85 protein-coding genes and 1 pseudogene (1 of these 86 only partly in view) are annotated in these 99,286 nt (G+C 63.2%); 44 read left to right on the forward strand and 42 right to left on the reverse strand.

The annotated features are described in order from the left end of the window. From IB277_RS33795 to IB277_RS33810, 4 genes are all read left to right on the forward strand, one after another. A protein-coding gene (locus tag IB277_RS33795) for a helix-turn-helix transcriptional regulator (RefSeq protein ID WP_060586208.1) crosses the window boundary here: on the forward strand, positions 1 to 769 show its 3' portion. It extends 8 nt beyond the left edge of the window; only the last 769 of its 777 coding nucleotides appear in the window; its start codon lies off the left edge, out of view; its stop codon occupies positions 767 to 769. A gap of 126 nt (positions 770 to 895) precedes the next feature. Beyond that, on the forward strand, positions 896 to 1,291 hold the full coding sequence (locus tag IB277_RS33800; protein ID WP_060601431.1) for a VOC family protein: 396 nt from the start codon (positions 896 to 898) through the stop codon (positions 1,289 to 1,291). Positions 1,292 to 1,346: 55 nt separating this feature from the next. Next, entirely contained in the window at positions 1,347 to 1,751 is a 405-nt protein-coding gene (locus IB277_RS39035) for a VOC family protein (RefSeq protein WP_034799545.1), read from the forward strand. Further along, positions 1,751 to 2,104 carry a DUF1801 domain-containing protein gene (locus tag IB277_RS33810; RefSeq protein WP_200949900.1) on the forward strand — a complete coding sequence of 118 codons (354 nt, stop codon included), beginning with the start codon at positions 1,751 to 1,753 and terminating at the stop codon, positions 2,102 to 2,104. The genes IB277_RS39035 and IB277_RS33810 overlap by 1 nt, the downstream gene beginning before the upstream one ends. Before the next feature lie 35 nt (positions 2,105 to 2,139). Here the strand turns inward: IB277_RS33810 and IB277_RS33815 are convergent, their stop codons facing one another. Together IB277_RS33815 and IB277_RS33820 are read right to left on the reverse strand one after the other, a co-directional pair. After that, positions 2,140 to 3,615, reverse strand: a complete 1,476-nt coding sequence (locus IB277_RS33815; protein ID WP_060586211.1) for a M81 family metallopeptidase — start codon at positions 3,613 to 3,615, stop codon at positions 2,140 to 2,142. A gap of 122 nt (positions 3,616 to 3,737) precedes the next feature. Then, a complete protein-coding gene (locus tag IB277_RS33820) occupies positions 3,738 to 4,235 on the reverse strand; it encodes a hypothetical protein (protein WP_192372790.1) in 498 nt (165 codons plus the stop codon). A gap of 114 nt (positions 4,236 to 4,349) precedes the next feature. On the opposite strand from IB277_RS33820, the gene IB277_RS33825 reads away from it, so the two are divergent. The 6 genes from IB277_RS33825 to IB277_RS33850 all read left to right on the forward strand — a co-directional run bounded on the left by IB277_RS33825 (position 4,350) and on the right by IB277_RS33850 (position 11,273). Then, the gene (locus IB277_RS33825) at positions 4,350 to 4,739 is read left to right on the forward strand and encodes a RidA family protein (RefSeq protein ID WP_034799761.1); all 390 of its coding nucleotides are present in this window, start codon (positions 4,350 to 4,352) and stop codon (positions 4,737 to 4,739) included. Between the two features lie 72 nt (positions 4,740 to 4,811). After that, complete coding sequence (locus tag IB277_RS33830) at positions 4,812 to 5,675, forward strand: MurR/RpiR family transcriptional regulator (protein WP_034799558.1); 864 nt, start codon at positions 4,812 to 4,814, stop codon at positions 5,673 to 5,675. A gap of 21 nt (positions 5,676 to 5,696) precedes the next feature. Continuing rightward, positions 5,697 to 6,473, forward strand: a complete 777-nt coding sequence (locus IB277_RS33835) for an SDR family oxidoreductase (protein WP_034799561.1) — start codon at positions 5,697 to 5,699, stop codon at positions 6,471 to 6,473. Between the two features lie 24 nt (positions 6,474 to 6,497). Continuing rightward, positions 6,498 to 8,417, forward strand: a complete 1,920-nt coding sequence (locus IB277_RS33840; protein WP_034799563.1) for a beta-N-acetylhexosaminidase — start codon at positions 6,498 to 6,500, stop codon at positions 8,415 to 8,417. 11 nt (positions 8,418 to 8,428) lie between these two features. Next, positions 8,429 to 9,871 (forward strand): M81 family metallopeptidase, encoded by a 1,443-nt coding sequence (locus IB277_RS33845; protein WP_034799565.1) that lies wholly within the window; start codon positions 8,429 to 8,431, stop codon positions 9,869 to 9,871. A 181-nt stretch (positions 9,872 to 10,052) separates the two neighbouring features. Beyond that, positions 10,053 to 11,273, forward strand: coding sequence for an MFS transporter (locus IB277_RS33850; protein WP_060530310.1), 1,221 nt, complete (start codon positions 10,053 to 10,055; stop codon positions 11,271 to 11,273). Position 11,274: 1 nt separating this feature from the next. On the opposite strand, the gene IB277_RS33855 is transcribed toward IB277_RS33850, so the two are convergent. The 15 genes from IB277_RS33855 to IB277_RS33925 all read right to left on the reverse strand — a co-directional run bounded on the left by IB277_RS33855 (position 11,275) and on the right by IB277_RS33925 (position 28,003). After that, a complete protein-coding gene (locus IB277_RS33855; RefSeq protein WP_034799569.1) occupies positions 11,275 to 11,913 on the reverse strand; it encodes a hypothetical protein in 639 nt (212 codons plus the stop codon). Positions 11,914 to 12,181: 268 nt separating this feature from the next. After that, complete coding sequence (hutU, locus tag IB277_RS33860; protein WP_192372818.1) at positions 12,182 to 13,855, reverse strand: urocanate hydratase; 1,674 nt, start codon at positions 13,853 to 13,855, stop codon at positions 12,182 to 12,184. Between the two features lie 2 nt (positions 13,856 to 13,857). Further along, a complete protein-coding gene (gene hutG / locus IB277_RS33865; protein WP_134886960.1) occupies positions 13,858 to 14,676 on the reverse strand; it encodes an N-formylglutamate deformylase in 819 nt (272 codons plus the stop codon). A gap of 1 nt (position 14,677) precedes the next feature. After that, a complete protein-coding gene (gene hutH, locus IB277_RS33870) occupies positions 14,678 to 16,213 on the reverse strand; it encodes a histidine ammonia-lyase (protein WP_034799573.1) in 1,536 nt (511 codons plus the stop codon). Continuing rightward, positions 16,210 to 17,454, reverse strand: coding sequence for an imidazolonepropionase (hutI, locus tag IB277_RS33875; RefSeq protein WP_034799575.1), 1,245 nt, complete (start codon positions 17,452 to 17,454; stop codon positions 16,210 to 16,212). The genes hutH and hutI overlap by 4 nt, the downstream gene beginning before the upstream one ends. 300 nt (positions 17,455 to 17,754) lie before the next feature. Continuing rightward, a complete protein-coding gene (gene phnN, locus IB277_RS33880) occupies positions 17,755 to 18,339 on the reverse strand; it encodes a phosphonate metabolism protein/1,5-bisphosphokinase (PRPP-forming) PhnN (protein WP_034799577.1) in 585 nt (194 codons plus the stop codon). Next, the gene (locus IB277_RS33885; RefSeq protein WP_034799579.1) at positions 18,336 to 19,475 is read right to left on the reverse strand and encodes an alpha-D-ribose 1-methylphosphonate 5-triphosphate diphosphatase; all 1,140 of its coding nucleotides are present in this window, start codon (positions 19,473 to 19,475) and stop codon (positions 18,336 to 18,338) included. The genes phnN and IB277_RS33885 overlap by 4 nt, the downstream gene beginning before the upstream one ends. A gap of 1 nt (position 19,476) precedes the next feature. Then, positions 19,477 to 20,184, reverse strand: coding sequence for a DUF1045 domain-containing protein (locus IB277_RS33890; protein WP_034799581.1), 708 nt, complete (start codon positions 20,182 to 20,184; stop codon positions 19,477 to 19,479). A 128-nt stretch (positions 20,185 to 20,312) separates the two neighbouring features. Continuing rightward, positions 20,313 to 21,830, reverse strand: coding sequence for a phosphonate ABC transporter, permease protein PhnE (gene phnE / locus IB277_RS33895; protein WP_060518221.1), 1,518 nt, complete (start codon positions 21,828 to 21,830; stop codon positions 20,313 to 20,315). Positions 21,831 to 21,839: 9 nt separating this feature from the next. Further along, entirely contained in the window at positions 21,840 to 22,802 is a 963-nt protein-coding gene (phnE, locus tag IB277_RS33900) for a phosphonate ABC transporter, permease protein PhnE (protein WP_060518329.1), read from the reverse strand. A gap of 169 nt (positions 22,803 to 22,971) precedes the next feature. Next, positions 22,972 to 23,877: a phosphonate ABC transporter substrate-binding protein gene (gene phnD / locus IB277_RS33905; RefSeq protein ID WP_034799586.1), complete on the reverse strand. Its 906-nt coding sequence runs from the start codon at positions 23,875 to 23,877 to the stop codon at positions 22,972 to 22,974. A gap of 84 nt (positions 23,878 to 23,961) precedes the next feature. Further along, positions 23,962 to 24,804 carry a phosphonate ABC transporter ATP-binding protein gene (phnC, locus tag IB277_RS33910; protein WP_034799588.1) on the reverse strand — a complete coding sequence of 281 codons (843 nt, stop codon included), beginning with the start codon at positions 24,802 to 24,804 and terminating at the stop codon, positions 23,962 to 23,964. Positions 24,805 to 25,051: 247 nt separating this feature from the next. Beyond that, a complete protein-coding gene (locus IB277_RS33915; protein WP_060601428.1) occupies positions 25,052 to 25,435 on the reverse strand; it encodes a YciI family protein in 384 nt (127 codons plus the stop codon). Between the two features lie 393 nt (positions 25,436 to 25,828). Further along, a complete protein-coding gene (locus tag IB277_RS33920; protein ID WP_060601424.1) occupies positions 25,829 to 26,956 on the reverse strand; it encodes an FAD-binding oxidoreductase in 1,128 nt (375 codons plus the stop codon). Between the two features lie 78 nt (positions 26,957 to 27,034). Next, positions 27,035 to 28,003, reverse strand: coding sequence for a LysR family transcriptional regulator (locus IB277_RS33925; protein WP_060601421.1), 969 nt, complete (start codon positions 28,001 to 28,003; stop codon positions 27,035 to 27,037). A 235-nt stretch (positions 28,004 to 28,238) separates the two neighbouring features. On the opposite strand from IB277_RS33925, the gene IB277_RS33930 reads away from it, so the two are divergent. Both IB277_RS33930 and IB277_RS33935 read left to right on the forward strand, forming a co-directional pair. Further along, the gene (locus tag IB277_RS33930; RefSeq protein WP_034799596.1) at positions 28,239 to 29,426 is read left to right on the forward strand and encodes an acyl-CoA dehydrogenase; all 1,188 of its coding nucleotides are present in this window, start codon (positions 28,239 to 28,241) and stop codon (positions 29,424 to 29,426) included. An 11-nt stretch (positions 29,427 to 29,437) separates the two neighbouring features. Further along, positions 29,438 to 30,622 carry a CaiB/BaiF CoA-transferase family protein gene (locus tag IB277_RS33935; RefSeq protein ID WP_192372792.1) on the forward strand — a complete coding sequence of 395 codons (1,185 nt, stop codon included), beginning with the start codon at positions 29,438 to 29,440 and terminating at the stop codon, positions 30,620 to 30,622. Between the two features lie 92 nt (positions 30,623 to 30,714). Here IB277_RS33935 and htpG read toward each other — a convergent pair whose 3' ends face one another. Then, the gene (gene htpG, locus IB277_RS33940) at positions 30,715 to 32,604 is read right to left on the reverse strand and encodes a molecular chaperone HtpG (protein WP_060518207.1); all 1,890 of its coding nucleotides are present in this window, start codon (positions 32,602 to 32,604) and stop codon (positions 30,715 to 30,717) included. 358 nt (positions 32,605 to 32,962) lie between these two features. On the opposite strand from htpG, the gene IB277_RS33945 reads away from it, so the two are divergent. Genes IB277_RS33945 through fabI form a run of 4 tightly spaced genes read left to right on the forward strand, consistent with a single transcriptional unit; the run spans position 32,963 to position 38,141 of the window. Continuing rightward, positions 32,963 to 35,179: a DUF3141 domain-containing protein gene (locus IB277_RS33945; RefSeq protein WP_060518205.1), complete on the forward strand. Its 2,217-nt coding sequence runs from the start codon at positions 32,963 to 32,965 to the stop codon at positions 35,177 to 35,179. Between the two features lie 15 nt (positions 35,180 to 35,194). Further along, positions 35,195 to 36,151: a phosphate acetyltransferase gene (locus tag IB277_RS33950; RefSeq protein ID WP_060601417.1), complete on the forward strand. Its 957-nt coding sequence runs from the start codon at positions 35,195 to 35,197 to the stop codon at positions 36,149 to 36,151. A 2-nt stretch (positions 36,152 to 36,153) separates the two neighbouring features. Continuing rightward, the gene (locus tag IB277_RS33955) at positions 36,154 to 37,338 is read left to right on the forward strand and encodes an acetate/propionate family kinase (protein WP_192372794.1); all 1,185 of its coding nucleotides are present in this window, start codon (positions 36,154 to 36,156) and stop codon (positions 37,336 to 37,338) included. Positions 37,339 to 37,355: 17 nt separating this feature from the next. Further along, on the forward strand, positions 37,356 to 38,141 hold the full coding sequence (gene fabI, locus IB277_RS33960) for an enoyl-ACP reductase FabI (RefSeq protein WP_034799607.1): 786 nt from the start codon (positions 37,356 to 37,358) through the stop codon (positions 38,139 to 38,141). Positions 38,142 to 38,161: 20 nt separating this feature from the next. Here fabI and IB277_RS33965 read toward each other — a convergent pair whose 3' ends face one another. Together IB277_RS33965 and IB277_RS33970 are read right to left on the reverse strand one after the other, a co-directional pair. After that, a complete protein-coding gene (locus tag IB277_RS33965) occupies positions 38,162 to 39,637 on the reverse strand; it encodes an NAD-dependent succinate-semialdehyde dehydrogenase (protein ID WP_060601412.1) in 1,476 nt (491 codons plus the stop codon). 257 nt (positions 39,638 to 39,894) lie between these two features. After that, positions 39,895 to 41,163: a 4-aminobutyrate--2-oxoglutarate transaminase gene (locus tag IB277_RS33970; protein WP_112974754.1), complete on the reverse strand. Its 1,269-nt coding sequence runs from the start codon at positions 41,161 to 41,163 to the stop codon at positions 39,895 to 39,897. Positions 41,164 to 41,388: 225 nt separating this feature from the next. On the opposite strand from IB277_RS33970, the gene IB277_RS33975 reads away from it, so the two are divergent. Continuing rightward, positions 41,389 to 42,201, forward strand: a complete 813-nt coding sequence (locus IB277_RS33975) for a MerR family transcriptional regulator (RefSeq protein WP_060601409.1) — start codon at positions 41,389 to 41,391, stop codon at positions 42,199 to 42,201. 143 nt (positions 42,202 to 42,344) lie between these two features. Here the strand turns inward: IB277_RS33975 and fba are convergent, their stop codons facing one another. Continuing rightward, positions 42,345 to 43,388, reverse strand: a complete 1,044-nt coding sequence (gene fba, locus IB277_RS33980) for a class II fructose-bisphosphate aldolase (protein WP_034799614.1) — start codon at positions 43,386 to 43,388, stop codon at positions 42,345 to 42,347. Positions 43,389 to 44,148: 760 nt separating this feature from the next. Here fba and IB277_RS33985 point away from each other — a divergent pair. From IB277_RS33985 to IB277_RS34000, 4 genes are read left to right on the forward strand one after another with little or no spacing between them, the layout of a single operon-like run. Further along, the gene (locus IB277_RS33985) at positions 44,149 to 45,747 is read left to right on the forward strand and encodes a peptide ABC transporter substrate-binding protein (protein WP_034799615.1); all 1,599 of its coding nucleotides are present in this window, start codon (positions 44,149 to 44,151) and stop codon (positions 45,745 to 45,747) included. A gap of 54 nt (positions 45,748 to 45,801) precedes the next feature. Next, positions 45,802 to 46,725: an oligopeptide ABC transporter permease OppB gene (gene oppB, locus IB277_RS33990; protein WP_034799616.1), complete on the forward strand. Its 924-nt coding sequence runs from the start codon at positions 45,802 to 45,804 to the stop codon at positions 46,723 to 46,725. Then, positions 46,718 to 47,848, forward strand: a complete 1,131-nt coding sequence (locus IB277_RS33995) for an ABC transporter permease (protein WP_034799617.1) — start codon at positions 46,718 to 46,720, stop codon at positions 47,846 to 47,848. Before oppB ends, IB277_RS33995 begins: the two co-directional genes overlap by 8 nt. A gap of 1 nt (position 47,849) precedes the next feature. Continuing rightward, positions 47,850 to 49,451 (forward strand): ABC transporter ATP-binding protein, encoded by a 1,602-nt coding sequence (locus tag IB277_RS34000; RefSeq protein ID WP_060530325.1) that lies wholly within the window; start codon positions 47,850 to 47,852, stop codon positions 49,449 to 49,451. Between the two features lie 75 nt (positions 49,452 to 49,526). Here the strand turns inward: IB277_RS34000 and IB277_RS34005 are convergent, their stop codons facing one another. Both IB277_RS34005 and IB277_RS34010 read right to left on the reverse strand, forming a co-directional pair. After that, positions 49,527 to 50,888 carry a sigma-54 dependent transcriptional regulator gene (locus IB277_RS34005; protein ID WP_060586231.1) on the reverse strand — a complete coding sequence of 454 codons (1,362 nt, stop codon included), beginning with the start codon at positions 50,886 to 50,888 and terminating at the stop codon, positions 49,527 to 49,529. After that, positions 50,885 to 52,711 (reverse strand): sensor histidine kinase, encoded by a 1,827-nt coding sequence (locus IB277_RS34010; RefSeq protein WP_060601401.1) that lies wholly within the window; start codon positions 52,709 to 52,711, stop codon positions 50,885 to 50,887. The genes IB277_RS34005 and IB277_RS34010 overlap by 4 nt, the downstream gene beginning before the upstream one ends. 233 nt (positions 52,712 to 52,944) lie before the next feature. On the opposite strand from IB277_RS34010, the gene IB277_RS34015 reads away from it, so the two are divergent. Together IB277_RS34015 and IB277_RS34020 are read left to right on the forward strand one after the other, a co-directional pair. Next, positions 52,945 to 53,874, forward strand: coding sequence for a VOC family protein (locus IB277_RS34015; protein ID WP_034799621.1), 930 nt, complete (start codon positions 52,945 to 52,947; stop codon positions 53,872 to 53,874). 155 nt (positions 53,875 to 54,029) lie between these two features. Beyond that, positions 54,030 to 54,632, forward strand: a complete 603-nt coding sequence (locus tag IB277_RS34020) for an alpha/beta hydrolase (RefSeq protein WP_192372796.1) — start codon at positions 54,030 to 54,032, stop codon at positions 54,630 to 54,632. On the opposite strand, the gene IB277_RS34025 is transcribed toward IB277_RS34020, so the two are convergent. The 8 genes from IB277_RS34025 to IB277_RS34060 all read right to left on the reverse strand — a co-directional run bounded on the left by IB277_RS34025 (position 54,633) and on the right by IB277_RS34060 (position 63,870). After that, positions 54,633 to 55,745, reverse strand: coding sequence for an ABC transporter permease (locus tag IB277_RS34025; protein WP_192372798.1), 1,113 nt, complete (start codon positions 55,743 to 55,745; stop codon positions 54,633 to 54,635). It lies immediately after the preceding gene. A 1-nt stretch (position 55,746) separates the two neighbouring features. After that, positions 55,747 to 56,895 (reverse strand): ABC transporter permease, encoded by a 1,149-nt coding sequence (locus IB277_RS34030; protein WP_034799624.1) that lies wholly within the window; start codon positions 56,893 to 56,895, stop codon positions 55,747 to 55,749. Then, entirely contained in the window at positions 56,892 to 58,622 is a 1,731-nt protein-coding gene (locus IB277_RS34035; RefSeq protein WP_192372800.1) for an ATP-binding cassette domain-containing protein, read from the reverse strand. Before IB277_RS34035 ends, IB277_RS34030 begins: the two co-directional genes overlap by 4 nt. Then, complete coding sequence (gene hlyD, locus IB277_RS34040) at positions 58,619 to 59,626, reverse strand: secretion protein HlyD (protein ID WP_192372802.1); 1,008 nt, start codon at positions 59,624 to 59,626, stop codon at positions 58,619 to 58,621. The genes IB277_RS34035 and hlyD overlap by 4 nt, the downstream gene beginning before the upstream one ends. After that, positions 59,623 to 60,324 carry a CerR family C-terminal domain-containing protein gene (locus IB277_RS34045; RefSeq protein WP_192372804.1) on the reverse strand — a complete coding sequence of 234 codons (702 nt, stop codon included), beginning with the start codon at positions 60,322 to 60,324 and terminating at the stop codon, positions 59,623 to 59,625. Before IB277_RS34045 ends, hlyD begins: the two co-directional genes overlap by 4 nt. A 180-nt stretch (positions 60,325 to 60,504) precedes the next feature. After that, positions 60,505 to 61,671 (reverse strand): HPP family protein, encoded by a 1,167-nt coding sequence (locus IB277_RS34050; protein ID WP_192372806.1) that lies wholly within the window; start codon positions 61,669 to 61,671, stop codon positions 60,505 to 60,507. Between the two features lie 169 nt (positions 61,672 to 61,840). Continuing rightward, positions 61,841 to 63,199, reverse strand: coding sequence for a HAMP domain-containing sensor histidine kinase (locus IB277_RS34055; protein ID WP_112772166.1), 1,359 nt, complete (start codon positions 63,197 to 63,199; stop codon positions 61,841 to 61,843). Continuing rightward, positions 63,196 to 63,870 carry a response regulator transcription factor gene (locus IB277_RS34060; RefSeq protein ID WP_112772167.1) on the reverse strand — a complete coding sequence of 225 codons (675 nt, stop codon included), beginning with the start codon at positions 63,868 to 63,870 and terminating at the stop codon, positions 63,196 to 63,198. The genes IB277_RS34055 and IB277_RS34060 overlap by 4 nt, the downstream gene beginning before the upstream one ends. A gap of 270 nt (positions 63,871 to 64,140) precedes the next feature. Between IB277_RS34060 and IB277_RS34065 the strand changes: the two are divergent. The 4 genes and pseudogenes from IB277_RS34065 to IB277_RS34080 all read left to right on the forward strand — a co-directional run. Further along, positions 64,141 to 65,819, forward strand: a pseudogene (locus tag IB277_RS34065) (phosphoethanolamine transferase); the annotation flags it as partial. A 176-nt stretch (positions 65,820 to 65,995) separates the two neighbouring features. Beyond that, the gene (locus tag IB277_RS34070) at positions 65,996 to 66,367 is read left to right on the forward strand and encodes a hypothetical protein (RefSeq protein ID WP_192372808.1); all 372 of its coding nucleotides are present in this window, start codon (positions 65,996 to 65,998) and stop codon (positions 66,365 to 66,367) included. A 214-nt stretch (positions 66,368 to 66,581) separates the two neighbouring features. Further along, positions 66,582 to 67,253: a metallophosphoesterase family protein gene (locus IB277_RS34075; protein ID WP_034799633.1), complete on the forward strand. Its 672-nt coding sequence runs from the start codon at positions 66,582 to 66,584 to the stop codon at positions 67,251 to 67,253. Between the two features lie 113 nt (positions 67,254 to 67,366). Beyond that, positions 67,367 to 68,041 carry an HAD family hydrolase gene (locus IB277_RS34080; protein WP_083523538.1) on the forward strand — a complete coding sequence of 225 codons (675 nt, stop codon included), beginning with the start codon at positions 67,367 to 67,369 and terminating at the stop codon, positions 68,039 to 68,041. Positions 68,042 to 68,100: 59 nt separating this feature from the next. On the opposite strand, the gene IB277_RS34085 is transcribed toward IB277_RS34080, so the two are convergent. After that, the gene (locus tag IB277_RS34085) at positions 68,101 to 69,690 is read right to left on the reverse strand and encodes an ABC transporter substrate-binding protein (protein WP_060518168.1); all 1,590 of its coding nucleotides are present in this window, start codon (positions 69,688 to 69,690) and stop codon (positions 68,101 to 68,103) included. Between the two features lie 154 nt (positions 69,691 to 69,844). After that, positions 69,845 to 70,531 (reverse strand): GntR family transcriptional regulator, encoded by a 687-nt coding sequence (locus IB277_RS34090; RefSeq protein ID WP_034799636.1) that lies wholly within the window; start codon positions 70,529 to 70,531, stop codon positions 69,845 to 69,847. A gap of 239 nt (positions 70,532 to 70,770) precedes the next feature. Between IB277_RS34090 and IB277_RS34095 the strand changes: the two genes are divergently transcribed. The 4 genes from IB277_RS34095 (at position 70,771) to IB277_RS34110 (ending at position 75,664) form a co-directional block, all read left to right on the forward strand. After that, positions 70,771 to 71,802, forward strand: coding sequence for an amino acid ABC transporter substrate-binding protein (locus IB277_RS34095; protein ID WP_051659497.1), 1,032 nt, complete (start codon positions 70,771 to 70,773; stop codon positions 71,800 to 71,802). Between the two features lie 171 nt (positions 71,803 to 71,973). Next, positions 71,974 to 73,122, forward strand: coding sequence for an amino acid ABC transporter permease (locus tag IB277_RS34100; RefSeq protein ID WP_051659498.1), 1,149 nt, complete (start codon positions 71,974 to 71,976; stop codon positions 73,120 to 73,122). A 3-nt stretch (positions 73,123 to 73,125) separates the two neighbouring features. Beyond that, entirely contained in the window at positions 73,126 to 74,232 is a 1,107-nt protein-coding gene (locus tag IB277_RS34105; protein ID WP_034799638.1) for an amino acid ABC transporter permease, read from the forward strand. After that, complete coding sequence (locus tag IB277_RS34110) at positions 74,225 to 75,664, forward strand: amidohydrolase family protein (protein ID WP_034799639.1); 1,440 nt, start codon at positions 74,225 to 74,227, stop codon at positions 75,662 to 75,664. Before IB277_RS34105 ends, IB277_RS34110 begins: the two co-directional genes overlap by 8 nt. A gap of 16 nt (positions 75,665 to 75,680) precedes the next feature. Here the strand turns inward: IB277_RS34110 and IB277_RS34115 are convergent, their stop codons facing one another. Both IB277_RS34115 and IB277_RS34120 read right to left on the reverse strand, forming a co-directional pair. Beyond that, complete coding sequence (locus IB277_RS34115; RefSeq protein WP_192372810.1) at positions 75,681 to 76,268, reverse strand: YqaA family protein; 588 nt, start codon at positions 76,266 to 76,268, stop codon at positions 75,681 to 75,683. Positions 76,269 to 76,397: 129 nt separating this feature from the next. Further along, positions 76,398 to 77,303, reverse strand: coding sequence for an AraC family transcriptional regulator (locus IB277_RS34120; protein ID WP_192372812.1), 906 nt, complete (start codon positions 77,301 to 77,303; stop codon positions 76,398 to 76,400). Positions 77,304 to 77,400: 97 nt separating this feature from the next. On the opposite strand from IB277_RS34120, the gene IB277_RS34125 reads away from it, so the two are divergent. Further along, complete coding sequence (locus IB277_RS34125; protein WP_034799642.1) at positions 77,401 to 78,144, forward strand: SDR family oxidoreductase; 744 nt, start codon at positions 77,401 to 77,403, stop codon at positions 78,142 to 78,144. Between the two features lie 25 nt (positions 78,145 to 78,169). Here the strand turns inward: IB277_RS34125 and IB277_RS34130 are convergent, their stop codons facing one another. The 3 genes from IB277_RS34130 to IB277_RS34140 all read right to left on the reverse strand — a co-directional run bounded on the left by IB277_RS34130 (position 78,170) and on the right by IB277_RS34140 (position 82,198). After that, positions 78,170 to 78,979 carry a phosphate/phosphite/phosphonate ABC transporter substrate-binding protein gene (locus IB277_RS34130; protein WP_192372820.1) on the reverse strand — a complete coding sequence of 270 codons (810 nt, stop codon included), beginning with the start codon at positions 78,977 to 78,979 and terminating at the stop codon, positions 78,170 to 78,172. Between the two features lie 127 nt (positions 78,980 to 79,106). After that, a complete protein-coding gene (locus tag IB277_RS34135) occupies positions 79,107 to 81,386 on the reverse strand; it encodes a methyl-accepting chemotaxis protein (protein ID WP_089043793.1) in 2,280 nt (759 codons plus the stop codon). Between the two features lie 164 nt (positions 81,387 to 81,550). Then, positions 81,551 to 82,198 carry a TetR/AcrR family transcriptional regulator gene (locus tag IB277_RS34140; protein ID WP_112974761.1) on the reverse strand — a complete coding sequence of 216 codons (648 nt, stop codon included), beginning with the start codon at positions 82,196 to 82,198 and terminating at the stop codon, positions 81,551 to 81,553. A gap of 133 nt (positions 82,199 to 82,331) precedes the next feature. Between IB277_RS34140 and ligD the strand changes: the two genes are divergently transcribed. The 6 genes from ligD to IB277_RS34170 all read left to right on the forward strand — a co-directional run bounded on the left by ligD (position 82,332) and on the right by IB277_RS34170 (position 88,596). Next, positions 82,332 to 84,803, forward strand: coding sequence for a DNA ligase D (ligD, locus tag IB277_RS34145; RefSeq protein ID WP_112974762.1), 2,472 nt, complete (start codon positions 82,332 to 82,334; stop codon positions 84,801 to 84,803). Between the two features lie 26 nt (positions 84,804 to 84,829). Next, a complete protein-coding gene (locus IB277_RS34150; RefSeq protein WP_034799645.1) occupies positions 84,830 to 85,714 on the forward strand; it encodes a Ku protein in 885 nt (294 codons plus the stop codon). Beyond that, positions 85,714 to 86,796, forward strand: a complete 1,083-nt coding sequence (locus tag IB277_RS34155; RefSeq protein ID WP_034799646.1) for a tetratricopeptide repeat protein — start codon at positions 85,714 to 85,716, stop codon at positions 86,794 to 86,796. Before IB277_RS34150 ends, IB277_RS34155 begins: the two co-directional genes overlap by 1 nt. A gap of 1 nt (position 86,797) precedes the next feature. After that, positions 86,798 to 87,439: an alpha/beta family hydrolase gene (locus tag IB277_RS34160; RefSeq protein WP_192372814.1), complete on the forward strand. Its 642-nt coding sequence runs from the start codon at positions 86,798 to 86,800 to the stop codon at positions 87,437 to 87,439. Positions 87,440 to 87,452: 13 nt separating this feature from the next. Further along, complete coding sequence (xth, locus tag IB277_RS34165) at positions 87,453 to 88,226, forward strand: exodeoxyribonuclease III (protein ID WP_034799648.1); 774 nt, start codon at positions 87,453 to 87,455, stop codon at positions 88,224 to 88,226. Positions 88,227 to 88,389: 163 nt separating this feature from the next. Further along, positions 88,390 to 88,596 carry a molybdopterin-binding protein gene (locus tag IB277_RS34170; RefSeq protein ID WP_034799649.1) on the forward strand — a complete coding sequence of 69 codons (207 nt, stop codon included), beginning with the start codon at positions 88,390 to 88,392 and terminating at the stop codon, positions 88,594 to 88,596. Positions 88,597 to 88,654: 58 nt separating this feature from the next. Here IB277_RS34170 and tsaA read toward each other — a convergent pair whose 3' ends face one another. From tsaA to IB277_RS34190, 4 genes are read right to left on the reverse strand one after another with little or no spacing between them, the layout of a single operon-like run. After that, positions 88,655 to 89,176 carry a tRNA (N6-threonylcarbamoyladenosine(37)-N6)-methyltransferase TrmO gene (gene tsaA, locus IB277_RS34175; protein WP_192372816.1) on the reverse strand — a complete coding sequence of 174 codons (522 nt, stop codon included), beginning with the start codon at positions 89,174 to 89,176 and terminating at the stop codon, positions 88,655 to 88,657. Next, positions 89,151 to 89,975, reverse strand: coding sequence for an ABC transporter ATP-binding protein (locus IB277_RS34180; RefSeq protein ID WP_051659500.1), 825 nt, complete (start codon positions 89,973 to 89,975; stop codon positions 89,151 to 89,153). The genes tsaA and IB277_RS34180 overlap by 26 nt, the downstream gene beginning before the upstream one ends. After that, a complete protein-coding gene (locus IB277_RS34185; RefSeq protein WP_034799652.1) occupies positions 89,972 to 90,979 on the reverse strand; it encodes an iron ABC transporter permease in 1,008 nt (335 codons plus the stop codon). The genes IB277_RS34180 and IB277_RS34185 overlap by 4 nt, the downstream gene beginning before the upstream one ends. 23 nt (positions 90,980 to 91,002) lie before the next feature. Beyond that, the gene (locus tag IB277_RS34190) at positions 91,003 to 92,040 is read right to left on the reverse strand and encodes an iron ABC transporter substrate-binding protein (protein ID WP_034799653.1); all 1,038 of its coding nucleotides are present in this window, start codon (positions 92,038 to 92,040) and stop codon (positions 91,003 to 91,005) included. Between the two features lie 226 nt (positions 92,041 to 92,266). On the opposite strand from IB277_RS34190, the gene IB277_RS34195 reads away from it, so the two are divergent. From IB277_RS34195 to IB277_RS34220, 6 genes are all read left to right on the forward strand, one after another. Then, on the forward strand, positions 92,267 to 94,036 hold the full coding sequence (locus IB277_RS34195; RefSeq protein WP_034799654.1) for a cytochrome c biogenesis protein DipZ: 1,770 nt from the start codon (positions 92,267 to 92,269) through the stop codon (positions 94,034 to 94,036). A gap of 9 nt (positions 94,037 to 94,045) precedes the next feature. After that, positions 94,046 to 94,786: a peptide-methionine (S)-S-oxide reductase MsrA gene (gene msrA / locus IB277_RS34200; RefSeq protein ID WP_060586269.1), complete on the forward strand. Its 741-nt coding sequence runs from the start codon at positions 94,046 to 94,048 to the stop codon at positions 94,784 to 94,786. 182 nt (positions 94,787 to 94,968) lie between these two features. Further along, positions 94,969 to 95,163: a hypothetical protein gene (locus IB277_RS34205; RefSeq protein WP_034799659.1), complete on the forward strand. Its 195-nt coding sequence runs from the start codon at positions 94,969 to 94,971 to the stop codon at positions 95,161 to 95,163. A 63-nt stretch (positions 95,164 to 95,226) separates the two neighbouring features. Further along, positions 95,227 to 96,552, forward strand: a complete 1,326-nt coding sequence (locus tag IB277_RS34210) for an acetamidase/formamidase family protein (RefSeq protein ID WP_089043799.1) — start codon at positions 95,227 to 95,229, stop codon at positions 96,550 to 96,552. A gap of 344 nt (positions 96,553 to 96,896) precedes the next feature. Then, a complete protein-coding gene (locus IB277_RS34215; RefSeq protein ID WP_060601325.1) occupies positions 96,897 to 97,694 on the forward strand; it encodes an SDR family oxidoreductase in 798 nt (265 codons plus the stop codon). Positions 97,695 to 97,776: 82 nt separating this feature from the next. Next, entirely contained in the window at positions 97,777 to 99,120 is a 1,344-nt protein-coding gene (locus IB277_RS34220) for an epoxide hydrolase family protein (RefSeq protein WP_034799663.1), read from the forward strand. Positions 99,121 to 99,286 lie beyond the last annotated feature (166 nt).

Here is a 99,286-nt window from a genome sequence, read left to right on the forward strand (position 1 = left end):
TGGCCGTTATACGGAACTTCCCCATCTGGCCGACGCCAATGCCGGGATCGAAGCCGTCTGGGCGTCTGTCAGTCGCAACGAGGGCAGCTACCGGGTCCTGCCGGATGGGCGATGCGACATCATCCTCCGATTTACGCTGAACGCCCTGCCACTCTGCGAGCTGACGCCGATCGTGACCGGTCCAACCACGGGCTATTACGATGTTCCGCTGGAACCCGGCGCCGCCTTCGTCGGCGTGCGCCTGCGGCCTGGCCATTTCCAGAGAATTCTGGGCCTGGAGCCGATCCGGTTGCACGGTGACGCCCTGATCGGCGCAGCGGCTCTGGGTCAATGGCCCGACATGGCCGCCCTTTGCGTGCCGGCATCGGACCAGCAGGAGCTTGCCGGCCGCCTGGTGCGGTTTGTCCGCAAGCGTGATGCCGAGAGCGACTTTGAGGTGGCGCCGCTCGGCCGCAACATCATAAGCGCGCTGCACGCCTCCGGCGGGCGGCTGCGCATCGCCGAGCTTGCCGCGATGCACGGTGTCTCCGAGCGCACCGCCAGGCGCATTCTCCTTCGCGCAACTGGGCTCACGCCGAAGGCGTTTGCCGCCATCATCCAGTTTCATCGTGCATTGCGGCTGTTGCGGGATCACTATCTCAGTCCTGCGGATGCCGCGTTCGAAGCCGGTTTCGCCGACCAATCCCACATGACCCGCGTCTTCCGGCGCCTGGGCGGGTTCTCGCCGGCGCGCTTGCCCGAAGTCACACTGGTGACGATCTCGGACTGATGTCCGAATTGTTCAAGATCAGAGCCTGGCAATGAATGATGATCGCCCGCAACCCTTCGCGCTGCTTCGGGTAGCGCGCTTAGCGCGTTGCCGACTTCGGCGGCGAGTAACCCTTGGAGACGAACCATGGCCGTCCGTTTCGGATACACAATCCTCTATGTTCCCGATGTGCCGGCAACGGTCTCGTTTTATGAGGCTGCCTTTGGTCTGAAGCGCAGGTTCGTACACGAAAGCAGCCTCTATGCGGAGATGGAGACGGGTGTGACGGCTCTGGCCTTTGCCAGCGAAACCATGGCGGAGCTGAATGGTCTTGCTGTTCGCGCGAACCGCAGGAGCGATCTTGCCGCCGCGTTCGAAATCGCGCTGGTCTGCTCTGCACCGCACGAGGCCTATGAAAAGGCTGTTTCGGCCGGAGCATCGCCGGTGAAGCCGCCGGAAGAAAAGCCGTGGGGGCAAGTGGTCGGCTATGTTCGCGATCTCAACGGCTGCCTTGTCGAACTCTGTTCCGCCACGCCCGCCTAGCCGCCCGGCCCGACCACGCAACCCACGAACGCCATGACTCAGGAGGAGCCCACCTGTGCGCCCGACCACTGCCTCGCCCTGCATCACGACCACCCAGATTGCCGCGTCGCGAGACTTCTATCAGACATATTTCGCCGCACGGCTGACGTTTGACTGCAGCTGGTACATCAGCCTGGAACTCGGCCAAGGCCTGTCCCTCCAGTTCATGGAACCGCAACAGGGGCAGCCTGTGTGCAACACCGAAGGCCTCACCTACAATTTCTGCGTCGCAGACGTCGACGGCGAGTATAACCGGATCAGGGCAGCAGGCCTTGCCCCGGCGTTGCCGATCGAGGATCACCCATGGGGAGATCGTGGCTTCGCCGTAAAGGATCCGAACGGTGTCCTGCTCTATATCTACTCAAATCGCGAACCCGCGCCGGAGTTCAAGCCGTTTGTCATCGCTTCGGGTGCGGCATGATGGATGACCGGATCCAGACCCTTCTGCGGGAGATCGAGCTTCATCGCGGCGATCAGTTCGTGATCGTCACCCGACTACGGGAAATCGCGCTTGCCTCGGGCCCTGCAGTCACCGAAGAGGTAAAGTATGGCGGCATCCTGTTTTCGTCCAAGGACAGCTTCTGCGGCGTCTTTTCCTACGCCCAACACGTGACGCTGGAGTTTAGCCGGGGCGCCGCTTTGCCCGATCCACATGCCGTCCTGGAGGGTTCAGGCAAGCTTCGCCGCCACATCAAGCTCCTGGGCCCGGCGGATATAGATGAGAAACAAGTCGCGCTATACATCAAGATGGCTCGCGAGGCTGCCGATCGCTGAAGGGTCGGTTGCGCCCGGCGACGGTGCCGCAAACCTCAGGCCGCGCCCTTCTCGGTTCCGTGCGGGTTGTCGACCTTCGGCCAGATGTTCTTCGGCGCGCGCTTGTAGTCGGTCTTGGCGGGATTGTTCGGGTAAGGCGTGCCGGCCGAACAATAGAGGATTTCGGACGCGATCTTGGAGAACGAGGCGTAGAAGTGGTTGGTCGACTTGATGACCAGGATCTTCTTGCTTGTCGGGTCGATGCCCATCACCGAAAACAGGCTTGGATCGAAGCTCTGCGCGCGGGTCGAGTTGAGGATGATGTCGATGCCTTTGAAGCGAATGTGGGCCGCATCGCCGAAGGGGGCGAAGCTCTCGCCGAAGCGCATCTCGGCGTCGCGCACCAGCTTGACCACCTTGACCGTGCCATCGACCGGATTGCCGGTTCCCGGCGCCGACTTGGCGCCGAAGCGCAAGGGGATGTCGGCGCCTTCGCCGGCCGCCATGCAGATCTGCACCGCCATCGGGTCCCAGATCGTGCCGACCGCAACGTCGGTTGCGCCGCGAGCCAGCAGTTCTTCGAGCAGAACTGTCGCGTCGCCGGCCGTACCACCGCCCGGGTTGTCCCAGACATCGGCGATGACGACGGGACCTTTGGTTGCTGCGAGTGCCTCATCGACCGCCTGCCTCTCGTCGATCTGCGGCATGATGAAGGTGCCGCGGTGGGAGAAGAGTTCCAGACCCAATTCCCGTGCGAGGCTCGCGCCTTTCTCCGGCTTGCCGTCGGTGACGGCGAGCAGCTTCGTTCCCATTTCCGGGACGTCGCCGGCCATGAAGCCGTGGATCACGGAGAGCGAAAGCACGTCTGCGTCTTCCTTCTCGATCCGCATCAGCTTGTCGACGAAGGAGCGCATCGGATCGCGAGATGTCGGGTAGACGTCGATCATCCGACAGTCGAAGATCGACATGACGGGCGTGATGCGGCCTTCGAGCGTGTCGACAGCGATCTTCCAGAGGTCCTCCGCGCGGTCGACGAAGTCGGTGTGCGGGAATTCCTTGAAGTAGACGAAGAAGTTCGATGCGGCGGCGCGGTTGGCCGTCAGGTGGCTGTGGGGATCAAGCTCGGCGCAGACGAGGATATCGGGACCGACGATCGCACGGACGCGCGTCAGCAGGTCGCCTTCGGGGTCTTCGTAGCCGTCGGCGACCATGGCGCCGTGCAGGCCGAGCACCACGGCATCGACGGGCATGGCGGCGCGCAACTGGCCGAGGATCTCGTCGCGCAGGCACTCATAGGTCTCGCGGTTGACGAGGCCAGCCGGGTCCGCCCAGGTCGCGGTTCCCTCGATCAGTTCCCAGCCCTTCTCAACGCAGACGCGCCGGCCGACGGTGATCGGCGCCGTGCAAAGCGTCGGTGTTTCCGGGTGTTCTCCCGGCGGGGCGTAGAGCGAGGCTTCGAAGGCCCGGCGGTCGATGCAGATCGGGGAGAAGGTATTGGTCTCGGTCGCAAGCGCCGCTGTGAAGATCCGCAATGCCGTTGCCTTTTCTATTGCGTCACGCCTGCAGCGCCGCTCATCCGGCCGGATGTGCTAAGGTCGCTGCGGGCTCTAAGTCTGGCGCATGATTTTTCCCGGATGCATGGCGATCCAGGAAACTACGCGGAAGCCGCGCCCATCGGGTTCGGCAGGTAGCCGGTAAAGCCGGCAATCTTCCAGCGTCCTTCGTGCAGACGGCAGTAATAGACCGTCTGCCATTTCAGGATGTCGACGCTGCCGTCCGTCTTCTTCAGGCTGCCATCGAACTTCTTGTGCGCCAACGCCTGGTCACCGTTGATCTCGATGTCCTCGAGCGTCGTCGTGGTGAAGATCGCCGTGCGCGGGTCTTCGGCGAAGCTCTGTGTCGCGAAATCCTGCGCCTGGCGCAGCCACTCTTCGCGATAGGCGGCCAGCGACGGGAAGGTCAGCCGCCAATTGTCCGGATTGGTTTCGCGGCGGCCGTCGATGCCGATGAAGCTCTCCCCGACGAAATCGTCTGCAACCATCGACCAGTCGGCTGCCAGAAAGGCAGTGATGTCGCGGGAGACCAGCATCTCCCAGATCGAGTGGCGTGCAGCATCGGAAGAGGGGAATGGATTGAGAAAAGGATCCCGCATATTCGCGCCCTGGATTGAAATTCTTTTCATGAATGGCGTTTTTCGCTAGCCAAATTCGGCTTTCTATGGTCACTTGTCAACGATCAAAGAAAATAATTTGCAAGAAGGCTCATGATGACGATCAAGCGCTATGGTGCGGAACAGGTCGGCGCTGGCGGCAAACCTTTGCCCTTCGCGCGCGCTGTCGAGGCGGACGGCTGGCTCTATGTCTCTGGTCAGGTTGCCATGGAAAACGGCGAGATCATCGAGGGCGGGATCATCCCCCAGACCCACAAGACGATCGCCAATGTGATGGCCATCCTGACGGAAGCCGGCTACGGTCCGGAGCATGTGGTTCGTTGCGGCGTCTGGCTCGACGATCCCAGGGATTTCTGGACATTCAACAAGATCTACCAGGAGTATTTCGGTGCTCATCCGCCGGCGCGGGCCTGCGTCCAGTCGTCGATGATGGTCGATTGCAAGGTCGAGATCGACTGCGTCGCCTATAAGCCGAAAGAAGGCTGATCCTGGAGCGGGAGCGGTTTTCTGCCCGCATCCCGCTCTCACTCGTGATCCGAAGCAAGGCATAAGCGGGCGATGGACATCTTCGCGACATTGCAGGAAGAAAAGGGGCGGCTCTCCCAGTCGGAAAACCGCATCGCCGATATTCTCCTGAACGATTTCGAGTTCGCGGTAAACGCCTCCATCATCGAGCTCGCGAGCAAGGCGGACGTTTCGCCGCCGACCGTCACCCGCTTCTGTCGGCGGTTGGGTTGTGACAGCTTCTCCGACTTCAAGGTGCAGCTCGCGCGGACCGCCTATATCGGCATGCGCTACCTGAAGCCCGAGCCGAAGAGCCGGGAGACCGGCGATGTCGCCCAGGACATCATCACCAAGTCGCAGAACGCGCTGTTTCTTCTGCATCGCTCGCTCGATCTCGCCGCGATCGAGCAGGCGGTCGAGCGGATTGCCTCAGCGGAAATGATCTACGCCTTTGGTTCCGGCGGCAATTCGTCGATGATCGCCGGCGAGCTTCAAAACCGGCTCTTTCGTTTCGGCCTGCGCATCACATCGAGCTCGGATCACAGCATGCAGTTGATGATGACGGCGGCGGCCCGGCCGACGGACGTGCTGATCGGCTCCTCCTTTTCCGGCCGCAACGCCGAACTCGTGCGCGCCTTCACGCTTGCGCGCGAACTGAAAGTGCCGACCATCGCGCTGACGCAGAGCGGCAGCCCGGTGGCCACCGCTGCCAGCATCACCGTTCCGGTCGATCTGCCCGAGGGCAACAATATCTACCGCCCCACCTCCACCCGCATCGCCTATCTGGCGCTGCTCGACATCCTCTCCAGTCTCGTCGCTTATCGGGTTCAGCCGCAGGCGACAGCCACACTTCGGCGCATCAAACAGCAGCTGGTGACCCACCGCGACGGTGACGACCGCCAGTTGCTCGGAGACTGACGTGCCGCGAAAGGTCAACGCATGACGCAATCTCTCGCGATCGTCACCGGCGCCGCCGGCGATATCGGCCGTGCTATCGCCCGCAAGCTTGCCGACGACCATGACGTGGTTCTGCTCGTCGACATCGATGCGGAGGCCGCCGAAAAGGCAGCGCGGGCGCTTGGCGACGGCAAGCGCTTCGTCGCAGTCGCCTGTGACGTCACCAATGCCGAAAGCGTGGCGGCGATGGCAGCGAAGGCCGCAGAGAAGGGCGCTGTCCGCACCCTCGTCAACAATGCTGGTGCTGCCCGTGCCGTCAGCCTGCACGACACGACGCCGGAGATCTGGCGCATGGACAATGCGCTGAACCTCGAGGCGGCCTTCCTCACTTTTCGCGCCGTCGAGGACATGCTGAAAGAGACCCACGGCTCGGTCGTCAACATCGCCTCGGTCAACGGCATGAACGTCTTCGGCCATCCGGCCTATAGCGCCGCCAAGGCCGGGCTCCTGCACCTGACCCGGCTGATTGCGGTCGAATACGGCAAGTTCGGCATCCGCTCGAATGCGGTGGCACCCGGCACGGTTCGCACCCAGGCCTGGGAGGCGAGGGCGGCATCGAACCCGGATGTCTTCGAAGAGGCGCGCCGCTGGTATCCGCTGCAGCGCATCGTCAATCCGGATGACGTCGCCAATGCCGTGCATTTTCTCGCAGGCCCGCTCGCGGCCGCCATTTCGGGCGTCTGCCTGCCTGTCGATTGCGGCCTGACCGCCGGACAGGCTGAGTTGGCCCGCACGTTCTCGCAATCAAACCACTACTGACATAGAGCATTCTGGAGGAAGAGCATGCACCCGGTTTCCTACCGTCTCGAGGCGTCCTGGCAGCCGGATGGCGGGCCGTTCGGGCGGTTTACCTTCACGCTGTTCAATTTCTCCGGCGCGCCACTTTCCGGCTTCAGGATCGTCTACACCTCGCTCACCCGGGTGATCGATCCCAAGGCCTGCGACAATGCCGTGTTCCTGCGCCGTAACGCCAATTTTCACGAATTCGCGCCGCCTGCGGGGCTGACGATCGAAAACGGCGGGAGCTGGACCTTCACCGTCAGCGGCCTGCACCGCAACGCGCGCCACTGCACCGACGGTGCCAAGTCCGCCTATCTGACGCTTGCCGATGGTGGTCACGTGCCGGTCGCTGTCTCCGATCTGTTGCTTGAAAATGCCGTCAGTGAACCGCCGCCGGTGCGGCTACCGGACGGCAAGCTCGATCAGCCCTATGCGTTGCAGCCCTGGCCAGCGAAGCTTGAGCTTCGTCCTGGAGACGGTTTTCCAGTGGTGCTCTATCCGGCGGTCGGCTCGACGGGCGAGGATGTCGCTGCCATCGATACGGTTCTGGCGATGTACCATCGGCTGTTCCCTGCGGGCCACGCCCCCTTCAGCCTGGCAGCCTCGAAGCAGGGGCGGGCGATTGTCTTTACCGCCGACGCTGGTCTTAAGGCTGAGGCCTATCGGCTCGACCTCTCTGAGACCGAAATCCGGCTTAGCTTTGGCGGCAGCGCCGGCCGGCAATATGGTTTGACCAGTCTGGCCCAGCTTCTGGATGGGGCACGCAACCATCCGGAAAAGTTCCGCTTTCCGGCGAGCGGCAAAATTTCGGATGCGCCGCGTTACAGCTGGCGCGGTTGCCATCTCGACGTCTCCCGCCAGTTCTACCCGACGGCGGATGTGGCGCGGCTGATTGACATTCTCGCCTGGTTCAAGCTCAACGTTTTCCACTGGCACCTGACCGACGACGAGGCCTGGCGCCTGGAGATCAAGGCCTACCCGCAGCTGACGACGCTTGGCGTCCTGCGCGGGCCGGATGAGCCGCTTCTGCCGCAGCTTGGTAATGGCGCTGAGCCTGTCGGCGGCTTCTACAGCCAAGCGGACGTGAGGGCGATCGTCGCGCAGGCGACGGCGCTGCATGTCGATGTCGTGCCGGAGATCGATATCCCTGGCCATAGCACGGCGACCTTGGTGGCGCTGCCGGATCTGACAGACGGTCAGGAGGCCCCGGAGAGCTACCATTCGGTTCAGGGCTATCCCAATAACGCGCTCAACCCGGCCGTTGCCTTTACCTACGAGTTTCTGGAGAAGGTCCTCGACGAAATGGTCGAGCTTTTCCCGAGCGCCTACATCCATATCGGCGGCGACGAAGTGGCGAACGGTTCTTGGCTCGCTTCGCCGCTGGCCAAGAAGCTGATGGAGCAGGAGGGCATCTCCGGCACCTTCGCGCTGCAGTCCTATTTCCTGAAGCGGGTGAAGCAGATGTTGACGGCGCGTGGCCGCAAGCTCGCCGGCTGGAACGAAGTGGCGCATGGCGGCGGTGTCTCGACCGAAGATACGCTGCTGATGGCCTGGGAGCGGCCGGAGGTCGGCATCGAGCTCGCCCGCGAAGGCTATGACGTGGTGATGACCCCCGGCCAGGCCTATTACCTCGACATGGCGCAGGCCGATGCTTGGCAGGAGCCAGGTGCAAGCTGGGCCGGCACGGCGACACCCGCCCACACCTACGGCTACGAGGCCGAGGGCGAATTCCCGGACGAGCTGAAGGCCCGCCTCAGAGGCGTGCAGGCGTGCATCTGGTCCGAGCATTATCTTTCGCGCGGCTACTTCAACCGGCTCGTCTTCCCGCGGCTTCCGGCGATCGCCGAGGCGGCATGGACACCGAAGTCGGCGAAGGACTGGCTGCGCTTTGCGGCCATCGCGCCGCTCAGCCCGAACCTCTGAGAGGAACGCTCATGCGCATCGCCGTTGGTGGCATCCATACCGAATGCAGCACCTATTCGCCTGTTCTGATGACAGAGGAAGATTTTCGCGTTCTGCGCGGCCAAACGCTGCTGGACGCCGAGTACTTCAGTTTCATGAAGGCCGAGGGTGTCGAGCATCTGCCGCTTTTGCATGCCCGCGCCGTGCCCGGCGGCCCCGTGTCGCGCCCAACCTACGACGCCTTCAAGGCCGAGTTCCTCGAAATGCTGCGTGACGCGCTGCCGATCGACGGGCTTTATCTCGCCATGCATGGCGCCATCAAGGTCGACGGGATGGACGACGCCGAAGGCGACTGGATCTCCGCCGCCCGCGCTGTCGTCGGTCCCAATTGCCCGGTGGCGGCGAGCTACGACCTGCATGGCAATGTCAGCCAGGAGATCATCGACCAGCTCGATATTTTTGCCGCCTACCGCACCGCGCCGCATATCGATACGCCGGAGACCATGACCCGTGCCTGGTCGATGCTGGTATCTGCGCTGAGAGACGGGACGCGCCCGGGCATCGCCTGGGCACCGGTCCCGGTCCTGCTTCCCGGCGAATGCACCTCGACCGAGGACGAGCCGGCAAAGTCGCTCTACGTGCAACTGCCCGAGATCGATAAGCGGCCGGGCGTTCTCGATGCCAACCTGATGGTGGGCTACGTCTGGGCCGACGAGCCGCGGGCGACCGCCTGTGCGGTCGTAACGGCCACCGACAGGGCGGCGGCCAAACGGGCAGCGGAAGAGATTGCCGCGGGCTACTGGTCGGAACGTCGAAACTTCCGCTTCGGTCCGGTCACCGGACCGCTCAACGAAATGCTGGATATCGCCGAGCGGGCGACGACGACGCCGATCATTCTTGCGGACTCCGGCGACAACCCGACCGGCGGCGGCGTTGGTGATCGCGCAGACGTGCTGAAGGCGCTGCTCGCCCGCGGCTGGCGGGGCGCGTTGATCGCCGGCATCACGGACCTGCCGGCGGTCGAAGCCTGCTTTGCCGCTGGGGTCGGCGAAACGTTGATGCTCAAGATCGGCGGCAGCCTCGATCCGGCAAGCCCCCGTGCGGAGATGCTGGCCGAGGTCGTCACGCTGGATGATCCCGGGCCTGCGAAAGAGCGGCAGGCGGTGGTGCGGGTCGGCGCGATCGATGTCGTTATCGCGGCACGGCGCAGGCCCTACCACAACATCGAGGACTTCCGGCGGCTGGGCCTCGACCCTGAGGCGGTGCGGCTGCTCGTCGTCAAATCGGGCTACCTGTCGCCCGAACTGGCGCCGATCGCCAACCCCAACCTGATGGCCCTGACTGAAGGGGTCGTCAATCAGGACATCCAAGGGCTCGCGAGCCTCCGCCGTCAGCGGCCGGCCTACCCCTTCGATCAGGACTTTTCCTTTGAACCCGTCGCCCGCTTTTCGGCGCGTTGGTCGAGCGGCGCCTGAGACATGCTTCGCACATTTCCTACCCGAGTTTCGGGTAGGGGCTTCCCTCAAAGCACCGCGCGTCGTTCGACGCGCATGGGCGCTGAAACGCCTTAGCCTTCCGCATAACACCGTCCTTAAATCGATCACAATTTAAGCGATTGTGCGATATCCTCCACCCGCTTCGCGGACACATTCTAGCATGACCTCCACCATTCTCAGCGCCATGCGCAACCCGGCCATGCGGATCAGCATGCTGGCAATCTTCCTGTTCGGGTTTGCCGGTGCGGCCACCTCGCCCTACCAGTCCGTCGTCGGCATCAACGAGCTGGGGCTCAGCGATGCCGTCTATTCGCTGCTGATCCTGCTTGCCTCGACGGTGAACGTCATCGTCAGTGTTTCGATCGGCATTCTGGCCGATCGCGTCGGCAACTACCGGCTGCTGATGTCGACGGCGATCTTTTTCGGCGTTGTCGGCTACGGCATCGTCTATGTGCTCCCGCATCAGATGAGCTTCGTCGTTAGCGTCTTGTTGCTGTTGCCGATCTACGGCGCGGTCTACACGCTGCTCTTTGCCAATGTGCGCAGCATCGCCCGGCGGATGAGCGGCCATGACGCCGCCTCGCTCACGACGGGCGCCCGCGCGGCCATATCAGTGTCCTGGGTTCTGGTGCCAGGACTGGTCGGCTTTGCACTCGCCGGCGGCGACAGCATGCTGCCGGCCTATCTGCTCGCCTGTCTCGGCTGCCTCGCCAATCTGCTGATCGTCTATTTTAAACTGCCCAACGAAAGCGGGGCCGACGCATCGCTCGGCAAGCGGCTTTCTTACTGGACGTCTTTTCGGGAGATCCTGGCGCCAGGGATTTTCCTGCGCGTCATCGCCGTTGCGATCATCACCTCGTCGCTGCACGTCAACGCCGCCGTGCTGCCCCTGATCATGACTGACGAGATCGGCGGCAGCGTCACCGATATCGGCATCATCGTTGGGATCGTCGCTTTCCTCGAAGTCGTGTTCATCTTCGTCTGGGCGCGCATCCAGCTGAGCCTTGTTCCATTCAAGGCGCTGGCGCTCGGAACCGCGATCTACATCGGCTACATGGTGCTGCTCGGCTTCTCGACGGCGACCTGGCAGATCTACGCGCTCACCTTGATCAGTGCCTTTGGTGCCGCCGCGTTGATCACGATCCCGATCAGCTACCTCCAGGACCTGATTGCCGACCGCCCGGGCCTCGGAAGCTCATTGCTCGCCGTGAACCTCTTCCTGAGCGGCGGCCTTTGCGCCGGGCTTTTTGCGCTCGGCACGCGGATCAGCGACTATTCGGGCACGGCGCTGCTTGGCGGCGCCGCAGGCCTTGCCGGGCTGGTGCTGCTGCTCGCGCTCGACGGCGATAAAACAGGGAAGAAAACATTCCGCCGCTCGTGAATTAGTCCCAGGGCTCATCGACAAAACTGCAGGTGAACTTTGTCTGGTTGTCCTGGAGACATCTCTTCTTTTGATCGGCGAGGATCATGATCCTCGCGAAGAAGCGCGAAAAGTCGGCCTTGCTGGAGGTAAACGTGGCTATCCCCAAAGCGTGCGCCTGGGCCTGCGCCACGCAGGTCGCCAATTCCTGATCGGGGACATCGCTGTTTGCAACGATGACAGCGCGGTCAAATCGCCCTTCCGCGGAATAGTTCACGGCGGAAGCGCAATTTGGTACGCCAGTTGCTGCAGTATCGTTCAGCAGCCGCTCGTAGTAGGGGTCGAAGCCGAAATCTTCAATTTTGCTGACGTCGACCCGGCCATTCTTGACGACATCCTTTCTGAAGATCACGCCGATGGTGTTTCTTCCGAGGCCCGGTTGGGCCTTGGTCTCAATTCCGGCGGCCATGGCGATCATTTGAATTGTCGAGAAGACCACGTCCCTCTTCTTGGTCTCCCCTTGGCTCATTCCGACGCCAATAAATTCCGGGAAGGCGGTAAAGTGCCGTTCTCCGTTGCGAACAGGGCCGAAGAAACTCACGTTTTGAGCGACCGCAGACGAGGCAACAAAGACGCTCGCAAGAAGCCCGGTGGCAAACATAAGATGTCTAATGGTTCTTCTCCCGTACCCGCCCCAGCGCATGAAGCCTTCTCATAAAAAACCAGCGCTCGCGTGAGCGAACAGAGATGTTCTGCAACGCGTCGCCAGCAATGCGATGGCATCTCGATTTTTCTAGCATTGCTATCAACAGCTGCAAGGCGCCGGAGCGAGGAAGACGCAGTCCTGACGCTAGTCTCATCAAAAAGTGATTGGGGCGCCTTTCGGCGCCCCAATCAGTATGTCCGTGAGTATGTCGGTCGAGAGCGGATCAGTTGCCGAGAATGCCCGGCAGGCGCAGGCCCTTTTCCTTGGCGCAATCGAGCGCAATGTCGTAGCCCGCATCGGCATGGCGCATGACGCCGGTTGCCGGGTCGTTCCAGAGCACGCGTTCGAGGCGCTTGGCCGCATCGTCGGTACCATCGGCGCAGATGACGACGCCCGAATGCTGCGAGAAGCCCATGCCGACGCCGCCGCCGTGGTGCAGCGACACCCAGGTGGCGCCCGATGCGGTGTTGAGCAGGGCGTTGAGCAGCGGCCAGTCCGAAACAGCGTCCGAGCCGTCCTTCATCGCTTCGGTCTCGCGGTTCGGCGAGGCGACCGAGCCGGAATCGAGGTGGTCGCGGCCGATGACGACCGGCGCCTTCAGTTCGCCGTTCTTGACCATTTCGTTGAAGGCGAGGCCGAGGCGGTGGCGATCGCCGAGGCCGACCCAGCAGATGCGCGCCGGCAGGCCCTGGAAGGCGATGCGCTCACGTGCCATGTCCAGCCAGTTGTGCAGGTGCTTGTTGTCGGGAAGCAGTTCCTTGACCTTGCCGTCGGTCTTATAGATGTCTTCGGGATCGCCGGACAGGGCCGCCCAGCGGAACGGGCCGACGCCGCGGCAAAAGAGCGGGCGGATATAGGCCGGAACGAAGCCCGGGAAGGCAAAGGCGTTTTCGAGGCCTTCTTCCTTGGCCATCTGGCGGATGTTGTTGCCGTAGTCGAAGGTCGGGATGCCCATGTCCTGAAAGGCGATCATCGCTTCGACGTGGTCGCGCATCGAGGCGCGCGCGGCCTTTTCGACGGCCTTCGGATCGCTGACGCGCTTCTCCTTCCACTGGCCCATGGTCCAGCCCTTCGGCAGGTAACCGTTGACCGGGTCGTGCGCCGAGGTCTGGTCGGTGACCATGTCGGGACGGATGCCGCGGCGGACCATCTCCGGCAGGATTTCGGCGGTGTTGCCGAGCAGGCCGACGGACTTGGCTTCGCCGTTCTTCGTCCAGCGGGCGATCATCTCCATCGCTTCGTCCAGCGTCTCGGCCTTTTCGTCGAGGTAGCGGGTGCGCAGGCGGAAATCGATCGAGTCCGGGTTGCATTCGACGGCCAGGCACGAAGCGCCTGCCATGACGGCGGCGAGCGGCTGGGCGCCACCCATGCCGCCGAGGCCGCCGGTCAGCACCCACTTGCCCTTAAGGTTGTCGCCATAGTGCTGACGGCCGGCTTCAACGAAGGTTTCGTAAGTGCCCTGAACGATGCCTTGCGTGCCGATATAGATCCACGAGCCGGCCGTCATCTGGCCGTACATGGCGAGACCCTTCTTATCCAGCTCGTTGAAGTGATCCCAGGTCGCCCAGTGCGGCACGAGGTTGGAGTTGGCGATGAGAACGCGGGGCGCATCCTTGTGGGTGCGGAACACGCCGACCGGCTTGCCCGACTGCACCATCAAGGTTTCGTCGTCGTTGAGGTCCTTTAGCGTCTCTACGATCTTGTCGAAATCGGCCCACGTGCGGGCGGCACGACCGATGCCGCCGTAGACGACCAGCTCGTGCGGGTTTTCCGCGACGTTTGGGTCCAGATTGTTCATCAGCATGCGAAGCGGCGCTTCGGTCAGCCAGCTCTTGGCATTGAGCGTGGTGCCCTGAGGGGCGCGCACGTCGCGAATATTGTGGCGCGGATTGTTGATGGTCATGCCTCGCTCCCTGTCAGTGTCTTGAGGTCAAATGCGATGGTTTCGATGCGGTTCAGGATCGCACCCAGCGGCTTTCGCAACAGGGCGGATCGTGTGGCGTCGAGCGCGAAAGGCGGCTCTTCAGCGGCGAGATGGGTCGATTGCGCGAGCTCCATCTGGATGGCATGCACGCCGGTTTCCGGGCGGCCATAGTGGCGGGTGGTCCAGCCGCCCTTGAAGCGGCCGTTGAGAATGCTGCTGTAACCTTCCGCAGCGGCAGCGATTGCGGCCGTCGCCTTCTCGATGTCAGGCGCGCAGGTCTTGCCCATGTCGGTGCCGATGTTGAGATCCGGCAGCGTGCCTTCGAACAGGAACGGAATGCGCGAGCGGATCGAGTGGCAGTCATAAAGCACGACCACGCCATGGATCGCCTTGACCCGCTCGATCTCGGCGGCAAGGGCCGCGTGATAGGGCGCATGGAATGACCGGAGCCGTTCGGCGATATCCGCTTCAGTCGGTGCCTCTCCGTCCTTCCAGATCGGCTTGCCGTCGAAGTCCGTTTCCGGGATCAATCCGGTCGTGTTCTGGCCGGGATAGAGGCTGACGCCCTCGGGATCGCGGTTGGCGTCGATCACGTAGCGGTGGAAGGTGGCGCGAACGACGGTCACCTCCGGCAGCAGGCCATCATAAAGTTGATGGATATGCCAGTCGGTATCGGCGAGGATTCGACCGTTATCGTTCAGCCGATCCCAGATCGCAGCCGGCACGTCGGTGCCGGTATGCGGAAAGCCGAGAATGACCGGCGAGTTGCCTTGTCTGACTTCGACGACCGCCATTTCAGGCCTCCAGGCTTGGCAGGATGCCGGCGGAGACGGCGGCGTTCAGACGGCCCGAGGCGATGAGGTCGCCGGCGGCCTTGAGGTCGTTGGCCATGTAGCGGTCCTCTTCGATCGTCGGCGAGACGGCGCGAAGGGCGGCAGCGGCCTTCTGTAATTCAGGGCTCGTGGCGAGCGGCGCGCGGAATTCGACGCCTTGGACGGCGGTCAGTGCTTCGATGCCGACGATTGAGAACAGGTTCTCGGTCATCTGCAGCAGGCGGCGCGCGCCGTGGCAGGCCATGGAAACGTGGTCTTCCTGGTTCGCCGACGTCGGCGTCGAGTCGACAGACGCCGGATGCGAGAGCTGCTTGTTCTCCGACATCAGCGCCGCCGAGGTGACTTCCGCGATCATCAGACCAGAGTTCAGGCCCGGCTTCTTGGCGAGGAAGGCCGGCAGGCCGTAGGAGAGAGCCGGGTCTACGAGCAGCGCGATGCGGCGCTGCGAGATCGCGCCGATCTCGCAGACGGCAAGGGCGATCTGGTCGGCGGCAAAGGCAACCGGCTCGGCGTGGAAGTTGCCGCCGGAGACGACCGAGTTGTCTGAAAGAACGAGCGGGTTGTCGGTGACGGCGTTGGCTTCGGTTTCAAGCACGCGGGCGACCGAGCGCAGCAGATCGAGGCAGGCGCCGTCGACCTGCGGCTGGCAGCGGATGCAATAGGGATCCTGCACGCGCTCATCGCCTTCGATGTGGCTTTCGCGGATTGCCGAGCCGGCAAGCAGCGCGCGGAGAGCCGCGGCCGTATCGATCTGGCCGCGATGACCGCGCAACGTATGGATATCCGGATGGAAGGGCGCTGACGAGCCCATGGCCGCATCGGTCGACATGGCGCCGGTGATGAGTGCCGCCTGTGCGGCACGATGGGCGCGGAAGAGACCGGCGAGTGCCAGCGCCGTCGACGTCTGGGTGCCGTTGATCAGCGCAAGGCCTTCCTTGGCGGCCAGCACCACCGGTTTGAGGCCGGCGGCGGACAGCGCTTCGCCGCCGGACATGCGACGGCCTTCGAAATAAGCTTCGCCGTGGCCCATCATGACTGCGGCCATATGGGCGAGCGGGGCGAGGTCGCCGGAGGCGCCGACCGAGCCCTTTTCGGGAATGACAGGGATGACGCCCTTTTCGAGCATGGCTTCGATCAGCCGCACGAGTTCGAGGCGGACGCCGGAGGCGCCGCGACCGAGGGAGACGAGCTTCAGCGACAGGATGAGGCGAACGACGTTCTCGGCGAGCGGCTCGCCGACTCCGCAGCAATGTGACAGGATCAGGTTGCGCTGCAGCGTTGCAACGTCGGCGCTGTCGATCTTGATCGAGGCGAGTTTGCCGAAGCCGGTGTTGATGCCGTAGACCGGCGCGTTACCGGCGACGATCTCGGCAATGCGGGCGGCAGCCTTGTTGATGCCGGCGTCAAAGGACGGATCGAGGCGGGCCGGCTCGCCGGACCAGTAAATGGTTTCGAGATCGCGGAGGGGCACGGAGCCCGGGTGTAGAGTGATGGTCATTGACCGATCCTTTGCCCTCTAAAGATGCGTTCATGAAGCGGATTGAAGCCGATGCGGTAGACGAGCTCGGCCGGATCCTCGATGTTCCAGATTGCCAGATCGGCGGATTTTCCGACTTCGATCGTGCCGGTTTCGGCCAGTAGGCCAAGCGCGCGGGCGGCTTCGCGCGTCGCACCGGCAAGGCATTCGGCAACCGTCAGCCGGAAGAACGTCGCCGACATGTTCATGGTGAGAAGCAGCGAGGTCAGCGGCGAGGTGCCGGGATTGCAGTCGGTGGCGATCGCGATACGCGCGCCGGCATCACGCAAAGCCTGGACCGGCGGCAGGCGCTCTTCGCGCAGCGCATAGAAGGCGCCGGGCAAAAGCACGGCGACCGTACCTGATTTGGCCAGGGCCGCAGCCCCTTCGGCGTCGAGATATTCGAGGTGGTCGGCCGAAAGCGCGCCGTAGGAGGCCGCGAGCTTTGCGCCGCCAAGGTTGGAGAGCTGTTCTGCGTGCAGCTTGACCGGCAGGCCGAGTGCCTTGGCGCGGTCAAAGACGCGGGCGATCTCGGCAGTCGAAAACGCGATGCCCTCGCAGAAACCGTCGACCGCATCGACCAGGCCTTCGGCATGGGCGGCGTCGAGGCCGGGCAGCACGACATCGGTGACGTAGTCATCGTTGCGGCCCTTGTAGTCCACAGGCGTTGCGTGTGCGGCGAGATAGCTCGTCATAACGCGCACCGGCCGCAGCGTTTCGAGTTTGCGGGCGGCACGCAGCATGTTGAGCTCGGCCGTGACGTTCAGTCCGTAGCCGGATTTGATTTCGACGGTCGAGACGCCTTCGGCAAGAAGCGTGTCGAGCCGCGGCAGGGTGCTTTCGACAAGCTGGTCGACGGTCAGCGCATTGGTCGCCTTGACCGAGGAAACGATGCCGCCACCGGCACGCGCAATCTCTTCATAGGTGGCGCCTTCGAGGCGCATCTGGAATTCGCGGGCGCGGTTGCCGCCATGAACGAGATGGGTGTGGCAGTCGATGAGAGCGGGCGTCACTACGCGGCCCTCGTAGTCCGTCGCTTCAAGGCTGCGTGCGAGGTCGGCGGGCAGTCCGCTCTCCGGCCCGGCATAGGCGATACGCCCATCGACGACCGCAACGGCCGCATTCTCGACGAGGCCAAGACCGTCAACGGTTTCGCCAAGCGTCACGAGACGCACATTGCGCCAGATGCCGGATGTCTGCCTGCGGGTCGAGAGTTCGTTCATCAGGTCGCCTCCACTGAATATAATGTATATACATATTAATTCGCTCCACAAGGGGAAATTTATGGAGCCTGCGGAAAAGGAAAGGGTGATCGGCCGAGTGAAACAGAGCGGGGGCTTTGAGGAGATGACCGTAGAACTCTGATTTCTCGGGAATTTCTCACCCCGGGTTCGTCATCACCGCAGGCAAAAAGAAAAGGCCCCGAGCCATGAGGTTCGGAACCTTTGTCTGTGTCCTTGGAATGGGGATCGCGACGCGTGCCCGCGAGCCGAAATCCTGCCGGGCCGCGAAAACAGATCACGCTAAACCGCGTGATCCGCCTTAGTGCGCAGCCGTTCAACCACCTCGACGAAGCGATTTCCGGCAATGTCGAGGCGACCGCTGTTGTCGATCACGCTGACATCCGGGCCTGAGGTCACGTCTGGAGCCTGGCGGCTGAGGCGTCGCAAAACTTCCTCTTCACTTTCGCGGCCGCGTTCGGCAAGCCGCTTTGCAAGCACAGGCGTCTCGGCTGTAACAACGACGACGGCGATCTCGCCGAAGGCTTCGCGGAACGCCGGCAGGGCACCACGGCTGCCATTGACGATCGCCGTCATGCCGTCCCTGACATTCCTGAGCACGACGACGGGGATGCCGTATTTCAGCCCATGCGCATCCCAGAAAACGGCGAAGGCGCCGTCCTTCTGCATCTCGACGAACTCGTCTTCCGAGACGCTTTCATGTACCTCACTGCCGGCATCCGACGGACGGGTAATGACGCGGCGGACGAAATGCACGTCGTGACAATCCGCGAAATGCCGGGCGGCAAAGCCCATGACGCTGTCCTTGCCGGCGCCGCTCGGTCCAACAACGACGACAAGCGCGCCGCCCTGGTTGTTCGCGCTCATGCGACACGCCGTCCTTCGCGCCAGACGGAGCGCACGACCGGGATGCCTTCCTTGCGATGGACGCGAGCGATATCGGCGCGAAGGCCGACGCCGATGCGGCCGCGGTCATCGAGACCGACGGTACGCGCCGGCGTCGACGTCACCATGGCGATTGCCTTTGGCAGGTCGACGGCGTCGAGTTCGTCGGAGAGCACGAAGGGGGCGTGGATCAGACTGAAGGGCACATAGTCCGACGACAGCACGTCGAGCACGCCGCGCTCGGCGAGATCGCGGGCGGCGATGTTGCCGGAGTGCGACTTGCCGCGCACGATGTTCGGCGCGCCCATCAGAACGCTGAGGCCCGCGCGGTGCGACGCCTCGGCGGCCTCGAAGCTCGTCGGGAACTCCGCAAGCTTGATGCCGAAGCCGATCGATTCCTCGACGTGGTCGATGGTCGCGTCGTCATGGCTGGCGATCGTGATGCCGCGGGCCGCACAGGCCTCGGCGAGCGCGGTGCGGTGCGGACCGGCATACTTGGCCGACAACGCCTGCTGCCGCTCGACGAAGCGCGCGAATTCTTCGTCCGAGAAGCCGCGCTTGGCTTTATAGTAGAGCGTGTACTGGTCCATCGTCTGGAACTGGCGCTGGCCCGGCGCATGGTCCATCAGCGAGACGAGCTTGACCTGCGGATCGTTCTGGAAGTCCTCGTAGTGTTCGAGCACGTCGGACGTTGAAACTTCGCAGCGCAGGTGGATCAGGTGATCGGCGCGAAGGCGACCCTCTTCCTTGGCCTGGGCCAGCGCGTCGGCCATGCTGCGCATCTCGCCCTTCTGGAAGCCGCCATCCTCGTCGGAGCCGAGACGCAGGCAGTCGAAGACCGTGGTGATGCCGGAGGTGACCACCTGTGCGTCATGGGCCTGGATTGCCGCGATCTTCAGCCAGCGCACGCCCGGGCGCGGCGAGTAGTGGGCTTCGAGGTGGTCGGTGTGCAGCTCGATGAGGCCGGGGATCAGATAGTCGCCTTCAAAGTCCTCGCCGCTGGCAACCGTGCCCTCGGAAATGTCGGCAATCTTGCCGTCGCGGATCAGCACCGAACCGTCGAGGATACTATCCTCGAGGACGATGCGGGCGTTGGTCAAAACCTGTTCTTTGCTCATCTCATGCGATCTTTCGTTGGGTGTCGCTGCCGAGCGGCAGCAGGGAGCGGACAGTAAAGGGTGCGCCGCGCTCCGGTTCGACGAAGAGCGCGACTGACGTGACGTGAAGTGGCTTGCCGATATGCTCGGCAAAGGTGGTTTCGAGCGCGGTACGCATCACGCCGCTGGTTTCCGTGGGCACCGGGCCAGTCAAGGTCAGGTGGAACTGGAACTCTTCGAAAACATAGGGATAGCCCCATTCTTTGAGGTAGCGCCTCTGGCGCTCAGGCAGGCTGTTTGGCTTGCGGCGGGCAAAGTCGGCGTCCGACAGCGGCGCGCGGAACGGGTCGAAGCGGTGAACGGCGTCTTCGGCCAAATCCAGCAGGTCGACGCAAGGCGCGGACGGCACGAGTCCGAAGAACGGGCCCAACTGGTGCAGCACGATTTCGGGGATCTCGAACGGGTCGAGGTCGGCGGCAAAGCACTCGAAAATACTTAGGAGCTCGTCTTCGTCCCGGCCTTCGGCAAGCTCGAAGGGAGCCTTCAGCGTACCGTGGAAACCGTAGCGCCGCGGGTCAGCCGTCAATGTGCGTTGCGTCTCTTCGTCAATCCCGGCGATCGTCGGAAGCGTGAGGTCCTCACCGGTAAAGGCGTCGCGCCCCAGCCAACGGGACGCGACCTGCGACAGCCGGTCGTCCGCCGGCGGCGCGAAATAGATGGCATAACGCACGGTCTTCACTTTCTTATAGCGACCGGCCCGCCAGGGCAGCGGGTCGATTGTTTGCGGGGATGCGATGCGCAGCTAGCCGATTTCCATGACAACATCATGATGGCGGACACGCAAATGCTTGGCTGTCGTCAATGTGCCTTGCTGCCCATCAGGCGCGAACGGCACGCGTTCGAGATGCTGTCGAAAATAAAGACAACCAGCAAGATCAGAAGCACCATATAGGCGACATTTTCCCAATCGGAATTGGTACGCATCGCTTCCCAGAGTTTGAGGCCGATACCGCCGGCGCCGACGGCGCCGATGATCGTCGCCGAGCGAGTGTTCGATTCCCAGAAGTAGAGCGCCTGGCTGGCAAAAACCGGCAGCACCTGCGGAAGCACGCCGAAGCGCTGCACGGCAAGCGGCGTCGCTCCGACCGACTTCACGCCCTCGCGCTGCTTGTCATCGATGTTTTCCAGCGCCTCGGAATAGAGTTTGCCAAGCGTACCGGTGTCGGTGAAGAAGATCGCGGAGATGCCGGCAAGCGGTCCGGGGCCGAAGGCGCGGGTGAAGAACAGTGCCCAGATGAACATGTCCACCGACCGCAGGAAGTCGAAGAAGCGCTTGACCACCTGGTTGGTCAGGAAGCTCGGCGTGATGTTTCTGGCGGCAAGGAAGCAGAGCGGGAAGGCGATCAGCGACGCAAAGAGCGTGCCGACAAAAGCCATGACGACCGTCTGCAACAGCTTCGTCCAGACGTCCAGATGCTGCCATTCGGCGTTATAGAGGATGTTGTTCCAGGCGAGCGAAAGGTTCGAGCGGGTCGGGTCGATCTGTTCGCCGGATGTGATGAGCGCGACGACCTCGCCATAGCTTTTGCCGAAGAAGGGCGAGTTGGTGTCGAACAGGAAGTTCGCCCAACCGAAGAAGCGGTTGCGGACGGAAACCTCGTCGCCTTCCACTTCAGCCCACCCGGTGGCGCCAAAGGCAAGCACGATCTTTTCGCCGGGCCGCTTCTGTGTCGCCCAGGCGGGCAGTTGGCCCTGCGGCCTCACCGTGTCGACGCCGTCTACGGTCATAACAAACGTGTCACCGCCATGGGTAGCCTTCACCAGGCCATCGGCGATCTCGATCCTGGTCGAGCGGTCGTAGGTTACGACGACGCGCGTCAGCACGTCTTCCGTCCGGGTTTCGATACGGTTCTGCGTTTCGGCAGCGGCTGTGCCACCGAGCGCGGAGCCGGGCGCCATGAAGCTGAACGACGAGCTTGCCTTCGGCTTGACCGCCTGCGCGGTGGAGGCCGGTATCTCGACCTGGCGCGTCACCGTCTGCCTGTCGAGCTCCACCCAGTCCGGATTGGGATTGGGCCCGAGCGGCGAATTGCGCTGATAGTTGAGACGCATCGTACGGTCGGGGGCGACGTGGATTTCCGGGCGTACCTCATAGGAAACCCAGTCGGCCAGGTAGGTGCCAGCGATGCCCCAATTGGCATTGCCGAGCACGTGGCCGATCGAGAAGAACCACCAGCTGAAGATGAGGTAGACGACGACGCCGCCGGCGATGGCTGCGGTGCGCACGCGGCTGGAGGTCGAGGATTTGAGGAGGTCGGGATGGCGGCTCGCGATCGCGTCCATTTCCATCGGGTTCAATCGTGTGGTCGTGGTCATGGTACGCACCTACTGGGCAAGCTGGAAGGCCTGCTCGCCAACGAGGCGGCGGCGAAGCCAGGCGGAAAACTGGTCGACGGCAAAAATGGTCGCAAACAGCAGGAGGACGATTGCAAGGGTCTTGGCCTGGTGTCCCTGGCCGATCGAAAGGCGCAGCAATTCGCCGATGCCGCCGCCACCGACGGCGCCGATGATCGTCGAGGCGCGCACGTTGATCTCGAGGCGTAGCAGGAAATAGCTGGTGAAATTGGGCAGCACCTGCGGCACCATGCCAAACCAGACACGCTCGATCCAGTTGCCGCCGGCAGCCCGCAGGCCCTCGTCCGGCTTCATGTCGGCGTTTTCGACCACTTCATAAAAGAGCTTGCCGAGCGCGCCGATCGTGTGGATCGAGACCGCGGCGATCGCCGGAATGGGGCCGAGCGAGAGGATCGCGAGGAAGAAGCCGGCGATCACCACCTCCGGAAAGGCCCGGAGCACTTCCATGATGCGGCGAACGATGCCGCGGATCCATGGATTGGGCATCAGGTTGCGCGCGGCAAGGAAGCAGAGCACGAAGCCGAAGGCCGTACCGATCACCGTCGAAAAGATCGCGATGTTCACGGTCTCCAGCATCTTGTGCACGTATTCGGGGATGTAGAAGCTTTCGGTCAGGTACAGCCGGCCCTCGGGGTAGTTGTACTTGAAGCTGCCATCGTCATAGGGCGAGGGCAGGTCGAACATGGCGCGGAAAATTTCTAGCCCGTCGCGCGGCGCGAGATCGCCGACGAAATCGAAGAAATGCGGCAAACGGTCGAAGAACTTGCCGGCATTGGAATCGTTGGCGAACCAGAGCGAGCCCGACAGCGCCAGGAGGAGAACGCCGAAGCCAAGCCAGGAATAGAGCCGGCGGCGGGAACTGAGTTCCTGCCAGTGACGCTCGATGACGGCGCCGTTGTCGCTCAGATGTCGCGGGAGCAGGGAAGTTGCCATGACCGTTCCGGCTTTCGCCGGCCTCTTGAGCATTTCCAAGTAAAGTGCGAAGCGGTTTTCCGCCCCGGAAATGCGTGAAAACAATGCGGCGAAGGATGCGAAAGCACCCCTTCAAACAGGGAAACGCTGGCCGTTTGGGCGGCCAGCGTTCCCGAGTGGTGCGGGTCTATCAGCCGCCGATCGTCGCCTTGCGGGCGTCGATGATCGGCTTGTAGAAGTCGGCGTTGACTTCGGTGTAGCCGGTGAAGTCACCGCCCTGGATGGCCGAGAAGCAGGCCGCATCGGTCTTCGGCAGGTCCAGCATGAACTGCTTGAACTTCGCCTTCATGTCGTCGTTCATCGTGTTGCGCACGACGATCGGGCCGTTCGGGATCAGCGGCGACTTCCAGAGCTCGACTAGGTCGTTCATGTCGAGGATGCCCTTGTCGACCATCTTTTTCAGGTTGCCCGAGGTGTAGCCGTCCTTGAATTCGCCGACGCCCGAGCCGAAGGTCGTGCCGGCATCGAAGGTGCCCTTGACGACTTCGAGAACGAGGTTTTCGTGACCGCCGCCGAAGCCGGTTTCACCGAAGAATTCCTTGACCGGGGCGCCGATCGCTTCCGGGAGCGTGACGAGCGGGACGAGGTAGCCCGAGGTCGAGTCCGGGTCGGCGAAGCCGAGCTTCTTGCCCTTCAGGTCTTCGATCTTGGTGATGCCGGAATCTTTGCGGGCAACCATGATCGAGTGGTAGCCGGTCGAACCGTCGGTCTGAACGGTCGTCAGGATCGGCTCGACGGCGTCAGCCTTGGCGAGGTAGATCTTGGCGTAGCCGGAAGCGCCGAGTTCGGCGTAGTCGAGCGTGCCGCCGAGCAGGCCCTGGATGACGCCGTCATAGTCGGCGGCCGGGAACAGCGAGACCTTCTCGACCCCAATGGCGGCCGGCAGCTTGTCGACCAGGCACTGGAAGTTGCGCAGGCGGTCGGCTTCGTTTTCGCCGCCGAGGATGCCGATGCGGAATTCCTTCAGGTCTTCAGCCTGGGCGTGGCCGACGAGGGCGAGGAGCGCTACGGCGCCCAGAAGAGCTTTCTTCAGCATAAGGTTCTCCCGTGTCCGGCTTGGCCGGATCCTATTGGGTTTCAAAGAGGTGCCCTTGACGCGGGCTTTCGATCATGGCGGGCGTCAGATGCCGGCCAGTGCCAGCGGCTTGAGGCCGGCCGATGCCGTTTCTTCCTGCGGTACTGCCGCCGGAATGTTGATGCTGGTGGAGGTCATCGATTCCTCGATGCCTGTGTCGGCGCCGTAGATCTCGGCAACCGCTGCCGCGGTCAGATCCTTGGGTTGGCCGTCGAAGACGACGCGGCCATGCGCCATGCCGATGATGCGTTCGCAATAGTTGCGGGCGGTATCGAGCGTGTGGAGGTTGGTGATCACCGTGATGCCATCGCGCTCGTTGATATCGCGCAGCGCATCCATGACGATCTTGGCGTTCAGCGGGTCGAGCGAGGCGATCGGCTCGTCGGCAAGCAGAACCTTCGGCTGCTGCATCAGCGCGCGGGCGATCGCGACGCGCTGCTGCTGGCCGCCGGAAAGCGTGCCGGCCGGCTGGAGCGCGGTCTGCTCGATGCCGAGGCGCTCAAGTGCGCCGATCGCCATGATGCGTTCTTCGCGGGTAAACATGTTGAGGATGCTCAAGACGGTCGAGCGGTGGTTGAGACGCCCGAGAAGCACGTTGGTGAGCACGTCGAGGCGCGGCACCAGGTTGAACTGCTGGAAGATCATCGCGCAGTCGCGCTGCCAGGTGCGAAGGGCAGCACCGCGCAGCGACGAAACTTCCGTGCCATCGAAGACGATCGAGCCGGACGACAGATCGACGAGGCGGTTGATCATACGCAGAAGCGTCGACTTGCCGGCGCCCGAGCGGCCGATCACGCCGACCATCTGGCCTTGCGGTATGTCGAAGGTAACCGAACTCACGGCTGTCTTCTTGCCGAACTGGCGGGTTACATTCTTCAACTGAAACATGTCTAGCAGGTCCTCTTCCGGGGAGACCGGTCATCGGTATGACCCTGCCATATCGGCGCTTCATGAAGCCGGAATGTCAGTTTGTTGTAAGTTCTGTTACAGTTCACAGCCCCGCATGTTTGGTTAACAAATTTGAATGGCTGCGCGCAGGCGCCTGCGCTCCCCGTCAACTTCAAGGGGCGCGCATCAACATCGAGCGGATATTTGTGGTCGGAGCCGCCGTCGCGGCGCAGGACCGGCGCAGTCGCTAGCTCTGTGGACCGGGGTCCAGCGTCGCGCCGGGAACATAGAGCGCAATCGGCCGGATCTCGTAGATCGCGGTCGGATTGGAGCGGCGCAATTCGCGCGCGGCGTCAACTGCCGCGTCGATGGCCGGGAAGTCGACGACGTAGAGGCCGAGCAATTGCTCCTTGGTTTCGGCAAAGGGGCCATCGGTGACAATGCCTTCGCCCTTGCCCCTCAGCGTCACAGCACCTTCGGTAGGCCCGAGCCGTGCGGCCGGGCCAAAGGCCTTCTGCTGGACGAACCGGTCATGAACTTCAAGCAGGTCGGACATCAGCGCTTCGTCCTCCTCCTCGGTCCAGGATTCGACGACGCCTGCTGTATGGTAGGCCAAGATTGCGTAATACATGAACCGTCCTCCCGCGCGTATTCCTGTCAGGTTTTGCCGGCCGCATCAACGCCTCGTCGTGCGGACGGTGTCACCGAGCGTGCCACCGGAGTGGGGCGCGTGTTCAGCGGATCAGCCCCAGGCCGCCGCTGCCCAGCGACAGGCCTGCCTGGCAATCCGAGAACGGCGCTTGATCTCGCCGCGGGCTGCTGCGTCGCGGGCCCTCCAGACGAGGCCGCGGGCGAGCGAGCGGGCAACTTCGCGCCCGGGTGGATATCTTCGGCTGAGCGCGCGCAGGCCTTCATCGATCGCGGCATTGCCGAAGACCTCGTCACAGTCGTGTTTCGACCCCGCCGCGGCCCGCAGTATCGTGCTGGGCGTGGCCTTCCTCGCCTGCGGCCAACTCTGCTCGGGCTAGCGTTCCAATCGAGCCGGGCTGAACTTTGCGGCATCGAGGCCGGTCGCTTCGAAGGCCTCGGGCGCTGGTGCACCCACGAGGAGGCTTGCGGCGAATGCGCCGAGCGCCGGTGAGGTGAGGATGCCGTAGCCGCCCTGGCCGGCGAGCCAGAAGAAGTCCGAACGCTCGCGGGTAAAGCCGATCACCGGAAGCTTGTCCGGCGAGAAGCTGCGCATGCCGGCCCAACTCTTGAAGATGCGGCGCACCGGCACGGTCGTTGCCTCCTCGACGTAGTGCGCAGCCCAGGCGACGTCGATCTCCTCCGGCTGGACGTCGGCCGGATCGCACGGCGTTGCGTCGGCGGGCGAGGAAAGCAGCCGCCCGCCTTCGGGCTTCATATAGAAGTCTTCATCGATCTCGTTGATTTCGGGCAGCGTCAGCGCGTCGATGCCTTCGGGCAGGTCGACGGTGATTGCGGTGCGGCGATGCGGCACGATGCCGATGGGGGCGACGCCGAACGATTGTGCGACGGGATCGGCCCAGCCGCCGGCAGCATTGACGATCGTCTTTGCACTGACTTCGCCGGCACTCGTCGCCAGCACCCAGCGGTCGCCGTCCCGGCGCGGCGCCAGCACGTCCGTGCGCTCGATAATTACCGCGCCATGGCGGCGCGCGCCCCGGACGTAACCCTGCAACAGGTTCTCGACTTCGATGTCCCAGAACTGCGGATCGTAATAGGCCGCAGCCACATAGTCGCGGCGCAGGATCGGCACACGCGCGATCGCCTCGTCGACGGTCAGCCGTTCAATTTCGGCGTTGGCACGGCTCTCCGCGGCAAACACCTCTTCGAACCGGGCAACTTTCTCGGCATTGGCGATCATGACGCCACCGCGCTGCTTTAGCAGCGCGACGTCCGAGAAGCCTTCGGGCGGATTATCGAAAAAGCTCTTGGATATCGCCGCCAGCGCACAGACCTCCGGCGCGTTATAGCGCAGCACGAACTCTGCCGCCGAGCGGCCGGTGCTGTGATAGCCGAGCCCTTCTTCCCGCTCGATCACCACGACGGAGCGATGCGGTGCCAGGAAATAGGCAAGCGACAGGCCGGCGATTCCACCGCCAATGATCGCCACGTCGTAGTCTTGCATGTCCGCCTCCGTTGGTTGTCGGCCGGACCATAGGCAAGGCGTCATCTGTGTTCAAATTTATAACTGGAAAGGTGGCTATCAATCCTGATGATGGTCAGCCCGATCGTCGAGGCAGTGGTCCAGCGGCTCCGTATCGGCCACATGGGCAAGAAATGCGGCTTCTGCCGGATTGAGGATCGCATTCGGATTGGAGATGCGGAAGACATCGGTGGTGGGCAGATCGCTATAGGGCGGCAGCTGCCACAGTTGGCCCGCCGCGACGGCTGGCGATGCCAAGTGATCCGGCAGCATGCCGATGCCGACATTGGAGGCGATCAGCCGCATCACCTCCTCGACATTGCAGGAGACGGCGCGGACCTGCTGGCCAAAAGACCCGATCGCGCGCACGGCGGTTACCGAGTTCATGTGCTGGCCGCCCAAAACGTCGGCGATGAAAGCGATATAGGGATTGCCCCTGAGGTCGTTGAAGTCGACGCCTTCGACCCCGAAAAGCGGATGGCTTCTGCCGCAATAGAGCGCATAGCGCTCGCGCACGTGAAACCGCCTGTTCAGCCAGTCGGGAATGTTGCCGTCGCATAGGCCCATGGTCGCAACATTGCGCTCGACGGCGCTCAACACATCCACGGTAGTTGCGACCGTGACCGACAGCGTGACCTTGGGGTGCAGGCGAAAGAAGCTTTCGAGCTTGCGGTCCCAGGCGGGATTATGCGCGTGGCTGACCGAGTGGATGTTGAGATGGCCGGTGATCTCCTCGCCGGCGGTTTCAAGAACATTCGGCAGGCGGATGACGGCTGCGAAGATATCGCGGCACTGCGCATGCAGGCGCGCACCGGCGTCGGTCAGGTTGAAACGCCCGGGACGCCGGTCGATGAGTTTCTGGCCGACGGTTTGCTCCAACCGCTTCAACGCCATGCTGACGGCCGGCTGTTGCAGGAGCAACCGGTTGGCGGCGGCCGTGATGCTGCCTTCCTCGACGAGCACGACGAAGGTGCGCAGCAGATTCCAGTCGAGATTGTGGGCAAAGCGTTCGAGGCGGTCATTGGCCATGGTCGTGGCTTGCTTCTGATCTCTGGCGTTGAACTGGCCCTTTGTTCTGCAAGGAGGGAAGCGGAGCGAAGGACGTCCGTTCTTGTCGTCATATTCCAGCGAATTTGCAACATGGGCTGCTCGATGGCGAGGGAGGGGCCATTCCCCGGACGCATGAGGCGGTGCCTCAATTTCGTTTGAAACGGCATGCACCCCTTGCGATAACGTGAGCCGAATAATCCGATGGGAGAGAAACATGGCCGGCAAGACGCAATTTCAATGGGATGATCCGTTCCTCCTCGACGATCAGTTGACCGAGGACGAGCGTATGATCCGCGACACCGCGCGGGCCTATGCGCAGGACCGGCTGCAGCCGCGCGTCATCGACGCCTACCGCGAAGAATCGACCGATCCGGAGATCTTCCGCGAGATGGGCGAGCTCGGTCTGCTCGGCGTCACCGTTTCCGAAACCTATGGCGGCGTCGGCGCTTCCTACGTCGCCTACGGCCTCGTTGCTCGCGAAGTCGAGCGCGTCGATTCGGGCTACCGCTCGATGATGAGCGTGCAGTCGTCGCTGGTGATCTATCCGATCTATGCCTATGGTTCTGAGGAGCAGAAGCAGAAGTACCTGCCGAAGCTCATCAGCGGCGAGTGGATCGGCTGCTTCGGCCTGACCGAGCCGGACGCCGGTTCTGACCCGGCCGGCATGAAGACGCGCGCGATCAAGACCGAGAGCGGCTACCGCCTCGTCGGCTCGAAGATGTGGATCTCTAACGCACCGATCGCCGATGTCTTCGTTGTCTGGGCAAAGTCGGAAGCGCACGGAGGCGCCATCCGCGGTTTCGTGCTCGAAAAGGGCATGAAGGGTCTTTCCGCCCCGAAGATCGCCGGCAAGCTGTCGCTGCGGGCGTCGATCACCGGCGAAATCGTCATGGACAATGTCGAGGTCGGCGAAGAAGCGCTGCTGCCGAACGTCGAGGGTCTCAAGGGTCCGTTCGGCTGCCTCAACCGTGCCCGCTACGGCATCTCCTGGGGTGCGCTCGGCGCTGCCGAGTTCTGCTGGCATGCGGCGCGTCAGTACGGTCTCGATCGCAAGCAGTTCAACCGGCCGCTGGCGCAGACGCAGCTCTTCCAGAAGAAGCTTGCCGATATGCAGACGGAGATCACGCTCGGCCTGCAGGGGTCGCTGCGCGTCGGCCGCCTGATGGACGAAGGCCGTATGGCCCCGGAAATGATCTCGATCGTCAAGCGCAACAATTGCGGCAAGGCGCTCGACATCGCCCGCATGGCCCGCGACATGCACGGCGGCAACGGCATCTCAGAGGAATACCAGGTCATGCGCCACATGGTGAACCTCGAGACCGTCAACACCTACGAGGGCACGCATGACGTCCATGCGCTGATCCTCGGTCGCGCCCAGACCGGCCTTCAGGCCTTCTTCTGAGCGGTGCCGTCATGGAAACGCCGCTGAAGGGCATTCGTGTCCTGGAACTGGCCCGCATTCTGGCGGGCCCATGGATCGGCCAGACGCTGGCCGATCTCGGTGCCGACGTCATCAAGGTGGAAAGCCCGGCCGGCGACGACACCCGCACCTGGGGCCCGCCCTTCGTCGCGGGCGAGGAAGGCGAGAAGCTCGACGCCGCCTATTTCCACGCCTGCAACCGCGGCAAGCGCTCGGTGGTGCTCGACTTCACGACCGAGGAGGGGCAGGAGGCCGTGCGCCGCCTTGCCGCCCAGTCGGACGTGCTGCTTGAGAACTTCAAGGTCGGCGGGCTTACGAAATACGGGCTCGACTACGAGAGTCTGAAGAAGATCAATCCGCGGCTGATCTACTGCTCGGTCACTGGCTTCGGCCAGGATGGTCCCTATGCGCACCGCGCCGGCTACGACTACATCGTCCAGGGCATGAGCGGCATCATGGATCTGACCGGTGAGCCCGATCGCGAGCCACAGAAAATCGGCGTCGCCTTCGCCGATATCTTCACCGGTCTTTACGGCGTGATTGCCGTGCAGGCAGCCCTTGCTCAGCGCGAGCGCACCGGCGAGGGGCAGCAGATCGACATGGCGCTGCTTGACTGCATGACGGGCGTGCTTGCCAACCAGGCGCTCAATTTCCTCGTCTCGGGCAAGGCGCCGCGCCGGCTCGGCAATGCGCACCCGAACATCGCGCCCTATCAGGTCTTCCCCACCTCGGACGGTCACCTGATCGTCGCTGTTGGTAACGACCGGCAGTTCGTGAAGTTCTGCACCCTGCTCGGGCGTTCGGATCTTGCGACCGACGAGCGTTATCTGACCAACGCGCTTCGCGTGCAGAACCGGGACACGTTGACGCCGGAACTCGCCGCCGAAACCGCGAAGATCGAGCGCGACACGCTGTTGAAGTTGCTGGAAGATGCAGGCGTGCCCGGCGGACCGATCAACACCGTTGCCGACGTCTTTGCCGATCCGCAGATCGAGCATCGGCAAATGCGTGTGGATACGCCGCATTCGGGGGCCGCTGCCGGTACGTCGCCCGGGGTCCGGACGCCGATCCGGTTTTCGGCCGCCGAGCTTGCGCTCGAGCGTGGCGTGCCGCGACTTGGAGAGCATACGGCCGAGGTGTTGGCCGAAATCGGGATGGACGCGTCGAAGAGCGATTAACGCGACGTGAGACGCTGAGTGTCTCGTTTAGGCGTGACCTGAAGAAAATAGCGAAAGCCCTGGAAATCGGAGAGATTTCCAGGGCTTCTTTGTTAAGCCTTGAGGGCGCGATCAAAGACGCGCGACAGCCGTTCGGCGAAGCCGCGCGGGTCCTGCGGCTTGTCGCCATCGAGCACGCGCGCCTGGTCGAGCAGGAGTTGGACGGCGTCCGTGCGGAACGCCGTATCGCCGGCGGGGCTCGCGGCCATGGCGGTGATCAGAGCGTGGCTCGGGTTGATCTCAAGGATCGGCTTGGGGGCGTCGTCGAGACGGCCAGCACCTTGCAGCATCTTTTCGAGCTGGCGGTCGGGGCCGTGTTCGGGTGCCACCAGGCAAACGGCGCTTTCCGTCAAGCGGTCGGAGGTGCGCACGTCCGAGACGGACGCACCGAGCGTCTCCTTGGCGAAAGCGACGAAGTCGATGACCAGCTGGCTGGCCTGCGGCGCTTCTTCCTTGGCCCCCTCGGTCTTGGCGATGGCGCTGAGATCGGCCGCACCCTGCGTGATCGACTTCCACGGCTTTCCGTCGAAATCGGGCGCGGATGTGACCCAGAAGCTATCGACCGGATCGGTCAACAGCAACACCTCGATCCCGCGGGCGCGAAAACCTTCGAGCTGTGGTGAGGCCTTGAGCTGGGCGAGGTTGTCACCGGTCAAGTAATAGATCGCCGACTGGCCGTCCTTCATGTCCTTGACGTAATCGGCAAGGCTGCGCTGGCTCTCATCCGAAGTAGTGGTGCGGAAGCGCGACAGCGCCACCAGCTGCTCGCGGCGCTCGTAATCCTCATAGATGCCTTCCTTCAGCACGCTGCCGAAGTTTTCCCAGAGCTTGTCGAAGGTCTCTGTCTCGTTTTCCGCAAGCTTCTCGATCGCCGTCAGCACGCGATTGGTGACGCCCTTGCGGATGCTGGCGAGCAGCGGGCTTTCCTGGATCATCTCGCGCGAAACGTTGAGCGGCAGGTCCGACGTGTCGACGAGGCCGCGCACGAAACGCAGGTAACGCGGCAGCAATTCCGCTTCGTCGGTGATGAAGACGCGCTTGACGTAGAGCTTCATCCGGCCCTTGCGGTCCGGGTCGAACAGATCGAATGGCTTGGAGCCGGGCACGAAGGCAAGGGCCGTATATTCATGGCGGCCTTCGGCGCGGAAATGCACGGTCAGCGCTGGGTCGTCATATTGGCCGGCGACGCCGCGGTAGAAATCGGCGTAGTCTTCCTTGCTGATCTCGCTCTTCTGCTTGGTCCAGAGCGCGGTGCCGTCCCCGACCTGGACAGGCTCGGCATCGGGCTTTTCGAGAATCGAGATAGGCACCGGCACGTGGCCGGATTGGTCCTTGACGATGCGCTCGACGGTCCAGCGCGACGTGTAGGTCTTGGCGTCTTCCATCAGGTGCAGCGTGATGCGTGTGCCGCGCGCCGGGGCGTCCGCAAGTTCGGCTGCGGAAACGGTGTAGCTGCCCTTGCCGTCGGACGACCACAGGAAGGCGTGCTCCGAGCCGGCGCGGCGCGAGACCACATCGACCTTGTCGGCGACCATGAAGGCGGAATAGAAGCCGACGCCGAACTGGCCGATGAGCTGCGCGCCCTCCTTGCCCTGGGCGGCTTCAATGCGCTCCATGAAGGCGCGTGTGCCCGAGCGGGCGATGGTGCCGAGCGCTTCGACAAGCTCGTCGCGACCCATGCCGATGCCGTTGTCCTCGACGATGAGCCGGTTGTTTTCCTCGTCCAGCGTCAGGGTGATGCGCGGGGTCGGGTCACCGGCCAGAAGTTCCGGCGAGACGATCGCCTCATAACGCAGCTTCTCGCAGGCATCCGCCGCGTTCGAAATCAGTTCGCGGAGGAAGACGTTCTTGTCGGAATAGACCGAATGCACCATCAAATGGAGCAGTCGCGCCACATCGGCTTCGAAGACATGTTTCTCTACGGACATTTCGGTTTCGCTCATTGCCTGGCAACTCCTTTGGGTTTCGCCCCAATTGGCAAGCTGTGTCCTGAATTTCAAGGCCCGACTTGCGCACTCCCCATTTCTGGACAATGCTGCACTGCGAAAGATCACTCAACACCAGCGAAACGATGCTTCTTCAACGGGGTCGAAGGCGAGGAATTCGCAAGGGCGACAAGTCGCCGTAACACTCCGCTGTTATGTTCCTGCGACCCGGAAAGATGGTCCTGGCTCATCATGCCGAGTTCATATCGCGCTCTGCCGCCAGTCGATTTGACTAAGGTCAATGCGCGACAAATTGCGTTGCTCTATTGGCCTTGGCGACGGGGCTGACCTTCAATCGCACCGAGGAGTGGACATCATGCCCAAGCATTCCACGAGCCCGACAATCCCGACTTTCGCAGATGCCTATTCCTTTTCGCTCGATGCCTGGCAACGTTCGATCCTTTTTCTCGATGTCATGCGTCAGCGCGGCGCGCAATACGAGGAACATCGCACGCAGACCGCGCCGAACGTGCTGGAGTTCGAGGCCCAGCTTGTTACCGATGGGCGCACGCTCGCCCGGCCGGTGAACTATGCGCTGGTCAGCATCGTTCCGCCCGAGGGCGTCACGGTCGATCCGACCAAGCGTCCCTTCGTCGTCGTCGACCCCCGGGCCGGCCACGGCCCCGGCATTGGCGGCTTCAAGGCCGACAGTGAAATAGGTGTCGCGCTGAAAGCGGGCCATCCGTGCTACTTCATCGGCTTCTTGCCGGATCCGGTTCCTGGACAGACGATCGAGGACATCGCACTGGCCGAAGCCGGCTTTCTCGAAACCGTCATCACCCGCCATCCGCAAGCGGACGGAAAGCCCTGTGTGATCGGAAACTGCCAGGCGGGTTGGGCGGTCACGATCGTCGCCGCGCTGCGTCCCGAACTCTTCGGCCCGATCATCATTGCCGGCGCACCGCTGTCCTATTGGGCAGGCGTGCACGGGCAGAACCCGATGCGCTATTCCGGCGGGCTTCTCGGTGGCAGCTGGCTGACGGCGCTGACCGGCGACCTCGGCGGCGGCATATTCGACGGTGCCTGGCTGGTGCAGAATTTCGAGAACCAGAATCCGGCCAACACCCTCTGGACCAAGCAATACAATCTCTATTCGAAGATCGACACGGAAGCCGCGCGCTACCTCGGGTTCGAACGCTGGTGGGGTGGCCACGTCACGCTCAATGCCGAGGAGATGCAGTTCATCGTCGACGAACTCTTCGTGGGCAACAAGCTTGCCGCGGGCGAAATCCGAACATCGGACGGCACGGCGATCGACCTTCGCAACATCCGCTCGCCGATCGTGGTCTTCTGCTCCAAGGGCGATAACATCACCCCGCCGCAGCAGGCGCTCGACTGGATCCTCGACCTCTATGACAGCGTCGACGAAATCCGGGCCTACGGCCAGACGATCGTCTACACCGTCCACGAGACCGTGGGACATCTCGGCATTTTCGTCTCCGCCGGCGTCGCGCGGAAGGAACATGACGAATTCGCCTCCAACATCGAGTTGATCGACGTGCTGCCGCCTGGGCTTTACGAGGCGGTGCTGACGCCGGCGAGCGAGGCGGCCGAGGGCAGGGCGCTCGTCTCCGGAGAATGGCTGATGCGCTGCGAGCCGCGCACCCTCGAGGACATCCGCGCGCTTGGCGGCAACGACATCGAGGATGACAGGCGTTTCGCCACCGCGGCGAAGCTTTCGGAGATCAATCTGGCGCTCTATCGCACCTATCTGCAGCCGATGGTCAAGGCAGCGGCAACGCCGCCCGTGGCGGAGGCGATGCGCAACATGCACCCGCTGCGTCTGCAATACGCGCTTTTCGGGCCCGACAACCCCTTCATGGCCTGGACGTCGGCGCTCGCGGACTATGTCCGTGAAAACCGCGAACCTGCTGCCGCCGGCAACCCGTTCATCGGCTGGCAGGAGGCGCTGTCGCAGCAGATCGTGGACGGGTTAGAGACCTGGCGACGGACGGCTGAATATCTTTCGGAGCAAAGCTTCCACGCCATCTACGGCGCTCCGACCCTGCAAGCGGCACTCGGCATCGACACCAACTCAGACCAGCCGCCGCGCAAAGCGGAGAAGAGCCTCTTGCACCGCGAGCTCGTCAAGGCGCGGATCGCCGAACTCAAGGCCAGAATGGCCGTGGGCGGAACCTGTGAAGGTCTTGCCAGAGCCCTGACCTTCGTCGGCATGGCGCGCGGAGGCGCGGACGAACGCGGCTTCGAGGCTGTGCGCCGGCTCCGGCTTTCCCATCCGGAAGCAAAGCAACTGAGCCTGGCCGACTTCAAGACCGTTATGCGGGAGCAGTATTTCATGCTGCTGATCGACGAGGCTGCGGCGCTCGCCGCTCTTCCGAAGCTGCTACCGGAGGCGGTCGAGGAGCGTCGCAGTGCCTTTACGGCCCTTCGTGAGGTACTGGAGGCATCCGGAGCCGTGACGGGCGTGGCTGCCGAGCGGTTGCAGCAGGTTGCCGCGCTCTTCCGCCTGGACAGCGAGCCGCCGGTTCCGATCGCGGCGGGCAAGATCATTCGCAATCGCACCGCTACCTGATGGGGGAGTATCGACGTGTCCGAGGTAACCGAACTGACGATTGAGCAGTCCAAATACGATCTCCTGATTGCCACCGCGCGAGACGAAACGCCGGCGGTCACCATTGTCGCGCATCCCTGCGACGAGACCTCTCTGCGCGGTGCGTTGGAGGCCGCGCAAATGGGGCTGATCGCACCCGTTCTCGTCGGGCCAGAGGCAAAAATCCGCAGCGTGGCCGCCGAACACGGCCTCGACCTCGGTCGGTGCGAGATCGTCGACGCGCCGCATAGCCATGCGGCCGCGGCGAAAGCGGTGGCGATGATCCGCGAGGGTCGCGGCGAGCTGCTGATGAAAGGCAGCCTGCATACCGACGAACTGATGAAGGAGGTCGCGGCGTCGGCGACCGGGCTCAGGACCGATCGAAGGATCAGCCACGTCTTCATCATGGACGTACCGGGGCATTCAGAGACGCTCTTCATCACAGACGCCGCCATCAACATCTTTCCCGACCTCGAAGCCAAGCGCGACATCGTGCAGAATGCCATCGATCTCTGGGTGACGATCGGCCTCGGCGAGCCGCGCGTCGCCATTCTTTCTGCGGTCGAAACGGTAACGACGAAGATCCCGTCAACGATCGAGGCGGCAGCACTCTGCAAGATGGCCGAACGCGGCCAGATCACCGGCGGCCTGCTCGATGGTCCGCTTGCCTTCGACAACGCGATCGACCCGGAGGCAGCAAGGATCAAGGGCATCACGTCGCCCGTGGCCGGCCGCGCCCAGATTCTGGTGGTGCCGGACCTTGAGGCGGGCAACATGCTCGCCAAGAACCTGACGTTCCTGTCCCATGCCGACGCTGCCGGCATCGTGCTTGGAGCGCGCGTGCCCATCGTGCTGACGTCGCGGGCGGACTCCGTGCGCACGCGCCTCGCCTCCTGCGCGGTCGCCGCGCTCTATGCGGCGCGCCGGCGGACCTCGCAAGTTGCGGCGGTATGACCATGGATGCGCTTCTCGTCGTCAACGCCGGCTCGTCGAGCTTGAAGTTCCAGGTTTTCGGGATCACGGATCAAGGGCTCGAACGCCAGATAAAGGGCCAGATCGGTGGCATCGGCACGCGTCCCCGCCTGCAGGCGAAAGCGGCCGACGGCACCATTCTGACCGACAAGAGCTATGATGCCGACGTCGTTGGCGATCTGCCGGCGGCGATCGCGGCGGCACGCGACTGGTTGCTGACGCTCGAAGGCTTCACCTTACGGGCGGTCGGCCACCGCGTAGTACATGGTGGCCCCGATTATGCGGCGCCGGTGCTGATCGATGCGAACGTCCTTGATCGCCTCGCGAGCTACCAGGATCTGGCACCGCTGCACCAGCCCAACAATCTTGCTCCGATCCGTCAGGCGATGGCGATCAATCCGGATGTACCGCAGGTCGCCTGTTTCGATACCGCCTTCCATCATGGCCACCCGGAAGAGGTGAACTGCTACGCCATGCCGCGCAGCTTCTATGAGGATGGTGTGCGGCGCTACGGCTTCCACGGCCTTTCCTATGAGTACATTTCAGAGCGTCTGCGGGATGTGGCGCCTGCGGTCGCAGGTGGTCGCGTCATCGTCGCCCATCTCGGCAGCGGCGCCTCTATGTGCGCCTTGCGCGATGGTCACAGCATCGAGAGCACCATGGGCTTCACCGCGCTCGACGGCCTGCCGATGGGAACGCGGCCCGGTCAGCTCGATCCAGGCGTCGTGCTCTATCTGATCCTGCAGCGCGGCATGAGTGCCCAGGCCGTTTCCGACCTGCTTTACCACGAGGCCGGCCTCAAGGGGCTCTCCGGCGTCTCGAACGACATGCGCGACCTGCTTGCAAGCGCGGATCCCCATGCCAAGCTCGCCATCGACCACTTCGTCTATCGCTCAGGGCTCAATGTCGGGATGCTTGCAGCCGCGCTCCGTGGCATCGACGCCTTGGTTTTCACGGCGGGCGTCGGGGAGAACTCCGCGCAGATCCGCGTCCGCATCGCCGAGAACATCGCCTGGCTCGGGGCCGAACTCGACCCAGCCGCCAACGAGGCCGGCGCGACGCTGATTTCGACGCCTTCGAGCCGCGTTGCGCTTTACGTCATCCCGACCGACGAGGAACTGATGATCGCCCGCCACACGCTTGCACTGCTTAAAACCCGCGCAGCCTGATCCATCGGAGACAATTGATGTCCATTCCTGTCGCAAAGGCCAAACTTCTCGATGGTCGCAAGGGCCTGATCGTCGGCATTGCCAATGATCGATCGATCGCCTGGGGCTGCGCCCGTGCCTTCCGCGCTTTCGGGGCGGAGGTGGCGGTCACCTATCTGAACGACAAGGCGAAACCTCACGTCGAACCCCTGGCGCGTGAAATCGAAGCGCCGATCTTCCTCCCGCTCGACGTGGCCGTGCCAGGGCAAATGGAAGCGGTGTTCGAGGAGATCGAGAAGACCTGGGGTGAACTCGACTTCGTCGTCCATTCGATCGCCTTTTCGCCGAAGGATACGCTCGGCGGCCGCGTCGTCGATGTCCCGCGCGAGGGCTTCCTGAAGACTATGGACATTTCCTGCTGGTCCTTCATCCGCATGGCGCATCTCGCCGAGCCGCTGATGAAGAACGGCGGCACGCTCTTCACCATGACCTATCATGGCTCACAGGTGGTGGTGGAAAACTACAACATCATGGGTGTCGCCAAGGCCGCACTCGAAAGTGCCGTCCGATACCTCGCCTCCGAACTCGGCCCGAAGGGGATCCGCGTGCACGCCATCTCGCCTGGCGCGCTGGCGACGCGCGCCGCTTCCGGCATTCCGGAATTCGACGCGCTACTCGAAAAGACCAAGGTCAAATCGCCGAGCCGCGAGCTGATTGACATCGACGACGTCGGCGCGGCCACCGCCTTCCTTGCGCATGACGCCGCCCGCCTGATCACGGGCCAGGTGCTTTATGTCGACGGCGGCTACCACATCATCGACTAGCCGCCGGGTCTCCGCATGGGTCAGATATTGCCCATGCAGAGATACTTCATCTCGAGATAGTCTTCGAGCCCGTGGCGGGAGCCTTCGCGGCCAATGCCCGATTGCTTGATGCCGCCGAAGGGGGCGGCTTCGGAGGACATGCGGCCGGTGTTGATGCCGACCATCCCGTATTCCAGTGCTTCCGCCACATGCCAGACGCGCTTCAGATTTTCGGCGTAGAAATAGGCGGCAAGACCGTAGATCGTGTCGTTGGCTTCGGCGATCACCTGCTCGGCGGTCTCGAAGCGGATGATCGGGGCGATCGGACCGAAGGTCTCTTCCTGGGCGACGCGCATGTCTGTCGAAATGCCTGTTAGCACCGTCGGCTCGAAGAAGGTGCCAGACGTGCCGATCCGGTGGCCGCCGGCGCGCACCTTGGCACCCTTCGAAACGGCGTCGGCGACATGGGCCTCGATCTTTTCGATCGCGTGCTTGTCGATCATCGGTCCGATGGTGATATCAGGCGTGAAACCGTCGCCGACAGTCAGCTCGGCGACGCGCCGGACGAACTTTTCGGCAAAGGCGTCGTGCACGCCCGCTTGCACATAGATGCGGTTGGCCGAGACGCAGGTCTGGCCGGCATTGCGGAACTTCGCCTGGACAGCGCCATCGACCGCCTCGTCGATGTCGGCGTCGTCAAAGACGATGAAGGGGGCGTTGCCGCCAAGCTCCAGGCTGACCTTCTTGATCTGGTCGGAGCATTGCCGCATCAAAAGCCGACCGACCTCGGTCGATCCGGTGAAGCTGATCTTGCGCACCTTCGGGTTGCTGCAAAGTTCGCGGCCGATTGCAGCGCCTTCTGCGGCATAGAGCAGGTTGACGACACCGGTCGGGAAGCCTGCCTTTTCGGCGAGCAAGAACATCGCGCCGGCAACGAGCGGTGTCTGTTCGGCGGGTTTCAGCACGATGGTGCAGCCGGCGGCTAGCGCCGGCGAGATCTTGCGGGCGACCATCGAGGCCGGGAAATTCCACGGCGTGATCGTGCCGACGACGCCGACGGGCTGCTTGATCACAAGCATGCGGCGGTCGTTGGCCGGGGCGGGGAAGGTTTCGCCATAGATGCGTTTCGCCTCTTCCGCATACCACTCGACATAGGCCGCGGCATGCAGCACTTCACCCTTCGATTCGCCAATCGGTTTCCCCATCTCGGCCGTCAGGATGGCTGCAAGGTCGTCGGCATGCGCGACGATCAGGTCGTACCAGCGGCGAAGCACGGCACTGCGGTCTTTGGCAGGCTTTGCCGCCCAGAGAACTTGCGCCTTGGCCGCAGCTTCGATTGCCGCATGGGCTTCGTCGATGCCCATATCCGGCAGCGTCGCCAGCTTTTCGCCGGTCGATGGATTGAAGACGTCGAAGGTTGCGCCAGCCCAATTCTTGCCGGCCGTGGGGATGGAATGAAGCGAAGCGAACAGGTCGGCGTCGCGCAAGTGCTTGGTCAAGGCGGGGGTCAAGGTCATGGCGGGCATCCTCCGGCGATGGCCTGCCGCGAGACGGCAGGCCCGCTTTTGCTTGTTCTTGCGGGTGCCGATCAATCCCGGCACCCGAGCATTGCGCGTCTGAATTGGCGCGCAGCACCTACAGCGCCGCGCATCCCTCAGGATGCGCTAAGGCCGCCATAGCACTTTGAATTGCTGCATAATTTTGCCCTCAAGTCGATCCTGAATTGAGGAATTATGCACCGGGCAACCCGCGTTGCTGGTCGCCCGGTCGAGGATCAAGCACGCGCTGCGAGGATCGACGCTTCGAGAATGTCGAGCGCTTCGGCGAAGACTTCGTCCTGGATGGTGATCGGCGCCAGGAAGCGGATGACGTTGCCGTGCACACCGCAGGTAAGCAGGATCAGGCCCTTTTCCAGAGCGATCAGGCGCACCTTGTTGGCAAAGTCAGCGCTCGGCAGGTTGGTCTTCACGTCGTTGAACTCGACGGCGTTCATGAAGCCGGGGCCGCGGATGTCGGCGATTTCGGGCGCCTGCTCGCGGATTGCGGCAAGCCGCTGCTTCAGCCGGCCGCCAAGCTGCTCGGCGCGCTCGCAGAGCTTCTCCTCAGCGATAACGTCAAGGACGGCGTGCGCTGCGGCGATGCCGAGTGGGTTGCCGCCATAGGTGCCGCCAAGGCCGCCCGGCGCTGGAGCATCCATGACTTCGGCGCGGCCGGTAACGGCGGCAAGCGGGAAGCCGCCGGCAAGGCTTTTCGCCATGGTGATGAGATCGGGCGCGACATCATGGTGGTCCATGGCAAACATCTTGCCGGTACGGGCAAAGCCGGTCTGAACTTCGTCGGCGATCAAGAGAATGCCGTGCTGGTCGCAAATTTCGCGCAGCGCCTTCATGAAGGCGGCAGGCGCCGGATAGAAGCCGCCTTCGCCCTGCACGGGCTCGAGAATGATCGCGGCGACGCGACCCGGATCGACGTCGGCGGCAAAGAGCTTCTTCAGCGCAGCGAGCGACTGTTCGGTGGTGACGCCGTGCAATTCGATCGGGAAGGGGGCGTGGAAGACGTCGCCCGGCATCGCGCCGAAGCCGACCTTATAGGGAACGACCTTGCCGGTGAGCGCCATGCCCATGAAGGTCCGGCCGTGGAAGCCGCCACTGAAGGCGATAACCGCCTGACGGCCTGTCGAGGCGCGGGCGATCTTGACGGCGTTTTCCACGGCTTCGGCGCCGGTGGTCACGAAGATGGTCTTCTTGGCGAAGTCGCCGGGCGTCAGTGCATTGAGGCGCTCGGCGAGATGCACGTAGCATTCGTAGGGAACGACCTGGTGGCAGGTGTGGGTGAAGCGATCGATCTGCGCCTTGACCGCCTCGATCACCTTCGGGTGGCGATGGCCGGTATTGACGACCGCGATGCCGGAGGCGAAGTCGATGTAGCGATTGCCTTCCTTGTCCCAGATTTCCGAATTTTCCGCGCGGTCGGCGTAGATCTGGGTGGTCATACCGACGCCGCGCGAGATGGCGGCGTTCTTGCGGTCGGGGAGGCTGGTCATGGCGCGTTCCTGTCGTCTGGAGTTAATATATTGCATTTTTTCTGCAAGTTTATTGTGGAAGTGGTACACCTTTCACTGTCGATTGCAAATCAAATTTGGTGATCGAGACACCACGGTTGCTGATGCGCCGTTCTTGTCAGATCTCGATCGCGGCGGCTAAGGTTGCGGACACGCCGGAATTGCAAGGATTCGGGCAGCGCCGCTGGGCGGTAAAGGGAAATTGGAATGGGCGCAGTGCGCTACAAGGTCGCTGAAGCGGCGCGACTGGCGGGGGTTTCCGCCTCGACGCTGAGGCTATGGGAGACGCAAGGTCTCGTCGTGCCCGAGCGCTCGCCGACGGGGCATCGGCAGTATACCGAGAACGATCTTGCCCGATTGAAGCGCATCTCCTGGTTCCGGGCCGAGCGTGGTCTCAATCCGGCTGCGATCCGTGAGGCGCTGGACGCCGAAGGGGCTGCGGACGACCAGCCCCCATCGGCGACGAGCGACGGGCCTGAAAACCAGATCGGGCGCAAGCTACGCAGCCTCAGGCACGCCGCCGGCAAGACGCTGGAGCAGGTCGCCGGCGAGATCGGCATCGCCGCCTCGGTGCTCTCGACGCTGGAACGCACGTCGCAGGGCGTCTCGGTCGCTGTGCTGCACAACATCGCGGAATTCTTCGGAACCACCGTTTCCAGCCTTGCTGGTGAAGAGGAGGCGGATACGCGCGCCGTCGTTCGGGCCGGCGAATGGCGGACATGGCCGCGCACGACCCCCGGCGTCACGGTGCAACTGCTTGCCGATGGCCGCAACCAGATGGATTGCCACCGCTTCGTGCTGGAGCCGGGCGCGTCCAGCGAAGGCGCCTACGGGCACGAGGGCGAGGAGTTCGTCTATGTGCTTTCCGGCCGCGTCGAGTTCATTCTCGACAGCGACCAGTTCTACGATCTCGGTGTCGGCGACTCGCTCTATTTCGAGAGCAAGAGGCGACACGCCTGGACGAACCGGCATGACGGCGAAACCGTGCTGCTCTGGGTCAACACGCCGCCGACGTTCTAATCGTCGGCCGATCACGCGGCATTCCCAATTGAAACGAAATCGGCGCGCGGTGCGAATAGAACCGCGCGCCGATCGGTGTTGTGAGCCTAGGCAAGCCGTCTGCTCCCCGATCCGGTGGCCCGGAGCGGGGAGGGATTGTCGGATCAGCCGGCCGCGTAGCGCTTTGCCATTTCCGGCAGGCGCAGCGTGCGGATCTTCGAGGCCTTGCCAGCGGTGCGGAAGGCTTCGAAGCGCTCCTTGCAGACTTCGGTCATCAGCGCGGTTGCCGGCTTCAGGTAGGTGCGCGGGTCGAAGTTTTCCGGGTTCTCGGCGAAGTTCTTGCGGATCGTGCCGGTCATGGCGAGGCGCAGGTCAGTGTCGATGTTGACCTTGCGAACGCCGAGCGGGATCGCCTTCTGGATTTCCGAGACCGGAACGCCCCAGGTCGGCTTCATCTTGCCGCCATAGGTGTTGAAGAGATCCTGCAGATCCTTCGGCACCGACGACGAGCCGTGCATGACGAGGTGGGTGTTCGGCAGCTTCTTATTGATCTTGGCGATCGTTTCGATCGACAGGATGTCGCCATCGGGCTCGCGGGTGAACTTGTAGGCGCCGTGGCTGGTGCCGATGGCGACGGCCAGTGCGTCGACGCCGGTCTTGGTGACGAAGTCGAGCGCCTGCTCCGGATCGGTCAGCAGTTCTTCACGCGACAGCTTGCCTTCGAAGCCGTGGCCGTCTTCCTTGTCGCCGGCGCCAGTTTCGAGGTTGCCGAGGCAGCCGAGTTCGCCTTCGACCGAAACGCCGGCCGCATGTGCGATCTTCACGACTTCTGCGGTGACGGCGACATTGTATTCATAGCTGGCAACGGTCTTGCCGTCCTTCTCCAGCGAGCCGTCCATCATGACGGAGGTGAAGCCGTTGGTGATGGCCGAAATGCAGGTCGACGGCTGGTCGCCGTGGTCGAGGTGCAAACAGACCGGGATATGCGGGTATTCTTCCGCCGCGCCGAGGATGAGGTGGCGCAGGAACGCGTCACCGGCGTAGGAGCGGGCGCCACGGCTTGCCTGAAGGATGACCGGACTGTCGGTCGCATCGGCGGCGCGCATGACGGCCTGAATGTATTCCAGATTGTTCACATTGAACGCCGGCAGCGCGTAGTCGTTCTCCGCCGCATGGTCGAGCAGTTGCCGCAATGTGATCAATGCCATTCGCTATCTCCCTTTGGATACTCGGTGCAACCTATGCGGCGCACCACAAAAACAATCCGGCCGTTGAACCGCACGAAATGCATCGATGGCAAAGTCGATGGCCGGCTTTTTCGTGCGGCGTGACGGCGCGCGCGAATTGGTCGCGCCCACCGAAGTCAGGCGCACAATAGTTCATCGAAGTGGTTTGACAACCGGGCAAAAGGCAGGTTGCCAGAGGTCGAAACTCGCTTCAATCGATTTTACTGTGGACTGGATGCAACACCTTCAGTGTGAAGTGTTTTCACTTTCTGGTGGTGCCTGAGAGGAGGGGGAGCCGAGGGCAGTGAATGCAACCATTGGGCGCTGGTTTTGTCTGCTACACCACCGCGGTGGATGCCCTCTCGGAAACAGTCTGTCGACAGGAGGTGAACGTCTCGCAAGAAGATTGCGGCAACGCCCCTCTTTCTTTGCGCAGATTACGTAAACTGCCGCTAAAATTCACAAACTTTGCATCGCGGATGATTCGAGGCCCAATCCGGCCGACAAAAAGCGCGGACCTAAAACGTTGCAGTAGATTTCGCAAAAATGCCCTGTTCACGTCATATGCCCGTCGCAAAGGCGACGAAAAGAATCGCAAACAAAATACAACCTATGGGATAGGTCGATTCCCCTCCTATAGATAAAGATGCAGACAGCCGCAGAATCCGCCTTGCGTTCGCGAACGATTTGCACTTCTCTCCTGCGATCACAAACCCAAAACAAGGGGAAGGAGAGAAACAAAATGGCATCACTGAAACTCAACCTCCGCGCTGCCGCGCTGATTGGCTCGCTGCTCATCGGAGCAAGCCCGGCACTTGCCGAAGCTGTCCTGCATCGCGGCAACGCAGGTGAGCCGCAGACGCTCGACCAGCACCACACCTCGATCAACATTGAAGCGTTCATCCTCAAGGACCTCTACGAAGGTCTGACGATCTATGACGCCTCTGCCAAGATCGTCCCCGGTGTTGCTGAGACGTGGGAGCTTTCGGACGATGGCACGGTCTACACCTTCAAGCTGCGCGCCGATGCAAAGTGGTCGGACGGTTCGCCGGTAACGGCTGAAGACTTCGTCTTCTCCTTCCGCCGCGTCGAAGATCCGAAGACGGCTGCCGGCTACGCCAACATTCTCTTCCCGATCAAGAACGCCGAAAAGGTCAACAAGGGCGACCTGCCGACCGATCAGCTCGGCATCAAGGCGATCGACGAAAAGACCGTCGAAATCACGCTCGAGCGTCCGACCCCGTTCTTCCTGGAGCTGCTCGCACACCAGACGGCACTTCCGGTCAGCAAGGCCAGCGTCGAAAAGAACGGCGCGGACTTCGTCAAGCCGGGCGTCATGGTATCGAACGGCGCCTTCACGCTGCAGGCCCACGTTCCGAACGACAGCCTGACCGTCGTCAAGAACGCCAACTACTGGGATGCGGCCAACGTCAAGCTCGACAAGGTCATCTTCTACCCGATCGACGACCAGGCGGCTTCGGTTCGTCGTTTCGAAGCCAAGGAAATGGACCTCGTCTACAACTTCTCGGCTGACCAGATCGACCGTCTGCGCACGTCCTATGGCGAGCAGGTCCATGTCTCGCCGTCGCTTGCGACCTATTACTACGCCTTCGACACCCGCCAGGAGCCCTATAGCGACGTTCGCGTCCGCCAGGCTCTCTCCATGGCCGTCGACCGCGACTTCCTCGCCAAGGAAATCTACGCCGGTTCGCAGCTCCCCGCCTATTCGATGGTTCCTCCGGGCATCGAGAGCTACGGTGAGCCGTCCAAGGCCGAGTTCGGCACGCTGTCGCAGCTCGACCGCGAAGACAAGGCCATCGCCCTGATGAAGGAAGCCGGCTACGGCGAAGGTGGCAAGCCGCTCGACATCGAGCTGCGCTACAACACCAACCCGAACCACGAGCGCGTCGCAACGGCTGTCGCCGACATGTGGAAGAACACCTTCGGCGCCAAGGTGTCGCTGGTGAACCTCGACGTGTCCTCGCACTACGCCTACCTGCAGGAAGGCGGCAAGTTCAACGTTGCCCGCGCCGGCTGGCAGGCTGACTACGCGGATGCCGAGAACTTCCTGGCGCTCAGCGTCGGCTCCAACAAGACCTTCAACTACGGCCATTTCGAAAACGCCGAGTTCGACGGCCTGATGAAGAAGTCCTACGACGAGCAGGATCCGGCCGCTCGCTCGAAGCTGATGCATGAAGCCGAAGCGCTGCTGATGAAGGAACAGCCGATCGCTCCGCTTCTGACCCAGGCCGACCTGTGGCTGGTTGCCAGCCGCGTCAAGGGCTGGGCGGACAATGCTCCGAACGAGCACCTCAGCAAGTTCCTGAGCATCGCCGAATAACGAACAGAGACGACGCGCGGTCATAAGGTCGCGCGTCGCCTCCGGAGCACGTCCATGATTTCCTTCATCCTTCGCCGATTGGCGAGTGCGGTGCCGACCTTGTTTATCGTCGTCACCATTTCGTTTTTCTTGATGCGGTTCGCCCCTGGTGGCCCCTTCAACCTCGAGCGTCCTCTTCCGCCACAAACGATGGCGAACCTGATGAAGACGTACCAGCTCGACCAGCCTCTTTGGCGCCAATACACGCACTATCTCAGCAATGCGGTGACCGGCGACTTCGGCCCGAGCTACGTCTACAAGGACAACAACGTCGCTGAATTGATCGGCAAGGGTCTGCCCTATTCGATGGAACTCGGCTTCTACGCGTTGCTTATTGCGCTGATCGGCGGCGTCACCGCCGGAACGATTGCCGCGCTTCGGCAAAACAGCGTCCTCGATTTCACCATCATGTCGTTTTCGACGATAGGGGTCACCGTGCCCAACTTCGTCGTCGGCCCGGTGCTGACACTGGTCTTTGCGATCGTGCTCGCATGGCTGCCGGCCGGTGGTTGGGGGGATGGATCGCTGCGCTTCCTGATCCTGCCGATGATCGCGCTGGCGCTGCCGCAGCTTGCGGTTTTTGCGCGGCTCACGCGCGGCTCGATGATCGAGGCGCTGCATACCGACCATATCCGAACGGCCAAGGCCTATGGCCTGCCATCGCGAACGGTCGTCGTTACCCATGCGATGCGTGGTGCGATGCTGCCGGTCGTGTCCTATCTCGCGCCCTGTGCTGCGGCCCTTCTGACCGGCTCGGCCGTCGTTGAGACGATCTTCACCATCCCGGGCGTCGGTCGCTACTTCGTCCTTGGCGCCATCAACCGTGACTACACGCTGGTGATGGGCACAGTTATCCTCGTTGCCATCTTCGTCATCGTTTTCAATCTCCTGGTCGACATTCTCTACGGCCTGCTCGATCCGAGGGTTCGCCATGACTGATATCGCCCAGACCCCGGCGGCGACGCCGGAAACAAAGGGGCGCAGCCTCTTCCAGCTCGCCGCCATGCGCTTCAAGCGCAACCGTGCCGCCATGGCCGGCTGCTTCATGCTGGCGCTTATCGCGCTGTTCTCGTTCCTCGGTCCGTTCTTCGTCCCGCACACCTACGATCAGGTGTTTCCGTCCTACGTCTCGATCAGCCCGAGCCTGGAGCCGCGTCCAGATACGTCGACGCTTCAGGACGTGATGGAAGGCGTCGCCACACGGGCACGCGTCACGCTCAAGGAGTTCAATCTCGAGGGTGAAACCTTCACCGCGACGATTACTTCCGAACAGCCGATCGATTCCCGCGCCACGCGCTACTTCGACCGCGCCAACGAATTCCGCGACACCCAGGTGGTGGCAACGGAAAACGACGGAAAGACGCTGAAGGTGACCGGCCAGGTCGACCGGGAATACTTCCCCTTCGGCACGGATTCCAACGGCCGGGACCTCCTGGTTCGCGTCATGCTCGGCGGCCAGATCTCGATCGCCGTCGGCCTGCTTGCGAGCCTCGTGTCTCTCGGGATCGGCGTGGTCTACGGCGCGACATCGGGCTACATCGGCGGTCGCGTCGACAACGTCATGATGCGTCTGGTTGAGATCATGTATTCTCTGCCCTTCGTGTTTCTGGTCGTCGTTCTCGTCGTGTTCTTCGGGCGCTCGTTCATCCTGATCTTCCTGGTGATCGGGGCAGTGGAATGGCTCGACATGGCCCGTATCGTGCGCGGTCAGACATTGGCGTTGAAACGTCGAGAATTCGTCGGCGCCGCGCAGGCGCTCGGTCTCACGGATTGGCAGATCATCCGCCGGCACATCATCCCCAACACGATTGGCCCGGTCATCGTTTTCGTGACCGTCGTCGTGCCCAAGGTGATCCTGCTCGAGAGCTTCCTCTCCTTCCTCGGCCTCGGCGTTCAGGCGCCGCTGACGAGCTGGGGGGCGCTGATCTCGGAAGGCGCAAACAACATCCAGTCGGCGCCATGGCTTCTGATCTTCCCGGCCATCTTCTTCGTCCTGACGCTGTTCTCGCTGAACTTCGTCGGCGACGGCCTGCGCGACGCGCTCGACCCGAAGGATCGCTGACATGGCAGATACCAAGGAAACCATCCTGGCCGTTCGCGGTCTCAAGGTGAACTTCTCGACGCCTGATGGCACGGTCGAAGCGGTCAAGGGCATCGATCTCGATGTGCGCACCGGCGAAACGCTCGCGGTCGTCGGCGAGTCCGGCTCCGGCAAGAGTCAGACGATGATGGGCATCATGGGTCTGCTTGCCAAGAACGGCACCGTGACCGGCTCGGCAACCTACCGCGGGCAGGAGCTCGTCGGACTGCCGGCTAAGGCCTTGAACCAGGTCCGCGGCGCGAAGGTCACCATGATCTTCCAGGAGCCGATGACCTCGCTCGATCCGCTCTATCCGGTCGGTCGCCAGATCGCCGAGCCGATCGTTCACCACCGCGGCGGCACGTTCAAGCAGGCGCGGGCGCGCGTGCTCGAACTGCTGGAGCTCGTCGGCATTCCGGAACCGGCGCGCCGCATTGACAGCTATCCGCACGAGCTATCGGGCGGCCAGCGCCAGCGCGTGATGATCGCGATGGCACTTGCGAACGACCCGGATCTGCTGATTGCGGACGAGCCGACGACGGCGCTCGACGTGACGATCCAGGCACAGATCCTCGATCTCCTGAAATCGCTGCAGAAGCGATTCGGCATGGCGATCGTGCTGATCACCCACGACCTCGGCATCGTCAAACACTTCGCCGACCGTGTCGCCGTGATGCGTCGCGGCGAAGTGGTTGAAAAGGGCACGACGGCCGACATCTTCGAACGGCCGCAGGCCGACTATACGAAGATGCTGCTTGCCGCCGAACCGAGCGGCCGCAAGGCGTCTCCGCCCGACAGTGCGCCGATCATTCTTGAAGGTCGCGACGTCTGCGTCGATTACCAGATCGGTGGCGGCCTCTTCCGCGGCGGCAAGTCCGTCTTCCGTGCGGTCGACAGCGTCAATCTGCGCCTGAAGGAAGGGCAGACGATCGGTGTCGTCGGCGAGTCCGGTTCGGGCAAGTCGACGCTCGGCCGCGCGCTTCTTCGGCTCCTGCCGAGCAGCGGCCACTACCGCTTCGGCACGACGGATATCTCCGGCTTCGACCGCGGGCAGATGCGGCCGCTGCGGCGCACCCTGCAGCTCGTCTTCCAGGATCCTTACGGCTCGCTTTCGCCACGGCGCACCGTCGGCGAAATCATCACCGAAGGCCTGCACGTGCACGAGCCCGAGCTCACCCGCGCCGACCGCGACCGCCGGGCGTCGGAAGCGTTGAAGGAAGTGGGGCTCGATCCCGCCTCCCGCAACCGCTATCCGCACGAGTTCTCGGGCGGCCAGCGCCAGCGCATCGCCATTGCTCGTGCCATGATCCTGAAGCCCAAGGTCGTCATCCTCGATGAGCCGACGTCGGCGCTCGACCGTTCGGTCCAGGGGCAGGTGATCGAGCTGTTGCGCGACCTGCAGCGCTCACACGGGCTCTCCTACATCTTCATCAGCCACGACCTTTCGGTGGTGAAGGCGATGTCGGACTACGTGATCGTCATGAAGAACGGCAAGATCGTCGAGGAAGGCGAGACCGATGCGATCTTCGAGGCGCCGAAGCAGCCCTATACCAAGACGCTGATCGGCGCTGCCTTCAACGTTTGAGCAGGCACAGGCCTTCAAAATTTAGCGGGGACGCGAGCGATCGCGTCCCCGTTTTCGTTCGCGGGCTCGGAAACGTCAGGTCTCGTTCTCTGCGGAGAAATCGGAAGCGACGAGTTTCTTGTCGAGCCCGAACTTCTGCATCTTCTCGTAGAGCGTCTTGCGCGAGATGCCGAGGGTCTCGTAGACCGGCTTCAGCGCGCCGCCATGGGCGGCGATTGCGCTGGCGATGAGGCCTTTTTCATAGGCCGCCACCTTGTCGGCAAGGCGGTTGCCGTTTTCCGATCGCGCGCTGTCGTCGGGAGCCGCATCGAGCCCGAGCACCAGCCGCTCGGCGGCATTGCGCAACTCGCGCACGTTGCCCGGCCAGTCGCGCTCGGCGATTTCGGCCAGCATCGATTGGGAGATCTCCACCTCATCCCGGCCGTAGCGAGCGGCCGACTCCCTGACCAGTTGCAGAAAGAGCAGCGGAATGTCGGCGCGCCGCTGGGCAAGCGAGGGGACGCGGAGCGTCGCGACGTTGAGGCGATAGAGGAGGTCCGCCCGGAAGCGCCCGGCGGCGACTTCCTTTTCGAGATCGACCTTGCTGGTGGCGATGAAACGGACGTCGAGCGGGACCTGCTCGTTCGATCCGAGCCGGGTGATGACGCGTTCCTGCAGCACCCGCAGAAACTTAGCCTGGAGGTCGAAGGGCATCGAGCCAATCTCGTCGAGCAGGATCGTACCGCCGCGACCATGTTCGAACTTGCCGTAGCGCGGACGGATGGCGCCGGGAAAGGCGCCGGGCTCATGGCCGAAGAGCTCGCTTTCGATCAGGTTTTCGGGCAGTGCGGCGCAGTTGATAGCGATGAACGGGCTGTTGGCGCGGGTGCTCAGATCATGCAGCGTGCGGGCCAGCACCTCCTTGCCGACGCCGGTATCGCCGATGATCAACGTATCGGCATCGGCCGCGCCGAGCGCGCGGATGCGGTAGCGCAGATCGACCATGACCTGGCTTCGACCGGGCAGCCGCTGTTCGATGTCGTCGCGCTTGCCGGCAACCGCCTTCAGCCGGCGGTTTTCAAGAACGAGCGCGCGCCAGTCCAGTGCCCGGCGGATCGTGCCGGCGAGCATCTGCGCTGCGAAGGGCTTCTCGACGAAGTCATAGGCGCCTTCGCGCATGGCCCGGACCGCGAGTTGCACATCGCCATGGCCGGTGACGAGGATGACCGGTACCTCCGCATCGATTTCGCGGATGCGCTGCAGGAGGGTCATGCCGTCCATGCCCGGCATGCGGATATCGCTGATCACCACGCCAGGAAAACTGTAGCTGATGAATTCGAGCGCGTGTTCGGCGGCCGAGAAGGTATCGACGCGGAAACCGGCCAGCTCGAGCGCCTGGGCGCTCGAATGGCGCACATCCTCTTCGTCATCGACGAGCAGGATCCGGCTCTCGATCATTCGGCGGCCTCCCGGGCATTGCTGTTTTCGGCAGCGAGTTCGATGCGGAACTCGGCGCCGCCTTCCGCAAGGTTAGTGGCGACAAGGCTTCCGCCGAAATCCTTGATAATGTTATAGGAAATCGAAAGGCCAAGGCCCAGCCCCTTGCCGACGCCCTTTGTGGAAAAGAATGGGTCGAAGATACGTTCGGCAATCGCCGGCGCAATGCCGGGGCCGCGGTCGCTGACGGTCAGCACGACTTTGCCGTCTTCCTGCTTCGCACGCAGGCGGATGGTGCGGTCGTCAAGGCCCTCGACGGCATCGGCGGCATTGGAAATGATGTTGACGAGCACCTGCTGCAGGCGGACCGAGCCGGCCCGGACGACGAGCGGTTCGTTGCCGAGATCGATGTCGATGGTCGCCGCCGCCGCCTTCAGCCGAACCGACACGATCTCCATCGTGTCGCGCACCACTTCCTCGACCGGGACCCGCCCGAGTTTCTCGTTCGGTTTGCGGGCGAAATTGCGCAGGTGCTTGCTGATCGCCGCCATGCGGTCGACAAGCCCGGAGATGCGGCGGATATTGTCCGTCGCCTCGTCGGACCGACCCCGCTCGATCAGCAGTGCGGCGCTGTCAGCATAGGTCTTGGCGGCGGCGAGCGGCTGGTTGAATTCGTGCGAGAGGGCGGCGGACATCTGCCCGAGCCCTGCCAGTTTTCCGGCCTGGATCAGATCGGCCTGCGTCCGTCGCAGTTGCTTCTCCGTCAGCCGCCGTTCGGCGATCTCTTCCTCGATCTGGCCGTTGACGCGGGCAAGGTCAGCGGTGCGTTCGTCTACGCGGCGTTCCAGCTCGGCCTGTGCTTCCGCCTGCATCGACAGGCGCTCGTTGAGCCGCGCGCGCCGCTGGAGAATGATGGCGACGCCGAGACCGGCAAGGCAGAGCAGAAGCAGAGCGGCGATAACAGTCGTCAGCGCCTGTGTTCGCACCGACGCGGTGTCGACCAGCACATTCACCGTCCAGTCGGCGTCGGGCATCCGCTGCGAAAGCATAAGGTATTCGCGGCTTGAGTTTTCGGCCGAGACGGTGAGGAAATGACGGTCGGACGAAACGCGCTCCGACACGGGAAGGGCATGTACGGTCGCATCGGCGTAGCGCCTGGAGGCCTCGGTTCGTGCAAGCCGGTCCGACGTCAGCGGCAGGATCGACGCGTAGCGCCATTCCGGATCGCCGGACATGAAGACGATGCCTTCCGGGTCGGAGACGAAGATCTTGTACTCGCCGCCCTGCCAGGACGCTTCGATGCGCTCGACATCGACCTTGAACACCATGACGCCGCGGATCTCGTTGCCGACCCGGATCGGGGATCCGAAAAAGTAGCCGCGTTTCAACGACGTGGTTCCGAGTGCATAGAACCGCGATTGCTCGCCGCGAAGCGCTTCCTGGAAGTAGGGCCGGTAGCTGAAATTCTGCCCAACGAAGCTCGTCGGCCCGTCATAGTTGCTGGCGGCGATGGTGTTGCCATCCGGCGTGATCACGTAGATGTCCGAGGACTGCAACAGGCCGTTGATGTCCTTGAGGTAGCTGTCGACGGCCTCCCGCAGTCGCCGGTCCCGTGGGCGGGTGACGAGCTCGCGGACATCGTCATGATCCGCGATCAGTGCCGGCAACGCCTGGTAGCGGTTGAGGTGGCCGTCGAGCGCGGTGACGGCGAGGCGCAGCGCCGTGGTCGCCTGAGCACCTGCCTCGCGCAAGTAGCTGTCGGTCGTGACCGCATAGCCTTTCCATGCCAGCATGGCTGCAAGCAGCGGCAACAGCAGGAACGCAAGGACCAAGCGATGTTTCACAGATATGCGCGCCCCTCCTCGCGTCGTTGCAGCAGATGCCGCCCGCCGATCTTAAGCATCGGGGCGAGGGCTCACAAGTCGCCGCTGCAACTCGCTTCTGTTGACGAGTTTTAGGTGTCGTCAACGATCTGTTGACAATGCGTTTGGTTGCGGCCGTCTTTCGCCGAGAAGCGGATAGGCGCATCTAAGACCCAACGGAGCGCCCGGTGGCGCCGGAAGAAAGGATCACGGCAATGCTCAATCAGATCAAGGGTCTGCATCACGTCACCTCGATGGCGGACGATGCGCGCGAGAACAACCTGTTCTTCACCAAGTCGCTCGGCCTGCGCCGTGTCAAGAAGACGGTCAACTTCGACTCGCCGGATGTCTACCACCTCTATTACGGCGACGAAGCCGGCACGCCTGGTACCGTCATGACCTATTTCCCGTTCCCGCAGATGCCGCGTGGCCGCGCCGGTACTGGCGAAGTCGGAACCACCGTCTTCTCCGTGCCCGAAGGTTCGCTCGGTTTCTGGAAAGAGCGGCTGGCGACGCTCGGCGCCACCGGTCTCAAGGATGAAGAAACCTTCGGTGAAAAGCGCCTGAACTTTGCCGGTCCTGATGGTGACGGCTTTGCGCTTGTCGAGGTCAGGGACGATGGGCGCACGCCCTGGACGGAAGGCGGCATTTCCGCTGATCATGCGATCCGCGGGTTCCATTCGGCAGCACTGCGCCTGCGTGACGAAGGTGCGACGGCGGAACTTCTGAAGTTCATGGGCTACGAAGAACTTGACCGCAAGGATGGTGTAACTCGTCTAATCGTTCCCGGCGGCAACGATGCCCGCGTCATCGACCTCGAAACGATGCCGAATATCGGCCGCGCCTCGCAAGGGGCAGGCTCGGTGCACCACATCGCCTTCGCGGTCGATAACCGCGAAAAGCAACTCGAGGTGCGCAAGGCACTGATGGACACGGGCTATCAGGTGACGCCGGTCATCGACCGCGATTACTTCTGGGCGATCTATTTCCGCACGCCGGGCGGCGTCCTGTTCGAGATCGCGACAAACGAGCCTGGCTTCGACCGGGACGAGGACCTCGCCCATCTCGGCGAGGCGCTGAAGCTGCCGCAGCAGCACAAGCACCTGCGCCCGATCCTCGAAAGTCACCTGCAGAAGATCGACTAAGACGCCAAGAAGGCTCGCCGCCGCGGCGAGCCTTCGCTACCCGATCTTGCACAGGTCGGTTCACAGTTTCGTCGAAACCGTGAAGTCAACGCTTTGAAATCAGGCAGGTTCGCACGAGGCTTCGACCCGTCGGAGGCCTGCCCCAGGAGACAAAAATGGTAGATCATGGCTATGTTCACAAGCTGAAGGCCGGAAAGCCCGGCCAGCCGATTTTCTTCGTGTTCCACGGGACCGGCGGTGACGAGAACCAGTTCTTCACTTTCGCATCCGAGTTGCTGCCCGACGCGACGATCGTTTCGCCACGAGGCGACGTTTCGGAATTTGGCGCCGCACGCTTCTTCAAGCGCACCGGCGAGGGTGTCTACGATATGGCCGACCTTGCTCGCGCCACCGAAAAGATGACGCGCTTCGTCAAGGCGCTGGCTACGGAGCATCAGGCTTCTCAGGTGATCGGCCTTGGTTATTCCAACGGCGCAAACATCCTTGCCAACGTGCTGATCGAAGGTGGTGTTTTCGACAAGGCGGTGCTGATGCATCCCTTGATCCCGTTCCGCCCGAAGGACAATGCGGGGCTGAAGGAGCGTAGCGTCCTGATCACCGCCGGCGAGCGTGACCCCATCTGCCCGGCGCCGCTGACCCAGGCGCTCGCGGACTATTTCCAGGGGCAGGGCGCGGCAACCGAGATCGAGTGGCATTCGGGCGGGCACGACATCCGCCAGAATGAAATCGCGGCGATCGCGCGCTTCCTGAAGGATTGATCACTCCAGCCGGCGACGGAAGAGCCAGGAGGCGGCCGAGAGGGTGACGATGGCGATCAGAAACAATGGGATCGTCTGTCGCGCCACCTCGACCGCCGGAATGTCCTTGAGGAACACGCCCTTCACGATCACGAGGAAGTAGCGCAGCGGATTGACATAGGTGATCGGCTGCAGCCAGGAGGGCATGTTCTCGATCGGCGTGGCGAAACCCGAAAGCAGCATCGCCGGCACCATGAACAGGAACGCGCCGAGGATCGCCTGCTGCTGCGTCATCGACAGGGCAGAAATGAACAGGCCGAGGCCGACGACGGAGGCGAGGTAGAACACCGCGCTGCCGTAGAGCAAAAGCAGCGAGCCGCGCAGCGGCACGCCGAAGATGAAGACGGCCGCCAGGATGTAAATGCTGATGTGGAAGAGGCCGATCATCATCGGCGGGATCAGCTTGCCGATCAGGATCTCGTGGGTTCGAAGCGGCGAGACCATCAGTTGATCGAAAGTGCCGAGCTCCCGTTCGCGCGCGATCGATAGCGCCGTGACAATAAGACCGATCAACAATGCGATGCTGGCGACGAGGTTCGGAACCATGAACCACTGGTAGGTAAGGTTTGGATTGAACCAGTTGCGGGCAACGACGGTGACCGCCCCCGATGCCATGCGCTTGCCGGTGGGCGTCTCGGCGGCAAGCGTGCCGACGATACGGCCGAGATAACCGGAGACGATCTGCGACGCATTGGAGCGGCGGCCGTCGAGGATGACCTGCACCTCCGCCGGCCGGCCGGCCTCGATATCGCGCGAGAAGGTGGGGCCGATTTCGATCGCCGCAATGACCTGCTGGGTGTCGATCGCCAGGCGCACCTCCTGCTGACTGTCGGTGAAGCGGATGCTTCGGAAGGTTGGCGAGCCGTCGATCCCCTCGATCAGATCCTGGCTCCAGTGGCCGTTGTCGCGGTTCAGCACCAGCACGTCGACATTCGTGACCTCCAGCGTCGCAGCGTAGGAGAACACCAGAAGCTGCAGGATCGGCGGTACGATCAGCACGGTGCGCCCCTTGGGGTCGCGCAGCACCGCCAGCAACTCCTTGACGATCAGGGCCTTCAGTCTCGTCCACCACATGTCAGCCGATCCTCTTGCGGGTACTGCGGGCGGCGAGCGCGAAGAACACGCTGCCGATCAGGAGCATGGCGGCAATGGACTTGCCGAACATCGGCCAGATGTCGCCAGCCAGAAACACCGTCTGCAGGCTCGGGATCAGATAGCGCGCCGGCACGATAAAGGTGATCCACTGGATGACCGTCGGCATCGAATTGATCTCGAAGAGAAATCCCGAAAGCAGGAAGGCCGGAAGAAACGCCGAAATCAGCGCGAGCTGCGAGGCGAGGAACTGGTTCTTGGTCGCCGCAGAAATCAACAGGCCCTGACCGAGCGCCGGCATCAGGAAAGTCGCTGACAGCGCGTAGAGCGCTGCGACCGAGCCGCGAAAAGGAACGCCGAAGAGGAAGACGGCAAGGAGGACGCAGAGCGTCATCGAGGTGAGCCCGAGAATAAAATAGGGCAGCAGCTTGCCGGCAAGGAGTTCGGCTGCCGAAACCGGCGTCGCCATCATCGCCTCCATCGTGCCGCGCTCCCATTCACGTGCAACGACGAGCGAGGTGAGCAGCGTCCCGACCAGCGTCATGACGATGGCGATCGAGCCCGGCACCAGGAAGTTCCGGCTGGTCAGCTCCGGGTTGAACCAGAAGCGCTGCTCGGCCGAGATCGCCGGCGGCCGGCCGGCGCTGTCGCTCAACCGCTGGCGCTCCCAATTGGCTACGGTCGCCTGCGCATAGTTCTGGACGAAGTTCGCGGTGTTGGGATCGGAGCCATCGACGAGCACCTGCAAGGCGGGGTGCCGACCGGCCGAGTAGTCGGCCACGAAGCTCTTGGGGATTACAACGATGCCGCGGACCCGGCCAAGCACTAGGTCTTCCTCGAACTCGCGGCGGTCCCGACCGACCGCCACCGTGAAATAACGCGAGGCCTGAAATCCCGCAGCGAGATCGCGCGTCAGCGGGGCCTCTTCTTCGACGACGAGGCCGATGCGGGTCTGCGTCGTGTCGAGCGAAACACCATAGCCGAAGAGAAACAACAGGATCATCGGCAGCACGAAGGCGATCAGGATGCTGCTCGGGTCGCGAACGATCTGATAGCTTTCCTTGCGCACCAACGCGGCAAAGCGTCTGGCTCTCGTGGCCCGGCCCTCGGTCGTTGCGGCGCGCGCGCTCATGCGGCCTCCTTCTCCTCCGAGCCTTGAACCAGAGCGATGAAGGCATCCTCCATGGTCGGGTCCGGAAGCTCGGGGCTGGCGACCTGCGCCTTCAATTCGTCCGGTGAGCCGAGCGCGATCGACCGGCCGCGATAAATCAGCGAAATGCGGTCGCAATATTCGGCTTCGTCCATGAAGTGGGTGGTGACGAGTACGGTGACGCCCTTTTCGACAAGGCCGTTGATGTGGGTCCAGAATTCGCGCCGGGTGATGGGGTCGACGCCGGAGGTCGGTTCGTCGAGAAACAGCGCTTCCGGTTCGTGCAATACGGCGCAGGCGAGTGCCAGACGCTGCTTGAGGCCGAGCGGCAGATCTTTCGCCGACATGTCGAGCAGGCGGGCGAAGCCGAAGATTTCCGTCATCAACTGGATGCGTTCGCGTTTGCGCGCGCCGGCAAGACCGTAGACGCCCGCAAAGAAGCTGAGGTTCTGGCCGACGCTCAAATCGCCGTAGAGCGAGAATTTTTGCGCCATGTAGCCCAGCCGGTTGCGTGCTTCCGCTGCGTCTCGCCGTAGATCGAAACCGGCGACGCGGCCTTCGCCGGCCGTGGGCTTCAACAGCCCGCACAACATCTTGAAGGTCGTGGATTTGCCGGCGCCGTTCGGGCCTAAGAGCCCGAAGATCTGGCCGCGTGGTATGTCGAAGGTGATCGCATCCGCGGCGGTGAAATCGCCGAAGCGTTTCGTCAGTCCTCGCGCTTCGATGACCGGCCGTTCGCCGTCGGTCGGGAAGGGGGTCTGGGTTTCCGCGAGCTTGGAGCGGCCGCCGGGACCGCCGCCCAACATGTCGATGAACGCATCCTCGAAACGTGGCGTGGTGGTCGCCACGCTCGATGCGGACGAATGTCCGCCCGGGGATGGCGGTTTGGTCCCTGGCTTCATGACCAGGCGGATCGCTTCGCCCTGGATGACCCCGTCGACGACATCGTCGTCGTCGAGATAGCTTGCGAGCTTCTGGCGCCGCCCATGGGTAATGCCGGATACCTTGAAGACGCGCTCGGCGACCCTGGCGGTCAATTCGGCGGGACTACCCGTGAACAGGAGCTTGCCTTCGTTCAAGAGCAAAACGCTGTCGCAGGCCTCTGCCTCGTCCAGATAGGCCGTGGACCAGACGACGCCGATGCCCTCCTTCGTCAGGTTTTCGACCATCTTCCAGAGATCTCGGCGCGAGATCGGGTCGACGCCGACGCCCGGTTCGTCGAGGAGAAGCAGCCTCGGCTTGCGCAGCAGGGCGCAGGCAAGGCCAAGCTTCTGCTTCATGCCGCCGGAGAGCTTGCCGGCAAGGCGGGTGGTGAAACGCTTGAGGTCGGTAAATTCGAGCAGTTCGTCGAAGGTCGCTGCGCGCTCGCCAAGCGGCAGGCCGCGCAGATCGGCGTAGAGATTGAGGTTTTCCTGAACGGAAAGGTCCTCATAGAGGCCGAAGCGTTGCGGCATGTAGCCGATGGCCGCCTGGATATCGGCAGCATTCGCCACCGTATCGAAACCGAGAACCTCGACCTTGCCTTCGTCCGGCACCATCAGCCCGGTCATCAGGCGGATCAGCGTGGTCTTTCCGGCGCCATCGGGGCCGACGAGCCCGGTGATCCGCCCGCCCAAGATTTCGCCAGCGATATGGTCGAGCGCCGGCGGGGCATCGCCGAAGCGCTTGACCACATCCGCGATGCGAACGAACGGCACCTCGTCGCTCATTGCGCGGCTCCAGCCTTTTCCGGCAGATGCACGGTCACGGGCATGCCCTGCCGGAGATCGGGGCCCGGCTTGTCGACAACGATGCGCAGGCGATAAACGAGATCGGTGCGCAGTTCCGGCGTTTCCACCGACTTGGGCGTGAATTCGGCGACCGGTGAAATGAACCCGACCGTCGCCTTGTAGCGGTGGTCCGGGGCGCTGTCGGACGTGACCTCGACGGCCATGCCGGGATGCACCCGGCCAAGGTCCGGTTCCGCCACATAGGCGCGCACCCAGACGGGTTCGTTCAGCGAGACGACGTAGACGGTGTCGGAAGGCGCGACGATGGCACCAGCCTCGCGCACCCGTGACAGGACCGTGCCGGCGCTCGGCGCGAACAGTTGGGTATCGGCAAGCGAGGTGCGGGCGCTTTCGAGCTTGGCTTCGGCGGCAAGCACCTGCGCCTGGGCGGCTTCAATATCCTCGATCCGGCTTCCCTCTTCGATGAGCGCCAAGGCCTCGCGGGCGGAGGTGGCGCGCGCTGCGGCTGCCGCCCTGTTGGCATTCGCCTCGTCGAGATTGGCCTGGGAGATGGTGCCGTTCGGGCGCAATTGCCGGGCGCGTTCATAAGCGAGATTGGCGTTTTCGAGATCGGCCAGACGTTCCTCATGGGTCGCGCGCGCCTGGGCGATCTCGGTCGGGCGTGCCCCCGCCCTCAGCTTTGCAAGGTTGGCCCTGAGCGCACCGAGATCGGCCTGCGCCGCGGCGACCGCCTGCTCGAACGGGACGGCGTCCAGCGTCGCCAGAACGTCCCCGGGCTTGACCACGTCTCCTTCGTCGACGCCAAGGCTTGCGATGCGGCCGCTGACGCGGAAGCCGAGTGAAACCTGCCGAATGTCGACATTGCCGTAGAGCACCGAGGTCTGCTCCGTGCCGATCCAGCCGAGCCGCTGCGGCACGTCGAACCACCAGGCACTGGCCGCGGCGCCGGCAAGCAATACAAGGGCTACTGCCGGCTTGTTCATGACCGGTCCTCCCGCTTGCTTCCAATGGCCGCGACCAGCTCGGCAGCATGTCGGCGCAAGAGGTCGAGCTCGTCAGGACCGACCGCCTGCCATTTCATCTGCCGAAGCACGGCTGCGTGGGCCATGCGGAAGACCAGGATGCTGCCGACGAAGGACAGGGTTTTCAGCCGGACCTGTTCCGATTGAGGAGGCTCGCCAAGGATGGTGGCAACCAGCCTGCCGGCCATGCCGATCATCGGGCCCATGACGTTGGAATAGACGCGCTCAAAGGCTTCCGTCGGCTCCATCTGTTCGCGGATGATGAAGCGCGCCCAGCTTTCGGACTGACGGCTCACGAAGAGGGCGACCATGTGCTGCGCCAGCTGGGTGAGCATGTCGCGGGCCTCCCGGGGTTCCAACGGCTGGCCTTGGCTGTCGAGGTGGGCAAGGCGAGCAAGAACCGCGTTTCGAAGGTCTGCGACGTGGTCGATGATGATCGAGGCAAGGTGCTCCGCAGCGGCGACGTAGAGGCCTTCCTTGCCGCCGAAGTAATAGGGGATTGCCTGGAGGTTCACGCCTGCCGTTTCGGCGAGCATGCGAGTGGTTGCGCCGTCAAAGCCGTAGCGGCCAAAGACGTCGATGGAACTGGTCAGCAGTTTCTCGCGGGTGACATCTCCGCGGTCCTGCTTGGTCGGGCGGGGCGAGGTTTCTTTTTTCATGACATACTGAAATTACATCATTCCAATGAATAAGTCAATCGAATGAATTTACGCGACGGATGACGACATGCCTTGAATCGATGAGGTCGTGTTGCAGAAAGCAAGTCGTACAAAGGTGCACAGCGGTTTTGCTGTGGCACTCTATTTTGCGGGCGAGGAACCTCCGGTGAAACTTTTGGCCTAAGCGACGTCGCGCTCTTCGCCCCGTTCGAGGCGGCGCTGAAAGAGGGCGGCGATGAGATCCGATTGGGTGACGACGCCGAGCAGCCGGTTATCCGGATCGACCACGGGCATATGGTGCAGCCCCATGTCGGACATCGGCGGCACGAGTTTGGCGATCATGGTTTCCGGTAGGGCGGATTGCACCTTACGGGTCATGATGTCGGATACGAGCCGTGGTGTTTTCGGCCCGAAGCCGATAACGTTTCCGAGCCGCTGGCGGATGCCGCCCTGCGATGTGAGCATTGCGTGTTTCATGAAATCGGTTTGCGTGACGATACCGACGAGGCCGTCCTTTTCAGTCACGACCGGTAGCGCCTTGATGTGATGCTTGATCAGGGTCTGCCAGGCCTGGCGCAAGGTCGTCTCGGGCGTGGCCGTGGCGACGTCGCGCGACATGATCTCGGCGCAGGTGATTTCGCCGGAGCGGCGGTTGAAGGCGCGGATCTGCGCCTGGTGGATCAACGCGTCGAGCTCTTCGGGACTGACGTCGACCACTTCACCATATTGGGCGAGAACGGCCTGCAGGTCTTCGGGGACGATGCCGAGCCTGTGCGTCGGCGCGGGGTCGCTCGTTCCATGCAGCGTCGGCGCCTGCGCAAGATGCGGGTAGCGGCGACCGGTCACGTTGTTGAACGCCAGCGCGATCAAGAGGATGACGACCGAATTGATGGCGACCGGCGACAGGACGAACCAGTAGCCCGCCTCGTGGATCGCCGGGCCACCGAGCACGGCGGTCAGCGCAACCGCCCCGCTCGGCGGATGAAGGCAGCCGAGCAGCAGCATGATCGCGATTGCGAGCCCGACGGCGACTGCGGCTGCGACGACCGGATCCGGGATCAGCAACGCCGCGGTCACGCCGATCAGCGAAGAGATGGTGTTGCCGCCGACGATCGACCAGGGTTGGGCGAGCGGGCTAGCCGGGGCGGCAAAGAGAAGGACGGCCGAGGCGCCCATTGGCGCGATCAGCAGCGGCAGGCTGGCGCCCGCCCCGAGGGCATAGCTGCTGATCAAGCCGGTAAGCAGGATGCCAAGAAGCGCGCCCAAAGACGCACGCAGGCGTTCCAGATGGCTGATCGGAACGAGCGATGGGATGAAACGCTTGATGTACGCGCGGGCCTTCGACATGGAGCCTCTCGGGAGGGGAGGTACGGACTTGGGCACGCCATTAGCACATGGCGCAGCATTGGGCATGAAATCCGCATCCAAAAACCGGCGTTGGATTGAAATATATGCATCGCGCCTAAAAAATGTGCGATGCACGCGCGGGCGCGTGCTGTCCCTATCGTCGGGCTCGTCAGCCCGACAGGGCGGCGGAAAAATCGATCGAGAACCGGGTGCCACGGCCAGGCGTCGTATCGACCGCGACGGTTGCCTGGTGCAATTCGCTGATGCGCCGCACGATCTTCAGGCCGAGGCCGAGCTGCCCGGAGCTTTTTACATAGCCAAGGTCTTCGTTGTGCTCCGGGAGGTCGATCAGCCCCTTGCCGTCATCCTCGACACAGACGACCGGGCCGGGGCCACAGGTCAGGACGATCCGGGTCCCCGGCGGGTTGTGCTTGACGGCGTTCTCGATGAGGTTGCGCAGCATGTTTTCGACGAGCGCCGGAATGGCGGTTATCTGTGGCGTGCCTTCGTCTACGAATTCGAGGGACTTGTCGTGGTCGAAGACGAAAGGTGCAATCGCCTCCGCAACGGCGGCGCCGATCTGAGACAGGCTGGTGCGCTGGTAGGCGGAGGGATCGACGGCATCGGCGCGCGCGAGCGAGGTCAACTGCTCCAGAATATGGGTGAGTGCGTCCAGGTCGCGCTCCGCATTGCGCGCCCGCGGGTCGTCGATGCGGCTCAGTTCCATCTTGGCGATCGACACCGGCGTGCGGATTTCATGGGCGATCGACGACGAGAACAGCTTTTGCGACTGGATGAGATCGGCAACCCGGGTCAGCATCCGATTGACTGCGGTGACGAGACGGGCGATTTCCTGCGGCATTCGCGTCAACGGCAGGCGCGCATTGCTGTCGCGCGGGTCGAGGGCGTCGGCGGCCTGCGCGGCCATGGCGACCGGCCGCAAGGCGCTGCGCACCGACCAGATCGTCGCGCCGATCACGAGACAGAACATTAGCGTCATCGGCACGATCATCGAATCGAACATCTCGTGCAGCAAGGCGCCGTACATGAAGCCGTTCGGATCGTTGAGGATCGCGAGTTCGACCAGGACGACCAGGCCGCCCCGATCGAAAGTCTGGCCGCCGGCAACGCTGAAAGGTTTGCCCGGCGCGATGAGGCGTTTCCAGAATTGCGGCGCGTCGACGTTGAGCGGCAGGAAGTGTTGGGCACATTCGGCCGTGCAGTTCGAATGGATCATCTCACCGGACGCAGTGCGGATACGCAGGAAAATCGCGCCGTTGTCGTCGGACCGGTCGAGATAGCGTTCGCGCACGTCGCGATTGGGCTCGTAACGCGCCACGCCGTCGCGCACCTGGACATACTCGATCAGGTTTTCGGTTTCCTGCTGCAGCATGAGCACGCTCAGCTTGTCGTCGTCGAACCAGTAGTCGGCGAAGACGACGCCGATCTGGATCGCCATGGCCAGCAGCGAAAAGGCGATGATGCGGCGGGCTACGATACCGATCAGGGAAGGGTTTCGGCTCCTCATGGAGCTTGCCTGAGGAGGTAGCCGATGCCGCGCACCGTCTCGATCTGAACGCCGGTATCGAGCGGCTGCAGGCGTTTGCGCACCCTTGAAACAGCCAGTTCCAGGGCATTGGGCGTGACTTCCTGGCCATATTCCGAAAGGGCCGTCTCAAGTTTTCGCTTCGGCACGACGCGACCGACCTCGCGCATCAGGATCTCGATCAACGACCGCTCGCGCGGCGGCAAGGGCACCACCGTGCCGTCGCAGGTGAGGTCGGCGGTTGCCGGGTCGTAGCGCAATGTCCCAGCTTCCAGTACCGGCTGTACGGCCTGGGGATTGCGCCGCAGCATCGCGCGACAGCGCGAAAGCAGTTCGCGATGGTGGAACGGTTTTACGAGATAGTCGTCGGCCCCGGCGTCGAGCCCGGCGATGCGCTCGTCGACAGAGCCCTTGGCCGTGATGATCAGCACCGGCAGCCCGGGATACTCCAGGCGGACGCGGCGAAGCAGCGACAGGCCGTCGCCATCGGGCAGCCCGAGGTCAAGCAGCACCAGGTCATGCTCGCGCGCCGCGATCGCCGTTTCGGCATCGGCCACGCTTGAAACCGCATCGAGGCGCCAGCCCGCATCCCGCATGGTTTCACCGACCAGTTCAACCAGTCGCGGACTGTCTTCGACCAGGAGCAGGCGCATTGATTCGTCTCGATATTACAGGGCCACCGCCGACCATATGGGCTTTCGCCGGGACTGCCAACTGCCTGCGCGACACCTACCAGCGCGCGTATCGGCGCAACAATGAGCAATCTTGACGGGGTTTGGACAGCTTGTCCGTCGTATCTCAACGGCTGAGGGGGAGGCTGCAACCTAGCAGGTGGCCGCCACGCGGCCTCCATCTCGATTGAATGCCCGTGCCTGCAACGCCCTTCCCAGGCGCTCTTGCAGTCACCGCAGGAGACTACAGTTTTGAGATTTTCAGGTATTCGCCGCCCCGAAATCGGCAGTATTGCGCTCAGCGCTCTTGTCAGTGCCTATCTGCTCCTTGCCACCAACAAATCCTTCTGGACACACACGGTCGCCTATTTCGACGATTCCCTCACGGCGCGTCTGTCTTTCAGCGCGGCTCTGTGTCTGCTGACCTTCGCAGGCCTGACGCTGGCCTCCGTCAAATATGTGATGAAGCCGGTGATGATCTTCCTGATCATGGTATCGGCCGCCGCCTCCTACTTCATCGATACTTTCGGCGTCATCATCGACAAGGACATGATCGGCAACGCGGCGGTGACGACGCAGGCCGAAGCCAGCCACCTCCTGACCGGCAGTCTGGCGACGCATCTGCTGCTTTACGGGGTACTTCCGTCGCTGCTGGTGATCTGGTTCAAGCTCCGCTACCGGCCCTTCCTGTCGAATGCTGCGGTCAACCTGGCGGTGATCATTCCCTGCCTCCTCGTCAGCGGGGGTCTGGTCTACGCGAACTTTGCAAACGTCGCCTACGTGATCCGCGAACACAAGGACCTGATGAAGCGGTTCAACCCGACGGGGCCGGTTTCGGCTGCCGTGCGATATGCATCCTCGACCTATAAGCAGCGCAACATCGTCGTGCAGCCACTCGCAACCGATGCCCGACAGGGTGCGCGGATTGCCGCTGCCGGCAAGCCCGTCGTTGTCGTCGTCGTTGCCGGCGAAACCGCGCGCGCGATGAACTTCTCGCTGAACGGCTATGGGCGCGAGACCAATCCGGAACTCAAGGCTCTGGGCGTCGTCAACTACACCGACACCACGAGCTGCGGCACGGCGACGGCAACGTCGCTCCCCTGCATGTTCTCCGTCTACCCGCGTGATGAGTACAGCGACTGGAAGGCGCGCTCGACGGAAAACCTCATGAACGTGCTGACGCGCGCCGGCGTTTCGACCACCTGGTGGGACAACAACACCGGAAGCAAGGGCATTGCCGACCTCATCAACTTCGCCAGCATGACCGACCAGAAGAACAGCCCGCTCTGCAAGAACGGGGAATGCCTGGACGAGATCTTCCTCGGCGAGCTCGACAAGAAGCTCTCGGCGACCAAGAAGAACAGCGTGATCGTGCTCCACCAACTCGGCAGCCACGGACCGTCCTATTACCTGCGCTATCCCGAGAAGTTCCGGCGTTTCACGCCCGATTGCCGCACGCCCGAACTGATGAAGTGTTCGGTTGAAGAAATCACGAACGCCTATGACAACACGATCCTCTACACCGACTACGTGGTGGCGAGTGTCGCCCGGTTGCTGGAAAAGCATCAGGACCAGATCGCCGGCGCGATGATCTATATGTCCGATCACGGCGAGTCGCTCGGCGAGAACGGCATCTATCTGCACGGCGCGCCCTATGCCATCGCCCCGCGCGAACAGACGCAGGTGCCGTTTATCGCGTGGTTCTCGAAGCCCTACCAGGCGGCAATGGGTGTCGATACGGCGTGCCTCGCCAAGGATACGGCGCAGCCGAAATCCCACGACAACCTGTTTCATACCGTGCTCGGCATGATGAATGTCGAGACCAAGGTCTACAAGCCGGGCCTTGATGCCTTTGCGAGCTGCACGAAGAAGCCGGGCGGCGGGGCGGCGTTCCAGGCCGCGGATACGACCAACGACTTGCCGGCGAGCCCCGTGCGTTCCTCAGGGTTTCCAGGCGCCCTTTAACGGCCCGTAAATTTGCCCACGGTCGGAACAAAACCCGGCCTCGACGCTTCCTTGAAAACACACCCCGATTTCGTTCCCGCCACGGCCGAGACGGCCAACGCGGCCTCGGCCCTTCGGGACAGCCCAAGGAAGGAGAGGTCCGATGCGCATCGTCGGCCTGCAGGTCACTGCCGAAAGAGCCGGTCGCTCAGGGTTCACCGTCGAATTCATAGGCGACGGCGATGAGGTGGTGACAGTGATGTGTCCCCAGGACAAGGCCGGATCCCTTAACCGGCTGAACGCGATCGCGAAGGCAAAGGAAATTCTGCATGCGGCCATTGCGGCCGACGAAACGGTCGCGGCCGCCGGCGACCAGGCAGGGGGGCGTCGCGGCACCCTGCCGAACGCGCGCCGGGCGCATGATCGCGATGCGATGGAAGAGCAACTCGACGAAGGACTCGAGGATACTTTTCCGGCAAGCGACCCGGTGTCGATCGCCAGCTCGACCATCGCCAAGGGTCATTCCCGACGCTGACATCAGGACGGCACAATAGTGGCTCCCAAGTGCGGGCATCTCGCCCGTGGCTCCTTACACGGCGGCCCTCATTCTTAATTGTCGCACGGGTCCGCGTCGCGGCCGCCGCATCTTGCATCCTTTCCGCAAAAGGCATGTTATAGCGCCTTGATCTGGCGATATTTTCGGCCTCGAACCGGCCGGCGCCCGCTATCGGAATTTGGAGAGTGAATGCATGGCCGTCCGGCATCTGACGTTCGCCGTCGGCGATATTCACGGCTGCCTCGACCAGCTGCGCGCGCTGCTGGATGAAATCGAAGACTATGCGCCAACGGGGCGGGTGATCTTTCTCGGCGACCTGATCGACCGGGGGCCGGACAGCCGCGCCGTCATTGAACTGATCATGGCTGGTCCGACGAAGCCCGGCTGGACCTGGCTGACCCTCAAGGGCAACCACGAGGAAATGCTTTGGGGTGCCAGCAGTGGTGAAAGCGATGTCGACTGGTGGCTGGTCAACGGTGGCCGCGAGACGCTGATCTCCTATGACGGCACGGTTCCCGGGCGGCACCTGAAATGGATCAAGGAGCTGCCGACGATCCTGGTCGAGCGCTTTCGCATTTTCGTTCATGCGGGCGTCGACGACACGCGGCCGCTGGAACAGCAGGACGACGGGGTTTTCCTCTGGATCCGGCCGCCCGACGACTATTCCGGCGAGTACTGGGGCCGGCACCTTTGTCATGGCCACACGCCGAGCACGGCCAATCCGCGCACGGTCGGAAACCGCACCAATGTCGATTCCGGCGCGGTGTTCAGCGGCATCCTCTCCTGCGCCATCTTCGACGACGATCAGGCGGGTGGGCCGATCGACTTCCTGACGGCGAGCAAGGCTGCCTGGCGCGTCGAGTGAGCGTTGGCATCGGTGGCGTAAATGGCATTGTGCGGGCGGCTCTCCGGTAGTAGGTGTGGCTTCTCCGCTGGGCGAAGCCTTTGCCGCCCGTCTCATCATCTCAGGGGATTGCCTTGGACGCCGCGCCTTCATCCGTTTTCACGAAGAATTTTGCTGCCCTCCTGTTCGATATGGATGGCACGTTGCTGAACTCCATGGCCGTGGTCGAGCGTGTCTGGGGCGCATGGGCGGAGCGCAATGGTCTCGACCCAGTCGAGTTTACCAAAACCGTACATGGCGTGCGCGCCGTCGATACGATCCGGAATCTCGAGCTGCCGGACATCGATCCGGAGAAGGAAGCCTACGACCTGGCGCTGGCCGAGATCGCCGACGTTGAAGGTATTGTCGAGATCCCCGGTGCGGTTGATTTCCTGAATTCTCTGCCGCCGGAAAGGTGGGCGATCGTGACGTCCGCGCCGCTGGATCTCGCCGTGCGCCGTCTCGCGGCCGCCGGCATTCCGACGCCCCAACTGATGATCACCGGTGAGGATGTTTCCATCGGCAAGCCCGATCCACAGGGCTACCGGATGGCGGCCGAGCGGCTGGGCGTGCGTGCGGAGGATTGCCTGGTGTTCGAGGACGCACCGGCCGGAATTCTGGCCGGGCTCGCAGCCGGGGCCGATGTCGTCGTCGTCACCGGTGCGCATGCGGCCGCCGAGGGAACGCCGCACATGACGCTTGCCCGCTACCACGACATCGCGGTGGAGCGCGCAACAGACGGCACGGTATCACTGCGCCGTACCGCTTGAAAACCCGTCGATGAGAACGGGAGGCCGCGTGGGGACCTCCCGTCATTCGCGTCGCTGGTTTAGGCGTTGAGCCAGCATTTCGTCAGCGCGTGCCCGCCCATCAGTTCGCCGTTCGGATCGTCGATCCAACCGCCGACCTTGTCGTTGGTCGCGTCGATATAGTTGTTGAACATCGGTACGATGACGCCGCCTTCGTCGCGCAGCATCATCGCCGCCTGATGATAAAGTGCCTTGCGCTTGGCGTTGTCGAGTTCACCACGCGCCGCAAAGATCAGCTTGTCGAAGTCCTCCCGGAGGAAGCGGGTGTCGTTCCACTCGGCCTTGGAGAGATAGGCGATCGAATAGACCTGGTCCTGCGTCGGCCGGCCGGTCCAATAGGACATGCTGAAGGGCTGCTTGTTCCAGACGTCCGACCAGTAGCCGTCGCCCGGTTCGCGCTTCAGGTCGATTGTGATCCCGCATTTGGCGGCGCTCATCTGGAAGAGTTGTGCCGCATCGACAGCGCCGGGAAAGGCGACATCGGAGGTCCGAAGCAGAACCGAGCCGCTGTGCCCGGATTTCTTGTAGTGGAACTTCGCCTTGTCCGGATCGAAGACGCGCTGCTCGATATCGTTGTCGAACAGCGGATAGCCCTTGATCATCGGCGTGTCGTTGCCGACGGTGCCATAGCCGGCGAGCACCTTTGCCACCATCTCCTCGCGGTCGACGGCATATTTCAGCGCCAGGCGCAGGTCGTTGTTGTCGAAAGGCGCCGTGTTGCAATGGGCGATGAAGACATAGTGACCCTTGCCCGGCACATTCCGTATGACGACGCCGGGAAGGCGACTGATCAGGGCGACCACCTTGGGCTCGATGCGGTTGATCATGTGGATCTGGCCGCTCTGGAGGGCCGCGGTCCGAGCGGTCGAGTCATTGATGACAGCGATTTCGATCTGATCGGCATGGCCGCGCTCGGCCGAGCCCCAATAACCTTCGTGCCGCTCTGCGATATGTTTGACGCCCGGCTCGTTGGACACGACCTTGTAGGGGCCGGTGCCGATGCCCGCCGTCGGGTCGTCCTTGCCGCCGTTCGGCTGGATCATCAGGTGGTAATCGCTGACGATATAGGGCAGGTCGGCATTGGGCGCGCGCAGCGTGATGACCACGCTGTCGCCATCGACTTTGATCGTCTCGAAGTCCTGAACGAAGGGCAGGGCCGCAGACTTGGAGTCCGCGTCGCCATGACGCTCGAACGTCGCCACCACGTCGGCCGGGGTCAGCTCCTTGCCGTTGTGGAAGGTCACGTCCTTGCGGATCTTGAAGCGCCAGGTCTTGGCGTCCGGCGTCGCCTCGTAGGCTTCCGCAAGCCGGTACTCGATCTCGCCCGTCGGCGAGACTTCGACGAGCTGTTCGCCCCAGCAGCGCCCGAGCGTGTAGGGGACCTGACTTGCCCAGGTTGCCGGGTCCAGGCTGTTCGTCGATTCCCCGCCGACGAGGCCCGCCTTGAGTGTTCCGCCCTTGACCGGCCCTGCGGCGCGGGCCGCTTGGCCAAGCAGCAGGTTCGCCGAGGCGGCGGTTATCCCGAGTGCCGCGGCCCGTCCGAGAAACTCCCGTCGCGACAGCCGGCCCGCGGCAACCTGCTTGCTCATGAATTCCAGTTCAATTGGCATGTCTTACTCCCTCTCTTGCAAGACCCACCCGGTGTAACCGGTATCGTTGCAGATATTGGAGGCAGATGCCGCGCCTGGTGTGTTGCCGCGCGACAGATGGTGGCGCAGATCGGCGAAAGAAAGTCGTATTCTCGACCGAATAGTTGAGGCGCCGTCACCCCTTGCGGGCGTAGCGTTGCAGGATCGCGGAGATATCCGGCTCGGTCTTGTCGGTGTCGAGTTCGGCGCGAAGCTCGACCGCGTCGAGGTGTTCGAGCATGATCCGTTCCGCCGTGGCGGTGTCGCGCGATTGCAGGGCGCGGATGATCTGGACATGCTCGTCGACGGCACATTCCGGCGAATGCAGCCGCGCGAAGCGAGCGAGGATCAGCGAACAGCGTGAGACGATCTCGCGGACGAACCGCGTCAGCGCCTGTGAGCCCGTAAGCTCGGCAAGCAGGATGTGAAACTCGCCAGCGAGCCGGATCGAAAGCGGGCCGTGATCTGTAAGCGCCGTCTCCTCCTGCCGGACATGCTGCTGCAGCCGCTTGACGCCGGCGGCGTCGAGATCGGCGACGAGCCGTCGGATCACCTCGGCTTCGAGCATGCGTCTCAGTGCGAAGATGTCGCGGGCTTCCTCCAATGTCGGCTCGGCCACGCAGGCGCCCTTATTGGCGCGTAAATCGACAATGCCTTCTGCGTTGAGCCGGACCAGGGCCGCCCGAACGCTGGTACGGCTGACCTTGAAATGGTCGGCGATCGTATCTTCGGAAAGTTTCGTTCCGGGCCTCAGGGCCTGTTCCAGGATCGCCTGGCGCAAAAGCTTGTAGACCACTTCGCTGCGGCTAGATTTCTCAGACAAGGTTGCCTCCCCAACGGGCCGATCGGGGACCGGCCGAACATGTCCCTTGTCTTCGATAGCGCCCGTCCAAATGGTCGTCAATATTGTATACAATAATGTTGATTTTTGTATTCTCTTGTCGTATGCAATTGCAGGCGCCGACAAACAACACCGGTGCCGGCCGGTTCGGGAGGAGGCGTGCGGAGAGGACCGCGCGACCTGAGAAGGCCTGAAAGGGAACAGCCAATGGGAGGGAATTCATGAACAGCAGGATTCTGCAGCTCTGTGCGACAGTTGCCGGCATCGCCGTCGGCCTGGTGGCCGCGACCGCTGCCAACGCCGCGACGACGCTCGAAACCGTCAAGGCCCGCGGCAAGCTGATCTGCGGCGTCTCGATGAGCACGCCGGGCTTTGCGACGGCCGATGCCAAGGGTCACATGGAGGGCTTCGACGTCGATGTCTGCCGCGCCGTGGCGGCTGCCGTATTCGGCGATCCGGAAAAGGTCGACTTCGTCCTGACCAACATCAATACGCGCTTCCAGGCGCTTCAGTCCGGCGAGATCGACATGCTGTCGCGCCAGACGACCATGACCTTTTCGCGCGAAACCTCACTCGGGCTCGATTTCGGCCCGACCGTGTTCTACGACGGCCAGGGTCTGATGGTGCCGAAGTCGCTCGGCGTCAGCAGCGCCAAGGAACTGACCGACGCAGCGATCTGCACGCTGCCGGGCACCACGACCGCCCAGAACCTCAGCGACTTCTTCCGTACGATCGGCGGCAAGTTCGAGCTGGTCGTCTTCGAAAGCCCGGACGAAAACCGCAACGCCTTCTTCTCCGGCCGCTGCGAGGCGATCTCGTCCGACCGTTCGGACCTTGCCTCGATCCGCGCCGTTGCCAACAACCCGGACGATTACGTCGTGCTGCCGGAAACGATCTCCAAGGAGCCGCTGGCGCCGGCCGTTCGCCAGAACGATTCCAACTGGCGTGACATCGTCTCCTGGTCTGCCTGGATGCTGATGGCTGCCGAAGAGCGTGGGATCACCCAGGCCAATGTCGACGAGATGACCAAGAGCGAGGATCCGGAGATCCAGCGCATGCTCGGCGTCAGCGAAGAACTCGGCAAGATGCTGAACCTCGACAACAAGTGGGGCTACAACATCATCAAGGGCGTCGGGAACTACGGCGAAGTGTTCGAGCGCAACCTCGGCACCAAGACCGCGCTTGGCCTGACGCGTGGCCCGAACACGCGCTGGAGCGAAGGTGGCCTGCTCTACGCACCGCCGTTCCGTTGAGAATCGACGGGCCCGCGCGTTTCGCTCGGGTCCACGTCTCCACATGGTGCCTAATCGGCCCGTGGAGAGTGCGCGCGGTATGCCGCCGTACTATAAACGATAGAAATCGATCAAGTTATGATCTTGGGTCGCGCCGGCCCGAGATCATTGTGCTCCAAGGGACGGGTGCCGATGCCCCTGTTTTATGACGCGCGCATTCGCGCCTATCTCTATCAAGTGATCGCCGTCGGCGTCGTGCTGCTCATCGCCTGGGTGATGTTCAGCACCGCAAGCGCCAATCTTGCCAAGCAGGATATTGCGACCGGTTTCGGCTTCCTGGCGCGCCAGGCCGGATTTGTCATTACCGAATCTGCCATCACCTATGAGCCGACGGATACGATCGGCCGCGCGATCCTCGTCGGCATCACCAACACGGTCAAGGTTTCGCTGCTCGCTGCCCTGTTCGGCACTGTTCTCGGGCTGTTGGTCGGCATCGGGCGGCTGTCGCACAATCCGGTGTTGTCGCGGCTGATGCTTGCCTATGTGGAAGCACTGCGCAACGTGCCGCTGCTGCTTTATCTTCTGCTCTGGTATTCGCTGATCATCTCCGTGTTTCCGCCAGTCAAGCAGGCGATCGAGATGCTTCCCGGCGTCTTTCTGTCGAACAGCGGTCTGGTCACGCCGGCGCTGCACTGGCAGAGCGGTTTCGCTGCGCTGGTCACGGCCTTTGTTGTCGGCGTCGCTGCCGCCGTCGTTACCGCGCGCATTCTCGGCCGCCGCCGCATCGTAACCGGCAAGGAGCGGCCGATTGCCCTGTTCGCGACGATCGCGTTTCTGCTGCCGCTCGCCGCAACCATCCTCTTCGCAAACATCTCGGTCACCTGGGATGTGCCGGAACTCGGCCGCTTCCGCCTGAGCGGCGGCTATCATTTGCGCCCCGAATTCGTGGCGCTTCTGCTAGGGCTGACGCTCAGCGTGTCGGCCAATGTCGCGGAAATCGTTCGCGCTGGCATCCAGGCAGTCAGCAAGGGGCAGTGGGAAGCGGCGACGGCACTTGGCCTGTCGCGGGCACGCACGCTGAAGCTCGTGATCCTGCCGCAGGCGCTGCGCATCATCATTCCGCCGCTCACGAACACCTATCTGACCGTGTTCAAGAACAGCTCGCTCGCGATCGCCATCGGCTATCCGGATCTGGTGATGGTCTCAAACACGATTATGAACCAGACGGGCCAGGCGATTGAAGCCATTGCCATTTTCATGGGCGTCTATCTCGGCCTGTCGATCCTGATCTCGCTGGTGATGAACTGGTACAATGCGCGGGTCGCGCTGAGGGAGCGCTGAGCCATGACACAGGTCGACACCCTCGCGAGCAATGCGACGCTTGCGCCGAGCCGCGAAGCGCCACCGGCATCGCGCAGCCGCTGGTTCAGCGCCTATTTCGGCACGCCCGGCAATGCGCTGATCACCATCCTCTGCCTCGGCACGGTCTTTGCGCTCGCCAAGCTCGCAATCGGCTGGCTCTTCGTCGACGCCACCTTTGTGGGCACGCCGGCGGAATGCAAGGCGACCAGCGGCGCCTGCTGGCCGTTCCTGTCGGCGAAGATGCGCTACATCTTTTTCGGCTTTTATCCCTTTGAAGAGCAATGGCGTCCGCTGACGGCGATGCTTCTGTTTCTCGGCGCCTGCCTCGTCTCGATGATGCCGAAGGTCTGGGGGCGGGGACTGCTGATCGCCTGGGTCGCCGTCGTCCTGCCGGTGCTCTATGTGCTGATGGCGGGCGGCTATTTCGGCCTCACGGTCGTGCCCACGACGCAATGGGGCGGGCTGCCGCTTTCCTTCATGCTCTCCTTCATCGGGCTTGCCTGCGCGCTCCCGCTTGGCATTGCGCTGGCGCTCGCCCGCGCATCGAGCCTTCCGGCAATCCGCGTCCTCGGCGTCGGCTTCATCGAGATCGTGCGCGGGGTGCCGCTGATCAGCATCCTGTTCATGGCGACGGTCATGCTGCCCCTGTTCATGCCCAATGGCATCACCATCGACAAGCTCGTCCGGGCGCAGGTGGCGATCATCCTCTTTGCCGCCGCCTATATCGCCGAGATCGTGCGCGGCGGCCTGCAGGCGGTTCCCAACGGGCAGGTCGAGGCCGGCCATTCGCTGGGTCTGCATTACTGGCAGATCATGCGTAAAATCGTGCTGCCGCAGGCGCTGAAGAAGGTCATTCCGCCCTTGGTCAGCCTGTTCATCGGCTTCTTCCAGGATACAACGCTGGTGACGATCGTCGGTCTGCTCGACTTCCTCGACACCGTCCGCACCGCCATGCGCGACCCGCAATGGCAGGGCATCGCGGTGCTGGAGGGCTATGTCTTCGCGGCTGTTGTATACTTCGTTTTCAGCGCTCTCATGGGGGCTTACAGCCGTTTCCTTGAGCAATATTTCAGGACCACGCATGACTAAAGAGATCCACGTCATCCGCAAAGCGCATACGCTCGTCGCCTTCGACCGCAAGCTTAATGGCCATGTCTATCTCAACGACGCCGACGTCGCCTATGACGAGAAGGGCTTCGTGCATGTCGGCGGCCACTATGACGGTCCGTTCGTCAGCGAAAGCTCCGGCCGCGACCGGATGATCCTGCCGGGCTTCGTCAACGTGCATTGCCATTCCGGCGAGGAGCCGATCTCCAAGGGCATCTTCGAGGACATGGGGACGGCAGCGCTCTGGGGCAATGCGCTCTACGAATACTCCAACCTTCTGGAAATCGATGACGATGCGATCGAGGCGTCGCTGACGGTCATGGTCGGCGACCTGATGCGTAGTGGCGTCACCACGTTGCTCGATATTGCCGGCCCGCATGCGAGCTGGCTGCCGACGCTTGCCAAGAGTGGTGCACGCACCTTCGTCGCGCCGGGTTTCCGCGAAGCGCAATGGCACGTCGAAGACAGCCATCGTCTTGACTTCCGTTGGGACAGGGCGCGGGGGCGCGATGCCTTTGCGCGAGCGCTTGAGGTCGTCGATACTGCGAATGCACACCCATCGGGCCGCCTTGGCGGCGTCGTCGCACCGTCGCAGATCGAGACCTGCTCGCCGGAACTGCTGCAGGATGCGGTGGCGGCAGCGCGTCAGCGCGGCATGCCGATCACCATTCATGCTGCCCAGACCATGACCGAGCACGAAGAACTCTTGCGCCGGCACGGGCTGACGGCCGTACAATATCTTGAAAAGCTGGGTCTGCTCGGCAAGGACCTGATCCTTGGTCATTGCATCTTCGTCGACAGCCATTCCTGGACGCGACAGCGCACGGAGATCGACTTGCGTCTGCTCGCCGAACGCCAGACGACCGTCGCCCATTGCCCGGTCACCTTCTCGCGCAGCGGCATGGCACTGGAATCGGTCGGCCGCTACCGCCGCGCCGGCGTCAACGTCGCGCTCGGAACCGACAGCTATCCGTTCAACATGCTCGAAGAAATGCGCCAGGCGATGATCTGCGCGCGGCTCTCGGGCAAGTCCGTCTTCGACGTATCCACCGGCGACATCTTCGAGGCGGCGACGACCGCCGGCGCGCGGGCACTTGGCCGGGACGACATCGGCCGGATCGCCGTCGGCTCGAAGGCGGATTTCCTGGTGGTCGATCTCAGGCACCACGCCATGCAGCCGGTCTACGACCCCTTGCGCAATCTCCTGCATTGCGCGGCCGAGCGGGCGATCGAGCGTGTCCACGTGGACGGCACTTGCGTCGTCAGTGATGGCCGCCCGACCTTGATCGATTATGACGGCGCGCTCGCAAAGCTCCAGGAAGCGCAGGACTACGCTTGCCGCAAGGCGGCTGAGAACGACACGAAGGGTCGCGCAATGGGGACGCTTGCGCCGCTCTCACTGCCGCGCAGGTAATTCCGGCCGCGGTCCGTCAGGACAGAAAGCGGTGTGCGGCGAAAAGGCAGATCAGGACTGTCGCCGCCGCGCCCGCCAGCGCGCCAAGACGCCTTTCGAGGAAATCCCGGATCTCTTCGCCGAAACGGCGCAGCAGCCAGGCGAGCAGGAAGAATCGCGCGCCGCGGGCAATGATCGCCGAGACGATGAACAGGCCGAGATTGATGTTGGCGGCGCCTGAAAGGATGGTCACGACCTTGATCGGCGGCAGATGCGCCAGGCCCGAGGTGACGAGCAGCAATGCCAGCATCTCACTGTTGACCGAGGCCTTCAGATGCTCGAAGGTGTCGAGCTTGCCGTAGAACTCGAGCAATGGCCTTGCGATGGTGTCGAAGGCATAATGGCCGAGATACCAGCCGGCGATGCCGCCAAGTACCGAGCAGACCGTCGCCACGAGCGCATAGCGCCAGGCCCGTTCCGGGCGCGCCAGCGCCATCGGGATCAAGAGAAGATCGGCCGGAACCGGGAAGATCGAGCTTTCGACAAAGGCAATGATGCCAAGCCAGACAATGGCGGTTTCCCGTGTCGCGAGCGACATTGTCCAATCGTACAGGCGTCGGAGCATGAGGTGCGGTTCTCTGTTGGCCCGGGGTCCGTTTACGGGCCCCAAGGCTCGTCTATAGGCCAGAGAGCAGGGTGTAAATGTGGCTGACTTCTGTATTTGAGACAATTCTCACGAGAAGCCGTGCCGGTATTATTGGGCAGCCGCCATGCGCGCGTAGCGCCCTGGCGGTTGCCCGACATGGCGGCTGAAGGCCGTGCTGAAGGTGCTTGCCGAGCTGTAGCCGACATGTTCGGCGACGGCGGCAAGATCCAGTTCGCGTTGCCGCAGCAGGTCCTTGGCGATCGCCATGCGCCAGACGAGCAGATACTCCATCGGTGGCACGCCGACGGCGCGCGTGAAGCGCTCGAAGAAGACGGAGCGCGACAGTGCGGCCTCGTGCGCCAGCTCCGTCACGGTCCAGGGATGGGCGGGATCGGCGTGGATCTGGCGAATGGCCACCGCCAGCCGCGCATCTCCCAGCCCGCGCAACAGGCCGGGTGCCGCGCTCTCCCCTTCAATTGATCGAAGCGCCTCGACAAGCATCACTTCCACAAGGCGTGCGAGGACCAGGTCGTGGCCCGGGCGTACGTCGCGTGCTTCTTCGCCCACTATGCGGATGAGCGTCGAAAGCCGTTCTATCCCGCGCAGATGCATCAATGCCGGCAGCAGCGAAACGAGCAGTCCGGCGTCGGGCGACTCGAGGACGAAATAGCCGCCGAGCAGGCGCACGTCCGGTTCGCCGTCCTGCCTGCCATGGCGAACTTCGCCGACCGGTGACGGCGCCGCCTTGGGATCGATGAAGGTCGGCTGAACCGGATCGAAGCCCGAGATGGTGAAGCCGGGCGTGCGAGGCAACAACACGAAGTCGCCCGCCTGCAGCGTCACCGGCGCCTCGCCATCGACTGCCAGCCGGCACGATCCCTCGATGGCGGTACAAAAGCTCGGATGACCGAATTCGGAGTAGCGAACCGCCCAGCGGCCGGCACCGCTGATGCCTTTGGTGAACACTGTGCGTGGGCGGAGAAGCTGAATAAGCTGCGAGAGGGGATCGGTCATTTCAGGATGCTAGCAAATAAAATCAGGACTTCAAGCCGTAGAACGTCCGCAGTCCGCGCAGTACTCCGTTTCCATCGCAACCACGAAGGATACCGCTATGAAGACCGTACTGATCACTGGCTGCTCTTCCGGCTACGGGCTGGAGACTGCGCGCCGCTTTCATGCCGAAGGCTGGAGCGTGATTGCCACGATGCGCTCGCCCCGACACGATATTCTGCCGAATTCGAAGCGGCTTCGTTTGCTGGCACTCGATGTCACCGATCCCGACAGCGTCTCAGCCGCCATCGCGGAAAGCGGTCCGATCGATGCGCTCGTCAACAATGCGGGCATCGGCGTGGTGGGTGCCTTCGAGGCAACGCCGATGTCCCATATCCGCAAGGTCTTCGACACCAATACCTTCGGCGTGATGGCGATGACCCAGGCGGTGATCCCGCAGTTCCGTGCTCGCCGGTCCGGCGTCGTCGTCAACGTCACCTCCAGCGTGACGCTTGCTTCCATGCCGCTGGCTGCCGCCTATACCGCCAGCAAGACGGCGATCACTGGCTTCACCGGTTCGCTTGCCCACGAGCTTGCCGCCTTCGATATCCGTGTCAAGCTGGTCGAGCCGGGTTACGCGCCAACCACGCGCTTTGCTCACAACACGACGATGCGGGTCGAGGACCTGATCCCCGAGGCCTATGCCGAATTCGCAGCGCCGATCTTCGCCCAATTTGCAGCACCGTCTCTGGTGACGACCGAGGCCGACGTCGCGGAGGCCGTCTGGCAAGCGGCGAACGATTTGTCCGGCCAGCTCCATTTCCCGGCCGGCGACGATGCGGTGGCGCTGGCACAGGCAGGCTGACGTACCTGAACTCAACTGCGCGTCTTCAGGCGATCTCGGGGTAGCCGAGACGATGCGCGAACCGCGCCAGTTCCGCCACAGGCTCGTAATCGGCATCCGACAGAACCGCGAAGTCTTTTAGGGAAAGCACAGCGCGGGCCTCAGCCAAATTGGGCTCCGTAATCGCCCGTCCGAGTGAACTGCACAGCAGCAAAAGCTCGTCGTCCGAGGCGTCGCCGCGGGTGACGAGAGGCAGGCCCGGCGTGCTGGCAGTGGCGGTCAAGACCCGCAGACCGGCCACGCGTTCCGGATCAAAACGTTGCGTATTGCCATAGGTCACGCAGTCGATGGCGGCCACGTCGGCAGTGCCCGATGCAACCGCATCTATGCTTGCCAAATGGCTGCCGGTTTCGGCAACAGAGGAGAAGAACCGGCCATTGCGGCTGCGGGGCGCGATCGCGGCGCGCAACAGGTTGGTTCCGGAATTGCTGATCGGATCGTTGATGGCAGCCCGTGTCCCCCGGAGATCTTCAAGGGAACGGACCGGTGCGTTTGCTCGCACGATGACGAAGCTGCACATGTCGGGCCCGTCGCAGCCCGGGTGCCCGTAGACCGGCGTAGCGACAAGGCGAACCTTGCCGCGCAAATGCCGCACGTAGGGATAACCGCACGTCTGCGCGAGCAGCAGCGCCGGATGAAGCCAGGCATCGGCATGATGGAGGACGGCGTCCAATCGGTCGGGCACATCCGTCAGGCCCTCGCGCCGCAGGTCGTCGCGCAGGAACGCCCAGAGCGTTGCCGTTGCGGCCGCGAGCGGCTGAGGGCTGACATACATCGCAAGGCTGGCTATCCGCATGATTTCCCCGCGCTCCATGAGCACTCCCGCCATGGCGTAAAATGCGTTCGGCGAAGCGTCAAGGCCGTGGTCGCGGCGCCAAAGCGGTGGCAGCCATGCGTCTGGATGGCGGCGCCGATGTGCGGTGCTAGGCCGTGCGGCGAAGGCCAGCCCGCTCCACCGCGGCCGTTTCAGATCGACGTCCGCTGGATGTCGTGCGGAAGCGCTCGACCAGATCGAACAGGGCGGATGCCTGGCCTGAGAGCCTGTGGGTCATGGCGGTGCTGTCCTCGACCATCGCATTGTTCTGCTGGGTCACGGCGTCCAGCGACAGCATGGTCTGGTTGATGTGCTGCAGGTCGGTTGCCTGGTTGCGCGCGTCGCCCGCGATCTGCAGCGTCTGCTCGTTGATCGCGTGGATCTGACCGGAGATTTCGTCGAGCGCGTCGCCAGCGGCCCTGACGAGAGAAACGCCCTTCGCCACTTCCTCGGCCGACGCGGTGATGATCGCCTTGATCTCCCGGGCGGCCTGCGCCGACTTCTGCGCGAGTTCCCGCACCTCATGGGCAACGACCGCAAAGCCCTTACCCGCTTCGCCGGCACGCGCCGCCTCGACCCCTGCGTTCAGCGCCAGGAGGTTGGTCTGGAAGGCGATATCGTTGATCGTGCCGATGATCTGAGAGATGGCGACCGATCCCTTCTCGATCTGGGCCATGGCGCAGACGGCGTTCATCACCACCTGACCCGAACGATCGGAACTCGCCTTGGCAGCGGCGGCGATCGTGGTTGCGGATGTGGCGTGTTCTGCGGTGCGGCCGATGGTGGCGGTGATTGCGCCGAGCGCCGCGGTCGCTTCCTCCAGCGTCGCCGCCTGATGTTCGGTGCGCTTGGCGAGTTGGCCGATGGCGTCGCGCATCTCGCCGGTTTCGCCGTCGATCTCGGCGCTTCTCGCCTTCACGTCACCGAGCGTGACCGCCAGGCTCTCCAGCGACAGGTTGAAGTCCGAGCGCAGGCGATCGAAGCCGGCGCCGAAGGGGCGGTCGATGCGGGCCGTCAGATCGCCGTGGGACAAGCGTTCGAGCCCCGAGGCCAGCATTTCGACGGCCTCGTTGATCTGGCGCGATACCTCGGCCTGGGTCGTCTCGCGGCCGTGCCGTTCCTCCTCGATCATGGTTCGCGTCTCCGCTGCCTCGGTTTCGAGGCGGGCACGGTCGCGAAGAGCGTCCCGGAAAACAAGGACGGAGCGGGCCATGTCACCGATCTCGTCCTTGCGGGTACCGCCAACACCGCTGATCGTCGTGTCGCCATCGGCGAGCCTGCTCATGTCGCGGACGAGACCGGTAATCGGGTGCGTCAGTCGGCGCGAGTACCAGATGGAGATCGCCAGCGCAGCCGCGAGGACGGCAAGCGCGGTCGCGAGCGTCCAGTTGCGCAAGGCGGTAACCGCGGAAAAGGCCTCCCGCGAGGTCATGACCGCAGCAATGGTCCAGCGCGTGCCGAAAACATCAAGATTGGTGGCCGCCATCTGGGCTTCCTCGCCGCGGAAATCCGCAAGCCTGCTGCTGACGATGCCGTCTTCCGCCGGCTGGTCGGCCACGATCCGGGCGTTCAGCATATCGTTGCCGGGTGTGGCGGCGCTGTCGGCGAGGAAGAACCCGTTACTGTCGAGCAAAATCGTTTCGCCGGTTTCGCCAAGGCCCGTGCGGTTGCCGACGATTTCGCCGATGCGCCCATCCGGCATTTCAAGGATCAGCGTGCCGATCTTGCCGTCAATCGATTCCAGGGGGATGGCGACGAACGCAGCGGGGCTGCCGCCAAGCGGGGCATAGGCTTCGTAGGACGCAAAGGCGAGCTTGCTCTTGTCCGTTCCCTCGGCCGTTTCCCGGAAGACGCGGCCAAGCCCGGTGTCCTTCCAGGCCACGTCCTTGAGGTTGACGCCAAAATCCCCTTTCTTGTTGAGGGCGTATACGACATCGCCGCTGAGATTGGCGAGCAGCACGTCGCGATAGCCGTGGGCTTCGGCGAAGCGCCGGAAGAACGGGTGATAGCGCGCATGCAGCGCGTCGTAGTCGTCGACGCCGGCGGAGCTGTAGAGGGCGCGCTTGTCTTCGGCGTTGGGGTTTTCCGCCAGGTAGCGGCGCTGCAATTCGCTTTCGGTCTTTTCCCCGAACTTGGCGGCTGCGCCATTGAGGTCGGTTAGCGCCTTGGCGACGGACTTCTGTGCTTGCAGATTGCGCAGGTCGTTTTCCACGGTGGTGAGGTAATGGCGTAGCTCGTTGCGGCGGGCATCGGCGAGCGCCTCCAGCTTTTCGATTGCCGCGCGTGACGAGAGATTGCCGCTGACGGTCAGGCTGGCAAGACTGGTGGCAGCAATGGAAAAGGCGGCCAGAGCCGCCGCAGCGAGAGGAAGCTTCGCGGACAAACGCATAACAATCACCGGACGTGCAAGGGGAGGAGGCCATGCCGAAGGCTGGTCGCGACGCCTCATGCGTCCGGCGGAAGGGCTTCCGCGCGGAGAGTTATACTGTCTCACGTTACAGCTTGATGACAGCTGGATGACATCGCCAAAGTTTGCCGTGGAGAGCGACGGCTCTATCTCGGCAAGGCGCCTGTCAGGAAAATGTCGGCGCAGCTTTCTGCTCGCGCCGTGATCGTCGCCTCGTCGATGGTGCCAAGGCAACCCATCATGACGGCGCGTTGCGGCTCCATCGCCATCATGCCGCGCAGCATGCCTGCGGTCAGACGCGGGTCTGCCACCGCGAGCCGGCCGTGGGCCACCTGCGTCCTCAGCCATCGCTCCAAGGTGGCACTTGTCCGCTGGATCGCCTGTTCCCAGAAGGTGGCAGCAACTTCGGGAAAGCGTTCTGCCTCGGCGAGCACCAGGCGGATGATCGCGATCGTGTCGTGCGAGAGCACGAGATGTCCGTAGGCGGCAAGCAGGTGCACCAGGCCACCCCTTACGCCCAGATCTTCCAGGTTCTCTTCATCGGCTTCCAGTACGAACTCGGCGATCCTGAGGGAGATGACGCGCTCGAAGAGATCGGCCTTGGTGGGAAACAGCCGATAGAGCGTCTTGGTGGAAACGCCGGCATTCTGAGCTATGACGTTGATGTTCGCCGCCTCGTAGCCGAGGTCGCAGAATTGCCGTTCGGCGGCGAGGACGATCACCTGGCGCGTCTCGTCGTCCGGTCGGACCTGGGGACGGCCGCGGGAGCGTCGCGGCTTCTGCTTTTCGATCATGGCGGCTTTCCAAATTCATCGAGTTTTTAGGTGAGCCGAGTTGAGAAAGCAATTGTTTTCCGAAATTTCTGTGCCGCGTGTCCTGGCCGTGGCGGATATTGCGACCTTTGCGAACACGTTCTAGCTTTGCTGCATGGCGACGTCGAAACTCACGACCTATCGTGCGAAGCGGGACTTTTCCCGGACGCCGGAGCCTGCCGGAAGAAGTGGCGGGGAGGGCAATCGTTTCGTCGTGCACAAGCACCATGCCACTGCCGATCACTATGATCTCAGATTACAGGTCGGCGACGTGCTGAAAAGCTGGGCGGTCCCCAGGGGGCCGTCGCTCAACCCCGCCGACAAACGGCTGGCTGTCGAGACCGAGGATCATCCGCTCGACTACATCGACTTCGAGGGCGTCATCCCGGAAGGCGAATATGGCGGTGGACCGATGATCGTCTGGGACACCGGCGTCTGGGCACCGATGGACGATATCGAAAAGAGCCTGAGAACCGGCGCGTTCAAGTTCCGTCTAGCCGGCGAGAAGCTCAATGGCGGCTGGATGCTGACGCGGCTGAAGCCGAAACCGGGAGACGACGACACGCGCAACTGGCTGCTGTTCAAAGAGCATGATCCAGCCGCCGATCCTGATGTCGACATTCTGACGGCACGCCCGGAGAGCGTGAAAAGCGGGCGGCGCATCGAAGAGTTGGTCGAGCCGCCAAAGAAGCCGGCTAAAGCGGCGAAGCCGGCCGTCCTCAAGCCTGGTTCGCTGCCGGGCGCTGTGAAAGGTCCGAAGCCGCAGCGGATCGAGCCGCAGCTCGCCAGCCCTATCCCGAAACCGCCCGGGGCCTCACCGGGAGAACAGACTTGGCTGCACGAAATCAAGTTCGATGGCTACCGCACGATGGCGGATCTCTCGGATGGTTCCGTACGGCTGATCACGCGCAGCGGGCTCGACTGGACGAAACGCTACGGCGATCTGCCAGACGCATTCCGAAAGTTGCCTTGTCGGGAAGCGATGATCGATGGCGAGATCGTCGCTCTCGACGACAAGGGCATCAGCCGCTTCTCGCTGTTGCAGGAGGCTCTTTCACCCGGGACCGATGGCAAGCTCGTCTTCTATGCCTTCGACATCCTCCATCTCGACGGCTGGAATCTCACCGAAGTTCCGTTGGAAGAGCGCAAGGGTCTGCTGGCTCAGCTGCTTGAAGGGCAGATATCGAGCCGTTCCGCCATTCAGTTCAGCGATCATGTGGAAGGTGACGGGCGCGGGCTCTACGATCAGGCGGCCGAGCTGGGGCTGGAAGGGATCGTATCAAAGCGTGCCTCCGCACCCTACCGCAGCGGACGCACCCAGACCTGGACCAAGACCAAAGCGCTCAAAAGCGAAGACTTCGTGATCGCAGGCTACACCGTCTCCGAGGCGGCCGAGGGGCTGGCGGCACTGGCGCTCGGGGAGTGGGTGGGCGGCGAGCTGCACTACCGCGGCAAGGTCGGCACCGGCTTCGATGCGGCGACAGCCAAGCAATTACTCGCCCGGCTGCAAGCCTTGCGCGGGGGGGAGACCGCGCTGGACGGTGCGCCCAAGGAAATCCTCTGGGTGCGGCCGGTGCTATCCGCCCGCATCCACTACTCCAACCGCACGACCGACAATGTCTTGCGGCATGCGGTGTTCAAGGGGCTTCGCGATGTCGAGCTTTCGGCCCCGGCGACGGCGCCGCGCAAGCGGCTGATCACGGACGCCGACCTGGCGACGATCCAGGTGACCAACGCCGACCGCCGGGTGTTCGGAAGATCCGGACCGACCAAACTCGACATTGCCGTCTACTATGCGCTCGTCGGCGATTTCATGCTGCCGCATATCCTCGGACGACCGGTGTCGCTTTTCCGCTGCCCGACGGGGAAGCGGGCCGATTGCTTCTTCCAGCGCCATCCCTTCACCGGCATGCCGCCCTCCATCGTCGGCTTCAACGCGACCAATTCCGAGGGCGAGAGCAAGTCCTTCCTCTCGATCGAAGGCACGAAGGGTTATCTGGCGCTCGCTCAGTTCGGCGTGATCGAGCTTCATAGCTGGGGTTCGCGGCGCACGCGCTTGGAGAAGCCCGATCGCGTCGTCTTCGATCTTGATCCCGGCGAGGGGATCTCGTGGCGCGACGTGGTCGAGGCAGCGGTCCATATTCGCGGCGAGCTGGAAGCAATCGGCCTCGTTCCTTTCGTCAAGACGTCTGGCGGCAGCGGCATCCACGTCGTGGTGCCGGTCAAGCCGAAGCTGGACTGGAAGAAGACACACCAGGCAACGAGCGCGATAGCGACGCGGTTGGCGGCGACCGCACCCCAGACCTTTACCACGACCATGGGCAAGGAAAACCGCGTCAAGCGCATCTTCATCGACTTCCACCGCAATGCCCGCAGCCATACGGCGGCCGCTCCCTATTCGCTGCGGGCACGCACCAATCTGCCGGCTTCGGCCCCGCTTCAGTGGGCGGATCTGGAGACTATCGACGCTCCGGAGGATTTGAACTATTCTTCGCTGCCTGGACTTCTGGATACTTTCGGCGATCCCTGGGCGGATATCGACGACTTTGCCAAGGATCTGCCGCTTCTGTCCGAAACGAGGACGTAATGCGTTTGGCCGCGTAGGAGACATCAATGGCGCCCAGGGCAAGTTGGAAAGGTTATCTCAAACTCAGTCTCGTCAGTTGCCCCGTCAGGCTCTATCCGGCGACCAGTTCGAGCGAGCGCATCAGCTTCAACCAGCTGCACAAGGACACCCACAACCGGATCAACATGAAGCCGGTCGATCCGGAACTCGGGCTCGTCGAGCGCTCGGATCTGGTCAAGGGCTACGAATACGAGGACAAGAAGTACATCATCATCGAGGACAGCGATCTCGACAGCGTCAGGATCGAATCCAATCACACGATGAACATCGAGGCCTTCGTCGATGAAGGCTCCGTCGACGTGATCTACCAGGACGCGCCCTATTATCTCGCGCCCGACGGCGCGATGGCCGAGGAAACCTTCGTCGTCCTGCGCGAAGCGCTGAAAAAGAGCGGCAAGGTGGCGATCGCGCGCCTGGTGCTTTCGAGCCGTGAACGCGTCGTGACCATCGGCGCGCGCGAAACCGGAATGTTCGTCTGTACGCTGAGAAACCCGAGCGAAGTGCGCGGAACCGCTGAATATTTCGGCAATGTACCCGTTGGTCATCCGGACCCTGAAATGCTGCAGCTTGCCGAAGCCTTGATCCAGCAGAAGATGACGGTCTTCGACCCGAAGAACTATGAGGATCGTTATGAGATCGCGCTGATGAAGATGATCCGCGAGAAGCTCAAAGGTCATAAGCCGATCATTGCGGCAGCCCCTGAGCGCGGCAATGTCATCAACCTTATGGATGCGCTGAAGGCGAGCCTGTCGCAGTCGAAGCCGCCTGCAAAGAGCAAGCCCAAGGCCGAGCCGGCAGCCAAGCAAACCACCAAGGCGGCAGCGCCAGCCAAGCGGACGGCGGCAAAGCCGGCCGCGAAGAAGAAAGCCTGATGGCTGTTGCAGGCCAGACATTCGGTATCGTCGGGGCGTTGTCGGCCTTCCCGCGCCGGCTTGTGGCGCGCGAGGTCGAGCGCCAGCACGGCCACGTGCGTCGCGGCGTGACGCGCCAGACGACCTATCTGGTGTTCGGCCGCAGCCTGCTTGCCAAATCGAGCGAGGCGGAGATCGAAGCCCGTTTCGATGCCGAACATTCGTCCGGGCGGTGGCTTATCAGCGAGAACGGCTTTCTTCGCCTTTTGGGGTTGATGTCGGTGCCGGCTGCGTCCGCGCTTAGTCGCCAGTCGCTGATCGATCAGGCGAGGCTCTCGCCGCGCATCTTCGACTTGCTCTCCCTGTTCGACGCTTTCGAGCATGGCAGCGAGCCCTACTCGTTCCGCGACCTCATCCTCGCCAGGAAATATGCCGAGCTGATTGCCAGCGGCGCGAGTTGGAGCGCGATCGCCCGGTCCGTTCATCGCTCCGGACCGGTCGCCTCGTTGACGGCGCTTTCGCTGCACCACGGTGGCACCGATGCGATCTATGCCCGCAGCGCCGAGGGCCTGAGCGAGCTGAATGGGCAATTGCTCTTCGATCTCGACACACCCGACGATGCCGCCCTGGAAGATCTCTTCGATCTGGCCGAGGAGGCGGAAGCCAATGGCGACTACCTGGAGGCTGCGGCCTTCTATCAACGCTATCTTGCCATGGACCGGACGGATTCGGTCGCGGCCTTCAACCGCGCCAATTGCCTGAAGGCAGCCGGACGGGAGCTAGATGCGGCCCATGATTACGCCCGCGCCATCAAGCTCGATCCATCCTTCGTCGAGGCCTGGTTCAACCTCGCGGGGCTGATGAACGAACGGGGGCGGATCGACGCCGCGCGCAGGCATCTCGGGAAGGCGATCGAGATCGACGGCGACTATGCCGACGCCGTCTTCAACTTGGCGAAACTCGAATTCGATGCCGGCGATCTCGCGGAGGCGAAGCGTTGGTGGACCCGCTATCTCGAACTCGATAGCGATAGCGAATGGGCGCGAACGGCGGAGCGCGGCGTGCAATATGTCGACCTGCAGAGCCGCCCGAGAACAGGCTGATATGGGCGACAAATTTCTCTTCGACGGACCCGACGATGCCGCGGTCACCATCCTTCTTGCCCATGGCGCCGGCGCGCCGATGGATTCGGCTTCGATGACCGCGACCGCAGGGGCGCTTGCGACGGCAGGCTTTCGCGTTGCACGCTTCGAGTTCGGCTATATGGCGGCAAGGCGCACCGTTGAGGGGCGCAAGCCGCCGCCTCGCGCCGACACGCTCAATCCGGAATATCTCGCCGCCATCGAGGATCTGGACGTCAAAGGCCCAATTATCATCGGCGGCAAGTCGATGGGGGGACGCGTCGCGAGCATGATCGCCGATCCGCTGCATGCGGCCGGCAGGATCACCGGGCTGCTCTGCCTCGGTTATCCCTTCCATCCGCCAGCCAAGCCCGAGCAACTGCGCACCAAGCACCTGGCCGGCCTCAAGACGCCGACGCTGATCTGCCAGGGAACCCGCGACGAATTCGGCACGCGCGAGGAAGTGCAGAACTACGTGCTTTCCGATGCGATCGAAGTCCTGTGGCTCGAGGACGGAGACCATGATCTCAAACCGCGCAAGAGCATTTCCGGCTTTTCGACCGCCGATCATTTAAGGACCTTGGCCGATGCGGTGGCAGCCTGGGCTGCCCGGCTGACACGCTGATCCGATCGCCGGAATGAAGATCGCCACCTTCAATATCAACGGCATCAACAGGCGGCTCGACAACCTGATCGCCTGGCTGGGCGAGGCGGAGCCGGACATCGTCTGTCTGCAAGAGTTGAAGGCGCCCGATCGGCAGTTCCCGCGCTCGGCGATCGAAGCGGCCGGCTACGGCGCCGTGCGGCAGGGACAATCCGCGTGGAACGGTGTCGCGATCCTCGCCCGAGACAGCGAGCCGGTGCTGACCCGTGTCGGGCTCGACGGCGACCCGTCGGATGCCGAGGCGCGCTATATCGAGGCTGCCGTCAGCGGCATCCTGGTCGCCTGTCTCTACGCGCCCAACGGCAACCCACAGCCAGGCCCCAAGTTCGTCTACAAGCTTGCCTGGCACGAGCGTCTGGCCAAACATGCCGCCGAACTCTTCGCCCTAGATCTGCCTGTCGTGCTTGCCGGCGACTACAACATAGTTCCGGAGCCGCGCGACATTTACCCGACAACCTCCTACGACGACAATGCGCTGGTCCAGCCCGAAAGCCGCGCCGCATTCGGCGAACTTCTCGACCAGGGCTGGCTCGATGCGCTGCGCAAGATCCACCCGAAGGACCAGCTTTTCACCTTCTGGGACTATCGCCGGAACCGTTGGCAGCGCAACGCGGGGCTTCGGCTCGATCATATGCTGCTCAGCCGCAAGCTTTCTCGCAAGCTTACCGGTGCCGGCATCGACCGGGAGGTTCGTGGCATGGAGGGTGCGAGCGATCATGCGCCGGTGTGGATCACGCTCCGCGATTGACCTGACAATGCTGCGGGGAGACTGCACGTCCATGCGCGACGGTGATACTGTTTCGCCTCGAACGCCGCTATTCGCAGCCGCGATCCGGGGTAAACCCCGTCCGGCCTAGCGGCTGAATGCGGTGACCGCGACATTCAGCCTGGTCAACACGAAGGAGAACCGCATGAAAATCAGCGCGCGCAACCGCCTCAAGGGCAAGATTGTCGAAGTCATCAAGGGCGCCACCACCGCCCATGTCCGGATCGACGTCGGCGGCTCGATCGTGACTGCAGCGATCACCAACGAGTCGGTCGACGAACTTGGCCTGAAGGTCGGTGGCGAAGCCTATGCGGTCATCAAGGCCTCGGATGTCATGGTCGGCATCGACTGATACGCTTGCGGCAAGGGCGCGTGGATCGACCGTCGCGCCCTGCCAAATCGCGACCGGATCACGCCTTCTGGCAGTAATGCGCTTTGCCGTCGCCGGTCTCGAAGTCGCCGCGTTGCGGCGGCGCAATCGGCTTGAACAGCGTCCGGTCGGGCTTCAGATGGATGAGTGGCGTACCGTCGAGGCAATCAAGGCCGCGCACGAGAAGGCTCGAGCCTTCCACGGCTTCGAGCTTGACGATCGAGGTGCCGATCGGGTTCGGCCGAACCGGCGAGCGCAGTGAAAATGTTCCGTGCACTTCGCCGTTGCTGGCTGGGCTTTGCAACACCAGATCGCGCCGCGAACGGTCGAGCCAGTAGAGGATTTCCAGCCGCTCGAACGCCTCCACGCCTTTCAGCGCCAGGACCCAGGGTTCGAAGATTTCGATACGGCAGACCGGGCCGTCATGCCGACCCTGGCGAGGGGTTTCCATGCGCGAGGTCCAGGGCGTGGAAATGCGGCCGATAAAGACGAGACCGGCGTCGGTTGCCGCGGGCGGTACCACGGCCACCTCGTTCTCACGGATTTCGTTCTGGCGGACCATGGTCAGTTCCTTTCCTTATAGAGGGGGTGGTGAGGCGCGGCGCACAGAGACGGGCGTCGCTGCCGTCGATCGAGCCGATCACCACATCGATGTCGTAGAGTTGTTTGAGAGAGGCGGGCGTCAACACGTCCTTGGGTAAGCCGAGCGCGCTGAGTTTCGAGGCGTGGAGAAGGGCGACGCGGTCCGCGACCAGGAAGGCGTGATCCGGATTGTGCGTCGAAAGCACGACCGAAAGCCCGCGTGCCGCCAGCGCTCGGACATGCGAAAGCACCCGCATCTGGTTGCCATAGTCGAGATTGGCGGTCGGCTCGTCCATGACGAGGATGGCGGGTTCCTGCGTCAGTGCGCGGGCGATCAACGCCATCTGGCGTTCGCCACCGCTGATCTCGGTATAGGGGCGCATGGCAAGGTGGGCCATGCCGAGGCCGCCAAGCGCTTCCATGGCAATCCGACGGTCGCGAGCGCCAGGCGATGAGAACGGCGCGAGGTGAGGGGCTCGCCCCATCAACACCACCTCCAGCACTGTAAACGGGAAAAGTGCCGCATGCGCCTGCGGAACATAGGCGATCTGCCTGGCGCGTTCGCGCCGCGACCAGGCGGAAAGCGGTCGACCGTCCAGGATAATATCGCCGGCCTTGACCGGCAGGAGACCGAGGACGGTCTTGAACAGCGTCGTCTTGCCGGCGCCGTTGGGGCCAAGCAGGGCCAGAACCTCGCCGGACTCAAGCGACAGGGAGGCATTCTCGCCTACCGTGCGTCCGCCATAGCCGAAGGCGAGATTCTTGATGTCCAGCGTCATAGCCAGGCCCTCCGGCCGGAGGCGAGCAGCCACAGGAAGAAGGGCGCGCCAACGGCAGCGGTCAGGATGCCGAGCGGCACTTCGATGAGCGCAATGCTGCGCGCCAGCATGTCGACAACAAGCAGATAGGCAGCACCAGATATCATCGAGGCCGGCAGCAGGCGGCGGAAGTCCGGGCCGACCAGCATGCGCGCAATGTGCGGGATGACGAGGCCGATCCAGCCGATGACGCCGCTGACGGAGACGGCCGCCGCAGTGATCAGCGTTGCCGCCGCGATCAGCAATGCGCGGGTAAGACGCGTGTCGACGCCCAAGGTCTGGGCTTCCTCGTCGCCGAGCGTCATCAGGTTCATGCGCCAGCGAAAAAGCACCAGCGGCACCAGCCCGATCAAAAGCGACGGCAGGATCGAAACGACGTCGAGACGCGTGATCGCAGTGAGGCTGCCGAGCAGCCAATAGGTGATCGCCGGCAACTGGTCATAGGGATCGGCGAGGATCTTGATCAGCGATATGCCGGCACCGACGAGAGCGCCGATGGCGATCCCTGCCAGAACGAGCGTCAGGGCCGGATCGCGTCCGCGGATTGCCATGCCGACGGCATAGACTGCGGCGACGGCGAGCAGCCCGCCTGCGAAGCTGATCGCCTGGATTGCCAGGACCGGCAGCGACAGAAAGATGCCGATGACGGCGCCGAGACTGGCACCGCCGGAAACGCCAAGGATATCCGGCGAGACGAGGGGATTGCGGAAAAGCCCCTGATAGGTGGCGCCGGCTGCGGCAAGTGCTGCGCCGATCAGGATCGCACCCGCCACCCGAGGCAGCCGCACGTTCCAGAGCACGGTTGAAAGAACGGGGTCGCTCGGCTGTCCCGATAGGGCCGCGTGCAGCGCCCCGGCGATCTCCGACGGGCCGGCATATTTGCCGACCGACATCGACACCAGGGCGAGCAGGAGGAGGGGGCCGACGAGGAGCCAGAGATTGCCCTTGCGCCCGTCGGCCAGCATGCCCGATGTTTCCTGCCTCCGGTTCATTTCGAAGCCGGCACCGCCCCCTTCAGGAGCGTGGCCACTTGTTCGTCCGTCAGGTCGACCTGGTAGAACAGCTTGTAGAAATCGCGGGTCTCAGCCTTCAGGTCCCCCTTGAAGCGGTCGGGATAAAACAGCTTCTGCAGCCAGACGACGCCGATCACTCGGTTGATCGCAGGCGGCGAATCGAACCAGCCGTAAGGCAGGGACGGCGCGGTGAAGACTCGACCGGTCGTGATTGCCTTCACGTCGGCCCAGAGCGGGTCCTTCTTTGCCGAGGCTGCGAACTTTCCGCTTGCCGCGATGATGACGTCCGGGTTCCAGGAGAGAATCTGTTCGAGCGACACCTGGGTCAGGCTGCCCTTGCCGGCTGCCGCCGCGACGTTTTCGGCGCCGACGGCTTCCAGGATCTCGACATTGATCGAGCCGGAAAGCCCCGTTTCCAGCCCTTCCGGGCCGCGGCCATAATAGACGCGCGGCCTTTGATCGGCCGGTATCATGGCGAGACTGTCGTTCAGATCCTTGATCCGCTGGTCGGCATAGGTTGCGAGCGTTTCGGCGCGTGCGGCCGCGCCAAGCAGCGCGCCGACGTCGCGCAGCGTCTTGCCGCTATCAGCGAAGCGTCCATCGATCAGCACGTAGGGAATGCCGGTCTGCGCCTGCACCTTGTCGGCCAGCGAGCGGTAGGTGTCGTTGACGGTTCCAACGTCGAGGATGATGTCCGGCTTGGCGGCAAGCACCGCCTCGACGTTGGCGCTGCCGCCCTTGCCCGTGAGTTGGCCATAGGTCGGCAGGTCGCGGACCGACGGTAGCAGGTACGCCTTTTGCTCCTCCGTCGGCTCGCGCACCCAGCCGGCGAGCTTGTCCGGCGCCAGAACATAGGTGAGCACCGAGGCCGGCGGGCCGGCAGCAAGTACGCGGGTGATGGTATCGGGAACCTCAACCGTCCGCCCTGCGGCATCGGTGATCGTACGCGCCTCGGCGGCGCCTGAGGCAAGGCCGAGCACGGCTGAGAAGATTATCGCAAGAGATTTCAACATGAAGGCCACGATAGCGAGAGGGATCGGTCAGGCCGCACTATGGCATGTCGTTATATTTCATGGAATATATTGATTGCGCGATTTGCGATGTTTGGGGAGCCACCCTGATGCACTGAGATACAAATCCGCTCCTGTCGGAAACATCCGCGATACGTCGCGATGGTCCTCTGCCGCACGTGACAAGCGATCTGTGCCTCGGGCATTGATCCCATGCGGAGAGACGGTGATGATCCTCTTTGTTGTAGCCTATCTTGCCGGCGTGCTGACGATCGTCAGCCCGTGCATCCTGCCGGTGCTGCCATTCGTGTTTGCCCGCGCCGGCCAACCCTTTTCCACCAGCATTCTTCCGATGCTGCTCGCCAAGATCGTGACCTTTGCGGGTATCGCCTCGCTTGCAGCCCTAGGCGGCAACTGGGCGGTGCAGGCGAACGCCTATGGCCGCTACGCGGCGATCGCGATGCTCGCAGTCTTCGGCGTGACGCTGCTCTCGACGCGGGCTGCCGCCTTTGTGACCGGTCCGCTCGTGGAACTCGGCAACCGATTGTCGAGAAAGGCTGCGACCGGGGAGAAGGGCAGCATCGGCGGCTCGATCCTCCTTGGCGTTGCGACCGGATTGCTCTGGGCGCCCTGCGCCGGACCGGTGCTCGGTCTGGTGCTGACCGGGGCGGCGCTGAACGGCGCGAATGCGCAGACCACGCTGCTGCTTGTGGCCTATGCGGCCGGTGCTGCGACCTCGCTGGCGCTCGCCGTCCTGGCCGGTGCCAGAGTATTCGCGGCGATGAAGCGCTTCCTCGGCCTTGGCGACCGCATCCGCCAGGGTCTCGGCGTCGCGGTGCTCGCCGGTGTTGGCGCGATCGCACTGGGGCTCGACACCGGTCTTTTGGCGCAGCTTTCCTATGCCAGCACGTCGGGCGTCGAACAGTCGATCCTCGATCGCCTGCGCAGCGGTGCTTCGCCCGTGGACGTCGCAAGCACCCGCATGACCCTTGCCGCAAAGGATACGCGACAGGCGGCCTATCGCAGCGACCTTCCGGTGGAAGGGCAATTTCCGTCGCTCGACGGCGCGGTTCAGTGGCTGAATTCGAAGCCGCTGACGCCGGCCGAGCTTCGCGGCAAGGTCATTCTCGTCGATTTCTGGACCTATTCCTGCATCAACTGCATCCGCACCATCCCTTACGTTCGGGCCTGGGCGGAGAAGTACCGGGACCAAGGTTTGGTCGTCATTGGCGTGCACGCCCCCGAATTCGCCTTCGAAAAGCAGATCGGCAACGTCGAGAAGGCGGTGCGCGATTTCAAGATCACCTATCCGGTGGCGATCGACAACAACTTCGCCATCTGGCGCGCCTTCTCCAACAGCTACTGGCCGGCCCACTACTTCATCGATGCAGAGGGGCAGATCCGCTACACCCATTTCGGCGAGGGCGACTATGAAGGGTCCGAGCGGGTGATCCAGGATCTGCTGGCGGAAGCCGCCGGCAAGAAGAAGGCCGAAGACGATCTGGTGAAGCCGAATGCTGGGGGTGCCGAGGCCTCGCCGGACCTGGCACGCCTCGGATCCGGCGAGACCTATGTCGGTTATGCGCGTGCCGCAAACTTCGTCTCGCCCGAGGGCGTCTCGGCCAATACGTCCGCGCGGTACACGGTCGGCAACCCGGGGCTCAATGAATGGGGGCTGACCGGCAACTGGACGGTCGGCGCCGAAGAGGCACGCCTCAACGAGGCCGGCGGCGGCATCACCTACCGGTTCCGCGCGCGGGACCTGCACCTGGTGCTCGGCCCTGGCGCCGGCGGCAGGCCGGTCCCGTTTCAGATAACCATCGATGGGGTGGCGCCGGGCGCGGACCATGGCGCGGATATCGATGCGGCCGGCAAAGGTACCGTTACGGCGACCCGCCTTTATCAACTCGTCCGCCAGTCCGGAGCAGCCCGGGAGCGGACCTTCGAGATCCGCTTTCTCGCACCCGGCGCAGAAGCCTTCGTTTTCACCTTTGGATGAGAGTTTGCCATGAGCGACAATGAAAAACGGCGCGGGCGCACCTGGTCCGCCTTCACGCGACGCCTTCTCGTCGCCGCAACCATGGTCGGTGGCGGATTGATCTTCGTTCTCAACGGGCCGCCGTCGGCGGCACAGGAGACCAGGCCTGTGCCGATGGCGCTCCACGATATCGCGCCGACGGACGGCCGCCAGACGGCGGTCTTTGCCGGCGGTTGCTTCTGGGGCGTGCAGGCGGTGTTCCAGCACGTGGCCGGCGTCGCGAGTGTCACGTCAGGATACGCGGGCGGCAGCGCCGCGACGGCGACCTACGAAAAGACGGAGACCGGCGCCACAGGGCATGCCGAAGCGGTGGAGATCACGTTCGACCCGAAGCAGGTGAGCTACGGCAAGCTGCTCGAGATCTACTTCTCCGTCGCTCATGATCCGACGCAGCTTGGTGGGCAGGGACCCGATAGCGGACCGCAATATCGATCGGCGATTTTTCCGCGCGATGAAAAGCAGGCGAAGGTTGCCACCGACTATATCGCGCAACTGGATGCGAGCGGCGTTTTCAGCCGCCCGATTGCGACGACCATCGAGGACGGCAAGACCTTTTACCCGGCCGAGGCGTATCACCAGGATTACGTCTACAACAATCCCGGCCAGCCCTATGTGGTCATCTACGAGAAACCGAAGATCGGCGCGCTGCATCGTCTGTTTCCGGGCCTCTATCGGCAGAAGCCGGTGCTTGTGTCAGACAGCGCTTCTTAGCTGACGAGGTGCCGTGAGGCCTCCCGAAGGGGCGCGCCGGTTCGGGCCTTTACACAAGGATACAGTTTCGCGGCCTGCTGCACGCACCCGCGATACGTCCAAGAGACACTCTGGCCGCGAGCACGTTTCGAGCCTTCGGCGACGAAACGCCGCTGCTGACATCAATAACGGAAGGAGCCATCATGCGTATCTTCGCGACAGTTTTCGCCATCGCCGCGCTCGCGGCGGCACCATGCGCCTGGGATAGCGACCCGAGAGAACCCTCGCTTCTTGCCGCACTCGTCTCCGGATCCGGATCCGCAACGGTTGCTGAGAAGGGAGCAGGATTGCTGCAAGGGGCGCCGCACGAGGAGCTTGCCGATCCGTTCTTCGACTGACGATAGTACCGCCGAGACGGGCGGCCCGAACCTTTGATGCCAATCAACCTGGAGGAAAGTGACATGCTGGAGAAAACGAGAGAGCGCCAGACGACCGGGGCTCGGACAGTATTTGTCAACGAGTTGACCAACGGGATACTCGACCCCGCCGAGCCGATGCTGGGGCCTGTCGCCGATGGCGGTGTCATCATCGCGAACACGGCGCCCGGATGTTGGGGGCCGATGATCACGCCGGAGATCCGCGGCGGACATGAGGTGACGCGCCCTGTGGCGGTCGCGGGCGCTGAAGTCGGCGACGCCGTTGCCATTCGGATCCGATCGCTGATCGTCACGTCCGCGGCGACGGCCTCGGGCAACGACGAGGTGGTGGCTGGTCGCTTCAACGGTGATCCCTTCTGCGCGGCCGTTTGCCCGGGCTGCGGCACGGAATGGCCGCGCACGCGCGTGGAGGGCACCGGCCAGACTGCGATCCGCTGCGAGAAGTGCGGCGCGGACGCGACGCCCTTTATCTTCACCAACGGCTACACGATCGCCTTCGACGATGAGCGCCAGGTGGGGCTGACCGTCGGCAAAGCGACTGCCGAGACCTTTGCCACGGATGCGGAACGGCTGCTGGCCCTGCCGGACGGCTCGATCCAGCATCCGATCCTGACCTTCGCGCCAGCGGACCTCATCGGTGTTGCCACAAGGCTTCGGCCATTCCTCGGCCAATTGGGCACGACGCCGTCGAAGGCGATGCCGGACTCGCACAATGCCGGCGATTTCGGCCAGTTTCTGACCGACGCACCACATGCTTATTCCCTGACCGCGGACGAACTCGTCCAGCATAAGACTGACGGCCACATGGACGTGAATACCGTGCGGGAAGGCGCGATCCTGATCTGCCCGGTCAAGGTACCGGGTGGTGGCATCTATATGGGGGACATGCATGCCCTGCAGGGCGACGGCGAAATTGCCGGCCATACCTGCGACGTCGCCGGCACGGTGACGCTGGAGGTCCATGTCATCAAGGGGCTCAATATCGACGGGCCGATCCTTCTGCCGGTGCTGGAAGATGTACCGTTCCTTGCACGTCCGCTTGACGAGGCGGAACGAACGCGGGTGGCGGCACTTGCCCGCAAGCACGGTGTCCGAGAGGTCGAAGCTGACGCCCCGGTCACCTTCATCGGCACGGGCGCGAACCTCAACGATGCGACCACGAACGGGCTGGAGCGGGCGGCGGACCTGCTCGGTCTCAGCGTTCCCGAAGTGATGAACCGGGCAACGATCGCAGGTGCAATCGAGATCGGCCGCCATCCGGGCGTGGCGCGGGTAACGTTTCGTGCCCCGCTCAACCTGCTCGACGCAAAGGGCATCGGCGCGTTCGCGCGCAGTCTCTACAATCTCTGAGCCTCCTGTATTTTCAAGGACCTGTATTTTCAAGGAGTTGCTTGCAGACGATAGCGGGGCCGACGTCATGTCGGCCCCGTTTCGCTTTCTGACGCTAAGGCGCAGCGGCAGAAGTCCCAGGGCATTTCGTATCGGTTTGCCGCCGTCCGCGGCCGTTCAAACATTGCGATACACAGACGCCGCTTCCGAACACATCGCGGATACACAGCACACGCATGGTCACGGCGAAATTTGGTTCGCGTCCGCCCAGGCGGGCTATGTCCTGAAAAGACGGAATTACGACATTTGAGACGCGATCTTTCGGCCGTACCATCGAGGCTCCAACCCAAGCAAAGGAGCTTGAAATGAGCAAATCAAAAGGCACTGCACTGATCACCGGTGCTTCGTCCGGTATCGGCGCGATCTATGCTGACCGCCTGGCACATCGCGGATATGACCTCATTCTCGTCGCGCGCAACCGCGTACGCCTCGACGATCTAGCCCGCCGGCTGGCGGACGAAACCGGCCGCGCCATCGAAGTCGTCGCCGCGGACCTCGGCAACAGGGATGATGTCAGGCGGGTCGAGAAGATCCTCGAAAGCGATGCGAGCATCACGATGCTGGTCAACAATGCCGGGGTCGGCGCGACGGCGCCGCTGCTCGCCTCCGATGTCGACAAGATGGACGAGATGATCACGCTCAACGTCAGCGCGCTGACGCGGCTGACCTATGCGGTGGCACCCGGATTTGCGGCGCGCAGCACTGGCACGATCATCAACATCGCCTCGATCGTCGGCGTGGCGCCGGAAGTTCTGAACGGCGTCTATGGCGGCACCAAGGCCTTCGTCCTGGCCTTCACCCTGTCGTTACAAAAGGAACTTGCCGAGAAGAATATCCGCATCCAGGCCGTGTTGCCGGGTGCGACCGCCACCGATTTCTGGGGCATTGCCGGCACCCCCATCGAACACGTGCCGAGCGAGATCGTCATGCGCGCCGAGGACATGGTGGACGCGGCACTTGCCGGCCTCGACCAGGGCGAAGTGATCACTATCCCAGCGCTGCCGGATGCCGCTGACTGGGCAGCCTATGAGGCCGCACGGCAGAAGCTGATGCCGAACCTTTCCAGGAAAACGCCGGCCGCTCGCTACCGTATCGGGAGCTAGCGCCCGCTCACCTTCCGGCAACCTCCCAACCCGGACTTTCGAGGCGGTTCCTCGCCTCGCCAATCGAACCAGGAGAATGATGATGTTCAGACGTTCCATGCCCATTGTCCAAAACCGCCGACTGGCCGCCTTGGCATTGTCGGGCGCGATCGCGATCCTGCTTCCTCCGCTCGCCGCTCAAGCGGCGGGCGTCTCCGCCGGCGGCGACGTCCAAATCACGTCGGCTGCCAAACCGGCCACGGACGAATCCATCCGCCCTTTCCAATTCCACGCCAGTGATGCCGCACTTGCCGACCTCAAGCAGCGCATCGCGGCGACCAAGTGGCCGGATCGCGAACTGGTGGCGGACGGCACCCAGGGCGTGCGGCTTGCCACCATGCAGAAGCTCGCCGACTATTGGGCAACAAACTACGATTGGCGCCGCGTGGAGAAGACACTCAACGACCTGCCGCAGTTCGTGACCAACATCGACGGCGTTGACATCCACTTCATTCACGTGCGCTCCAAGCATAAGAACGCGATGCCACTCATCGTCACCCACGGCTGGCCGGGCTCGATCATCGAGCAGTTGAAGATCATCGATCCCCTGACCAATCCGAACGCGCATGGAGGCACGGAAGCCGATGCTTTCGACGTGGTCATCCCCTCGCTTCCCGGCTACGGCTTCTCCGGCAAACCGACGGAGCGCGGCTGGGACCCTGTCCGGATCGCGCGCGCCTGGGCAGTGCTGATGCAGCGTCTCGGCTATTCCCATTACGTCGCGCAGGGTGGCGACTGGGGCGACGCTGTTACCGAGCAGATGGCGCTGCAGCAGCCGGCGGGCTTGCTCGGGATCCACACCAACATGCCGGCGACCGTGCCTGACGAGATCCAGAAGAGCCTCGATGCCGGCCAGCCGGCACCAGCGAACCTTTCGGCCGACGAGCGCCGCGCCTATGAGCAGCTCGACTTCTTCTACCGGAACGGGCTGTCCTATGCGCAGGAGATGAGCAAACGTCCGCAAACGCTTTATGCGATTGAGGATTCGCCGATCGGGCTTGCGAGCTGGATGCTCGACCACGATGCCCGCAGCTACGAGTTGATCGCCCGCGTCTTCGATGGCAAGCCGGAAGGGCTGACGCGCGATGACGTGCTCGACAATGTCACGCTCTACTGGCTGACCAATACCGCCGTGTCGTCGGCACGGCTCTATTGGGAAAACAAGCTTGCCTTCTTCCAGCCGAAGGGCGTGCAGATCCCGGTGGCCGTCAGCGCCTTCCCGGACGAGCTTTATCAGGCACCAAAATCCTGGGCGGAGAAGGCATTCCCCAAGCTCATCCATTATAATCGTCTCGCCAAGGGCGGGCACTTTGCAGCCTGGGAACAGCCGCAAGCCCTAGTCGACGAGTTGAGGGCTTCATTCAAGTCACTGCGTCAACCGAGCTGACAGGAAGAGGCGTGCGAAAGCGCGCCCCACCGTCGCAACAAAGGAGGTGGCATGAAAGAGACCGCGTCCGCTGAGAGAACGGATCACTGAGATGGCGATGATGATTGAGGGACAGCCACGCTTCCGGCCTTTCGGCTTATCCTGTTGGGGTTTTGGAGATCTCAAC

Source organism: Ensifer sp. ENS07, assembly GCF_014852185.1.
GTDB classification, from domain to species: Bacteria; Pseudomonadota; Alphaproteobacteria; order Rhizobiales; family Rhizobiaceae; genus Ensifer; species Ensifer adhaerens.

What these genes read in the sequence shown, in the direction of transcription:
- IB277_RS33825 (WP_034799761.1), top strand. Translation starts at nt 4,350, where the DNA reads ATGACGATCAAGCGCTATGGTGCGGAACAGGTCGGCGCTGGCGGCAAA.
- IB277_RS33975 (WP_060601409.1), top strand. Translation starts at nt 41,389, where the DNA reads ATGGGCGCAGTGCGCTACAAGGTCGCTGAAGCGGCGCGACTGGCGGGG.
- tsaA (WP_192372816.1), bottom strand. Translation starts at nt 89,176, where the DNA reads ATGGTCCGCCAGAACGAAATCCGTGAGAACGAGGTGGCCGTGGTACCG.
- IB277_RS34215 (WP_060601325.1), top strand. Translation starts at nt 96,897, where the DNA reads ATGAGCAAATCAAAAGGCACTGCACTGATCACCGGTGCTTCGTCCGGT.
- IB277_RS33850 (WP_060530310.1), top strand. Translation starts at nt 10,053, where the DNA reads ATGACCTCCACCATTCTCAGCGCCATGCGCAACCCGGCCATGCGGATC.
- hutH (WP_034799573.1), bottom strand. Translation starts at nt 16,213, where the DNA reads ATGACCATCACTCTACACCCGGGCTCCGTGCCCCTCCGCGATCTCGAA.
- IB277_RS34055 (WP_112772166.1), bottom strand. Translation starts at nt 63,199, where the DNA reads ATGAGGAGCCGAAACCCTTCCCTGATCGGTATCGTAGCCCGCCGCATC.
- IB277_RS34160 (WP_192372814.1), top strand. Translation starts at nt 86,798, where the DNA reads ATGGGCGACAAATTTCTCTTCGACGGACCCGACGATGCCGCGGTCACC.
- IB277_RS34020 (WP_192372796.1), top strand. Translation starts at nt 54,030, where the DNA reads ATGGTAGATCATGGCTATGTTCACAAGCTGAAGGCCGGAAAGCCCGGC.
- fba (WP_034799614.1), bottom strand. Translation starts at nt 43,388, where the DNA reads ATGGCATTGATCACATTGCGGCAACTGCTCGACCATGCGGCGGAGAAC.
- IB277_RS33930 (WP_034799596.1), top strand. Translation starts at nt 28,239, where the DNA reads ATGGCCGGCAAGACGCAATTTCAATGGGATGATCCGTTCCTCCTCGAC.
- IB277_RS33855 (WP_034799569.1), bottom strand. Translation starts at nt 11,913, where the DNA reads ATGTTTGCCACCGGGCTTCTTGCGAGCGTCTTTGTTGCCTCGTCTGCG.
- IB277_RS34220 (WP_034799663.1), top strand. Translation starts at nt 97,777, where the DNA reads ATGTTCAGACGTTCCATGCCCATTGTCCAAAACCGCCGACTGGCCGCC.
- IB277_RS34180 (WP_051659500.1), bottom strand. Translation starts at nt 89,975, where the DNA reads ATGACGCTGGACATCAAGAATCTCGCCTTCGGCTATGGCGGACGCACG.
- phnC (WP_034799588.1), bottom strand. Translation starts at nt 24,804, where the DNA reads ATGTTTCAGTTGAAGAATGTAACCCGCCAGTTCGGCAAGAAGACAGCC.
- IB277_RS33955 (WP_192372794.1), top strand. Translation starts at nt 36,154, where the DNA reads ATGGATGCGCTTCTCGTCGTCAACGCCGGCTCGTCGAGCTTGAAGTTC.
- IB277_RS34025 (WP_192372798.1), bottom strand. Translation starts at nt 55,745, where the DNA reads ATGTGGTGGACGAGACTGAAGGCCCTGATCGTCAAGGAGTTGCTGGCG.
- IB277_RS34135 (WP_089043793.1), bottom strand. Translation starts at nt 81,386, where the DNA reads ATGCGTTTGTCCGCGAAGCTTCCTCTCGCTGCGGCGGCTCTGGCCGCC.
- IB277_RS34030 (WP_034799624.1), bottom strand. Translation starts at nt 56,895, where the DNA reads ATGAGCGCGCGCGCCGCAACGACCGAGGGCCGGGCCACGAGAGCCAGA.
- IB277_RS33920 (WP_060601424.1), bottom strand. Translation starts at nt 26,956, where the DNA reads ATGCAAGACTACGACGTGGCGATCATTGGCGGTGGAATCGCCGGCCTG.
- IB277_RS33925 (WP_060601421.1), bottom strand. Translation starts at nt 28,003, where the DNA reads ATGGCCAATGACCGCCTCGAACGCTTTGCCCACAATCTCGACTGGAAT.
- IB277_RS34050 (WP_192372806.1), bottom strand. Translation starts at nt 61,671, where the DNA reads ATGTCGAAGGCCCGCGCGTACATCAAGCGTTTCATCCCATCGCTCGTT.
- IB277_RS34155 (WP_034799646.1), top strand. Translation starts at nt 85,714, where the DNA reads ATGGCTGTTGCAGGCCAGACATTCGGTATCGTCGGGGCGTTGTCGGCC.
- IB277_RS33945 (WP_060518205.1), top strand. Translation starts at nt 32,963, where the DNA reads ATGCCCAAGCATTCCACGAGCCCGACAATCCCGACTTTCGCAGATGCC.
- phnE (WP_060518221.1), bottom strand. Translation starts at nt 21,830, where the DNA reads ATGACCACGACCACACGATTGAACCCGATGGAAATGGACGCGATCGCG.
- msrA (WP_060586269.1), top strand. Translation starts at nt 94,046, where the DNA reads ATGAGCGACAATGAAAAACGGCGCGGGCGCACCTGGTCCGCCTTCACG.
- IB277_RS33915 (WP_060601428.1), bottom strand. Translation starts at nt 25,435, where the DNA reads ATGTATTACGCAATCTTGGCCTACCATACAGCAGGCGTCGTCGAATCC.
- ligD (WP_112974762.1), top strand. Translation starts at nt 82,332, where the DNA reads ATGGCGACGTCGAAACTCACGACCTATCGTGCGAAGCGGGACTTTTCC.
- IB277_RS34105 (WP_034799638.1), top strand. Translation starts at nt 73,126, where the DNA reads ATGACACAGGTCGACACCCTCGCGAGCAATGCGACGCTTGCGCCGAGC.
- IB277_RS33885 (WP_034799579.1), bottom strand. Translation starts at nt 19,475, where the DNA reads ATGAGCAAAGAACAGGTTTTGACCAACGCCCGCATCGTCCTCGAGGAT.
- IB277_RS34075 (WP_034799633.1), top strand. Translation starts at nt 66,582, where the DNA reads ATGGCCGTCCGGCATCTGACGTTCGCCGTCGGCGATATTCACGGCTGC.
- phnD (WP_034799586.1), bottom strand. Translation starts at nt 23,877, where the DNA reads ATGCTGAAGAAAGCTCTTCTGGGCGCCGTAGCGCTCCTCGCCCTCGTC.
- fabI (WP_034799607.1), top strand. Translation starts at nt 37,356, where the DNA reads ATGTCCATTCCTGTCGCAAAGGCCAAACTTCTCGATGGTCGCAAGGGC.
- IB277_RS34195 (WP_034799654.1), top strand. Translation starts at nt 92,267, where the DNA reads ATGATCCTCTTTGTTGTAGCCTATCTTGCCGGCGTGCTGACGATCGTC.
- htpG (WP_060518207.1), bottom strand. Translation starts at nt 32,604, where the DNA reads ATGAGCGAAACCGAAATGTCCGTAGAGAAACATGTCTTCGAAGCCGAT.
- IB277_RS33820 (WP_192372790.1), bottom strand. Translation starts at nt 4,235, where the DNA reads ATGCGGGATCCTTTTCTCAATCCATTCCCCTCTTCCGATGCTGCACGC.
- IB277_RS34035 (WP_192372800.1), bottom strand. Translation starts at nt 58,622, where the DNA reads ATGAGCGACGAGGTGCCGTTCGTTCGCATCGCGGATGTGGTCAAGCGC.
- IB277_RS34150 (WP_034799645.1), top strand. Translation starts at nt 84,830, where the DNA reads ATGGCGCCCAGGGCAAGTTGGAAAGGTTATCTCAAACTCAGTCTCGTC.
- IB277_RS33965 (WP_060601412.1), bottom strand. Translation starts at nt 39,637, where the DNA reads ATGACCTTGACCCCCGCCTTGACCAAGCACTTGCGCGACGCCGACCTG.
- hutI (WP_034799575.1), bottom strand. Translation starts at nt 17,454, where the DNA reads ATGAACGAACTCTCGACCCGCAGGCAGACATCCGGCATCTGGCGCAAT.
- IB277_RS34005 (WP_060586231.1), bottom strand. Translation starts at nt 50,888, where the DNA reads ATGATCGAGAGCCGGATCCTGCTCGTCGATGACGAAGAGGATGTGCGC.
- IB277_RS34130 (WP_192372820.1), bottom strand. Translation starts at nt 78,979, where the DNA reads ATGCGGATAGCCAGCCTTGCGATGTATGTCAGCCCTCAGCCGCTCGCG.
- IB277_RS34170 (WP_034799649.1), top strand. Translation starts at nt 88,390, where the DNA reads ATGAAAATCAGCGCGCGCAACCGCCTCAAGGGCAAGATTGTCGAAGTC.
- IB277_RS34115 (WP_192372810.1), bottom strand. Translation starts at nt 76,268, where the DNA reads ATGCTCCGACGCCTGTACGATTGGACAATGTCGCTCGCGACACGGGAA.
- IB277_RS34185 (WP_034799652.1), bottom strand. Translation starts at nt 90,979, where the DNA reads ATGCTGGCCGACGGGCGCAAGGGCAATCTCTGGCTCCTCGTCGGCCCC.
- IB277_RS33970 (WP_112974754.1), bottom strand. Translation starts at nt 41,163, where the DNA reads ATGACCAGCCTCCCCGACCGCAAGAACGCCGCCATCTCGCGCGGCGTC.
- IB277_RS33800 (WP_060601431.1), top strand. Translation starts at nt 896, where the DNA reads ATGGCCGTCCGTTTCGGATACACAATCCTCTATGTTCCCGATGTGCCG.
- IB277_RS33845 (WP_034799565.1), top strand. Translation starts at nt 8,429, where the DNA reads ATGCGCATCGCCGTTGGTGGCATCCATACCGAATGCAGCACCTATTCG.
- IB277_RS34000 (WP_060530325.1), top strand. Translation starts at nt 47,850, where the DNA reads ATGGCAGATACCAAGGAAACCATCCTGGCCGTTCGCGGTCTCAAGGTG.
- IB277_RS34085 (WP_060518168.1), bottom strand. Translation starts at nt 69,690, where the DNA reads ATGCCAATTGAACTGGAATTCATGAGCAAGCAGGTTGCCGCGGGCCGG.
- IB277_RS33830 (WP_034799558.1), top strand. Translation starts at nt 4,812, where the DNA reads ATGGACATCTTCGCGACATTGCAGGAAGAAAAGGGGCGGCTCTCCCAG.
- hlyD (WP_192372802.1), bottom strand. Translation starts at nt 59,626, where the DNA reads ATGAACAAGCCGGCAGTAGCCCTTGTATTGCTTGCCGGCGCCGCGGCC.
- IB277_RS34140 (WP_112974761.1), bottom strand. Translation starts at nt 82,198, where the DNA reads ATGATCGAAAAGCAGAAGCCGCGACGCTCCCGCGGCCGTCCCCAGGTC.
- phnN (WP_034799577.1), bottom strand. Translation starts at nt 18,339, where the DNA reads ATGAGCGCGAACAACCAGGGCGGCGCGCTTGTCGTCGTTGTTGGACCG.
- IB277_RS34060 (WP_112772167.1), bottom strand. Translation starts at nt 63,870, where the DNA reads ATGCGCCTGCTCCTGGTCGAAGACAGTCCGCGACTGGTTGAACTGGTC.
- IB277_RS34070 (WP_192372808.1), top strand. Translation starts at nt 65,996, where the DNA reads ATGCGCATCGTCGGCCTGCAGGTCACTGCCGAAAGAGCCGGTCGCTCA.
- hutG (WP_134886960.1), bottom strand. Translation starts at nt 14,676, where the DNA reads ATGGCGGTCGTCGAAGTCAGACAAGGCAACTCGCCGGTCATTCTCGGC.
- IB277_RS34045 (WP_192372804.1), bottom strand. Translation starts at nt 60,324, where the DNA reads ATGAAAAAAGAAACCTCGCCCCGCCCGACCAAGCAGGACCGCGGAGAT.
- IB277_RS34205 (WP_034799659.1), top strand. Translation starts at nt 94,969, where the DNA reads ATGCGTATCTTCGCGACAGTTTTCGCCATCGCCGCGCTCGCGGCGGCA.
- IB277_RS33935 (WP_192372792.1), top strand. Translation starts at nt 29,438, where the DNA reads ATGGAAACGCCGCTGAAGGGCATTCGTGTCCTGGAACTGGCCCGCATT.
- IB277_RS34015 (WP_034799621.1), top strand. Translation starts at nt 52,945, where the DNA reads ATGCTCAATCAGATCAAGGGTCTGCATCACGTCACCTCGATGGCGGAC.
- IB277_RS33835 (WP_034799561.1), top strand. Translation starts at nt 5,697, where the DNA reads ATGACGCAATCTCTCGCGATCGTCACCGGCGCCGCCGGCGATATCGGC.
- IB277_RS34120 (WP_192372812.1), bottom strand. Translation starts at nt 77,303, where the DNA reads ATGACCGATCCCCTCTCGCAGCTTATTCAGCTTCTCCGCCCACGCACA.
- xth (WP_034799648.1), top strand. Translation starts at nt 87,453, where the DNA reads ATGAAGATCGCCACCTTCAATATCAACGGCATCAACAGGCGGCTCGAC.
- IB277_RS33810 (WP_200949900.1), top strand. Translation starts at nt 1,751, where the DNA reads ATGGATGACCGGATCCAGACCCTTCTGCGGGAGATCGAGCTTCATCGC.
- IB277_RS34190 (WP_034799653.1), bottom strand. Translation starts at nt 92,040, where the DNA reads ATGTTGAAATCTCTTGCGATAATCTTCTCAGCCGTGCTCGGCCTTGCC.
- phnE (WP_060518329.1), bottom strand. Translation starts at nt 22,802, where the DNA reads ATGGCAACTTCCCTGCTCCCGCGACATCTGAGCGACAACGGCGCCGTC.
- IB277_RS34095 (WP_051659497.1), top strand. Translation starts at nt 70,771, where the DNA reads ATGAACAGCAGGATTCTGCAGCTCTGTGCGACAGTTGCCGGCATCGCC.
- IB277_RS33985 (WP_034799615.1), top strand. Translation starts at nt 44,149, where the DNA reads ATGGCATCACTGAAACTCAACCTCCGCGCTGCCGCGCTGATTGGCTCG.
- IB277_RS34125 (WP_034799642.1), top strand. Translation starts at nt 77,401, where the DNA reads ATGAAGACCGTACTGATCACTGGCTGCTCTTCCGGCTACGGGCTGGAG.
- IB277_RS34100 (WP_051659498.1), top strand. Translation starts at nt 71,974, where the DNA reads ATGCCCCTGTTTTATGACGCGCGCATTCGCGCCTATCTCTATCAAGTG.
- oppB (WP_034799616.1), top strand. Translation starts at nt 45,802, where the DNA reads ATGATTTCCTTCATCCTTCGCCGATTGGCGAGTGCGGTGCCGACCTTG.
- IB277_RS33840 (WP_034799563.1), top strand. Translation starts at nt 6,498, where the DNA reads ATGCACCCGGTTTCCTACCGTCTCGAGGCGTCCTGGCAGCCGGATGGC.
- IB277_RS33995 (WP_034799617.1), top strand. Translation starts at nt 46,718, where the DNA reads ATGACTGATATCGCCCAGACCCCGGCGGCGACGCCGGAAACAAAGGGG.
- IB277_RS34110 (WP_034799639.1), top strand. Translation starts at nt 74,225, where the DNA reads ATGACTAAAGAGATCCACGTCATCCGCAAAGCGCATACGCTCGTCGCC.
- IB277_RS34210 (WP_089043799.1), top strand. Translation starts at nt 95,227, where the DNA reads ATGCTGGAGAAAACGAGAGAGCGCCAGACGACCGGGGCTCGGACAGTA.